Consider the following 114062-nt stretch of genomic DNA (forward strand, 5'->3'; position numbering starts at 1 on the left):
CACAGGGGATCTGTGTTGATAGCTACATCTTCAAACGGGACCGACGACTGCCATGACCGAAGACACCATCAAACGCCGCGCCAAAGGCCTCGACCGGGCGTTCGATATCCTCGATTTCCTCAAGGAAATCGGCCAGCCCCTGCGCCCGAATGACATCGCCAGCGGCATCGGCAGCCCCAAATCCACGGTCTACGAACTGGTGGCTTCGCTGCTGGAACGGCGCATCCTCGAAACCGTCGGCAAGGACGGTCATGTCTACCTCGGCCGTCAGCTGTACTTCCTCGGCCAGGCCCACCTGCGCCATTTCGACCTGACCCGCGAAGCCGACCACGCCCTGCAGGAAATCGTCAGCCAAACCCACGAAACCGCCCAGATGTGCCTGCTCAATGGCCGCAAATACACCGTGGCCCTGATGCGCGAAGGCGAGCGGCATTTCCGCATTTCCTCAGACATCGGCGAGAACGCGCCGATCCCCTGGACCGCCTCCGGCCGCCTGCTGCTGGGCCACCTGAGCGACCAGCAAATCATCGACCTGATCGACTACGACGACTTCATCCTCCCGGACGGTCAGCGCCTGCCTCTGGAAACCTTCCTCGGACAAATCCGTCAGGCCACCCTCGACGGATTCTTCTCCTTCGACAGTGTCGCCGACACCTTTACCCACTGCTTTGCCGCCCCGGTTCGGGACGCCCAAGGCATCAGCATTGCGACCCTGTGCATCGTCGCCCCACGGGCCGATGCGATCAAAAACTACAACGACTACCGCCGGGTGCTGATCGACAGTGCGAACAACCTGGCCCGTCGCATCAACGAATAGGAAACCCTTATGTCTGCCTTCAATGCCGTTGAAAAAGGCGCCGCCGCCATCGGTGCACATCTGGTCCGTGACGTCAGCCTGCCAGCCCTGGTGTTGCACCGTGACGCCCTGGAACACAACATCCGCTGGATGCAGGATTTCGTCAGCAACAGCGGTGCGCAATTGGCGCCTCACGGCAAGACCAGCATGATGCCCGCGCTGTTCCAGCGGCAGATCGAGCAGGGCGCCTGGGGCATCACCCTGGCCAACGCCGTGCAGACCCGCGCTGCGTACGCCGGTGGGGTTCGCCGGGTGTTGATGGCCAACCAACTGGTGGGCGCGCCGAACATGGCGCTGATCGCCGACCTGCTGGCCGACCCCGAATTCGACTTCCACTGCATGGTCGACCACCCGGACAACGTCGCCGACCTGGGCCTGTTCTTCGCCGCCCGTGGCCTGCGCTTGAACGTGATGATCGAATACGGCGTGGTCGGCGGGCGTTGCGGTTGCCGCACCGAACAACAGGTGCTCGACCTGGCCAAGGCGATCAAGGCCCAGCCTGCGCTGGCCCTCACCGGCATCGAAGGCTACGAAGGGGTGATCCATGGCGAGCACGCCATCAGTGGCATCCGCGAATTCGCCGCCTCCCTGGTACGCCTGGCCGTCGACCTGCAAAACAGCGGCGCCTTCGACCTAGCCAAGCCCATCATTACCGCCTCGGGTTCGGCCTGGTACGACCTGATTGCCGAATCCTTCGAAGCCCAGAACGCCGCCGGCCGCTTCCTCAGCGTATTGCGCCCGGGCAGCTACGTGGCTCACGACCACGGCATCTACAAAGACGCGCAGTGCTGCGTACTGGATCGTCGCAGCGACCTCAACGAAGGCCTGCGCCCGGCGCTGGAAGTCTGGGCCCACGTGCAATCGCTGCCGGAGCCGGGCTTCGCGGTGATCGCCCTGGGCAAGCGCGACGTCGCCTACGACGCCGGCCTGCCGGTGCCGCTCAAGCGCTACAAGGCTGGCGTGCTGCCAGCCGAGGGTGATGACGTGACCGCGTGCAAGGTCACCGCCGTGATGGACCAGCATGCGTTCATGGTCGTCGCACCGGGGGTTGAGTTGCGCATTGGCGACATCATCTCCTTCGGCACATCCCACCCGTGCCTGACCTTCGACAAGTGGCAAGTGGGTAATCTGGTGGATGAGCAGTTGCAGGTGATCGAAAGCCTGCATACCTGCTTCTAGACCGAGTCGCACCTTTCGCGAGCAAGCCCGCTCCCACATTCGACCGAGTTCCTTCAGTTGAAATGCATTCAAATGTGGGAGCGGGCTTGCTCGCGAAGAGGCCCTCCAGTACATCGAGAGACCCCAGGCATGAACACAAAACCCCGCATCGCCCTCATCGGCGAATGCATGATCGAACTGCAACACCGCGCCGACGGCAGCCTGCAACAAAGCTTCGGCGGCGACACCCTGAACGCCGCCGTCTACCTGCGCCGCGAACTGGGTGAACCGAGCACCGTCGACTACGTCACCGCCCTGGGCGATGACAGCTTCAGCGATGCCATGTGCAAGCACTGGGCCGAAGAAGGCCTGGGCCTGGGCATGGTCCAGCGCCTGCCCGGGCGCCTGCCGGGTTTGTACTGCATCCAGACCGATGCCAACGGCGAACGCAAATTCCTCTACTGGCGCAATGAAGCGGCCGTGCGCGACTGCTTCACCACTCCGGCGGCCGAGCCGATCCTGGCAGCGTTGCCGACGTACGACGTGGTGTATTTCAGCGGCATCACCCTGGCTGTGCTGGGCGAAGTGGGCCGTGCGCGCCTGCTGGAAACCCTGGTCGAAACCCGCAAGCGCGGCGGCAAGGTGGTGTTCGACAACAACTACCGGCCACGCCTGTGGGCCAGCGTGGACGCCGCACGCGCGGCGTATCACGCGGTGTTGGCCGAGGTGGATATCGCCTTGCTGACCGAGGATGACGAGCGCGCGTTGTTCGGCTATGAAGACAGCGAGCAGGTGTTTGCGGCGTACCCGACGATTGCCGAGGTGGTGCTCAAGCGCGGGGCGGATGCGTGTTTGATTCGCTGGGAGGATGAGCGGTTCGAGGTGCCGGCGCTGGTGGTGGAGAAGGTGGTCGACACTACGGCGGCGGGGGATTCGTTCAGTGCGGCGTACCTGGCCAGTCGGCTCAAGGGCGGTTCGCCGCAGGAAGCAGCCTTGGCCGGGCATCGGCTGGCGAGCCGGGTGATTCAGGTGCCGGGTGCACTTATTCCCCGAGACTAACGCTGATCGTTCCCACGCTCCGCGTGGGAATGCAGCCAGGGACGCTCTGCGTCCCAAGAGCGGACGCAGAGCGTCAGGTGAGGCATTCCCACGCGGAGCGTGGGAACGATCAGCCATCAATCGCGGTAAAACACTTGCACCAGGTGATACCCGAACTTGCTCTTGATCGGCCCATGAACCACCTTCACGGGCTTCTTGAAGATCACCGCATCAATCACCCCCACCATCTGCCCCGGCCGCACTTCACCCAAATCACCGCCGCGCTTGGCGGAAGGGCAGGTGGAGTACTTCTTGGCCAACACATCAAACGCTTCGCCCTTGGCAATACGCTGCTTGAGCTGTTCGGCTTCCTCACTGGTTTTCACCAGAATGTGACGGGCTTGGGCTTTCATTGATCGGTCCTGATGTGAAACGGCGCGCGATTATGCCTGAAGTCAGGCCTCTGAGCTGATCATGCTGCGGATTTTGTTGGCCAGCAGGTCAATCGAAAACGGCTTGGCCACCATGTCCATGCCTTCCTCCAGGAACCCCTGGCGCTCGGCGGCTTTCTCGGCGTAACCGGTCATGAACAGCACCTTCAGGTCCGGCCGGTGTTGCCGGGCGATTTCCGCCAGTTGCCTGCCGTTCATCCCCGGCAAGCCCACATCAGTCACCAGCAAATCCACGCGCAAGTCGGACTCCAGCAACGGCAGCGCCGCCCGTGCATCCGCCGCCTGGTGTGCGGTGTAGCCCAGTTCATCCAGCACATTCACCACCAGCATCCGCACTGCCGGGTCGTCCTCGACCACCACCACGGCTTCGCCTTCCAGCGCCACCGGGGCTTCGCCCTGGGTAGCGGGTGTGGTCCGCTCCAGTGCCGTGCCATGCAGGCGCGGCAGGTACAGGCGCACGCAGGTGCCCTGGCCCGGTTCGCTTTGGATGGTCACGTGGCCGCCGGATTGCTGTGCAAACCCATAGATCATCGACAGCCCAAGGCCGGTACCCTGGCCGATGGGCTTGGTGGTGAAGAACGGGTCGAAGGCCTTGGCGAGGATTTTCGCGGTCATGCCGGCGCCGTTGTCGCTCACGCCGAGCATCACATAGTCGCCGGCCTTGACCGGTTCCAGGGTGGTGATGTCGGTGCCGTCGAGGTAGCTGTTGGCGGTTTCGATGCACAATTGCCCACCGTCGGGCATCGCATCGCGGGCGTTGATCACCAGGTTGAGCAGGGCGTTTTCCAGCTGGCTGGCGTCGGTGTTCACTGGCCACACGTCGGTGCCCAGTTGCACCTTGAGTTCGATGTGCGCGCCCTTGGTGCGGCGGAACAGGTCTTCCAGGGACGCCACCAATTGATTCGGGTCGACCGGCTTGCGGTCCAGGGATTGGCGGCGGGAGAAGGCCAGCAGGCGATGGGTCAGCGCAGCGGCGCGATGAGCCGAGGATACGGCGGCGTCGGTGAAACGGCCGATCTCGTCGCTGCGCCCGGCGGCGATATAGCGTTGCATCAGGTCCAGGCTGCCGATGATCCCGGTGAGCATGTTGTTGAAGTCATGGGCGATGCCGCCGGTGAGCTGGCCGACCGCTTCCATCTTCTGGGCATGGCGCAGGGCGTCTTCGGCACGCTCGCGCTCGAACATCTCGTTTTGCAGGCGCTGGTTGGCTTCGGCCAGGGCCTGGGTGCGCTGGCTGACGCGCTCTTCGAGGTTTTCGTTGAGGTGGCGCAGGGCTTCCTCGGTGAGTTTGCGCTCGGTCTCGTCGATTACAAAAATATAGAAACCGTTGACTGAACCGTCAGCGCTGAAACGCGGCAGGTACTTCATCAGCGCGTGGCGTGGCCGCCCGTCATGGTGCGGGGTGACGGTAACGAAACTGCAGGCCTTGCCCTTGAGCGCCGCCTCGATCTTGTCGACGCGCCCGGCATAGATTTCGTCGCCCACGACTTCGCGGATGCTCTTGCCGTACAACTCCTGCGGGGTCATGCCGTACCATTCCAGATAGGCACTGTTGTTCAGGCGAAAACGCTGCTCGTGGTCGACATAACCGATCAACACCGGCATGGCGTTGATGATCAGTTGCAGCTCGGTCTGGCTTTGGCGCAGGGCCTGTTCGGTGTGCTTGCGCTCGGTCAGGTCGAGGGCGGCGCCGAGAAAACGCGCCGGTCGGCCATGGTGGTCCTTGTAGCAGCGGCCCCGGGCAAACACCCAGCGCACTTCGCCGTCGGCGCGCTGCAGGCGGTATTCCTCGGCGTACTCGGTGCCGTGGGTGATGCAGTGCTTGATGCTGCGGGCCACCATGCCACGGTCTTCGGGGTGCACGCCTTGCAGGTAGTCGCTGATGGGCAGCAGGTCGGCGTCGCACGGGTCAACACCGTGCAATTGGGCGAAATGGGCGTCGGCGATAAAGCGGTCTTCGCCGATATCCCAGTCCCAGGTGCCCACGGCATCGGTGGCGGCCAGGGCCAGCTGCAGGCGTTGCTCGGTGTTGCGCTGGGCCTTGAGGCTGTTCTCGGTGCGCTGCTGCAGTTCCAGGGCGATGCGCCGGCGCTCGTTGGTTTCGATGGCGGTAATCAGGATCCCGGCGACCTCGCCACGCTCGTCGCGGATCGGGCTGTAGGTCAGGTCGAGCCAGATCTCGGTGTCGCGGTGATTGCGTTGCAGCACGAAACGCTGCTCGGTGAACGTGCGCACCTGGCCCGCGAAGACGGCGCTGTAGATCGGGTCGGTAAACGGCTTGAGCTCAGGCCAGATCAGGTCAGCCGGTTGGCCGAAGGCTGCCGGATGCTTGTTGCCCGCCAGCATCGCGAAGCCATCGTTGTAGATCTGGGTGAGTTCGGCGCCCCACAGCAACAGCATCGGCATCGGTGAATGGATCACGATGTCGACGGCGGTACGGAGACTTTGCGGCCAATCAATGGCGTCACCGAGGGGGCTTCGTGCCCAGTCCAGCCGCGCAATCAGTGCTGCGGCCTCGCTGCCGGTGGGTGATACGTTCATGTAAATGCCCTGCGCGTAACGCTTGAAGAATGACAAAAGCCGATTATCCCGCGACCCGGGGCCGGCTTTCCACCCTCGAAAAATAGCATGCTTGAGGGGTTTGTCTTCAAATGAGTGCTTAAAGGCTAAAACGTTTCATCTTTCTGCCAGCTCCGGGCGATCACGAAATTGCTCCAGCGCCTCGGGGTTGGCCAGTGCGTCGGTGTTCTTGACCGCCTCGCCATGCACCACGTTGCGCACCGCCAGCTCGACGATCTTGCCGCTGATGGTGCGCGGGATATCCGTCACCGCGAGGATCTTCGCCGGCACGTGGCGCGGCGTGGTGTTGGCGCGGATCACCTGGCGGATCTGCTGCTCCAGGCCGTCGTCCAGTTCGATGCCATCGTTGAGGCGCACAAACAGCACCACCCGCACGTCATCCTGCCAGCGTTGGCCGATGGCCAGGCTTTCCAGGACCTGAGGCACTTTTTCCACCTGGCGGTAGATCTCCGCGGTGCCGATGCGCACCCCTCCGGGGTTGAGCACCGCATCCGAGCGGCCATGGATCAGCAGGCTGCCATTGGGCCGCTGTTCGGCGTAGTCGCCCTGGGCCCACACGCCGGGGAACTGGCTGAAATACGAGGCCCGCAGTTTTTCCTGGTGCGGGTCATTCCACAGGCCGATGGGCATTGCCGGGAAGTGCCGGGTGCACACCAGTTCGCCTTTTTCGCCCACCAGCGGGTGGCCCTGGTCGTCCCACACTTCGATAGCCATTGCCAGGCTCTTGCACTGCATCTCGCCACGGCGCACCGGCAGCACCGGGTTGCCGATCACGAAGCAGGACACGATATCGGTGCCACCCGACATCGACGACAGGCATAGCTCGGGCTTGATCTCGCGGTACACGTAGTCGTAGCTCTGGGGCGACAGCGGGGAGCCGGTAGAAATCAGGCCCTTGAGGCTGCCCAGGTCATGGCTCAGCCGCGGTTGCAGCCCGGCCTTCTCCAGGGTGGCGAGGAACTTGGGGCTGGTGCCGAACACGCTGATTTTTTCCTGGTCGATCAGGTCCATCAGGCGTTCCGGCCCGGGGTGAAACGGCGAGCCGTCATACAGCACCGCCGTGGCGCCGATGGCCAGTACCGACACCAGCCAGTTCCACATCATCCAGCCGCAGGTGGTGTAGTAGAACAGGCAGTCGTCCCGCGACAGGTCGGCGTGCAGGCCGTGTTCCTTGAGGTGGGTGAGCAGCACGCCGCCGGTGCCGTGGATGATGCACTTGGGCACGCCGGTGGTGCCGCTGGAATAGAGGATGTACAGCGGATGATCGAAGGGCACGGCGACGAAATCGGGCTCACCGCCGGGGCTGTAGAAGTCGTTCCAGAGCGCGACGTTGGCCCGGGTCTGATACTCCTCGGGACGCGCCTGCGGGCGGGCATAGGGCACGATGATCAGCTGTTGCAGGGACGGCAGCCGTTCGAGGATTTCATTGAGCTTGCTGCTTTGGTCGATGACCTTGCCGGCGTAGCGGTAACCGGCGCAGGTGATCAGCACCTTGGGTTCTATCTGGCCGAAGCGGTCGATCACGCCCTGGGTGCCGAAGTCCGGCGAGGAGCACGACCAGATGGCGCCGAGGCTGGTGGTGGCGAGCATGCCCACCAGGGTTTGCCAGGTGTTGGGCATGCACGCGGCCACCCGGTCCCCCACGCCCACGCCGGCCGCCCGCAGGCTGCGTTGCAGGCCGGCGACATGGCGGGCCAGTTCGGCGTAGGTCAGTTGCTCGCGCTGGCCGTCTTCGCTGATCGCGACCACGGCGGGGTGATCGTCGCGGCGGCGCAGCAGGTGTTCGGCAAAGTTCAGGGTAGCGCCGGGAAACCACTGGGCGCTGGGCATCTCGGCGTCTTCGATCAGTACCGCGCTGGGCGGCGTGCGGAACTGCACGTCGAAGAACTCGACAATCGACTGCCAGAAGTCCGGGCGCTGGTCGATGCTCCACTGGTGCAGGGCCGGGTAGTCGCTGATCTGCAAGGCATGGCGATCATTGATGAAGCGCCGGAACTGATCCATCCGGGTGTTGTGGATGCGTTCGGGGGAGGGTTGCCAGAGTATTTCGGACATAAGGAAATCTCTTTTTTATTATCTGATCTATCTAACGACACCGATCAAAATGTGGGAGCGGGCTTGCTCGCGAATGCGGTGGGTCAGTTCCAGATGTGTTAACTGATACACCGCATTCGCGAGCAAGCCCGCTCCCACATTTGAGCTGCGGTGTCTTGGGAATCGTCGTTTACTGGGCCAGCCAGCCACCGTCGATATTCCACGCCGCGCCCCGCACCTGGCTGCCGGCTTCGCTGCACAGGAACAGCACCAGCTCCCCCAATTGCGGCGGTGTCACGAACTCCAGCGACGGCTGCTTCTCCGCCAGCAAATCCTGCTGCGCCTGCTGCGGGTCAACTCCGCTGGCAATGCGGTCATCAATCTGCTTCTGCACCAGCGGCGTCAGCACCCAGCCCGGGCAGATGGCATTGCAGGTGACATTACTCTGGGCGGTTTCCAGGCCCACCACCTTGGTCAGCCCGATCACCCCGTGCTTGGCAGCGACGTAAGCCGCCTTGCCCACCGAACCCACCAGCCCATGCACCGAGGCGATATTGACGATCCGCCCCCAACCCTTGGCTTTCATGCCCGGCAGGCTCAAACGCGTGCTGTGGAACACCGACGACAGGTTGATCGCAATGATCGAATCCCAGCGCTCCACCGGGAATTCGTCCACCGGCGCCACATGCTGGATCCCGGCGTTGTTCACCAGAATGTCGATGCCGCCAAACTCGCGCTCGGCGTAGGCGATCATCTCGGCGATCTGCGCCGGGTCGCTGACGTCGGCCGGATGATGCCCGACCTTGCCGCCGAAGGCCTGCACCTGGGCGATCACCGCGCTGGCATCGCCGAAGCCGTTGAGGATCAGGTTGGCGCCGGCCTTGGCCAGGCTCAGGGCAATGCCCAGGCCGATGCCGCTGGTGGAACCGGTGACCAGGGCGGTCTTGCCGTTCAATGTCGTCATATCAACCTCACACAATGCCGGTGGCGTAGAAAGTACCAATCACCACGAACACCGCGAGGGTCTTGATGATCGTGATGCCGAAAATATCTTTATAGGCTTCGCGGTGGGTCAGCCCGGTGACCGCCAGCAGCGTGATCACGGCGCCGTTGTGGGGCAGGGTGTCCATGCCGCCGCTGGCCATGGCCGCGACCCGGTGCAGTACTTCAAGGGGGATATTGGCCGCATGGGCCGCTGAAATAAAGCTCTCCGACATGGCCGCCAGCGCGATGCTCATGCCGCCCGAGGCGGAACCGGTGATGCCGGCCAGCAGGGTCACGGTAATCGCTTCGTTGACCAGTGGGTTGGGAATGCCCTTGAGCCAGTCCGCCAGCACCAGGAAGCCCGGCAGCGAGGCGATCACCGCACCAAAACCGTATTCCGAAGCGGTGTTCATCGCCGCCAGCAGCGCGCCGCTGACGGCACTTTTGCTGCCCTCGGCGAGCTTGCTGCGAATCGCCGAGAAGCCGAACACCAGCACCACGATAATCCCCACCAGCAACGCCGCCTGCACCGCCCAGATTGCCGTGAGCTTGGCGACTTCGGTTTGCACCGGCGCGCTCATGCCCGGCAGGCTGAGGGTGTGGGTCTTGCCGTACCACAGCGGAATCCAGTGGGTGAACAGCAGGTTCATGAGGCCCACCAGCAGCAGCGGCGACAGGGCGATCCATGGATTGGGCAGCTTGATGTCTTCGGCGGTTTCCGGCTCGTTGCGCAGCTCGGTCCCATAGCCTTCACCGGCGCGCTGGGCCTTGTTGCGCTGGCGGGCCAGGTACAGCATGCCGGCGCAGAACACGAAGATGGTGCCGATCAGCCCCAGCCACGGCGCGGCCCAGGCGGTGGTGTTGAAAAAGGTGCTGGGGATGATGTTCTGGATCTGCGGCGTGCCGGGCAGGGCGTCCATGGTGAACGAGAACGCGCCGAGGGCGATGGTCGCCGGCAGCAGGCGCTTGGGGATATTGCTCTGGCGGAACATCTCGGCCGCAAACGGGTACACCGCGAACACCACCACGAACAGCGACACGCCGCCGTAGGTCAGCAGGGCGCACACCAGCACGATCACCAGCATCGCCTGGCGGGTGCCGAGCAACTGGATCGCGGCGGCGACGATGGAGCGCGAGAAGCCGGAGATTTCAATCAGCTTGCCGAACACCGCACCGAGCAGGAATACCGGGAAATACAGCTTGAGGAAGCCGACCATTTTCTCCATGAACACCCCGGTGAACGCGGGAGCGACGGCGGAAGGGTCGGTGAGCAGCACGGCGCCGAGGGCGGCGATGGGGGCGAACAGGATGACGCTGTAGCCACGGTAGGCGGCCAGCATCAGCAGCGCCAGGGCGGCGAGGGCAATGATCACACTCATGGTGTGTCTCCATCTGATTGTTATTTTTGTGGGGGTGAGGCGGTGGGGAGGGTCTTTAGCGAGATGTGTGCCAAGTTGTTAACCTGTTGAAATATATAGAGAAATTCTTGATCTGTGAGAGTGTTCTCAAGTTTTGTCCCGAATTTGAGACTGTTGGAGATCAAATGTGGGAGCGGGCTTGCTCGCGAATGCGGTGTATCAGGCAGTAATTCAGGCACTGACACACCGCATTCGCGAGCAAGCCCGCTCCCACATTGGATTTTCTCTGTATTTGGAATTGTGTCTCTTTTTGGAGACTAGGCGATGCCCAAGGCAACCATTTTCTTGTACAAGGTCGACCGACCCAGCCCCAGCCGCTTCGCCGCCTCCACCACATTCCCCTCACAGTGCTTCAACGCCGCCCCAATCACCTGCCGATCAAACCGCTCCCGGGCCGCGCTGAAACTCTCGCCCTCAACGGTCTCTACCGAACTCTGCTCAACCGGGCTGAATGTACCAATTGCTGCGCGAATTTCACTGGCATCCAGCACCAGGTCATCACTCAACAGTGCCGCCCGCTCCAGCACATTGCGCAGCTCGCGGATATTCCCCGGCCACGCATGCTGCGCCAATAACGCCAAGGCCTCGCGGTCCAGCTCATGCTGGCTGCGCAACTCCTCCAGAATCGCCTCGCTCAACGCCGGCAAATCATCCAGCCGCGCGCGCAGCGGCGGTACCTGGATCGGCAGCACATTCAGCCGGTAATACAGGTCCGCCCGAAACTCCCCGCGCTTGATTGCCGCTTCCAGGTCCATGGACGTGGCCGCAATCACCCGCACATCGCTGTGGATCATCTCGTTGGAGCCCACCGGCTCGAACTCTTTCTCCTGCAACACCCGCAGCAATTTGCTTTGCAGTGGTAGCGGCATGTCGCCGATCTCATCCAGAAACAGCGTGCCGCCCTGGGCAATCTGCAACTTGCCGGGGCGGCCCTTGCGGTCGGCGCCGGTAAACGCGCCGGGCGCGGTGCCGAAGAATTCCGCCTCCAGCAAATCATGCGGGATGGCTGCGCTGTTGATGCTGACGAAAGCTTTATGGGCGCGAGGCGATGCACCATGAATCGCCTGGGCCAGCAGCTCCTTGCCGGTCCCGGTTTCCCCCAGCAGCAACACTGGCGACTCCGCACTCGCACTGCGCCGCGCCCGACGTTTGACTTCCAGGCTGGCCGCGCTGGTGCCGATAAAGTGCGCGAAGTTGTATTTACTCTGCCGCGACCTCAGCAGCGACCGAGTGGAAGCCAGTTCCTGCTGCATGCTCAGGTAACGCTCGATCAGCGGCGACAGGTTGCGCAGCTCATCAAACAACGCAAACCCGATGGCGCCGATCACCTTGCCGGCGTCGTCATGGATCGGCAGGCGCATCACCACCAGCGGGCCTTTGGGCGTGTCCTGAATATCCAGCAATATCGGCTGGTCGTTACGCACCACCTGGCGCAACAGGCTGTTGGAAATCACCTGCTCGCAGGGTTGCCCGATGGCTTCGTCGGCGCTTTTCAGGCCGAAGCGCTTCGCGTAGCGCTCGTTCATCCAGACGATGTTCGCGTCACCGTCGACAATCACCGTGCCTTCGCTGGACTGCTCGATGATCTCGAACAGCGACTGGATCGCCAGGCCGCGAACGTATTGGTAATCCTTGAGGCTGCCAGTGGTGCTCATGGGTGCGCCGCCGCGAGGAGTTCCCGGGTGTAAGGGTGTTGAGGCGCGGCAAACACTTCATCGCTGGGCCCGCGTTCCACCACCTTACCGTCCTTGATCACGATCATGTCGTGGGCCAGGGCCCGCACCACTGCCAGGTCATGGCTGATAAACAGGTACGTCAGGCCGTACTTTTCCTGCAGCTCAAGCAGCAGGGCGACCACCTGTTTCTGCACGGTACGGTCCAGTGCAGAAGTGGGTTCGTCCAGCAGGATCAGCGCCGGCTTGAGCACCAGCGCACGGGCGATGGCGATGCGCTGGCGCTGGCCGCCGGAGAATTCATGGGGGTAGCGATGGCGGCTGGCAGGGTCCAGGCCCACGTCTTCCAGCACGCGAATCACTTGGGCTTCGCGGTCCTTGAGGCTGCACGGCGCATGCACTTCCAGGCCTTCGCTGATGATCTGCGCCACCGACATCCGCGGGCTGAGGCTGCCGAACGGGTCCTGGAACACCACCTGCATCTGCTTGCGCCACGGTTGCATCTGCTTTTGCGTCAGGCCGTCGAGGGCCTCGCCCTGGAAGCGAATCGCGCCGCTGGAATCCAGCAGCCGCAGAATCGCCTGGCCCAGGGTGGATTTGCCCGAGCCGGACTCGCCGACAATCCCCAGTGTCTTGCCGCGCTGTACCTCCAGGCTGATGCCGTCCACCGCTTGCAGGTACTGCTTGCGCCGGAACAGTCCGCCGCCCAGCGGGAACTGCACACTCAGGTTATCCACCTGCAACACCGTCTCCCGCGCCTCGTGATTCAAGACGATGCCTGCCGGTTCAGCATCCAGCAGCAGGCGGCTGTAAGGGTGCTGCGGGGCGCAGAACAGGGTTTCGCAATCCGCCTGTTCGACAATTTCCCCGGCCTTCATCACGCACACCCGCTGGGCAATGCTGCGCACCAGGTTGAGGTCGTGGCTGATCAGCAGCAGCGACATGCCCAGGCGTTGTTGCAGGGACTTGAGCAGCAGCAGGATCTTGCGCTGCACCGTCACATCCAGTGCAGTCGTCGGCTCATCGGCAATCAGCAGTTCTGGCTCACAGGCCAGGGCCATGGCGATCATCACCCGCTGGCGCTGGCCGCCGGAGAGTTGGTGGGGGTAGGCCTTGAGGCGTTCCCGGGGTTTCTGGATGCCCACCAGTTCGAGCAATTCGAGGATCCGCGCCTGGGCCTGTTTGCCGCCCAGGCCCTTGTGCAACAGCAGGGTTTCGCCGATCTGCTTCTCGATGCTGTGCAGCGGATTCAGGGAAGTCATCGGCTCCTGGAAGATCATCGCAATCCGGTTGCCCCGCAGTTTTTGCAGGGTGGCGGGCGTGGCGCCGAGCAGTTCCTGGCCGCGATAGCGCACCGAGCCGGTGGTTTCTGTGCCGGCTTCGGGCAGCAGTTGCAGGATCGAATGGGCGGTCACCGATTTGCCCGAACCCGACTCGCCCACCAGCGCCAGGCACTCGCCGGGGCGCACGTCCAGGCACAGCTTGCGCACCACCGTCTGGCCGTTGAAGGCGACACTCAGGTCGCGAATCTCGATCAGGTTTTCAGTCATCTCAACGGCCTTCATGAGCGTGGGTCGAAGGCGTCACGCAACGCCTCGCCGATAAACACCAGCAACGACAGGATCAGCGCCAGGGTGAAAAACGCGGTCAGTCCCAGCCACGGCGCTTGCAGGTTCTGCTTGCCCTGGGCGATCAGCTCACCCAGTGACGCGCTGCCGGCGGGCATGCCGAAACCGAGGAAATCCAGGGCGCTCAGGGTAGAAATCGCCCCGGTCAAAATGAACGGCAAGTAGCTCAGGGTGGCGGTCATCGCATTCGGCAGGATATGCCGGCGGATGATCTTGCCGTCCCCCAGGCCCAACGCCCGCGCGGCCTTGACGTACTCCAGGTTGCGCCCCCGCAGGAACTCGGCGCGCACCACGTCCACCAGGGCCAGCCAGGAAAACAGCGCCATGATCCCCAGCAGCCACCAGAAATTCGGTTCGACAAACCCTGACAGGATGATCAGCAGGTACAGCACCGGCAGCCCGGACCACACTTCCAATATTCGTTGCCCGAGCAAGTCGACCCAGCCGCCGTAATATCCCTGCAACGCACCCGCCGCGATTCCGATGGCGGCGCTGATGGCGGTGAGAGCCAGGGCAAACAGAATCGACACCCGGGCACCGAAGATCACCCGCGCCAGCACGTCGCGGGATTGGTCATCGGTGCCCAGCCAGTTCACGCTCGATGGCGGGCTGGGGGCAGGGCGGGTCAGCTCATAGTTGGGGGTGTCGTCGCTGAACGGGATTGGCGGGAACAGCATCCAGCCGCCGTCCTTCTTGATCAGGTTCTGCACGTAATCACTGCGGTAATCCGCCTGGAACGGCAGTTGCCCGCCGAACTCCTGCTCGGTGTAGCGCTTGAACACCGGGAAATACAGTTCGTTCTGGTAGCTGAGCACCAGGGGTTTGTCATTAGCGATCAACTCGCCGCCGAGGGTCAGGATAAACAGGCCGATAAACAGCCACAGCGACCACCAGCCGCGGCGGTTTTTCTTGAAGCGTTCAAAGCGCCGACGGGCCACGGGAGAGAGCTTGAGCATCAGGCGTTCCTCGCGGCGAAGTCGATACGCGGGTCCACCAGGGTGTAGCAGAGGTCACCGATGAGTTTTATCAAAAGGCCAAACAGCGTGAAGATAAACAACGAACCGAACACCACCGGATAATCCCGTGAAACTGCAGCTTCGTAGCTCATGCGACCGAGGCCGTCGAGGGAGAAGATCACCTCGATCAGCAGCGAGCCGGCAAAGAACACCGCGATAAATGCCTGGGGAATCCCCGAGATCACCAGCAGCATGGCATTGCGAAACACATGCCCGTAAAGCACCCGGCGTTCACTCAAGCCTTTGGCCCGGGCGGTGACCACGTACTGGCGGGTGATTTCATTGAGGAACGAGTTTTTCGTGAGGATGGTCAAGGTGGCGAAGCCGCCGATCACCAGGGCGCTGACCGGCAGTACCAGGTGCCAGAAGTAATCGGCGATCTTGCCGACGGTGCTCAACTGGTCGAAGTTTTCCGAGACCAGCCCGCGCACCGGGAACCAGTTCAACGAAGTGCCGCCGGCGAACACCACGATCAGGAACATCGCAAACAGGAACGCCGGCATCGCATAGCCAATCACGATCGCGGTGCTGCTCCACACATCAAAACTGCTGCCATGGCGCACCGCCTTGCGAATCCCCAGCGGGATCGACACCAGGTAGGTGATCAAGGTGGCCCACAGGCCGAGGGAAATGGTCACCGGCATCTTTTCGAGGATCAGGTCGGTCACGCTTTTGCCACGGAAGAAGCTGTTGCCGAAGTCCAGCTGGGCGTAGCTCTTGAGCATCAGCCACAGGCGTTCCGGCGCGGGCTTGTCGAAGCCGTATTGTTTTTCGATGTCCTTGATCAGTTTCGGGTCCAGGCCTCGGCTGGCCCGTGAACCGCTGCTGAGGCTTTCGGCAGACGAGCCGCCGACGCCACCGCCACCGATGCCTTGGAGGTGGGCGATGGCCTGTTCCACCGGCCCGCCGGGCGCGGCCTGCACGATAACGAAATTCACCAGCAGGATAATCACCAGGGTGGGAATGATCAGCAGCAAGCGCCGCACGATATAGGCAAACATCAGCGGGCTCCCGGGCGTTTGGTCAGTTCGGCTTTCATCTGTTCATTGGTCAGCGGCGTGGGGCTGATTTCCCACCAGGTTTCCAGGGCCTCATCGGTCTTGGCTTCCACGGCCGGGCGGCCGAAGCGGTTCCACCACGCGGCGGAGGTGCCCGGCGGGTAGTAGTTGGGGATCCACAGGTAATTCCATTGCAGCACGCGGTCCAGGGCGTGGGCGTAACTGAGCATCAGCGACTGGGTATCGGCCTTGACCAGGCCGTTGATCAGGCTGTCGACGGCCGGGTCTTTCAGCACCATGTAGTTGTTGGCGCCGGTATCAAACGCGGCGGCCGAACCGAAGTAGTTGTACAGCTCCATCCCCGGCGAGGTGGTAACCGGGAAGCCGGTGACGATCATGTCGTAGTCCCGGGCCATCAGGCGGTTGACGTATTGCGAGGAGTCAATGCGGCGGATGTTGAGGGTGATGCCGATCTGCGCCAGGTTGCGCTTGTACGGCAACAACAGGCGCTCAAGGCCGTTCTGGGCGTTGAGGAAGGTGAACTCCAGCGGCTCGCCCTCGGCATTCACCAGCTTGTCACCGTCGGGCTTCCAGCCGGCCTGTTCCAGCAGGGCCAGGGCTTGCAGCTGCTTGTCGCGGATCATCCCGGTGCCGTCAGTGGTGGGGGCCTTGAACACCTGGGTGAAGACTTCGTCGGGAATCTGCCCGCGCAAAGGTTCCAGAATCGCCAGTTCCTGGGCATCCGGCAGTTGGGTCGCCGCCAGCGGGCTGTTGGAGAAGAAGCTTTGCTGACGGATGTACATGTTGCGCATCATCTGCCGGTTGGCCCACTCGAAGTCCCACAGCATGGCCAGGGCCTGGCGCACGCGGCGGTCCTTGAACATCGGTTTTTGCACGTTGAACACGTAGCCCTGGGCCGGCTGCGGTGCCTCCTTGGCCAGGTGCGCACGTTGCAGGCGGCCATCATCGAGGGCCGGGCCGTTGTAGCCGATGGAGTAGCCGGTGGCAGAGAATTCGCGGTTGAAGTCATAGGCGCCGCCCCGCAGGACCTGGCGCGCCACTTCGGTGTCGCCGAAGTATTCCAGGCTCAGGTGATCGAAGTTGTACAGGCCGCGGCTGATGGGCAGGTCCTTGCCCCACCAGTTCGGGTCACGCTTGAACGTGATGGTGTTGCCGGCATCCACCTTGCTGATGGTGTAGGGGCCGCTGCCGAGGGGAATCTCGTAGCCGCCGCCGTCGGCGAAGTTGCGGGTCTTCCACCAATGCTCGGGGAACACCGGCAGGGTCGCGACATCCAGGGGCAGGGTGCGGTTTTCATTGCTTGCGAAATCGAAGCGCACCTGGCGCGGGCCTTCGACTTCGACGTGTTTGACGTCGGCGAACAGCGTGCGGTAGCGCAGGCTGCCTTGGGTCATCAGCAGGTCAAAGGAGTAACGCACGTCTTCGGCGGTGATCGGTTGGCCATCGGCGAAACGCGCCTTGGGGTTCAGGTAGAAACGCAGGGACAGACCGTCGTCTGACCGCTCCATCTTTTCCGCCACCAGGCCGTAGACCGTGTAGGGTTCGTCCAGCGAACGCAGGGCCAGGGGCGAATACAGCCAGCCGTCGACCTGGCTGACCCCGATGCCTTTGTCGCCATAAGGCAGTACATGGTCGTAGCGCCCGATTTCGATCGCCGAACGCCGCAGGCTGCCGCCCTTGGGGGCATTGGGGTTGGCGTAGTCGAAATGGGTGAAGCCGGGTTGGTATTTGGCCGGCTCGCCGTACACGGTCAATGCCGATTGCGGCGCGGCGATCACGGCGGTGCTGGCCAGCAACAGGGCCAGGGTGGAGCAAAACAGGGTAGAAAAAGCGACTCGCATTATCAGCCTTGGGCGCCGGGTGAAGAGGTAAAGGGATTTGTACGCTATGCGCGTACGCCTCGCCAGTCATCACACTGTCACAGATGCACAACGGCCCACCAAAGGGTGGGCCGTTGTTTAAACATTAGCGCGGACTGATCAGTCCTGACGGCTGGTTACTTCCAGCAGGTGATAACCGAACTGGGTTTTCACTGGGCCTTGCACGGTGTTGACCGGGGCGCTGAATACGACGGTGTCGAATTCCTTGACCATTTGGCCCGGGCCGAACGAACCGAGGTCGCCGCCTTGACGGCTGGACGGGCAGGACGAGTTGGCTTTGGCAACTTCGGCGAAGTCGGCGCCGCCTTCGATTTGCGCTTTCAGTTCGTTGCACTTGTCTTCGGTGGCAACGAGGATGTGACGGGCGGTGGCTTTGGCCATGAGGGGTATCTCCTTGGGTAAAAATGCTGAGCGTACCGGATTCAGGTGGTTATTTCCTGGCAAAGTTCCCCTGGGTTGCCTGGACGGTCAGGATCGGGCCATTACGCCGCTGTGGGTCAGCCAATCGATAAACAGCGCAAACAGCTCCGCCTGGGAGTTGATTTCAAGCTTGGTATACAAATGCTTGCGGTGCATGCGCACGGTTTCCGGGGAAATGCCGAGCACCTGCGCGGTGGATTTCACCGAGTGCCCACGCAATATCAGATGGGCGATTTCCCGTTCGCGCACGGTCAATACGCCGCTGCCAAAATGCATGAACGCCGCTTCAATCTGCTGATGCACCTGGGTCTGGGTGAAGGCCTCGTCGCTGATCACCTTGCACAGCCCGCCCGTGGTGCCGAAGCGGCGCAGCAGTTCGCGCACGATGGGTTGGGCGGTTCGTTGCAGTGCCAGTTGTTCGTCGCTGAACTGGCCGGCACTCAGTCCCTGGAACATGCACAACGAAATCTTGCTGTTGGGGCACAGGTCGACGATGTAGTAGCTCTCCTGGGCGCCGCCGCTGCGCAGGTAGTAGGTTTTGTAGTACTCGCTGTTGAAGAAATCGTCCGGGGCGATCTGCGCCAGGTGGTAGAAACCTTCGGCCAGGCCCTTGTCTACCGCGAGGCAGAACGGGTCCAGCAGGTAGCCCCGGGAGAAGTAACGGTTGATGATCTCTTCGTAGTGCGGCCGGGGGATGCCTTGCTGGTAGAGCAAGTGTGGCGCCTGACCCTGGCGCTCCAGGCTGATCATCATCGATTCGATAGGGGTCAGCGCACTGAGGGCGCAGGCCAGGTGTTCAAGGAATGACGCTTCGTCGACGCTGGCGAAGGCGTGGGCCAACGCACCATTCCAGGCGTCGAGCACCTGGAAGGACGGGGCAGGGCAGTGATCGGCATGCTCGTTCATGCCGGCCAGTCTACCCGCCGGCCAGGGCCCCGGCAAAAGCACCGGGGCGCCCAGGCTCATCGGCCTTGATACTCGCCGCTCTGGCGCAGCTCTTCGGCGGTGTCGAGGATGCACTGGCGCAGGATTTCCACCACTTGATCCACCTGGGCATGGGTGATGATCAGCGGCGGCGACATCACATTCAGGTGGCCAATGGGCCGTACCAGCAAGCCTTTGGCCTGGGCCCGCAGGTGGATCTTCTCGCCGATGTTCACCGCGTCCGGCAGCAGCGCCTTGGTGTGTTTGTCGGCGACGAACTCAATGCAGGCCATCAGCCGCTGGCAGCGCACATCGCCCACCAGCGGCAGGCTGGCCAGGGTTTGCAGGCGCTGTTCGAGGTACACGCCGACGTCTTCGACATGGGCCAGCAGGTTCTCCCGCTCGATGATCTCGATGTTCTTCAGCGCCGCCACGCAACTCACCGGGTGGCCGCTGTAGGTGAAGCCGTGGGTAAAGCAGCGGCCCTTGCCCGGCTCGCCGATCACTTGCCAGATGCGCTCCGAGAAAATACACGCGCCCAACGGCAGGTAGCCGGACGTCAGGCCCTTGGCGGTGGTGATGATGTCCGGTTGCATGTCGAACACTTCCTGGGAGGCGAAGAATTTTCCCAGCCGGCCGAAGGACGTCACCACTTCATCCGCCACGTAGAGCAGGTCATAACGTTGGCAGACTTCCCACATGCGCCGGTGGTAACCCTTGGGCGGAATGATCACGCCGCCCGAGCCCATGATCGGTTCGGCAAAGAACGCGGCCACTTTGTCGGCGCCGATGGTCAGGATCTTGTCTTCGAGCTCATCCACCAGGAAATCGAGGAACTGCGCCTCGCTCATGCCCTGCGGCGCCCGGTAGTAATTGGGGCACGAAATGTGGTGGAACAAGTCGCTCATGAAATCGAATTCCGGCGCGCGGTCGGCGGCCTTGTTGCCGATGGACATCGTGAGGAACGTCGAGCCGTGATACGCACTGAAGCGCGAGATGATGTGTTTCTTCTCATGCTTGCCGCGACTGTTCTGATAGAACTGCACCAGACGATAGGCGGTATCGACAGCCGTGGAACCGCCGGTGGTCAGGAACACATGATCAAGATCGCCGGGAGCCAGGCTGGCAAGCTTGGCGCACAGTTCGATAGCGGTGACGTTGGCCATGTCGCAGAACGGGTTGGAGTACGCCAGCTGGCGAACCTGGTTGGCGATGGCGTCTGCCATTTCCTCGCGGCCCAGGCCGATATTCGTACACCACATGCCGCCGACCGCATCCAGGTAGCGGTTGCCGGCGGTGTCGTAGATGTAGGCGCCGTCACCCGCCGCGATATTCAGTGAGCCTTGTTCACGGTGTTCGTCGAACATATGAAAACCGTGCATGTAATGGGCCTTGTCGGCGGCGTCCAGTTGGTCGTGGTCGAACTGGGCGAAAAAGTCAGGATTTGGCAGGGTCATGGCGTTTACCTTCAATGGCTGGGTTTCACTTGCCGGTCTTCACGGCATTCCAGGTACGGGTGATCAGGCGCACGGCAGCTTGGGACTGGCTTTTCTGGGTGAACAAGCGCTGCATCGTCGCCGGGTCCGGGTAGATGGCCGGGTTGTCGCGTATATCGGCATTTACGAAGGGCTTGGAGGCCAGGTTGCTGTTGGCGTAGTGAATGGTGTTGCTGACGCCGGCGATAACCTCGGGTTGCAGGAGGAACTCGATGAACTTGTGGGCATTCGCCACATGGGGTGCGTCGGCCGGGATGTAGAAGTTATCGAACCAGATCAGCGAGCCTTCCCTGGGGATGAAGTAACTCAGGTTGACCTTGGCCCCGGCTTCCGCCGCCCGGGCCTGGGACGTGGCGTAGTCGCCGGACCAGGTGGTGGCCATGCACAGCTCGCCATTGGCCAGGCCGTTGATAAAGCCGCTGGAGTCGAATTTGCGGATGTACGGGCGCACGGCCATCAGCACGTCCTGAGCGGCCTTGAGGTCTTTGGGCGCCACGCTGTTGGGGTCCAGGCCGAGGTAGGTCAGGGCCAGCGGGATCATGTCGGTAGGGGAGTCCATGAAGGTGATGCCACAGTCGGCGAAGCGCGAAACGATCTTGGGATCGAAGATCATCGCCAGTGAGCCGATGGGCGCATCCGGCATGCGTTCCTTGATCTTGTCGATGTTGTAGGTCACGCCATTGCTGCCCCAGGTGTAAGGCGCGGAATAGGTCACGCCCGGATCATGGGTTTCCAGGCTTTTCAGCACTTGCGGGTCGAGGTTGTTCCAGTCCGGCAGCAGCGCTTTGTTGAGGGGCCGGAAGGCCTTGGCCTTGATCAGCAGCGGCACCAGGGACGCGTTGAGCACCACCAGGTCATAACCCGAGCGCCCGGACAGCAGCTTGCCCTGCACGGTTTCGTAGGAGTCGTAGGTGTCGTAGATCACCTTGATGCCGGTGGCTTTCTCGAAGTCGGCGAGGGTGTGTTCCCCGATGTAATCGGCCCAGTTGTAGATGCGCAAGGTGTTGCCCGGGTCGTCAGCGGCCTGGCTGACGGACGTTGATGCAAGCAAGACAGCGCTGAACAGGGCGATAACGGCTTTATGCATGGCGAACCCACCTTGATGTTGTGCTTGTTGTCAGGCCGAGGGGCTGATTGCACTTTCAGGCAGGTGGCGGGTGGGGCGCCATACCCCGTTCGGGTAGGAGGCGGTCAGGGCAGTACGATGTAGTCGTTTCGCGTGACGACCGGGCGGTGTACGCCGGGTTCCAGGTGGATGTAGCGCCCGTCTACCAGGTCGATGGGCAGGCAGTCGTCGATATCCAGTACGCCGTCGGTGTGGGATTGCGTCCAGTGCGTGAGCATCTGCTGTTTGCCTTGGGCTGCCGCCTCCCTGGCCGTACGCGCAACCACCAGCAGGTAGTGGTGTGCCTCGCCAAAGACGTTCGATTCATACCCGCCCAGGTTGATGAAATACAGGCGCGGCGCCCCGGCGTTCGGCGCCAGGTGGCTGAGCTGGACTTTCCAGCCGTCAACGCCATCCACCGTCATCCAGGAGTCGATATGCACACCTTTCTGGCTGCCAAACCAGCCCTCGCGCAGTTGCGGGTAGGCGGCTTCCAGGGTGTCGGCGACGGCGAACACCACATCATGCACTTCGATTTTCGCCCGGGGGTGCTTACCCCCCAACATGACCACAAACAGCATTGCAGGCCCTTTCTATGGCTGGGATGGAAAGGGCCACCTTCCTTCGATTGAACCCTTTTGTCCAGTCGGTGCCACACTGTTAATTCGCAAATTCATCAGGAGGTTGTCATGCGCACCATTGATCTGGCCGGCGTACCCGTCCCTGTCATCGGCCAGGGGACCTGGCGCATGGGCGAGGATCCCGGCAAGCGCAGCGTCGAAGTGGCCGCGTTGCAACTGGGTATCGATGAGGGCATGACCCTGATCGATACCGCTGAAATGTATGGCGAAGGCGGTGCCGAAGAAGTCGTCGGCGAGGCGATTCGCGGCAAGCGCGACCAGGTGTTCCTGGTCAGCAAGGTGTACCCGCACAATGCCAGCCACAAGGGCATTCCACGTGCATGTGAGGCCAGTCTCCAGCGCCTGGGCACCGACTACATTGATCTGTATCTGTTGCATTGGCGTGGGCAATACCCCCTTGAAGAAACGGTAGAAGCCTTCGAGCGCTTGCGTGAGGCAGGCAAGATCGGTCGTTGGGGTGTGTCCAACTTTGATGTGGCAGACCTGCAGGAGCTGGCTTCCCCGGCCTGTGCCACCAATCAGGTGCTCTACAACATCGAGGAGCGCGGCATCGAGTTCGACCTGCTGCCATGGTGGCAGCAACACAATTTACCCTTGATGGCCTACTGTCCCATCGCCCAGGGTGGCGAGCTGTTGGCCAGCCCGACCCTCAAGCAAATTGCCCGTCGCCACGAGGTCACACCCGCCCAGGTTTCCCTGGCCTGGGTGTTGCGCCAGGACGGGGTGATCGCGATTCCCAAGGCTGTTACGCCAGAGCATGTCCGGCTCAATGCCGCAGCGGCGAAGCTGGTGCTGGATGAGCACGACCTGGACGCGATTGACCGGGTTTTTGGGGCGCCGAAGCGCAAGCATCCGCTGGCGATGGTCTAGTGGCCGACAGAAACGGTGCCGTCCATGGCGATGCCGTTTCTGTTTCGGTGGCTGCTTAGCCGGCTACCGGGCTGCGCCAGTCATCAGAGCCAGAGGTACCGGAGACCTCATGGGTCCAGACGATTTTCCGGTAAGTGAAATACACATCCTCCAGGTGCGTGAAGTGTGCGTTGTTCGGGTCCTGGCAATTGGGCATCCGTGACTGGATGTCCACCAGGATCGCGTCTTCCAACTCGATGGTGAAGTAGTGTTCCTGGGTTCCGGCTGAAGAGGTTCGGTACCACTCAAGGCGGCACTTGACCATTTCCCCGGAGGTCAATGCGCTGAACAGCAATGGCGACGATTTATCGAATACCTTGCTGATCATCAGGGGCTTGTGCACACGCTGGCCGGTGGGCTGGCCGGATTGCGGGTCACGGGGAATGATCACCTGATGCTGGAATGCTTCCACCAGGATCTGGTCTTCATGGCCTTCCTGGTAAATGTTGCCGACCGAGTCCTGGGTGAACGTGCCTGCCGTGATCAAGCCTTGCTTGGTGCCGGTGATGGATAGATACGCGGGTGTTGGCATGACGGTTTTCCTTGCCTGATAAATGAGGTCGTCCCGGCCGACGGACTTGCCGGCCGGGTAATGCTCGATATCAAGAAGCGTGCCGGAAAGTTCGAGCGTCAATGAAAGCAGGGGGTTAAGGTTTTATCGGTTTTTATTTTGAGCGGCATTAAAGGTTTTAATTCGATTGAGTTGTATTTGTTTGCGCAGGAGTGTGCAGTTAGTTGCTCATGTTGATGGGCGGTGTTATTCGCAGAGTTCACCTCATTCATGATGATGCCTGGCGCCTTGGCTGCGCAAATTCTTGCGCGTCGGCGATTTTTCTATTCTTGTAGGAAACTCCTTAACTGCTATTTGGTGGCTTGAACAATGCTTTTTGCATGGATAAGGTTCGTGCTCTTCTCGTAGGGAAGGCAAACTTTAATCAATGTCCTGATGTGCGCTTGAATGGCCATTAGTTCACTGAACATGCTCAGGAAAGTAAAGTGCGGCCCATAATGGTTTACTCAGACAGGCTTTCCGATTATTACCTCGAACTTGCGCAGGCACCCAACTCGAAAACGAGTTATGCGGGGGCCGATATGCGTTTTTCGACCGAGTATGAGGCGCTTGAAACTGAACTGGGCAAGGCGCACTCCATTCACGGAAACAGTCAGCCTGACTGGCAATGGGTCGTGGAAAAAAGCGAGGCGCTGTTACGCCACCAGTCCAAGGACTTGCGGGTCGCTGTCTGGTTGACCTGGGCCTTGCATCAGCGCGAATCCTTCCCCGGGCTACTCGCAGGCCTCGGATTGCTGCGCTACCTCTGTGAGCATCATTGGGCGGTCGTTTATCCGGGCAAGCTGCGTACCCGCAGTGCCGCCTTTGGCTGGCTGGTCCCGCGCCTCGAGCAGGTGCTTGCACAACCTGTTTCGCTCAAGGATCAGCGGCCCTTGTTCCACTGCATGCTCGAACACCTGGCGCGGCTGGACGAGTTGTGGACCGAACACCTTCTCGAAGATGCGCCACTGTTACTGCCGGTTCGCAGGCAGCTGTCGGACCGATTGCAACAGTCCACCGAAAGCGAACCTCCAGCAGGCGGTAGCACAGGGGTGATCGCCCATATCAAGCAGGTCGCGACTCAGTTGATGGCGCCCGAGCCCATTGTGGAAAACGAAAAGGACGCCCACAAGCTGCTGCGCACGCTGCAGGAACATGCCCGGCCCTTGTCGGCCTGGTGGCAGCGCCAGAATGCCACTGACCTGCGCGCACTGCGTCTGAACCGAACGTTGACCTGGCTGACGATCACCAGTCTTCCGGACTGTGACAGCGAACAGGTAACGCCTTTGCGCGGGCCGGCGCCCGACAAGCTCAAGCGGTACCAGGAGCGCTTTGCCCAAGGGCAGCATACCGACCTGCTGCTGGAGCTTGAGGGCAGCCTGGCCGGAGCACCTTTCTGGTTCGACGGCTTGTACCGGGTGTGGGAGTGCCTGCAGGCACTCCAGGCCGACCTGGCCATGACCGAGCTGGAAGTGCACTTCGCGCTGTTGCTCCAGCGTTTGCCGGGGCTTGCACAGCTGCGCTTCCACGACGGAACACCCTTCGCCGACGACGTCACCCGTGGCTGGATCAACACCCAGGTTGCCCGCCATTTGCAAGCCCCGGTTCCACTCAGGTCGGCACCTGATGCCCCGGCTGCGCCTTGGGACAAAGCGTTGCACGACGTCATGCCCGTGCTGCGCAAGGACGGGTTCAAGGTGGCTGTGCGGTCCCTCAAGCAGGGCATGCAAACCGCAACAGGTGATCGTGCCCGGTTTCATTGGCGGCTTGGCCTGGCCAGGTTGTGTTTGCTGGCAGGCAAGCATGACCTGGCCAAAGTCCAGCTCGATCACCTGGACCACGAGCTGCAGCACTCAGGCCTGCAGCGCTGGGAGCCCGAGCTGGCGGTTGAAGTGCTGCAGCTCTTGCATGGCTGCTGTGACGTATTGCCCCAAAGCCATTCCGTGCGTGAGCGCAAGGAAGATGTCCATCGCAGGCTGTGCCACTTCGATCTCGAAGCGGCACTTGAATAGGCTTTCGAGCCCCCCGAAAAAGGAGAAACACCATGGCGAAAGAAGGTTCGGTAGCCCCCAGGGAACGCATCAATATCACGTTCAAACCCGCCGTCGGCACTGCGCAGGAAGAGGTCGAGCTGCCGTTGAAATTGCTGGTGCTTGGTGACTTCACCCAGCGTGAAGACCTGCGCAAGCTCGAAGACCGCAAGCCCGTCGGCATCGACAAGAACAGCCTCGACGAGGTGCTGGCCAAGCAGGCCTTGGGCCTGGCCTTGAGCGTCCCCAACCGGCTGCAGGATTCAGCCGAACCTGACGAGTTGGCGATCCGGGTCAGGATCAATTCGATGAAGGACTTCAATCCTGCACAGCTGGTTGAGCAGATACCCGAGCTGAAAACGCTCATGGACCTGCGCGATGCACTTGTGGCGCTCAAGGGGCCGCTGGGCAACACGCCGAGCTTTCGAAAGGCCATTGAAAATGCCCTCGCCGATGACGATTCGCGCAAGCGGGTATTGGCTGAATTGGGGCTGGACAGCTCCGCCGTATGACTCTCTCAGTTAAAAGGACACTGACACCATGACTACCAGCCAAAGCCCGTCGCATGCGCCTATCACGGATGAGTACAGCATTCTCGACAACATCATTGCCCAGACCCGCCTCAGCGCCGACGACGAGGCCTACAGCATTGCAAAGCGTGGAGTCTCGGCATTTATCGAGGAGCTGATCAAGCCGCAAAACAAGGGCGAGCCGGTCAAGAAGCGCCTGGTTGACCGGATGATTGCCGAGATTGACGCAAGGCTCAGCCAGCAAATGGATGAAATCCTGCACCATCCCGACTTCCAGGCACTGGAGTCTTCCTGGCGTGGCCTGCAGTTGCTGGTTGATCGCACCAATTTTCGTGAAAACATCAAGATCGAACTGCTCAGCGTCTCCCGCCAGGACCTGCTGGATGACTTCGAGGACTCACCGGAGGTGACTCAGTCCGGACTCTACAAGCACATCTACAGTGCCGAATACGGTCAGTTCGGCGGCCAGCCCGTAGGGGCAATCATCGCCAATTATTTCCTTTCCCCCAGTGCTCCCGATGTCAGGCTGATGCAGTACGTTTCCAGCGTGGCCTGCATGGCTCATGCACCGTTCATTGCGGCGGCCGGCCCTGGCTTCTTCGGCCTGGAGAGCTTTACCGGCCTGCCTGACCTCAAGGACCTGAAGGACCATTTTGAAGGGCCGCAGTTTGCCAAATGGCAGAGTTTTCGCCAGAGCGAAGATGCCCGCTACATCGGCCTCACCGTACCGCGCTTTCTATTGCGTGCGCCGTACGATCCCGTTGATTGTCCGGTCAAGACGTTCGCCTACCAGGAACATGTGGCCAGCAGCCACGAACACTATCTGTGGGGTAATACGGCCTATGCCTTTGCTACCCGCTTGACGGACAGTTTCGCCCGGTATCGCTGGTGCCCGAACATTATCGGCCCGCAGAGTGGTGGTGCAGTGGAGGACTTGCCGCTGCATCACTTTCACAGCATGGGCGAGATCGAAACCAAGATTCCTACCGAGGTGCTGGTATCCGACCGACGCGAATACGAGCTGGCGCAAGAGGGCTTCATTGCCCTGACCATGCGCAAGGGCAGTGACAATGCAGCGTTCTTTTCCGCCAGTTCGGTGCAAAAACCCAAGTCTTTTGGAATCAGTGCCGAAGGCAAGGCTGCCGAGCTGAATTACCGGCTCGGTACCCAATTGCCGTACATGATGATCGTCAATCGCCTGGCCCACTATCTCAAGGTCCTGCAGCGAGAACAGCTGGGGTCGTGGAAGGAGCGCACCGACCTTGAGCTGGAACTCAACAAATGGATTCGCCAATACGTCGCCGACCAGGACAACCCCAGCACCGAAGTGCGTGGACGGCGCCCGCTTCGGGCTGCGCGCATTGTTGTCAGTGATGTCGACGGGGAGCCCGGCTGGTATCGCGTCAACCTGAGCGTTCGCCCGCACTTCAAGTACATGGGGGCAGACTTCACTCTGTCGCTCGTCGGCAAGCTCGATAAAGAATGAGCCGCCGCCACGTGATTAGCCAAAACCGCAGCCTTTTCGAGCGCCTGGAGTCCGGCGTGGGGCGCAGCCCGCAAGGTTGCGTCGTGGAATCCGTGGCGGGTCATCTGGCGAAAATGCTCAGCACCCGTGCGGGCAGTGTCCAGACGCTACCTGATTACGGGTTACCTGATCTGAATGACATGCGCCTCAGCCTGCATGACGCGTTGAGCCAGGCTCGGTTCCTGATTGAGCGCTTTATCCAGGCCTACGAACCCCGTCTGAAGGATGTCCGTGTCAAGGCATTGCCACAGGACCGTGACCCGATGGTGCTGGCTTTTTCCATCGAGGGGGCCATGGAAGTCAATGGCATGACGCAAGCGGTCGCCTTTTGCGCCAGCCTGGCTCACGGCGCACGGGTCGAGGTCAAACCGGATGTCGTTTAACCGCTACTACCAGGGCGAGCTGAGCGCACTGCGACAGTTGGGGCGACGCTTCTGCGAGCGCAACCCGGCACTCGCGCCGTTTCTTGGGGACGCTGGCCAGGACCCGGATGTAGAACGGTTGCTTGAGGGTTTTGCATTCCTCACCGGTCGCCTGCGGCAGAAGCTTGATGATCAATTGCCGGAGTTGAGTCACTCGTTGATGCATCTGCTGTGGCCCAACTATATGCGGCCGCTGCCGTCGTTCAGCATGCTGCAGTTTGATCCGCTCAAGCGCACAGGGCCGGCCATCAGGGTCGAGCGGGATACACCGGTGGAAAGCATTGCGATCGACGGTGAACGCTGCCGTTTTCGTACCTGTTACCCGACGCAGGTCTTGCCGCTGCAACTGGCCGCCATGGAGTACTCGGTACAGGGCGAGGGCGCTTTGCTCTGCCTGCGTCTGGAGATGACGGCCGAGGGCAACTTCAGTGAGCTGGAACTGAACTGCCTGCGTTTGCATCTCGCGGGGGAGCAGCCCGTCAGCCAGGCGCTTTACCTGGGGCTTTTGCGTCACCTGGACGGGTTCGAGTTGCAGCCTTTCGGGCGCGACGGGCTGCCGGTCATCGGCGCCGACGGCAAGCCTGTTTCATTGCGTCTGTCCAGCAACGATATCAGTCCTGTGGGCTTTTCCGAGGATGAGGCACTGATCCCTTATCCGTTGAATACCTTTCGTGGCTATCGCCATTTGCAGGAGTACTTCGCCTTTCCCGACAAATACCTGTTTGTCGATGTGAGTGGCCTTGGCGCGTTGAGCAGGTTGCCTATTGACGTACTCAAGCAGCTACATGGCGTGACGTTACGCTTCGACATGCGTGGTCGCGGTATTGAGCGAATGGCGCCTACCCTGGACAACGTGAAGCTGTACTGCACGCCCATCGTCAATCTGTTCAAGCACGACGGCGTACCGATTCGCCTGGACGGCAAGCAGGACGAATACCTGTTGTTGCCTGGCGAATACGCCAGGGGGAACTGCGGTGTATTTTCCGTCGACAAGGTCACGGGATGGCGGCCGGGAGGCCTCGGGTACCAGGAATATGTTCCGTTCGAATCGTTTGAGCACGATTTTGGCAGCGCCGCGCCCAGCTATGGCGTTCGCCAGCGGCCATCCCTGCAACATGCCGGCCTGGATACCTGGCTGAGTTTCGACCGGTGTCCAGTGCATGAACAGGAAACCCTGTCGATTGAACTGACCTGCACCAACCACAACCTGCCATGCCTGCTGCAGGTGGGCGATATCAATCAGGCGTGCGAACAGACGCCCGAGTTTCTCTCGTTTCGCAACATCACCGCGGCAACCCCCAGCTTTGCGCCACCCCTGGACAGTGACTTCCTGTGGCGACTGATCAGCAATATGTCGCTCAACTATCTGTCATTGACCGATATCAACGCCTTGAGGGTGATCCTCGAAACCTACGACCTGCCGCGTTATCACGACCGCCAGGTGGAAAAGGTCAGCAGGCGAAGGCTGGGCGCCCTCCGTTCGATCAGTCACCAGCCCGTAGACCGGCTGCACCGAGGCCTGCCATTTCGCGGCTTACGGGTTGACCTCACCATCGATCCTGAAGGCTACCTGGGGGAGGGCGACGTGTTCGTCTTTGCCTCGGTGCTCAACGAGTTCTTCGCGCTTTACGCCAGCCTCAACTCGTACCACGAACTGCGAGTCATCAGCACACAAGGAGACGTGTACCTATGGCCACCCCGGATGGGCCAGCAGCCCCTGCTTTAACCGCACTGTCCCGAGTGATTCGCGAGTACTCGGTGTTTCAGGCGGTTGCGCAGATTATCGAGCGCCTGCGCGAGGCGCATCCCTCGCTGGACGATGAGGCGCTTTACGATCAATTGGAGTTCCAGGCCAACCCAGGCTTTGGCTTTCCCGGCAACGACATTGATCGTGTGGAGTTTTTTGTCGAGCACGGCCATTTGCGGGCACGGCTTCGCCTCAATGTGCTGGGCCTGTTTGGTACAGGGTCACCGCTGCCGGCGTTCTATGGCGAGCAAGCCTTTGCCGAGGTAGCGGGCGGTAATCCGACGCGGGAATTTCTTGATCTTTTTCACCATCGCCTGCACCGGCTGATAGTGCCGATCTGGCGAAAATATCGTTATCAGGCGAGTTTTCAAACGGGCGCCCGCGATCCCTTTTCCGAGCAGATGTTTGCATGGGTGGGCCTGGGTGGCAGCGCGATTCGCAGCGCGGCTCAACTGAACTGGAAACGCCTTTTGCCCTACCTGGGGCTGCTGAGCCTGCGCGTGCACTCCGCCGCGCTGATCGAGACCGTGCTGCGTTATTACTTCAAGCACAACCGGCTGGTCATCGAGCAGTGGGTCGAGCGCAGGGTAGTGATCGACCAGGAGCAGCGCAATGACCTTGGTCGCGCCTATAGCTCGTTGGGTTCGGACCTGGTGCTGGGGGAGTGCCTTATCGACCGCAGTGGCATGTTCAGGGTTCATGTATTGGCACTCGATTGGCAGCGTTTTCACGAGTTTTTGCCCACCGGGGCGGGTTACGAGCCGCTGTGTGCGCTGGTGCGTTTTGCCGCCCGGGACCCCTTGGAATACGACGTGCGACTGGTGTTGGCGGCGGGCGAGGTCCGGCCGTTGCACCTTGGCGAGCACGACGTCTGCCGCCTGGGCTGGACCAGTTGGCTGGGGCATGAGCGGGCAGACGGCGTGGTCATCCTGGCCAGTAAAAATCATTAGGGATTGATGGATATGATGAATGTGGATCTGCAACAACTTATCCAGGCATTGACGGCGTCCACACGGCGCGACCTGGAACGCAGCGCCGAGCGTTGTGTCACCCGGGGCGGCGGCGAGGTCCTGGTGGAAGACTTGCTGCTGACGCTCCTGGAGCATCCCGAGGGTGTTCTTATGCGAGCGCTGCAGGATGCGGGCGTGGATGCCGGGGAATTGCAGGCCGTGCTGCAACCTCGGGTCGACCAGAGTGCGCCCCGCAATCCGGTGTTTTCGCCCGCCCTGGTGCAATGGCTGCAGCAGGCGTTGCTGGTTGCCCATCTGGAGCTGGGCCGACGGGAAGTGGACCATGGCGCCTTGCTGCTCGCCTTGTTGCGCAACCCGATGCAGCACGCTGGCAGCCGTTACCAGGCGGTGATGAGCACGCTTGATGCACCGCGTGTGCTCGGATTTCTCTTGAGTGAAAACGCGCAGGCGGCTCCCGCTGAGGCGGGGAGTTCCTTGCTGGAGCGCTTTACCCATGACCTGACTCGCCAGGCCCGGGACGGGAAACTCGACCCCGTGCTCTGTCGCGATAACGAAGTCCGGCAAATGATCGATACGCTCGCGCGGCGGCGCAAGAACAACCCCATTCTGGTGGGCGAGGCGGGTGTCGGGAAAACCGCGATAGTCGAGGGCCTGGCCCTGCAGATCGTCAGCGCGCAAGTGCCAGAGGTGCTCAGGAAGGTGCGCCTGCTGACCCTGGACATGGGCCTGCTGCAAGCCGGTGCCAGTATCAAGGGTGAGTTCGAGCGCCGCCTCAAAGGCTTGATCGATGAGGTCAACGCCTCGCCGCAACCGGTCATCCTGTTCATCGATGAGGCCCATACCCTGGTCGGCGCAGGCGGCTCGGCCGGCAGCTCCGATGCCGCCAACCTGCTCAAGCCAGCGCTGGCACGAGGTGAGTTGCGTACCATCGCCGCGACGACCTGGTCGGAGTACAAGAAGTACTTCGAGAAAGACCCGGCGTTGGCGCGGCGTTTTCAGCCGGTGCAGGTGCACGAGCCGACGGTTGACGATGCCGTGACGATTTTGCGTGGGTTGGTCCCGGTGTATGAGGCCAGCCACGGAGTCTACGTGCGCGATGACGCCGTGGTCGCCGCCGCGCAGTTGAGTGCCCGCTACCTGGCCGGCCGCCAGTTGCCGGACAAGGCTGTGGACGTGCTGGACACCGCTTGTGCCCGTGTGCGGATCAGCCTGGTCACGGCGCCGGACGAACTGCAGCAGTTGCGCGCCGAACTGGCCGAGGGCACGCGCCAGCAACGTGCCGTGCGCAGGGATGCCGACGCGGGGTTGGCCATCGATGAACAGGTGCTGCAGCACCTCACCCGGAGACTGGATGAAGTAGAAGTTGCACAGTTCCAGCTTGAACAACGCTGGACCCACCAGCGCGAACTGGCCGAGAAGGTGCTCTCGCTGCGCCAGCAACTGGCCGACGCCGGTAACCTTGGCGAAAGCACTGAGGCTCTCGCTCCGCTCCTGGCCCAGAACCATCAGGCGTTGCAGGCCATACAGCACGAACAGCGATTGCTCAGCTTCGAAGTATGCCCACGGTTGGTGGCACAGGTTATCAGCGCCTGGACGGGTATTCCCCTGGAGCAGCTTGCCCGCGAACACAGCGCGAAGGTCCTGAACTTTGCGGATGATCTGCGTGGTCGCATCCTCGGCCAGGAAGGTGCCGTGCAGGTCCTGGACCGTTGCCTGCGGGCTGTCGCGGCCGGCGTGAACAGGCCTGATGCCCCCGTGGGGGTATTTCTGTTGGTGGGCCCCAGTGGTGTCGGCAAAACTGAAACAGCCCACGCCCTGGCCGACCTGTTGTATGGCGGCGAGCGCTTTGTCACCACGATCAACATGTCTGAATACCAGGAGAAACACTCACTGTCCCGGCTGATCGGCGCACCACCGGGTTATGTCGGTTACGGGGAGGGCGGGGTGCTGACTGAGGCGGTGCGGCAAAAGCCCTATTCAGTGGTGCTGCTCGATGAGGTGGAAAAGGCCGATCCGGATGTCCTGAACCTGTTTTACCAGGTGTTCGACAAAGGGGTAGCCAATGATGGAGAAGGACGTGAAATCGACTTTCGCAATACCCTGATCCTGATGACTTCCAACCTGGGCAGCGATCTTGTCACCGGGCTGTGCGCCGACAGTCAACGACCGGCTGTCGAAGTACTGCACGCCGCGATCCGGCCGGTACTGACAGCTCATTTCAAGCCGGCGCTGCTGGCCCGTATGCGAGTCGTGCCGTATTACCCGGTGGCAGGCGCGGTGCTGCACCAACTGATTGAACACAAACTTCAGCGCCTGGGCCAGCGTCTGCTTCAGCGCAAGCTCGCATTCAGTCACGCAGGGGATCTTGTCGCACACATGGCCGAGCACTGTAGCCACAGTGGGAGTGGCGCGCGGTTTGTCGACCAATGGATCGAGGAAAACCTGTTGCCGCAGGTGGTGGATCGCCTGCTGGATGCGATGGCCGTTGGCAAGTCCCTGCAGTTCGTCCATGCCAGGCTGGATGCCAACGGCACCGTAATCTGTGAGTTCAGCTGATGGCGGACAATCCGTTTACCCAGTTGCCAAGCCCGCTGGACTACGCCGCTGCCTTGTTGGGATGGTTTACCCGGTTGGGCATCAATAGTGACGAATCGACATTGGCCGATGACTTTGTGGCAGGCGCCGCGCAATTGAGCGGCTGCGAGCTTGGCCAGTTGTACTTGCTCGACCAGGCCACCGGCCGCCTCGAACTGGCTGCCCAGTATTTGCCGGGCCTGTCGCCGCCAGGGGCGGTTGTGAGCTCGGGCGCGGATTTTCGGAACGAGCAACTGTTGCAGTACGTGCTGCAACAGAACCGGGTGTTTAACCTCACCGAGGCAGGCAGCAGTGTGTATGACACGGGGTTTCTGCCAGCGGGCGCGGCGTCCTGGCAATCACTCCTGTGCGTGCCGTTACCGGGGCCGAGCAAGCAGGTATCCGGGATGGTGTTGTGTGCCAGCCTGCGAGCGACGGAGCTGGCTGGCTACGGTGCGTCCCTGGGCCAATTGGGCAGTTTTGTCTTGAGCCAGTTGGCCCTGTTGCGGCGAATGCGCCGGGCTCCCGGTGCGTTGAAGGTGGTTCGCAGCACCCGCAGCACCAGCGCCTACGGCTTGATCGGAAACAGCACGGCCATGGACGAGACGTGCCGCCTGATCGGCAAGGTGGTGCATAGCCCCTACACCGTGCTGCTCCGGGGCGAGACCGGCACCGGTAAAGAGGTGGTCGCCCGGGCCATTCATGCTGCCGGCCCGCGCAGCAGCAAGGCATTTGTGGTGCAAAACTGCGCAGCGTTTCCCGAAGGCTTGCTCGAAAGTGAGTTGTTCGGTTACCGCAAAGGCGCGTTCACCGGGGCCGAAAGAGACCACGCCGGCCTGTTTGACACCGCCCACGGCGGCACGCTGCTGCTCGACGAAATCGGTGATATGCCGCTGTCACTGCAGGCCAAGTTGTTGCGGGTCCTGCAGGAGGGCGAGATTCGGCCGTTGGGTGCCAACACGTCCCACAAGGTCGACGTGCGAATCGTCGCGGCGACCCACCGGGACCTCACCAGCATGGTGGCTGAAGGAAGCTTTCGCGAGGACCTTTATTACCGGCTGGCGCAGTTTCCTATCGAGTTGCCGGCGCTGCGCCAGCGGGACGGGGACGTGCTGCAACTGGCCCGGCATTTCGCCGACAAGGCCTGTGCACTGTTGGGGCGAGCCACGGTGGGCTGGTCGAGTGCGGCCCTGGATCAACTGTCCAGCCACCACTTTCCCGGCAACGTTCGTGAGCTCAAATGCATGGTGGAGCGGGCGGTGCTGCTGTGCGACGACGAGGTGATCCTGCCTGCGCATTTATCGCTGCCATCAACCCTGTCCGCGCCCGCTGTCGACGCAACGCTGCGCCAGCGCATGGAGCGAGTCGAGCGGGTAGTGCTGATCGACTGCCTGCGCAAGAACCGTGGCAATCGAACCCGCACCGCCCGTGAACTGGGCCTCGCCCGGCGCACGTTGTTGTACCGCCTTGCACGCCTGGACATTCCGTTTGGCGAAGTCCAGGGAGAGTGCTGAATGGCACACCCTTTCAATTCCGGGAGATACCTGATGCCTGTTAGTCAGTGGCAAGCCCTGGTGCTTGTGTTGTTTTTGCTGAGTGGCTGTAACACCAATCATGTCTTTGACGACGATGACTACCGTCCGCTGGGTGATCCACGGTCCACCGGTCGTGGCCTGTGAGCGCGGAGGAGTCCTGCCATGCAGCTAGTGTTTGAGGTGTGCCCTGCGGGCCCAGCAGAGTCCGCGCCGGCGCTGCGCAAAGTCTTTGACGGTGTGGGGGGCGTCATCGGCCGGGGGGCCGGTTGCGACTGGACCCTGCCTGACACCAGTCGCCAGGTTTCCGGTCGTCACGCGGTGATCAGTTATCGTGACGGCCGGTATTTCCTGACGGATATCAGCAGCAATGGAACCCGCCTGGCAGGCCGCAGTGAGCGTCTGCATGAGGGGCAGCAGCAACCGATAGATGACGGCGCGGTATTTCAGCTGGGGCCGCTGAGTATTCGCGCACGACTGGTCAGCCCACCGCTGGGACAGGGCCAGGACGGATTACACAGGCTGATTCCCGATGATGCATTCCTTGAGCTGGACCCACTGCGGGCACTGGCCAGCGAACTGCAGCGCGAGGACGGGTCGCAGGAGCTGGCGGCCCTGAACATGACCACCTACGAGACATTGCGCTGGACGGACCACGCGGCGGCGGACCGGGATCACCTGACGGTTCCCGAGCTTGTGAAGCCTGCGCGCCAGGTTGCCCCAAGTCCGCAATCGCCCGTTCCAGGTCACGGCTCAGGGCCATTCTGGTTGGGGTTTGCGCAGGCACTCGGTATTGATCTGGGCGACCTCGATGAGTCGGCAAGAGAAGTCCTGGCGATCAAGGCCGCGAGCTTGCTCCGGCAAATGACTGAAGGGTTGCAACAGAGCCTGGGCACCCGTAACGAGCTCAGGCAAGAGCTGAAACTGGCACTCACCCAGACGCCGCTCCAAAGCCCCAACCCACTTAGAGACAGCGCAGACGCCAGTGCGGCCTTGGGGTCGCTGCTGGGTGTCGGGCAGCTGGGGCAGGTTTCCGCGGAGATGCTTGTGATGCGGGCGTACCGCGACATGCAGGCTCACGAGGTGGCCTTGCTGGCGGCCTGCCGCGCGGCAGTACGCGGCGCTCTGGCAGCCTTTGCGCCCGGCCATTTGCTGCTGTGCTTCGAACGCCAGGCAAGGCCGCCGCTGATTCCCCGGTGTGGCGCCCGCTGGCGCGCGTATCAGCGCCATTACCAGGCACTGATCGAGGACGAGCACTTGAGCGAGCGCCTGCTGGGCAGCGACTTCGCCAAGGCGTACGAGGAACAGATTCGTCTGATCTCAACCCTTCACCGTTATCCAGGATGATCTTCATGTCCCGAGTCACCGTTGCATTGTTGTGCGCTGTAATGGGTTTGCTGGGTGGTTGCTCCCTGTCGCCCTTTTCGAAGTTGACCAAGCTGGACCTGACACTGACCGCCAGCGAACGGGTCAACCCTGATCTCCATGGTCGCCCGTCGCCGATCGTGGTGCACCTGATGGAGCTTCGACACCCCGTGGCTTTTGAAAATGCGGACTTTTTCAGCCTTTATGCTCATGCCGAGCACACGTTGCCCAAGGACCTGGTGAACCTCGAAGAGCTGGAGTTGCGCCCCGGCGATCACTCCACGCTCAAACTCAGTCTCGAGCCCGGCAGTCGTTATGTCGGCGTGCTGGCGGCGTACCGTGATTTGCCTCACTCGCAATGGCGCTATGTGCTGCCGGTGACCGCGCAGCGATTGACCGGCGCTGAACTGATCCTTGATCAGGCCGGCATTCGGTTGGTCAACCCGCAACCCGCGAAGGCGGGCGACTGACATGTACAGCCAAAAAGTCATCTGGCAGGAAGGCATGTTGCTGCGCCCTCAGCATTTTCAGCAAAACGATCGGTACCACGATCAGCAACTCACGCGCCGCACCCAGCTGTTGTGCCGTCACGCCTGGGGCTTCCTGGCCCTGGAAATCGATGTGCAATACCTCAATATGGGCAAGGTCTTTATCAGCCAGGCCAGCGGCATATTGCCGGATGGCAGCCTGTTCGAGCTGGGCGGCGCGATGGAGTCGCTGGTGCTGGAGGTTCCGGTCAATACCGGGAAGCAGTCGATCTACCTGGCCTTGCCGCTGGCCACAGGTAACTGTGTTGAAGCCCGTCGACCCGAGCAGATTGATGTGTTGGCGCGCTACAAGACTCTTGCGGTAGACGTCAGCGACTCCAACGCCGGGGAAGAAGCTCGTCGTCAGGTCAATTGCGGGCAGCTGGATTTTCGCCTGTTGCTGGGGGAGCAACACAGCGACCCGCATTACGTGAAGCTCAAGGTTGCCCAGGTGCTCAGTTGCACCGAGGAGGGCGTCAGCCTGGACCCCGATTTTATCCCGAGCTTCATTCACCTGCATGGCTCCGACTACCTGCTGTCTTGCCTCAAGGAAGTGATCAGCCTGCTCGCTTACCGGGGGGATGCCATCGCCGAGCGGATTCGCGCCAACGGTACCGCCGCCGGCGCGGAGGTTGGCGACTTCCTGATGTTGCAATTGATCAATCGCACCGAACTGGTCTTGCGTCACTACCTGGGCCTGAGCCAGGTCAGCCCTGAAACGCTGTATCGAACATTGCTGTCGATCCTGGGTGAACTCGCGACGTTTGCCAGCGACAGCAAGCGTGCGCACTTCGAGGGGCATTACCGGCACAGCGACCAGGGCGCCAGCTTTCGTGGATTGATGGAGCCGATTCGCAGCCTGCTGTCGATGGTGCTTGAGCAGCATGCCATTGAGCTGGCGCTGCAGCCTCGCCAGTACGGGGTGCTGGTGTGCCCGGTGAGCGATCTCAACCTGCTGGGTTCGGCGACCTTCATTCTGGCCGCCAGCGCCCATTGTGACGCCGAGGAGCTTCGACACCGGCTTCCGGCGCACCTCAAGGTCGGCCCCGTGGAGCGGATTCGCGAGTTGGTCAACCTGCAGTTGGCGGGCATCAAGGTCAAGCCGCTGCCGGTGGCTCCCCGGCAGATACCGTTTCATGCCGCCAACACCTATTTCATGCTTGAACTCGGTGCCCGGGACATTGAGCAGTTGAAGCAGTCGGGAGGATTTGCCTTCCACGTCAGCGGTGAATTTGCCGAACTGGAACTGAAATTCTGGGCCATCAGGAACTGAGACCATGGACAGGGAATACCCGCAGGACGAGAAAACCGTCCTGCTTGATCGACAGGGACGCGGACCGGCGCAGGGACCGATGACCGACTTCGCATCGCCGCCGCGTTTCGAACAACTGGAAGACCGGATGATCTACGCGGCCCGCTTGCAGGGCGCGGAGCATTTCGACATTGGCCTGAACAGTTTGGTGGCGCCTGCCTGGGAGCTGTTGTCCGAGGTGGTCCGCCTCAAGCGCAGTACCGCCGAGGAAAGCCTGCGTGCCCTGAATGAACGACTCTCGGCTGCAGTCACGCTGTTCGAGACGCGGGCCCGGCATGACGGGGCCCAGGCCAGCGAGGTCATGGCGGCGCGGTATGTGCTGTGCAGCGTGATCGACGAGGCAGTGGTCACCACCTCATGGGGCAGCCAGAGCGATTGGTCGAAGATGAGCCTGCTGAGCAGTTTTCACAACGAAACCTTCGGCGGCGAGAAGTTTTTCCAGTTGCTTGAGCGCATGTCGAGGGACCCCTTCAAGCACCTGGCGATGCTGGAGTTGATGTACCTGTGCCTGTCCCTCGGGTTTGAGGGCAAGTACCGGGTCATGGAGCGTGGGTTGTTGCAGCTTGAACAGGTTCGGGACGCGCTGTATCGGCAGATCCGGCATGTGCGGGGTGATACGCCTGCGGCGTGCGCGCCGTCGCCCAGGCCGGAACAGCCGCGCCGGAAACGGCTGAGGGTCGTGTCGCTCACCTGGATTGCAGTGTTTGTCGCCGCCAGCCTGTTGAGCCTGTATGCAGGATTTGCCTGGGTGCTGGGCCAGCAGCGTGAAGCGGTGTTGCAACCGTATCAACTCGTGGCGCCGGATATTTTCCGGGCGCCGCTCTAACGCAGGGAGCAACGCATGAACGCATTCTTCAGGAGCGCGGGCGCCGTGCTGGGCAGGGTTTGGGTCTGGAGCCTGCTGCTGGTGCTCGCGGTCGCAATGACCGTGTGGTTCTTCGGGCCACTGCTGGCTGTCGACGACTATCGATTCTGGCAAGCGGCGGCATCGCGCTTGCTGACAATCAGCGGGCTGTTTTTGTTGTGGGGCCTGGCGATGGTGTATGCCAATTGGCGCAGTATGGCCCGGCAATCAACCGTCGGTGACGGCGAGCCACGCCCGCGCAAAGGCCAGGTTGAAAACGAGCAGCGGCACCTGCGCGGTCGCTTCAAGGACGCTTTGTACACCCTGAAACACTCCCGGATTTATGGTGAACGCAGCCCGCGTAGGCGTAATGCATTGCCCTGGTATTTGCTGATCGGCAAGGAAGGCAGTGGCAAGTCCCGGATGTTGGCCGCCAGTGGCTTGCAGTTGCTCCAGGATCAGGGCGCGTCGGTAGCGACGCAGGGCGGTGCCACGCGGGACTGTGACTGGCATTTCGCCGAGGACGGCGTGTTGCTCGACATCGCCGGCCGCTACCTTACCCAGCCTGACAGCCAGGTGGATGGCGCGGGTTGGTCGACGCTGCTGGAGCTGCTCAAGGTGCGGCGCCGGACACGCCCGCTCAACGGTGTGGTGGTGGCGCTGTCCACGGACACATTGCTCCATGGCAGCGAGCGTCAGCTGGAGAATGAGGCGCGGGCAGTCCAGAGTCGGTTGCTGGAGATCCGCCAGACGTTGCATGTGGAGGTACCGGTCTACCTGGTGGTGACCCAGGCCGACCGCCTGCCGGGGTTTGCGGAGTTCTTCGAGCGGCCGTTGGGCGAAGGCAGTGATGCGGTGTTGGGCGAATCTATCGTCCCAGGCAAAGCGGGTATTGGCATTGCCCAGGTACGACAGGCGTTTGAAGCACTGCTGCAGCGCTTGAGCGGTGAGCTTGTGCAGCGCCTGCACCAGGAACGCAACAGTGATCTGCGCGGACGGATGCTCGACTTCCCCCATCAGGCGGCCCGGATTGGCGAGCGCCTGAGCCTCTATATCGACGTTGCTTTTTGCGGCCCGCGTTATCAGCACACCAACGGCTTTCGTGGTTTCTACTTGACCAGCGCCGACGGTGGCCCACAGGCACTTGAACCACGTGCGTACTTTATCCAGGGCTTGTTCAGCCGGGTGATTCTGGCGCAAGCCGACCTGGCGGACCTCGATAGCCAGGAGCGCCGTCGAATCCGCCGGCACCAGGGGGGGCTGGCCCTGGGCGCGCTAGTGGTCGTCGTGGCGGCGGGCTTGCTGTGGACCCACAGTTACTCCTCCAATCATCAACGTCTGGAGCAACTGCAGGCGCTGGCACGACAGCCCGCACCCGTGCAGCCTGGGCCAGACGCTACCCAGGCACTCCTGCCGCTGCTGGACAGCCGCCTGGCGGCCACGCGGATTTTCCCCTTGCCGGGCGAAGCCAGGCTGGTTGAGCGGATGGGGTTGTATCAGGGCAGTATCAGCCGTCCGGTGCTGGAGCAGGCCTACGAGCGTGCCTTGGGCCGGCTGTTGCTGTCCCAGGTCAGCGAGATGCTGCAGGAACAGGTTCGCGGCAGCCTGGAAGATCGTGAGCGGCTGCTGGATAACCTCCGGGCGTACCTGATGCTCAACCTGCGGGAGCGGCGGGATGTCGGCTGGCTGCGTGAGCGGGTGGCGGGGCATTGGTCTGTACGGTTTGCCGGTGAGCCCTCCGTGCAAAACCGGTTGAATGAACATTTCGCGCGCTTGCTTGAGCAGCCGTTCGTGCAGCCGCTCGATGACGAGCTGGTGGCCCGCGCGCGCCACGTGTTGCGCGGCGAATCGCTGGTTGACGTGGTGTACCGGGTGCTGCGCGAACAAGCTCGCGGCCTTGAACCGTTGCGCCTTGCACACGGGCGGGTGTTTGAGGGGGGCGAGCGTTCCATTCCGGGGTTTTATACCCGCACGTACCAGCGGCATTTTGAAGCGCAGGGCGCGCGGCTGGTGAACACCATCGTCCAGGACAACTGGGTGCTGGGAGAGGGCGCCGACCTGAGCGCCATGGATTTGCAACGGTTGATGGTGGAGCTTGAACAACGCTACTTCAGCGAGTATGCCGATGCCTGGAGCGAGGCACTTGGGCAGGTTGGCCTGCGTGAAACTGAAAACTCCAGGCAAGGCGCCGAGCAGCTCGCCAGCTTGACGTCGGCCCAGTCGCCGTTGTTGCAGTTGTTGCAGCAGGTTCGTGACCACACGCGCCTGCCGTCGGCCAGTGAGCGCCTGGACGAGCTGGCTGCCAAGCTGCCTGGGCCTGCGGCAGAGCGGTTGCCGACCGCCGCCGGGCTGGTCAATGCCTTGCCCGACAGCGCACGGCGAGCCATGCAGCGCCGCTTCGAGCCCTTGCACCAGTTGCTGGACAGCCAAGAGAACCCGGGGGCCGAGTTAATCGGCGTGTTACAGGCGCTCAACGACTTGCACCTGCAGTTGGCGAGCTTGAATCGCGAAGGCGCGCCGGAGCCGGTCGCGTTCGAGATGGTCAAGCGGCGGATCCAGGGGCAACAGGATGCGCTGAGTAACCTGCGCAACGTGGCCGTGCGTTTGCCGCTGCCGCTGGCGGGCTGGTTCGAAAGCCTGGCCGACGAGCATTGGCGCCGCCTGCTCGACCAGGCCTATCGGCATGTGAACCAGCGTTATCAGAGCGAGGTATATGGTTTCTACAGCAGGGCGATCAAGCTGCGTTTCCCGTTCAATGCCCACGCCAGCAGCGACGTTTCCCTCAACGACTTCCAGGAGTTTTTCAAGCCTGAGGGGATCATGGCGCGATTCTTTGACAGCTATCTGAAGCCTTTTGTCAGCGGTGATTCCGGGCGCTACAGGCTGCGTAGCCTGGATGGGCGCAGCTTGCCGATGTCTCGGGCGTTGCTCGACCAGCAGGCGAAGGTGCAGGTGATCAGGCGCGGTTTTTTTGCGGATGAGCCGGGGGACTTGCAGGTTCGTTTCACGCTCGCACCCTATAGCCTGGACCCGTCGGTGAGTCGTGCGGTCTTGCGTTTGGGTGGCCAGCAGATGGAGTACCGGCACGGGCCGATTGTCCCCATGGCGATGCAATGGCCAGCCGAGGCTGAGAATGGTCGCAGCAGCCTGGTGCTGGAGCGGGGCAGCGAGCGGGCGTTGGGGCTCGAAAAAAATACCGGGGCCTGGTCCCTGTTTCGCTTGTTCGACTTGATGCAGAGCGAACCCTCCAGCGGGCAGGATGAGCTGATCCTCAAGGCTGACCTGGCAGGCTTGCGCGCCAACTACCTGCTGACCAGCCGACGCACACCCAATCCATTCCAGATGGCGCAGTGGCGAACCTTTCGCCTGCCGGAGCAGTTGTGAGCCAACCTCGCGACCGCTGGCACAGCGCCGGTCGCACAGACCGCGGAAAGGTCCGTTTACGCAACGAGGATGCCTTTCTCGATTGCCCCGGGACGGGCTGCTGGGCCGTCGCGGACGGGATGGGCGGGCATCAGGCGGGGGATATCGCCAGCCAGTTGGTGGTCGATGGCCTGGCGTCATTGCCCGGCCAGGGCAGCCTGGATGAACGCGTCGAGGCGACCCGTCGTTGCCTGCAATGGCTCAACCGGCGGCTGGGCGATGAATTGACGCTGGCCTCCCATGGCGCCGAGGCCATCATGGGAAGCACGGTCGTGGCGTTGTTGCTTCAGGGCGATCGCGCTGCGTGTGTCTGGGCCGGTGACAGTCGTTGCTATCTGTGGCGCGGGCAGACGCTGTACCAGCTGTCGCGAGACCATTCGCTGTGTGAGCAATTGATTGACCAGCAGGTGAGCCCGGAACAGGCCAGGGCCCATCCAGACGCACGGGCCTTGACCCGGGCCATCGGCTCGCGGGCACCACTGAGCCCGCAGGTCCTGGAACTCGGTACCTTGGCAGGGGATGTGTTTCTGTTGTGCAGCGACGGCCTGTACCAGGCGCTTAGCCACTCTGAGTTGGGCCAGGCGTTGAGCCAGGGAAATCCGCAACGTGTCCTGGACCAGCTGTTTGCAGGTGTCTTGCGCGGCACGGCCGGCGACAACCTGACCGCTGTGGTGGTGCAGTCATGCGCGACCTGACCCACTTTGCCTTTGCCAAGGCCCCGATAAACCCACCGCGCGACGGAGCCCCCGAGTTGCTGGCCGGGCGGTACCTGATCGAGCGCGTGTTGGGCGCAGGCGGCATGGGCGTGGTCTATCGTGCGCGGGACCTGCTGCACGAACAGTTTGGCGAACCCTGTTCCAGTGTCGCGATCAAGGTGTTGGGCGAAGCCATCCGCGAGTCTGCGGATGCCCACGTGTTGCTGTACAACGAGTTTGCCCTGACCCGCAGCCTGCGGCATGAGCAGGTGGTGCGTGTGTATTCATTTGAAGTGGATGCTCCCGGCCAGATCGCATTCTTTACCATGGAACTGCTCCAGGGCATGACCCTGGACCGGTTGCTGCTGGAGTGCCCCGGCGGTTTACCCTGGCAAGCGCTGCAAGGCATCGCCGTGCAATTGCTCGACGCGTTGCGCCATAGCCATCAGCAGGGTGTGCTGCACGGGGATGTGAAACCCGCCAATGTCATGGTGGGAGACGGCGGGTTGCGCTTGTTCGATTTCGGTCTGGGCGAGGCTTGCGGACAGGCCCCGGCAGGTTCTCCAGGCTTGAGTCGCAGCCGCTTCAATGCCTGGACGCCCGCGTACGCCGCGCCGGAGTTGCTGGCTGGCGGAGCACTGTCGGCCAGCGCCGACCTGTATGCAGTGGCCTGTGTATTGTACGAGTTGGCACAAGGCCGACGCCACGCCAGTGACAGGCCGGCCCGGCCCAGGCAACTGCCTCGCCATTGCTGGCCTGTATTGCGTACGGCGTTGACGGCTGACCCTGAACGCAGGGCCGTTACCCTTGATGAATTACGCGCGGTGCTCGCTGATCGCAGGAAGGGCCTGGGCCGCTGGTTCTAGACGGGCAAGTCGTGCAGCTGGCAATACTCGAACCAACTCAGGCCTGCCATTTGCGCCACCTCCTTGTGCACCTCAAGGCGTTGCGCCTCGAACTCCGCCGGGGAATGCGCCGTCAATTTCAGCGTCAGTTCCCAGGCAAACAAGCCCTGTTGCTCCGCTTCTGCCTCGAAGGCTTCATGCAGGCGCTCGGCGCGGTACTGCTCCATGGTTTCCCCTTTGGCCTGGGCCGCCAGGGGGTTCAATGTATTCAATTCCGCGGCCAGGGCCGGGTGTTCACTCAAGAATCGGTCCAGGGCTAGCTGGTGGTTTTCGCCGGGTTGGGACAAAGGTTTACTCCACGGTAAGAGAGACGGTCAGTCTGGCTTGGACATTAAAAAAGCCGCCATGGCTGCATAGGCGGGCAAGGTCACCCCATCATTGGCGGCGTTGCCGGCCACCGGGTGGGAGGCATAGCGAACAATCACCATTTCAGCCTTGGGGTCGATGTAGATGCTCTGGCCATGCACCCCACGCGCCATGAACGCCCCGTCGGGATTGTGGGTTACCCACCACATGTTGCGATAGCTCCAGCCCTTCAATTGAGCGTAGCCGGCCTGGGCGAACGCCTGCTTGTCGCCGCCCTGGCGAATATCCGTCACCACGCTTTCGGGCACGATCTGCTGGCCATTGAAGCGCCCGCCGTTGCGCAGCATCTCGGCAAACCGGGCCAGGTCCCGCAGCCCGGTGTTCAGGCCGCCACCGGCGAAGGGTGTGCCGATGGAGTCGACGGTGAAGTAGGCGTCCTGTTCGGCGCCAAGCCGACTCCATATGCGTTCGCTGAGCAGTTGCGCGACATTGCGTCCGGTCGCGCGGGCAATCACCCAGCCGAGTACGTCGGTATTGACGGTCTTGTAGCCGAAGGCACGCCCGTGTTCGCCACGCTGCTTAACCGTTTGCAGGAACTCGTAGTAGCTGCGCGGCCCGGTGTAGTCCTTGGGTTTGGGCAGCGGGTTGCCGGCCTGGGCGTGGGCCCAGACTTCGGCGTTGGGGTCGGCATAGTCTTCGCTGTAGTCCAGGGCGGTGGTCATGTCCAGCACCTGGCGCAAGGTGGCGCTGCCAAAGGCCGAGCGGCCGAGTTCGGGCACATAGTCGACGATCTTTTTCTGTGGGTCCAGGGTGCCATCGGCCACCAGCATCGCGCCCAGGGTACCGATCACCGATTTGGTGACCGACATGGCCGCGTGTTGCCCATCCTCCTTGAGCACCCCGAAATAACGCTCATAAACCACCGTGCCGCGATGCATCACCACGATGCCATCGGTGTAGGTGGCGTCCAGGGCCTGGCGCCAGGTCAGCGGCTGGGCTGCACCCACTGGCTGCACGGGGATTGCATCGAGTGCCGGGTCGAGTACGCGTGGCAATGCCAGCGGTGCGCCGAGCCCGCGGGAGACGTTCACCGTGGGCATCAATTGGCGAAAGTTGGCGACACTCCAGCGCATCGCCGGGAAGCGGAAATAGCTGCCGTCTTCAAAGCGTACGGTGCGGTCGGCCGGCGGCGGTGCGCCGACCATCCATTGCAGCCTGGCCGGGTCGCTGGCCTGGGCATCGGCGAAGGTCGGGGTGGCGGCGCCGGCCAACGGGCTGGTCAGCCCAAGCAGCGCACAGGCCATGAGGGGAGTGAATCGCAGCATCAGTCGAGTCCGTTCGAGGGGTGCGTCGTTTTTTACGACAACCAGTGCGCCAAAGGATGGGCCAACCCGAGCCAATCGACAAGCAGCAAGCCCCTGCGGTGATTCTGAATAAATGCGCCAGGGGCGGCAAAAGCCTTTCGCTTGCGGTGTCAGGGCGTGTAGCGTTACCCCGTGATAAGGCGACAGCCAGGTGTTATTTTGCGACCCTGGCATCAGGGACCGAGGGACAGGTGATGGCGCAAACGCTGTTCAAGCTTTTCTTCACCCAGCGGCTGGCGGCCCTCGCCAGTACCGAGTCGTTGCGGGCCATACGCGAGGGGCTGTTGTGGATCCTGCCGTGCCTGCTGGTATCGGCAGGTTTCCTGATCCTGTCCGAATGCGCCCGAGTGCTGGGTTTCGACCCTCAGGTGGTGGCCTTCCTGGCGGGGTTGCACAACCAGATCAGCTCGGTGATCCCGCTGCTGGTGGCAGCCTCCATCGGTTACATGCTCGCTATCCAGCACCGCCTGCCGCAACTCCCGGTAGCGTTCCTGTGCCTGGCCCATGTAGTGATCGCCACGTTTGTGCTGCGGGATTTTCCCCGAGCCTCGGCGACCTTCGTGTTGTTCATCGCCATCGCCTCACCGCTGATCAATGTGCCCGCCATCGCCTGGCTGCATCGGCGTCGCTGGACGCGGTTGATCAACGAAGACCTGGTGGGGCACAACCTCAAGGGCACCCTCAATATGGTGGTGCCGGGGGCGATCACGGCGCTCGGGCTGGTGCTCGTGCTGTCGTTGCTGTTGCAGATTCCGCAGGTGGCACAGCTTCAGGGGCCGCAGGTGCTCGATGCACTGGAGACGCCCTATGGCAGCGGCCTGTTTGTGACCCTGATGAATTCGCTGCTGTGGTTTTTCGGGATCCATGGGGTCTACGCCATGCAGCCGTTTTTTGATGTGCTGGACCAGGCGGTCGGGCTCAATAATGCGGCGGTGGCCGCGGGCGAGCCGGTCAAATATCTACTGAATGGCGGCTTGCTGGGCAGTTTCGCGTTTATCGGCGGTTCGGGTGGTGCCCTGTGCCTGCTGCTGGCGATCCTGCTGTTTTCCAAAAGCCGGTCCATGCGATTGGTGGCGATGGCGAGCCTGCCGTTGTCGTTGTTCAATGTCAGTGAAGTGCTGTTGTTTGGCTTGCCGATCATTCTTAACCCGCGGCTGTTCATTCCCTTTCTGGTGGTGCCGGCGTTAAACGTGATACTGGCGTTGATGGTGGTGCAGATTGGCTGGGTGTCGCCTGCGGTGGTGAGGGTGCCATTTACTGCGCCGGTGTTGCTCAACGCCTACCTGAGCACCCACGGCGATCTCGCGGCAGTGTTGCTGCAGGTGGTGTTGCTGGGGGTTGGCATGCTGATCTATGCGCCCTATGTGCGCGCGATCAACCGCCAGGCCACGGAGGGCGGCACGGTGTATTTGAAGTCGTTGGACATGACCTTTCGCGGCCTGGAAGAAAAAGGCCGCTTGCTGGAGCTGGACCCGGTGATGGCGTCCCACAAGGCCCAGGCGCGCCAGGTCAGCGAGTTGAGTCATATCCAGCAGATCAGCGACTACGAGTTTTACCTCGAATTCCAGCCGCAGATTTCCACCCGGACCGGGCTATGCACCGGTTGCGAAGCGTTGATGCGGGCCCGGGACGCCGAAGGTACGGTGCATTCACCCTGGGAGTTCCTGCAATGGCTGGCCCATGCCAGGTTGATGCCCGACGTGGATGTGTGGGTGGCATCCCAGGCTGTGCGCCAGTACCAGAAGTGGCAGAAGGTCGGGTTTACGTTGCCGATGACGATCAATATCTCCAGCGCCACGCTGACTACCCCGGCGTATGGTGATCGGCTGGTGGAGATACTGGCCCAGGCCCACGGGCAGGTTTCGGTGGAGATCACCGAGGATGCGCTGGTGGGCGATATCCAGGGCACGCGGCAGATGATCGAGAAGCTCCAGGCGATTGGTGCCAAGGTGTATATCGACGACTTCGGCACCGGATTTTCAGCGCTGAGTTACCTGCACCAGTTCCCCGTGGATTTCATCAAGATCGATCGCAGTTTCGTGGTCGCCCAGCATGATCCAAAGGGCGCCCAGGTGTTGACCGGGATGCTGCGGTTCTGTGAGGCGCTGAACCTCGGGGTAGTGGTGGAAGGCGTGGAAACCGCCGAGCAACTGGCGTTTTTGCAGTCGGGCTCGGAGCTGATCATCCAGGGCTGGTATTTCAGCAAGGCGCTGCCGGGCGATGAACTGGAGCGGTTCGTGCGCGGGCGGTATACCCAGATGCAATCTAACGCTCCAGAACCCCTCTGAAGGTTGCGCTTAACGCCCGCAATGTCTCGCGGGAGCGGCCGTCGCTGATGCGGCTATGCAGCACGATTTCACTGACGGGCAATGCCGGTAATCCGTACTGTTCGCTGACGTCCACGGCGCCCGCCGGCGCCACTCGCCGGGCCAGCGCCGCCACACCCAGGCCGGCGCTGACTGCCGCACCCACCGCCATTACGCCGCCGCCGACAAACACTTCGGTCCAGTCAATCCGCGCCTCATCCAGCGCGCGTACCGCCAGGTGTCGCACGCCGCAGGGCGAGGCCATGGTTGCCATGCGCAGGGGCGTGCCGGGCGTGTGCTGCCAGGTAGGCGCGGCGAACCAGCCAAAGCGCTCCACCACCAATACCTCACCGTCCTGGCGATCGCCTTCGTTGCGCACGATCACCGCGTCCAGTTCGTTGCGGTCGAACGCCGCCACCAGGTCGCGGGACGAAGCGATCCGCACCTCCAGGATCACCAGCGGGTCATAGGCAGCCAGGCGGCTGAGCCACAGTGGCAGGTCCGGCCCGGCCACGTGGTCGCTGATGCCGATCACCAACCGTCGCGGGGCGCCATTGCCCATGTCACCCAACGCCCGTTCGTGGGCATTGAGCAATGCGCGGGCGGCGACGATGAACTGCTCGCCCTGGGGCGACAGCCGCACATGCCGCGGTGTGCGCACCAGCAGGCGATAACCGAGGCGTTCTTCCAGGCGCTTGAGCTTGAGGCTGATGGCTGCCTGCGAGGTGTCCAGTGCCTGGGCCGCGCGGGTGAAACTGGCGAAATCGGCGACCAGCACAAAGGCGTGCACGGTGTCGATATCCAGCGGCTTGAGTGCGTCGGTCATTTCAGTTCCTTATCACACCTATATCTGGTGATATCTTGCTGAAATCATGGGCGCTACGCAAGCTGGGCACTCATCTGAACAGGAGCGCCATGATGTTTGCCAAACAGTATTCACACCGCTTGCCAGCCGATTACGACATGGGTGTCATCCGTGAGCGGGCCGCTCGCCTGGGGCCGTTGTGGGATTATGCCGAGGGTTTGCTGTTCAAGGCGTTTATCGCCCAGGAGCGAGGGCAGGGGCCGGGGGTGGGTAACCTGTATTCGTCGGTTTATCTGTGGTCGGATCCTTTGCAGGCTGCGGATTTCTTGCTCGGCGAGCGCTTCCAGAAGGTCCTCGACAGTTTTGGCCAGCCGCACATTGAGTCCTGGTTACCGTTGGATGTGCAGCGAGGTCCGGCGCAAGACGCCTTGAGCCTGTATCGGGAGGAGTGGGCGCTGGCGCCGGGGGCGGACCGCGGGCAAATCCTCGCCGCAGAAAAGGCCCGCAACCAGCAGCTCGCGGACAGCAGCGATAACTTCGCGGTGTTTCTGGCGCTGGATGTGCAGGCGTGGAAGCTGGTGCGAATTACCTTGTCGGGCAAGGCGCTGGATGTGAACCATCCGGGCAATGGCTACGAGGTGTTCTACCTGGCGCGGCCCGGGGTGTGAATGCCGGTAGCCGCCGATGCGTCGGCGGCTACCTGTACCGTCAGGAGTTGAGACGCGCCTGAGGCTGGCTCAGCTTGCGCTCGGCCACGGCGCCGAACACCAGGCCCAGGGTGGTCCACAGCACCAGTTGAATCCCCAGGGAGGCCACGCGGAATTTCCACAGCAACACTGCCGAGAACTGTTCCGGCACTTCGTTGATGGTCGGGAACAAGCTGCCGGCCACCGACACGATCACGATGTACAGCGCCACACCGAGGATCGCGCCTGTCCAAAGGCCACGGCTGGCAATCAGCTTGCGCGCCGCGTTGATCGCAATCACCGCAGCCGCCACCGACACCAGCAGCATCAGGAAGAACAGCTTGGTGCGTTGCGCGATGGTGGCGGGGTCGCCCACCGATGGTGGGTTGGCCGGATACTTCAGCCCCGGCACCACGATGATCGTCACAAACGCCGCCAATGCCAGCAGCGCTGCCAAGCCACGGGGGCCGACCTTGCCGATGCGGCCCAGGGAGTAGGCGAACACCAGGGCGAAAATGCCACCCAGGGAGACGCTGTACACCACCACGCCGGTGAACAGGCCGAAGGTACTTTGTACTTCGCGGCTCACCAGTTCTTCTTCCGGCGCGTCGCCGTGCATCTGTGCCATCTGATCTTCGAAGGCGATGGCCTTGTCGATCTGCGGCTCACCAAAAGTCTTGGCGAAGCCGAAGGCCAGGATGCCGGCGAGCAGGCCCACCAGCATCCCGCGAACGAGTAAATGCCCTGTCATGTCGTCACGCTCCAATCAATGGCAGGGGAAACCCAGCAGGTGGCGACCGTCATGCACAAACTCATGCACGTACATGCCTTTGAACACCGCCGTCGCGCCTTGCTCGGCGCCGACGAAGTAAATCGCGAGCAACAGCAGCAGGCCGCCGAAGATCGCCCAGGGCAGGATTTCGCCCAGGGGAATGGACGGTATTGAAACGTCGGAGCCAGTTGCAGCGGTATAAGCCATGAGAACCTCCAGGGATGACGCGTCCCGAAATGGATAGCGAGTTGGCTGAAACAGGGTCTGGCTTACGGCTAAAAGGCCGAATACAGTGGCGCGACCGCGCCGGCATTGAACCGGCTTCCTGTTGCAGAATAGTTGAAACATGTTGAAACAACTTCGCAAGTCTACGCTGACTGCACCTTAAAACCAGAGCGATTTGTCATGCAGGCCACCCGTTTGACCCTTGTTGCCCACGCCAGCACCCGTGCCCAGAAACAGGCACGCTTTGCGCTGGATGAGTCGGTGGAGATGGACTGGCAGCAGGCGGCGCTTTCCCAGGGGCAACGCTTCAAGCGTGCACCCCTGGTGCTGTGCGGCCCGGAGGCGCGGACCCGGCAGACGGCGGCGCTGTTTGCCGACGATGCTTTGGTTGAAACAGTCCTGCGCGATTGTGATTTTGGCCGCTGGCAAGGGTTGGCGATCGAGGAGGTTCAGCAGGCCGAACCCGAAGCGCTTCAGGCCTGGTTGACCGACAGCACCTCGGCGCCCCACGGCGGCGAGTCGGTAGTGCAACTGTGTGAGCGGGTAGGGCAGTGGTTGCAGTCCCTCGAGCAATCCCCGGGGCATGTCGTGGCGGTGACGCATCCATTTGTGATCCGCGCAGCGCTGCTGCATGTCATGCAATGCCCACCCGCCATGTTCAACCTGATCGACGTGGAGCCGCTGTCATCCACCGAGTTGCGCTTCAATGGCCGTTGGCGCCTGCGCCTGGAAACTCACGCCTGACGTCCCGAACATGGCAAAATCCGTTCCCCGCACCGAGACCACCCATGAAGACTTTCCCATGAAACGCATCCTGATCATCGGCATTGGCGCCGGCAACCCTGACTACATCACGATGCAGGCGGTCAAGGCGCTCAACCGCACCGACGTGTTTTTCCTGATGGACAAGGGCCAGAGCAAGGACAAGCTGATCGACCTGCGCCGGGAAATCTGCGAGACCTACATCACCGATCACGCCTACCGCTTTGTCGAGGCCGATTGCCCCGAGCGGGTGCGCGGTGATATCGACTACACCACCGCCGTGAAGGACCTGAACCGCGACAAGCAGCAGACCTTCGAACGGATGATCAATGAAGAAATGGCCGACGGCGAAGTGGGCGCATTCCTGGCTTGGGGCGACCCGGCACTGTACGACAGCACCATTCGTATCCTGCAGGCGATCCTCGCCAGCGGCAGCTGCGAATTCGAATTTGAAGTGATCCCCGGGATCACCAGCGTCCAGGCGTTGGCGGCGCAGCACAAAGTGCCGCTGAACCGCATCGGTCGCTCCATCGAAATCACCACCGGGCGCCGGTTGGCGGCGGGGCAGGCGAGTGATGCCGACACCCTGGTTGTCATGCTCGATGCCGAAGATTCCTACCGCACCGTGGCCGATCAGGACCTGGATATCTACTGGGGCGCCTACCTGGGCACACCGGATGAAATCCTGATCAGCGGCAAAGTGGCCGAGGTTGCCGAAGAGATTGAACGTGTGCGCAAGGCGGCGCGCCAGGCCAATGGCTGGATCATGGATACCTATTTGTTGCGCAAACCCTAGAGGTTGATGCTCATGCTCAAACTGATTGCCCTGACGGTAGCGCTGTTTACCGGCGCCGCACAGGCCGAAGACGTATTGCACACCGACCTGCCGCTGCCTTACCTGGAGCAGACCCAAAGTGATGCGCGCAACGAGCCGCTGGTGATCTTCCTGCACGGTTATGGCAGTGACGAGGCCGACCTGTTCGGGCTCAAGGACCGCTTGCCGTCGACCTGGACCTACCTGTCTACACGGGCACCGATGCCGGTGGAGGGCGGTGGTTATCGCTGGTTTCGCAAGAAGCCGGGCGATGGCGATTTTGATGGCGAGACCGCCGACCTGCAGAGCAGCGCCAAGCTGATCGAAGCCTTCGTCGCCCAGGCCACCACCAAGTACCACACCCAACCTGAGCGGGTGTTCCTGGTGGGGTTCAGCCAGGGTGCGATCATGTCGTATGAAGTCGGGTTAAGACATCCCGAAACCCTGCGCGGGATTGCGGCGTTGAGCGGCAGCCTGCTGCCGGTACTCAAGGCCGAACTCAAGCCGGATGCGCGACTGGGCAAGCTGGCGATTTTCATCGGTCACGGGACGCTGGACCAGGCGCTGCCGTACTACTCGGCAACGCGGGCCAACGAGGTATTGCAGGGGATTGGCCTCACGCCGGAATTCCACGGCTACCCGGGGATGATTCATACCGTCGGTGAGGCGGAGTTGCTGGACTTGAAGCAGTGGCTGGAGAAGAGCCTGCACTGAGTCCGGCGATGTGGACGCGGTCAAAATGTGGGAGCGGGCTTGCTCGCGAAAGCGGTGGGTCAGTTAATACCTGTGTTGACTGAAACACCGCTTTCGCGAGCAAGCCCGCTCCCACATTGGATTTTCATTGCCAGATTAAAACCGGTTATTTACCGCCAATAATCTGTTTCACCAACAGTGCATGACCGGCTTCATCATCCGCCCGGGAAATGGCCTGCACCACCAATTGGTGGCTGCCGGAGCCCGTCAGGAAGGTGGAACTCAGTGTCTTGCCACCGCCCATGGTCGCGGTGCTGTCGACCTGGCGCAGGGCCAGGCCTTTCACGGTGAGTTTCTTCTCGGCGCCTTTCTTGAAGTCCGGCAGGGCGGCGCTTTGTTCCTTGACGAAATCCGCCACGGCACCGTCGAGGAACTGCGGGTCGTTGTCCTTGATCAGGCCGGCGACACTCGGTTTTTCGACGACGAAGATCACGCTTTTGGTGGCCTGGTCACTGTACATCGTGCCGCTGGCGCCTGCGGTGCCGTGCTCGGCATCACCGGCCGGCAGTGGGTCGGCCAGGTAGGACTTGGGCAGGTTGAAGCTGAACTTGCCATCCAGGGTGGAGATGGTCTGGGTGGCGGTCTTCTGCGCCGCTGGCTTGCTGGCGGCGAGGACTTGGCTGGCGCCGAACCCGGCGGCCAGCGCGAGGGCCAAGAGGGCTGCGGTCTTGCTGAGGGTGGCCATGAAGCTCTCCAGGGATGAACGAAATTGCGCCGTATTCTGTCAGAAAATTCGCAAGATCGTTCATCTCCATCCCTACACCTTGTCGGACTCTTCCTCGATCCGGTCCATCTCAAACAGCCGTGCCAGTTCCGTCCGGGCTTCCTGGGCAGACTGCATCACCTTGGCCGCGTCGTCATACACGGCGTGTTGGGCCGCCAGCAATTGCAGGTCATGGTTTTTGAAGCGGCTGATGCGCGCGTCGGCCTGGGCCTGGGTCAAGCCAAGGCCCACCAGGGTGCGGCGGCTCATTTCCAGGCTGGAGTAAAACGTCTCGCGCACCGGTGACGCGTCGAGGTCCACCAGGCGGTGCACATGCTGGCGGTTACGGGCGCGGGCGATGATCTTCATGTGCGGGTAGAGGCTGCGCACCAGCTCGGCGGTCTTGATGTTGATCTCGGGGTCGTCCATGGCGATCACGAAAAACTCGGCCTGGTCGACTTTCGCTGCGTGAAGGATTTCCGGGCGCTGCGGGTCGCCGTAGAACACCGGCATGCCGCCGAAACTGCGGGTCAGTTCGATGGTTTCCACCGAGGTGTCGAGGGCAATGAACGAGATGTTCTGTGCCCGCAGGATCCGCGCCACGATCTGCCCCATGCGGCCCATCCCGGCGATCACCACCCGTGGCGCATCGCTTTCGATGGCACGGTATTCCTCGGGCACTTCCACCGGCTTGGCCTTGGGCTTGAACAGCTTCGGGCAGAGCAACAGCAGCAATGGCGTCACGGCCATGGACAGGGTGATGGTCAACACCAGGATGTCGTAGAGGTGCGGCTCGAACAGGCCTTGGTCGCGGCCGATCTTGAACACCACGAATGCGAACTCACCACCGGCTGCCAGCACCACGCCCAGGCGCAGCGCGCTTTCAGGGTTCAGGCCGCCTGCCAGGCGACCCACGCAAAACAGCAGCGGCAACTTGATGGCGATCAGCAGCAGGGTCAGCCCCAGCACGATCACCGGCGCGCTGAACAGCAGGCTGATATTGGCGCCCATGCCCACGCTGATAAAAAACAGACCCAGCAGCAGGCCCTTGAACGGTTCGATCTGCGATTCCAGCTCATGCCGGTATTCGGAGTCTGCCAGCAGCAACCCGGCGAGGAAGGCGCCGAGGGCCATGGACACGCCCACCAATTCCATCAGCCATGCGGTGCCGATCACCACCAGCAACGCGGTGGCGGTGGAGACCTCCCGCAGGCCGGTCTTGGCGACAATGCGAAACACCGGCCGCAACAGATAGCGCCCGCCGATGATCACCACGGCGATGCTGCCCAGTACTTCCAGGCCGTGTCGCAGGCCCTGGGAGGTGGTGGCGGGATGATCGCTGCCCGCGAGCAGCGGCACCATGGCGATCAACGGGATGGCGGCGATGTCCTGGAACAACAGAATCGCAAAGGCCAGTCGCCCGTGGGGCTGGTTGAGTTCCTTGCGCTCGGCGAGGCTTTGCAGGCCAAACGCGGTGGAGGAGAGCGCCAGGCCAAGGCCCAGCACAATCGCGCTGTTCCATGATTGGCCAAACACGAACAGCGCGACCACGCCGATCACGGTGCCCGTCAGCAACACCTGCGCCAGGCCTACACCGAACACTGCCTTGCGCATCACCCACAGACGCTTCGGTGACAACTCCAGGCCAATGATGAACAGCAGCAATACCACCCCAAGTTCGGAAAACTGGCTGACGCTTTGCGGGTTGCCCACCAAGCCCAGCACCGATGGGCCGATGATCACTCCGGCCAGCAAGTAACCCAGCACGGCACCCAGTTGCAGGCGCTTGGCCAGGGGCACGGTCAGGACGGCAGCGAGCAGGAATACAACGGCCGCTTGTAACAGGTTGCCTTCATGGGGCATTGGGGACTCCGGGATCGTTTTGCTGAATCAACAGGTTTTACTGTAGGAGCGAGCTTGCTTTGCAGGTCCCAAGGCCTTCGCCTCCGGGTTCATTGGATGTCGTCCGGTTCTTTCGCGGCACTCTCCAAACTATTAATACCATTTATTTCAATGAGTTTTATGCACGTGGCGGTCGGGATCATCCGTGGTGCCGGCGCTATGGTCGTGTCTTCAGCCGCGCGAAAGGGTGGTTTTTTATGGGCTGAGCATTGTGCGGGAATAATCTACAAACACTTTTCCGGGACAGACGGAAGCCTGTACACGCCAGGAACTCCTACAGTTATGCTCTTGAGTTTATATTCCATGGATGGCATATTTGCATGAGTTGGGACGTTGAATACACGGACGAGTTTGGAGTCTGGTGGGGCGGTCTGGATGCAAAGGAGCAATCCTCAGTATCGGCCAGTGTGGATTTACTGGGCCTTCTGGGGCCAGGCCTTGGCTTCCCCCACAGCAGTGACATCAAGGGCTCCAGGCATGGCTGCCTGCGAGAGTTGCGGGTGCAACATGCCGGGCGGCCTTACCGCGTCCTGTATGCATTTGATCCGCGCCGGTGTGCCTTGTTGCTGATTGGCGGGGATAAAACCGGTCGAGGCCGGTGGTATGACGAATACGTCCCGCTGGCTGAGAAGTTGTATGACGAACATTTGGAAACACTGCTTAAAGAGGGCCGTCACCATGGCTAAAAAATTCAGTGAGCTGCAGGCTCGCATGACACCGCAAGCCCGGGCCGATGCAGAGCGCATCTTCCAGCAACACCTGAAAGAAATGCCCCTGCATGAACTGCGCAAGGCGCAACAGATGAGCCAGGATACGCTGGCCAAGGCGCTGAATATCAATCAGGCGGCAGTGTCCAAAATGGAGCGGCGTACCGACATGTATATCAGCACGCTGCGTAACTATATCCGCGCCATGGGAGGAGAACTGGAGATTGTCGCTACGTTTCCTGATGGCCAGGTAAAGATCGAGAACTTTGCCCACTGAGTCATCCGCTCCGTCAAAGCCCGGCCATGCGCCGGGTTTTCTGTTCGCTGAATGCCTGTCGTCATTGTGCAGCTTAATGGACAATACTTGCCATTCTCGCCCCATCGGACATCAACGTGAACCAACTTCTCGCCATGCGTGCCTTCGTCCGTGTCGTCGAAACCGGCTCCTTCAGCCGCGCGTCCGACCAGTTGGCACTGCCGCGTTCCACCGTCAGTAAACTCATCACGGACCTGGAGAAGCACCTTGGCGTCAAGTTGATGCATCGCACCACCCGTGCGCTGGCGGCGACGCCGGAGGGGTTGGAGTACTACAGCCACGCGCTGTGCCTGGTGGCGGAACTCGATGAACTGGACAATGCCCTGCGCGGGCAGAAGCTCAAGCCCGGCGGCCACCTGAAAGTGGATGCGCCGGCGTCCTTTGCCAATTGCCTGCTGATCCCGGCGCTGGTGGATTTTCATCGTGAGTACCCTGAGATCACTATCGCCCTGGGCATCAGCGACCGCGCCGTGAATATCGTGGGGGAGGGTGTGGATTGCGTACTGCGCGCTGGCAAGCTCGATGACATGGCAATGATCGCCCGCAAGGTTGTCGACCTCGAATACGTCACTTGTGCGGCCCCTGGCTACCTGGAGCGCATGGGTACGCCCGTGTCTCCCGAGGACCTCGAGAAGAACCACCTCAAGGCGGGGTATTTCTTTGCCGGGTCGGGTAAGCCGGAGCCGTTGATTTTCGAGAAGGGCGCGACTCGGTATGAGGTAGGCAACTGCGCGTTTTCCACCAACGAAGGCAACGGCCTCAAGGAAATGCTGCTCGCCGGCCTGGGCGTCGGGCAGCATTTCAAGACCATCGTTGACTACTACGTAGAGGCAGGCCATTTAGTCCCGGTACTCGAAGACTGGACCCGGCCCGCCACGCCGTTGCACATCATCTATCCACCCAATCGCCATCAGAACGCCCGGCTGAAGGTATTTATCGACTGGGTGATCGAGCGGTTCGGCGTCAGGCAATAATCGCTGTCACGCGGATTTCAATGCGCATTGCCGGCAGCCCCAGGGCTTCTACTCCCAGCTCAGTCCAGATGGGGGCGTGATTGGGCATGTAATGGCGGTACCACTTGACCATCTGCTCGTTCACCTCTGGCGGGAAACCTCCCACGTGGTAGGAATTGACGTGTACCACATGCTCCCAGCCGGCGCCGGCTGCCGCCAGGGTGCGTTCGAGGTTTTGAAAGGCCAGGGCGATCTCGTCGGTGAGGGATTCGGGAATCTGGAACTCGTCATCCCAGCCGCCCTGGCCCGAGGTTTCGACGCGGTTGCCGATTTTGACCGCCTGGGTGTAATGCAGGGTCTCGCGTGCAATGTCGCCGTAACCGGGTGTGATGAAAAACTCGGGCTTGCTCATGGTGTTCCTCGGTTTCAGTGGTTGACCCGACAAAGGTTAATGGACTGAATCTGCGAACAAAATTCGCGTTTTTTGTCATCACTGTGCAGCGATATGGATAGTCCGAGTATCAGTTTTTCACATTCCCGTAGCCCGCCCTTTGTTACTATCGCCCTCCGTCGTCGCCAGGAGTCACCGTCACATGCAACACCAGTGGGATGAAATGCACCGCACCCGCAAGCCCACGTTTGTGTTGTGTGGCGAGCCCCAGGGGGATGTGCTCAATCTCTACGTGCATGGTTATTCGGCGTTCTTCAACCAGCAACAACTGGGTAGTTTCTCCCGGCAACTGGCAACCATCGAAGGCTCCACCAACCTGATGCTGTTCTGGCCGGCAGGGCATTTCCTGGAAAACCTGTTTGCGCCGTTCAAGGATGTGATTACCTCGATGTTGGGTGGCGGTAGCCTGGGTGCCGCAACCATCGGGGTGGGCAAGGCGATTGCCTATTTCCTCGACCACTACAAAAGCGTCGAGGCGCGGGTGGATGAGGTCGCCAAAAGCCTGCTGCCCGAATTGGCCAACTACCTCCATGGCGAGTCGATCAAGGTGCGGCAGATCAACCTGATCGGCCACTCCCTGGGCGCGCGCATCCTGGTCAAGAGCCTGCTGGCCAGCCCTGAGGTGGCCCGTGAGTTGCCGCTGAACAACCTGCTGCTGATGGGCGGTGCAATTTGTACCTCCAGCCCCTGGGACCTGGTCTCGGCGCCGCTCAGCGGTCGGGTGATCAACTGCCACTCGAGCAAGGATTGGGCGCTGGCGCTCAAGCCGGACACCGAGCGCTGCATCGGTCGTTATGCGATCCCGCTGACACCGGCGCTCAAGGCCAAGGTCGCCAACGTGCACCTGGCCACGTTCGACCACGCCGCGTATTGGCCGCAACTGAAGACGGTGGTGCAGTACACCGACCTGCTGCAGGAACGCCGGGGCATGATCCGCGCCGATCAACGCAGCAGCGAAGTGCGCTTTGCGGAAGAGGATGTCGAGCTGTTCCCGCTGCTGGTGCAGGCGCGGCCGGAGGAGTTGCAGTTTTTCGCCGAGCTGATGGCGCAAAAGCGCAGTGCCTCTATCGACGCCACCGTGCGCGAGCCCTTGAAGCTGGCCATCGAGTTGCAGCGCATGGGCGGCGACACCTTTATGAACCTGGCCCGTGGTCATGGCGTGAGCTATCGCGAAATCGCCCAGGACGTGGCGCAGCGGGTGGGTATCAAGTTTGATCAACCGATCGAGAAAGTGGCCCTTGCTGATCTGGAACTGCAGGTTGCCGAGCGGCTGATCGAGCAATACAAGGACAAGCTCAGCCAGGCTGATCGCCAAGTGTTCGAGGCAGAGTTGAAGGCTGCGGCACAAAAGGAACAGGGTTTTTTCAATCGTTTCGATGTCGGGCGCTCAGCCACCACTGCCCTCAGCGGGACCGCGCTGGCCGGGTTGACCGGGTTTATCCTGCGCCGGGGCGCGGCCACGGCCATTCCGGTGGTGGGGCAGGCGCTCGCGGCGGCGATGCTGCTGGTGACCGGCGTGCGGGCGTTTTCCGGCCCCGCGTATTCCATCACCACCCTGGCGGTGCTGGTGATCGGGGTGATTCGCGAGCGCCTGGAGCGTGAAGCACTGAACCAGGAGATGGATCTGGTGGTCCAGGTGGTAGAGGCATTTGATCTGCCCCGGGAGACGGTGATGCGTACCGTTGCGTCTGACTGATAAGCTGCGTTCACGTCTTGTGTGAAAGCCTGGTACCCCGCGTGAAATTCAGCCTGCCCAAAATCGCTACCGCCCCGTTCTGCCCGCCGGAAGTCGCCGGCTCCATCGTCGTTGATCCCCGTGCCTCGTTTTTCAAACGTGCGCTGATGTTTGCCGGCCCTGGCTTGCTGATCTCCATCGGCTATATGGACCCGGGCAACTGGGCCACCGCCATCGAGGCCGGTTCGCGCTACGGCTACAACCTGTTGTTCGTGGTGCTGCTGGCGAGCCTGGCGGGGATGGCGGTGCAGTGCCTGTGCTCACGGCTGGGCATCGCCACCGGCAAGGACCTGGCGCAACTGAGCCGCGAGCGCTACAGCCGGCGCTCGTCGTTCGTGCAGTGGATCCTTGCGGAAATCTCGATCATCGCCACCGACCTCGCCGAAGTCCTCGGCTGCGCCCTGGCGTTTCACCTGTTGCTGGGCGTGTCACTGACCACCGGGATTGTCATCACTGCCTTCGATACCTTGCTGATCCTGGCCCTGCAAAATCGAGGCTTCCGCCGGCTGGAAGCGATCATGCTGGCACTGGTGGCGACCATCGGCGTGTGTTTCTTCATCGAGCTGGTGCTGATCAAGCCTTACTGGCCCGACGTGTTTCGTGGTTTCACCCCGTCGTTGTCCGCCATCAGTGATGCCGCACCGTTGTACCTGGCCATTGGCATACTGGGGGCCACGGTGATGCCCCATAACCTCTACCTGCACAGCTCCATCGTGCAAACCCGGCTGGTCGGCAAGGACCTGGCCAGCCGCCAGGACGCGGTGAAATTGGCGCGTATCGATACCATCGGTTCCCTGTCCCTGGCACTGCTGGTCAACGCGGCAATCCTGATACTGGCCGCCGCTGCGTTCCACCAGACCGGCCACACTGATGTGGTGGAAATCCAGGACGCCTATCACTTGCTCGACCCGCTGGTGGGTGGCGCGTTCGCCAGCGTGCTGTTCGGTGTTGCGCTGTTGGCTTCGGGCCAGAGCTCCACGTTCACCGGCACCATTGCCGGGCAAGTGATCATGGAAGGCTACCTCAACCTGCGCATTCCCTGCTGGCAGCGACGCCTGATCACCCGTGGCCTGGCGCTGATCCCGGCGTTCCTCGGGGTGTGGCTGATGGGGGATGATGCCATCGGCAAGCTGCTGATCCTCAGCCAGGTGGTGTTGAGCCTGCAGTTGCCGTTTGCGTTGTTTCCGCTGATCCGCATGACGGGTGACAAGCGCCTGATGGGGCCGTTCGTCAACAGCTTGCCTACGCGGCTGCTGGCCTGGAGCTTGTTTGTGGTGATCAGCGGGGCGAATGCCTGGCTGATCGGGCAGTGGTTGTTTTGAGCGAAGTGAATTAAGTCAAAACGGCCAATGATGTGTATTTCGCCACCATCGGGTCGGCTGTCACTAACTTCATCGGCTCAATGATAGCCGTTGCAATGATGAGCCGATCAAACGGGTCCCTGTGATGGTGTTCAAGGTCCTTGACCGCGATGGCGTGCTCCGAGGTGATGGGCAGTTCCACGTAGCCGCTTTCCAGGCAGTATTCGCGAATTTCGTCCAGGTTTACGTTGAGCTTCCCGAGCCCGACCTTTATCGCCAGCTCCCAGAATGTGGCGGCACTGACGTAAATTTCAGCCGCGTTCTCGATCAGCTTTCTGGCCTTCGCTGGCAGTTTTGGATCATCGCTCAGGGCCCAAAGCAGGATGTGGGTATCCAGCAGTATTCTCATGGGTGGTTTCCCTCAAACGCATCCAGCATGTCGTCTGGCAATGGCGCATCGAAGTCATCCGGCACCACCAGTTTGCCCTTCATCGCGCCAATTCGCCGGCCTGTCGGTTTCCCGACAGGAACAAGGCGAGCCATCGCGCGCCCATGCTTGGCTATGGTGATGATTTGGCCGGCGGCGGCATCATCGACCAGTTTTGATAAATTATTTTTTGCTTCACCCAACGGTACGGTAATCATTTGGTCTTCTCGAGGTTTTGGCCAAATATAGCCAAAATTTCGTAAGCAGGCAAAGATCAACCGACTGCTGGCGGAGGGTGATTTTTGCGGGGACGATTGCAGGTTTCCGAACGGGTAATGACTGGCATCCATGACGTCTCTCCTGAAGGAATTCCTCGAAGTCTGCCCGAGTGCAAGCGGTTTTTGACCCGTGTTGTGGAAAATCAGATCGGACTTACTTGAAGGGGGATTTTTCCCGACAGTGCGGGCCGAATAGTTTCCCACAGTTGCTCAACGGTCCCAGTAAGGCACTGCCCCAAAACACTCGACGAAGTAATCAATCACGGTTCGCACCTTCAACGACAGCCGCCGGCTACCCGGCCACAGCGCAGCAATCTGTTGCGGCTCCAGGGTCGTCGCCACTTCATAGTCGCTGAGCACCGCCTGCAGCGTGCCGGCGCGCAGGCCTTCACCGATCAACCATGACGGGAACACCACCAGCCCCAGGCCTTGTTCGGCAGCGTGGGTCAGGGTGTCGGCGTGGTTGCCGGTGATCGGGCCCTTGACGCTGTAGGACGTCCAGTCGCCCTGGTCCCGGCGGAAGAACCAGCGCTGCTGGCCGGTGACGCCCTTGTAGGCCAGGCACTGGTGGTTCACCAGTTCGTCCGGATGCCGGGGCGTACCGAAACGCTCCAGATAGCCGGGGCTGGCAGCGAGACGAAAGCGCTGGGGGGCGAAGATTCGCGCCTGCATGCCGGAATCGTTCAGCACGCCGATGCGAAACAGCAGGTCTGTGCCGTCTTGCAACGGGTCAACGTAGGTGTCGGTTTGCTGGATATCCAGTTGCAGCTTCGGGTAACGCCGACACAGCTCCCCAAGCCACGGCGAGAGGTGGCGTTGGCCAAACACCATCGGCGCATTGATGCGCACCAGGCCGCTGGGTTCGCTTTCCTGCTCCTGCAACGCCTGGCCGGCGGCTTCCAGTTGCTCCAGCATCAATCGCGCATGCCGGCCCAGCAGGCGACCGGCTTCGGTAGGGCTGACCGCACGGGTATGGCGGTACAGCAACTGTTGGCCCAGGGCCTGCTCCATCAACTGGATCTGCCGGGAAATGGAGGAGGGCGCCAGGCCTTCGCGGCGTGCGACTTCGGAGAAGCTGCCGTAGTCCAATACCGCGACAAACAGGCGAAGCGCCTTGAAGCTCAGTTCGTTCAAACCCTGCATCATCACTCCATGCTGTGCGTATTTCGCAAAGGTGTTGTCGGCATGCTCCCATTTATCGCACAGCAGTGCCACCGGATAATACGCGCCATTGTTCCTCTCTCTAACGCGCAGGTGATGTATGCAGGCTTCTTCAGTGGCGGGTGTGGCTCAGGCCAAGCCCAAGACGTTTCTTCGGTTGTTGCTATTGCCGCTGGTGATCTTCGCCGGCATGGGCTTGTCGGTGGAGGCCGGCTTGCTGGGCCCGCTGGGTGTGCAGGTCGGCCACTTGTGGGCGACCTTGAGCATCTTCGGCGTCGGCTCGGCGATCCTGTTCCTGCTGTTGCTGTTCAGCGGCCCGCAAAAGGGTCCGGCGTTGACCGACCTGCCGCGCTGGCAATTGATCGGTGGCTTCCTGGGGCCGATGTACGTGGTGGTGCTGACCCTGGCGACCCCGCATATCGGGATCGCGATGACCATGATTGCGATCTTGTCGGGCCAGGTGGGCAAGAGCGTGCTGATCGACCACTTCGGCTGGTTTGGCACTGCCCGCAAGCGGGTCAACGTGGAGCGCTGGATTGCACTGGCGTTGATTGTGGTGGCACTTGTTCTGATTGCGCGAGGTTAAGGCGATGAACCTGTTTCTGTTGTTGGTATTGGTAGTGGCCGCCGGTGCGGTATTGAGTGTGCAGGCCGCCATCAATGGCCGCCTCGGGCAGGCGGTGGGCGTATTGCGCAGCAGCCTGCTGACCTTTGTCGTGGGCGCGATCAGTACCGGGTTGCTGATTCTGTTCTTTGAGCCCGCCCACGCGGTCAGCCTGCTGGACGTGCCGAAGTGGCAACTGACCGGGGCGTTGTTCGGGGTGGTGTACATGATGGTGATGGTCGGCGCGGTCCCGATTGTCGGCACGGCAGTGGCGACGGTGGCGGTGATTGTCGGGCAGTTGGGCATGGGCATGCTGATCGATAACTTCGGCTGGCTCGGCAACCCGGCGATCGAACTGTCCGGCAGCCGCATCGTGGCGATGCTGTGCCTTGCGCTGGCCCTGGTGTTCATGTACCGCAGCAACGCTCGTCGGGCTGACTGACGGGCCTTTGAACCTTGAATCGTTGCCTATAGTCATTGCTTGAGGTGTCGGCGTTCGCCGCACTTGGACGACCACGAAAAAGGAGTCTGACCATGCAAGATATGCAAGAAAAAAAATGCGCCTGCCAGGACTGCAACTGCCAGCTGGGGGAAACTGCGGTGATGAAGGATGGCAAGGGGTATTGCTGCCAAGGCTGCGCCGAGCATCATGCCCATGGCGAGCCTTGTGCTTCGGCGACCGGGTGCGAATGCACCAAGTCCGCCCACGGCTAACGCGGCGACCTGTAGGAGCGAGCTTGCTCGCGAAAAAACTGAGAGCGGCGCGGGGCACCAGATGCCCCGCGTTATCGTTAACGACCTTCGCGAGCAAGCTCGCTCCTACTGTTTCACGCGCTGGGGCGCGCATCCGAGCGGCGCCATTGCACGTTTTCGATGCCGAATTTCTCGGCCTGGGGCTGGCTCGTCTTCTTCACCTGCTCACGGGCAAAGCGCCCGATGCGGCCTACGCCGGCGTCGCAGCTCGCCCAATGCCAGGCTTCGGCGTTGTCGAGTTTTTCCAGGCGGATGATGAATGACTTGGGCTGGCCATGCAGCGTGTAGTCGATCACGAAAAGTTTTGCGTTAGTCATGGATCCGTAAACCCTCCTTGTGTCTTTAAGTGACCCTGCGCAGGTGGTAAAAATTCACTCGGATCATCCGGTTCACGTCTTATCATGGCGCTCCATACTTGAACGATGTGTCTTCCATGGCCCTTGCCGCGCCTCCCGACCTCAGTGATCACGCCGTCCCCGTGCAACCCTTGGCGCGCACCTATCCGCGCGGATTGTATGTCGAGCCCCATCAACACGATTGGGGCCAGTTGCTGTATGCCATGAGCGGCGTGATGTGGGTTGAGACACCCCGGGAAGCGCTGGTGGTGCCGCCCCAGCGCGCGGTGTGGCTGCCGCCGGGTGTCGAGCATGGGATTCGCGTGGTGTCGGACTTGCAGATGCGCAACATCTACCTGCGCCCGGCGCTGGCAGCGACCCTGGACAGCCAGGTGCAAGTGATCGAGGTCGGCGGGCTGCTGCGCGAACTGATCGTGGCGCTGGTGGAGCAGGGCGACAAGGGGGACCAGGCCTATTACGAAGCCGTGGTCGGCCTGGCCCTGCTGGAACTGCAACGGGCCCGGCGCTCGCCGATCCGTATCGCCTTGCCCGTGGGCGCCGACCGACGCCTGACCAGCGCCTGCCAGGCGGTGATGGCGTCACCGTCCCTGGACATTCCCTTTGAACAGCACGCCGAAGCCGCCGGCGCCAGCGTACGCACCCTGGCCCGGCTGTTCCAGAACAGCCTGGGCATGGGCTTTGCCGAGTGGCGCCGCCAGGTGCAGTTGGCCACCGCCGTGGCCGAGTTGATCCAGGGCCAGTCGGTCAGCGCGATCGCCCGTTCCCTGGGTTATTCGCCGAGCAGTTTCAGCGACATGTTTCGCCGTGAACTGGGGATGGCGCCGTCGCAGTATCCCGTCTGAGGCTTGGCCGAAATCCTGAAGCACTTGGCCGATGCTTCGGTTTCAGCCCCCCTACACTGACCGCATCAACCCTTGCTGCGGAGTGTTCCATGAATTACCTGATTTCCTTGGCCATCGGCCTGTTGGTCGGCGTGATTTACGGTGCCCTGGACTTTCGCTCGCCTGCGCCTCCTGCCATCGCCCTGATCGGGCTGATGGGCATGCTGATGGGCGAGAAGCTCTGGCCCATGGGCCGGCAAATGGTCAGCGCCTGGTTCTCCTGAAACCCTTTTTAACCTCGATGGATATTGGTCATGAAAGCACTGCAATTTTCCGCCACCGGCGATCTCGCTGCCCTTGCTTACGTTGATGTCGCCACGCCGGTGCCGGCGGCCGGTGAAGTCCTGGTGCAGATCAAGGCTGCCGGGCTGAACCCCAGCGACGTGAAGAACGTGCTCGGGCGTTTCCCGTACACCACGTTGCCACGCATTCCCGGCCGTGATTTTGCCGGGGTGGTGGTGGAAGGTCCGCAGGAACTCGTTGGCCAGGAAGTCTGGGGCACCGGTCGCGACCTGGGTTTTTTCGCCGACGGTTCCCACGCCCAGTACCTCACCGTGTCGGCCAAGGGCGTGGCACACAAGCCCAGCCATCTGAGCTTTGCCCAGGCCGCCAGTCTCGGCGTACCGTACACCACGGCGTGGGATGCCCTTGAGCGCAGCGGTGTAACCAAAGGCACGCGCTTGCTGGTGATTGGTGCCAATGGGGCTGTAGGCAGCGCGGCGTTGGCCCTGGCGAAGATTCGTGGGGCCCAGGTGCTCGGGGCCGTGCGTCGGCCGGAACAGGTCGAGGCCTTGCGCGAGCAGGGTTTCGAGGGCTTGTTACTGGGCCAGCCGGAAGCGCTGGGAGGGCAGGTTAATGCGCTGTTCGGTACGGGCGCCGATGTGATCTTTGACACCACCGGCTTCTGGTTGCCGGCAGCGGTGGCGGCGCTGGCGCCTTTTGGCCGTATCGCGATCATCGCCGCGCCGGTGGACGGGCACGTGCAACTGCCGGCCCTGGCGTTGTATCGCAAGGGTGGTTCGGTGGTGGGGATCAATTCGCTGCTCTACAACTGCGAGCAATGCGCCGTGATGCTGGAGCAGTTCGGGCGGTTCTTCGATGAGGACTTGTTGCCGCTGCCGACCGGTTTGCGGGAAGTGTCGCTGGCCGACGGTGTGAAGTGCTTTGAGCAAGTGAACCAGGGCAGTGCCGACAAGATTATCTTCCTGCCCTGACCCGCTCATTGTGGGAGCGGGCTTGTGTGGGGGCGGGCTTGCTCGCGAATACGGTGTGTCAGCCAATACATTCGGCACTGATCCACCGCTTTCGCGAGCAAGCCCGCTCCCACATTTGATCTTTATTCAGGCTTCGGGAACGCCTTTTTCCCACGCCGACCAGTTCTTCAGAATCGCTTGTACCAGCGGATTACCAGTGCGATACAGGTTCTCCAGCGCCGGCACAAATCCGCCCTGGTCCGCATACTTCAGCAGGTTGTCCACTTCGCTGTAGCCCGGGTACGGCCGATCAAAGTCGGAACCGGCCCGCACCACCGCCAGGCGATTGATATCCACCAACCCTTCACGGCTGGCCCGCAGCAACGCTTCATAGGTGGAGTTGTCTTCCTGCTGGGTGGTGCAGTACACGCCTTTATTGTCGGTCAGCAATTTGGTCCAGACCTCGGCGCGCTCACTCAGGCGCGTCCCGGAGAACCAGGTATTGCCCGCCAGGGTGTCGCACCGGGTGACCTGCGGCGGCTGATTGGCCGGCGCGTACGGATAGTGTTTGCGCCAGGCCGTGGACTCCTTGCTTTCACTGAGCTCGACTTTTTGCGACAGCGCAAACGCCTTGGCTTGCAGCTTGGGATTGAGCTCGAACACTTCGGTCTTGTAGTCCAGCGGCGGCTTCTCGTTCGGCCCCTTGGTATTGATGCCGATATAGCCGGTCGGCCAGTCCTTCGGCGCGTCCCGTGAATCCAGTTCCCATTGGGTTCCGAATTCCACCAGGTAATGGGCCCACGCGGCGGTGCCGATGGTGCCATGGTGCGGGTTGATCCCGGCGATCCCGGCGATCAGGAAGTAGCTCTGGCTCAGGTCGAACTTGGGCGACAACGCCAGCGCCAGGGTCGAGGCGGCAGCGTTGGTCTGGCCCATGCCGGTCACCAGCAGGCACACGTCCTGGGTGTTGCAGCGGATCACTGGATACTCGGCCGACAAGCCTGGCACGCGAACTTCCTGCTTGAGTTCCAGGCGGTCGATCCAGTTCTGCGCTTCGGGGGCGAACATGGTGATCAGCATCACCTTGGGCTTGATCGGGGCCGGGGCATCAGCCAGCACGACATGCGGCAACAGCGCCCCGGCGGCCAGGCCGATGGCGATTGAAAGGCGGGTAAAGGTCTTCATCTACTGCTCCTTGTTCACACTCAGAATTGATAGCCCACACCGGCGTAGTAACCCCAGCCGTTGGAGCGAGCGCGGAAATTGCCGTCGCCAAAGTTCAGCTCGCTGCCGTCTTCCCAGTTGCCGCCGTTGTGGAAGTAACGGCCTACCAGGGTGAAACGCAGGTGAGTGAACGAATACAACAGCACGTTTGTTGCAACCAGGGAGTTGGCAGTGCGCGCGGGGTTGTCTTTGTGCAGATCCGAGCCGAAATCGTAGTTGGTGAAGCCGATATAGGTCAGCGACGCACCATTGTCGAAGCTGCCGATGGGCACGATGTATTTCATCTGCGCACGGTAGCCGTCCCATGAGTATTCGTTGCTGGCGCCGTAGTTTTCCCACTGGTAACGGCCATAGAAGTTGGCCGACAGGTTGACCCGCGAGTGGGTCTCGATGTCGGTGCCCAGGCCGCTGTACAAGGTGTTGGCACGGTTGTCCTTGTTGCTGCCGTGGTCGTAGATCCAGTCAAACGCTACATACCATTCCTTGAACGGGCCGATGGCCAGGCTGCGACCGGCCAGGTAGTCGATGGAGATGCGCGGTTCGTGCTCCATGAACACCGGCGAGCCGTGGTCCCACGCACCTTTGTCGTTGCTGTTGCCGATCCCGAAGATCTTCGGGATGTCGACGTAGCCATACAGTTCGAACGGGCCCTTGCGGCCGAAGTATTCGTACTCCAGGTACACGTCATCGGCGGGTTTGGGGCCGAAGCTGATGTCTTTGCTGCCGATCACCGTCAGGTCCTGGTTGAACCAGTCCGACAGGTACACGCCTTTTTTCGACGGGCTGGCTTCCGGGGCCAGGGCTTCGCCCTGTGCTGAGTCATCGGTGGGTTTTTCCTGCGCCAAAATGGGTCCGCTGAGTACTCCCGTAACGGCAGCCAGTAGCAGGGAAACAGCAAAAGGGGTAGCCGACGCGGATCGTCTGGAAGTGGGTTGCATTGAAAATCCCTGTTCGTACGCGGTTGGGGCCCGATTCTTCGGGTTGAGGTGAACCTGGTTGCCAAGTTCGTTCCGCAAACGTTTGCACAGGTTGTACCAATTTGTGTCAATTGCATGAAGGAATTGAGAAAAGTGGGAAATAGTCGGCCTTTTGGTCAGAAATGCGCCTTGGTAAACGGCAGCGCCTGATCGCCATCGCGGTTAAACAGGTACATCGCGGTTTCCCGGCGATATTCGCTGGGCGTCTGGTTCATCTCGATGCGAAAGTGCCGGTTGAAGTTGGAGAGGTTGGCGTAACCCACTTCAAAGCAGATATCGGCGACTGACATCTCGCTTTGCAGCAACAGGCGGCAGGCGCGCTGCACCCGGAACTTGCGCATCAGGTCGATAAAGCCGTGGCCGGTGACGCGCTTGAAAAAACGCGAGAAGCCCGGTTCGCTCATGTCCAGCCGTTGGGCGATCACCGACAGCCGCAGGTCGCCGGTCAATTCCGTCATCAGGTATTCGAAGGCCTTGTGGATACGCTCCGAGCTGCGGGCATCCAGGCTTGGCGTGTAGCAGGCACTGGCTAGGCAATGGGCTTCCCCGGAGGGTGCCTGCCCCAAGGTATGCAGTAACTGGATGAACAGAATCAGGCGCGCCAGGCCCTCGGCGGGGCCGATGGACTCCAGCAGGTGCGCAGCCTTCAGGGCGGTTTCACCGGTGAATTCCAGGCCGCGCCGGGCCCGGTCAAACAGGCCTTGCAGGTCGCCCAGCTCGGGCAGCGTGGTGCGCAGGGCCAGCAGTGCGGCGCCGTCGAACTGCAACACCACATCGCGCCCCGTCAGGTACTCGCCGGGGGCCAGGTCGCCGATCCAGTCGTGGGGCAGGTCGGGGCCGATCAGTGCGACATGGCCGGCGCCAAACGCACCGATATAGTCGCCCGCCACCAGCTTGCCGCTGCCCTGGCGGATCAGGTGGATTTCGAATTCGGGGTGATGGTTCCAGCGGGCGAGCTCGAACGGATAGTCATGTTCGTACCAGCGAAAGCCATGCTCGGGCTCGGCCAGAATCACTTCCAGCTCGGCGGGGCGCTGCTCGAAAAGGGCGGATCGGCTTGCAGGCATGGGCTTGGCCCTTCTGGGCTTTTTGGAATGGGACCAAAATACGCCCTTTGTCCAAGTAGCCGCTACCCCGGGTTTTGCCCGCCACTGATACTTTTTTGATCTTGGCGATGCGGTTAAAAAAGTATCAGCCGGGCATCCGCCAGTCGTTTGTCCGGCCTTGGGCAAGCTGCTGTAATCGGGCCGTCAACAACAAAAACAATAAGTGGAAACCGCCATGCTCAAGATTCCGAAAGCGCTGTTCCTGCTCTCCGGCCTCACGCTCGCGATGGCCGCCCATGCTGCCGAAACCGTGACCATCGCCACGGTCAACAACAGCGACATGATCCGCATGCAGCGCCTGTCCAAGGTGTTCGAAGAGCAGCACCCCGAGGTGAAACTCAATTGGGTGGTGCTCGAAGAAAACGTCCTGCGCCAACGCCTCACCACCGACATCGCGACCCAGGGCGGCCAATTCGATGTGCTGACCATCGGCACCTACGAAACCCCGTTGTGGGGCGCCAAGCACTGGCTGGAACCGATCACGCCGCTGCCCGCCGACTACGACGTGGAAGACATCTTCCCCGCGGTACGCCAAGGCCTGTCGGTGAACAACACCCTCTACGCCTTGCCGTTCTATGGCGAAAGCACCGTCACCTATTACCGCACCGACCTGTTCAAGCAGGCCGGCCTGGCGATGCCCGAGCATCCGACCTGGACCCAGCTGGGCGAGTTCGCCGCCAAGCTCAACCAGCCCGCCAAGGACCAATACGGCATGTGCCTGCGGGGCAAGGCCGGCTGGGGTGAAAACATCGCGTTGCTGAGCACCATGGCCAACGCCTTTGGCGCCCGTTGGTTCGACGAACAATGGAAACCCGAGCTGACCAGTCCGGAGTGGACGGCGGCGGCGAACTTCTACGTCAACACCCTGAAAAACTATGGCCCGCCGGGCGTCTCCAGCAACGGTTTCAACGAAACCCTGGCGCTGTTCAACAGCGGCAAATGCGCGATCTGGGTCGACGCCAGCGTTGCCGGCTCGTTCACCACCGACAAAACCCAAAGCAAAGTCGCCGACAGCGTGGGTTTTGCCGCCGCACCCACCGAGGTCACCGACAAAGGTTCGTCGTGGCTGTACGCCTGGTCGCTGGCAATCCCGGCCACCTCCAAACACAAGGAGGCCGCCAAGGCCTTCATCACCTGGGCCACCTCCAAGGAATACATCCAGCTGGTAGCGGATAAGGACGGCATCACCAACGTACCGCCGGGCACGCGCCAGTCCACCTACAACGCGGCGTACCTGGCCGCAGCGCCGTTCGCCAAGGTGACCTTGCAGATGATGCAACACGCCGACCCCGCGCACCCGTCGGCCAAACCCGTGCCGTACGTGGGCATCCAATACGTGACGATCCCCGAGTTCCAGGCCATCGGCACCTCGGTGGGCAAGCTGTTTTCGGCAGCGCTCACCGGCGGCATGACGGTCGACAAGGCACTGGCCGAGGCGCAGTCCACCACCGAGCGTGAAATGAAACGCGCCGGCTACCCGAAATAATCACCTCAGGGACACTGCATTGATGAAACGACTGGAAGGTAAAAGTGCGCTGGTCACCGGCAGCGCACGGGGCATTGGCCGGGCGTTTGCCCAAGCCTACATCAACGAAGGCGCGACCGTCGCCATCGCCGACATCAACCTGGAGCGGGCGCGGGCCACCGCCACGGAGCTGGGCCCGAAAGCCTACGCGGTGGCGATGGATGTCACCGACCAGGCGTCCATCGATGCCGCGATTGCCGCCGTGGTGGCGCAGGCCGGCAAGCTCGACATCCTGATCAACAACGCCGCCTTGTTCGACCTGGCGCCCATCACCGACATCACCCGCGAGAGCTTCGACCGGCTGTTCTCGATCAACGTCGCCGGTACGTTGTTCACCTTGCAGGCGGCGGCCCGGCAGATGATCAAGCAGGGGCATGGCGGCAAGATCATCAACATGGCCAGCCAGGCCGGGCGCCGGGGTGAGCCTCTGGTGGCGGTGTACTGCGCGACCAAGGCGGCGGTGATCAGCCTCACGCAATCGGCGGGGCTGAATCTGATCAAGCAGGGCATCAATGTGAACGCCATCGCGCCGGGAGTGGTGGACGGTGAGCATTGGGACGGGGTGGACGCGATGTTTGCCAAGCACGAAGGGCTGCCGCTGGGCGAGAAGAAAAAGCGCGTAGGAGCAGAAGTACCGTTTGGGCGGATGGGGACTGCCGAGGATTTGACCGGAATGGCGGTTTTCCTCGCGTCCAAAGAAGCCGACTACGTGGTTGCCCAGACCTACAACGTCGACGGCGGCAACTGGATGAATTGAGCGGGACGCAGCTCCTCGAACCATCGCAGATCAAAAAAGGTGGGAGCGGGCTTGCTCGCGAAAGCGGTGTATCAGTCAATCTAGCCGGCGACTGACACTCCGCATTCGCGAGCAAGCCCGCTCCCACAGTTGATCTTCATTGCCCTGGGAAGGGGGCTTGGTCTTATTCGGCAAAGCTGCGATCAAAGAAGTACACCGCGCCAGGCTTCAGATTCTCCACTGTCGCCTGCGGCCGTCCGCCCTCGCCATGCTTCTTGCGGCCCGTCTCCCGCAAAAAACCGGCCTCGGTCAACTTCAGCAACCGCTGGCGAATACTGGTCTTCAGCACCGGCCGCGCCAATACCAGCGAAAAGATCGTAGTCGCCTCCGGCGCACTGAACTCATTGCCCAAAAACATCAATGGCAAGCTGCTGTACAGCGACTTGGAAAACAGCCTTTCCTGTACCGCTGCCACAATCGCGTTGTGATCGAAGGGCAGCTTGACCCCGCCAGTCGCCACGGCATCAACAGAGCACCACTTTTGATGCCCCCCCAGCTCCACCTCATCAGCCACGATCGCCAGGTAATAGGTCGACGACGACCAGCAGCGCGGATCGCGAAACGCATCGCCCACCGTCCCCACTTGCTCATACCAGGCCAGCGGCAACCCAACCTTGTCACTGGCCCGCAACCGCTCCACGGCATCCTGCAGGCTCAGATCTTGCACGCCGCCATTCACCACTACACCGGGCAAGGCCCAGTGCCCGGCGAAGGGCTCGGCGTCGCGCTGGTTGAGCAATATCTTCAGTTCCCCGGATGCACGGCAATAGAACAGCACGCACAAGTCCACGGTGTGCAGGTAGGCGCTAAGGGTTGGGGCGTGGTCTGGCATGTCGGGTCCTGTGGGCAGCGGTGGGGCACAGTCTAACGGATCAAACGGGTACGTCGTGTACTTGATCCAGGATAGATAACAAAATGTTTCTTGCCATGAAAGTACATGACGTGTACTTTTATATCCAGGCCACAGGAGAACACGACCATGACCGTCTCTAAGAACGCTATCGCCTCATTCGACGTTGACGCCCAGAAGAGCTTCACACCGCTGTGCCCCAACGAATTGCCGGTCGCTGGCGGTGACCAGATCGGCGCCGAGCTCAATTACATGGCCAGCCTCGCCGCGCGCCGTGTCGGCAGCAAGGACGCCCATACCCCGCACGCGCCCTGGGTGGTGCAACAGCACAGCGAGATGCTGCAACCCACCGGGCTGGTACATGCCGATGTCACCTGGGTCGCCCACTGTGTGCCCGGCACTGAAGGTTTCACCCTGTTGGACGAATTGCCCACGCCTTATGACTACGACTACTTCATCTGGAAGGGCGTCGAACCCGACCTGCATCCCTACGGCGCCTGCTACCACGACCTCCACGACAAACTCTCTACCGGCGTCATCGAATACCTCAATGCCCAGGGCATCCAGCGTGTGATTGTCGGCGGCCTGGCCCTGGACTACTGCGTCAAGACCACCGCCTTGCAACTGCTCAAGGCCGGTTTCGAGGTGATCCTGCACCTGCCGGCATGCCGTGGCATCAGCGAGGAGGGCGGTGTGCAGGCGGTCAGCCATCTGCAACAAGCAGGCATTGTAATTACCCGCAATCGGGAAGAACTGGCCGCGATGGCCGCGCGTTAAGGAGTACCTCATGGAAAGTGCATACGACTACGAAAACGCTGTGATCCAGGGCCTGCTGGACACCGACTACTACACCTTCACCATGATGCAGGCCGTGTTGCACCAGCACCCGAATGTCGATGTGGAATACCAGTTCATCGTCCGCTCCAGAGAGAAACTGGGGCACCTGATTCCCGAGCTGCGGGTGGAGCTGGAAAAACTCGCCGGCCTCAGCATGCGCGAAGGCGAGCTGCGCTTTCTGTTCAACCAGCGCCGTGAGTACTTGACCCCGGATTTCGAGCGCTTCCTGGGGCTGTTCCGCTTCAACCTGCGCTATATCCACGTCAGTGAAATCGACGGCCAACTGAACGTCCGCGTGGTCGGCCCGATGCTGCACTGCATCATGTTCGAACAGCCGGTATTGGCCCTGGTCAGCGAGCTGCGCAACCGCGACAAATACCCCGACGTCAGCCTCGAAGACGTCACCCGCAAGCTCTACCAGAAATTCGACTGGCTGGAGAAAAACCTCACCCGCGACGAACTGGCCGACCTGCGTGTCTCGGACTTCTCCACCCGCCGGCGGTTGTCGTTCAAGGCCCAGCGTGAAGTGGTCGACATCATGCGCCGCGACTTTCCCGGCCAGTTCATCGGCACCAGCAATGCGCACCTGGCCTACGAATTCGACCTGCCGCTGATCGGCACCATGGCCCACCAGTGGCTGATGGTGCACCAGCAACTGGGGCGGCTGCGGGAAAGCCAGAATGCGGCGCTGGAAAACTGGGTGCACGAATACCGTGGGCGCTTGGGTATCGCCCTGACCGACTGCATCAGCACCGACTTTTTCCTCAAGGATTTCGACCTGTACTTTGCCAAGCTGTACGACGGTTTGCGCCAGGACTCCGGTGACCCGATCGTCTGGGCCGACAAGGTGTTGGCTCGCTACAAGGAGCTGGGCATCGACCCGATGACCAAGGACCTGATGTTCTCCGATGGCCTGAATTTCGAGAAATGCCTGCCGATCCTGCGGCACGTGCGGGGCAAGGCCAAGTTCGGCTTTGGCATGGGCACCAGCCTGGCCTGTGATGTCGACGGAGTGGAGCCGCTGAGCATCGTGATGAAACTGGTGCGGGTGCACGGCGAGCCGGTGGTGAAATTCTCCGATGACCCGATCAAGAACGTCTGCGAAGACGCCTCGTTCCTGCAGTATGCGGCGCAGGTGTTCAACGTCGGCAACGTCAATCCGCAACTGGGGGTGTGACATGGACACTCAGGCACGTATCGCACAAGAACTGAAGATCAACCGGCTGCTCGGCAAGGGGGGCGAGGGCGCTGAGCTGCAACGGCGCATCGACTTCATCAAGGGCACCTTGCGCCAGTCCGGCTGCCATGCGCTGGTGCTGGGCATCAGCGGCGGTGTCGACTCACTGACCGCCGGGCGCCTGTGCCAACTGGCAGTGGAACAACTGCGCAACGAAGGCTACGAGGCGCGGTTTATTGCCATGCGCCTGCCCTATAAAACCCAGGCGGACGAGCGCGACGCCCAGGCTTCCCTGGACTTTATCGCACCGGACCGGATCGAGACGCTGAACATCGCCGCCTGCGTCGACGGGCTGATGGGCAGCCTGTCTGCCGCGCAAGCCAGCGCCGAACGCATCGACTTTATCAAGGGCAACGTCAAGGCCCGGGCGCGGATGATGGCGCAGTACGCCGTGGCGAACCTGCACAACGGCCTGGTGATGGGCACCGACCATGGCGCGGAGGCGCTGATGGGATTTTTTACCAAGTTCGGTGACGGCGCCTGCGACCTGGCGCCGCTCTCAGGGCTGACCAAGACCCAGGTGCGCCTGCTGGCCAGCGCCCTTGGCGGGCCACGGCAGTTGGTGGCCAAGGCACCGACTGCCGACCTGGAAGAACTGGCACCGGGCAAGCCGGATGAGTTGGCGTATGGCTGCAGCTACGACGAGATCGACCGCTACCTGATGGGCGAGGCAGTGAGTGAGCGGGTGAGGGCGATTGTCGAGAGCGCCTACCTCAAGACCGCCCACAAGCGAGCATTACCGGCTGTTCCCGACTAGGGTTTCCTGCTCCTTCCCGGCACTGTTGACGTTGACCGTACGCGCCACGCTCACGCGGTCACCGTCAAACCCGCATACCACCCGATCGCGAAACGCGGTTTGCGGGTAGATCCAGGTCATCTCCAGCGTCCTGGTATCCAGCCAGCGCGCGCCGGCAACGATCTGCGCATCCTTGAATTCATAACCGTGGTGCAACGCCCGGCCCGGCATGTTGGTGGTGCCGGCGATCCAGTGATCAATCCCCACCTCTAGGGCATGAGTCGCCTTGCGGTCGGTCAGTTGGAAGCGCAGTACATTGCCTTCGACGGCGAACGCCAATTGCTGCACATCCAGCCCGTTGGGCTCTACCTGATACACGCCCGTGAAATCTCTCGGCCCTGCACACGCTGAAAGCAACTCAGGCCGCTGTGCCATGCTCGCCAGACGTTGCTGCAACCGTGAATCCGCTTCGGCTTTGACCGTGCAATCATCGCCAAACGCCGCCGGAAAATGCCGCTCGACAAACGGAATCAGCTCCGCCGAATTCTTCATCCCGCCGATCACCACCAGCGTTGCACCGTACTCGCGGAACACCATCGCCATCTGCACAAACACCCCGACAGCGCTGAAGGCGTGTGCCGGTTTCATCATCCAGTGATAACCGTAGCGGCTGTCCGGCCCGCCTTGTGGTCGGGTGGCCGCTGCAACCCAGGCCGCCGGTAGAACCTGCTTGCCATCCCACACGCCGCCTTGTGCATGCAGCACACCCAGCTTGAGCATGGCCGAGGTCGGCGCCTTCAAGCCATTGCCGCCGGGATTCACGCCATCGGGGCCGATGTCCCAGCTTTCATTATGGATCTCCAGCGGTACAAACAGCCGGGGCTTTAGGTACGCGTGCAAGGTTTGCCCGGTGACCTTGTTGATCAGCGCCGAGAGCATGTAGCTGGCCGCACTCGTATAGACGTAGGTGGTGCCCGGTGCATAGGCCAGCGGGATCTTGAAGAACTCGGCAATCCAGCTGGTCTCGATCCCCCGCCACACTGACCCCGAGGTATTGGTGGCGTGGCCGGTGCGCATGGTCAGCAGGTGTTCTACGGTCATGTCCGCCAGGCGCGGGTCGGCATCCACCGGCACACACTCCGCAAAGAACGCCACCAGCCGGTCATCCAGTTTCAGCAAGCCTTCATCCACGGCCAGGCCAATGGCGCAGGCGGTGAAGCTCTTGGCCACCGAGTGCAATACCCGCGGCTCGTTGGGGTCCACCGGCCAGCTCCAGCCTTCGGCGACCACGTGGCCGTGGCGGTGCAGCATCAGGCCTTGCAGGTCGAGGCCGGCCGCTTTCACTTCATCGAGAAAGGCAATCAGGTGCTCGGGATCAACGCCGACGCTGCTGGCGCTGGCGCGGGACAAACCATCGTAGGACATGGGCATAAACAGGCTCGTAGGGGGAGGGAAATCAACGGCTGCGGTGCACCAGCCGCGAATAGGAAATCAGCATGCTGGTCAGTTCCTGGCTGACGCTGGTGAGCGGCGACGAACGGCGGCTGATCAGGCATACATCGCGGGTCGCCAGCGGTTCTTCGATGGCGATGGTGGTCAGGGCGCTGGAGAACAGCTTCATCCCCGGCAGCATGCGCGGTTCGATGGTCAGGTAATCGGTTTCCGAAACGATGTGCAGGGTTTCCAGCAACGAATCAGTGGTGATCGCAATCTTTGGCGGCGCCAGGCCCTGGGTACGGAACAGCTCGATCAAGCGGTTCTCCGCGCCGCCCACTACGCCGGCCGGGCGTACGCTGATCCACTGGCAGTCGGTGAGGGCTTGCACGGATTTTGCGTGGGCCTGCGGGTGGCCCTTGCGCGCAATGATGCCGGCGTTTGAGCTGTAGAGGCGGTCGATGGCCAGGTCGATATCGGCCACGTTGGGCGCCAGCGGGCACAAGACGAAATCCAGGCGGCCATCGCGGACTTTTTCCACCAGGCCCTTGGTGGTGCCGCTGGCCACGTGCACCTGCATGCGCGGGAAGCGCTGGGTGAAGTTGCTCAGTACCGGCAGCAGCAATTCGGCCAAGGGTTCGGAGGTGACGCCCAGGGCGATATGGCCTTCGGGCTCGCCTTTCCAGGGTTGCAGGTCGAGCAGGGCACGTTCGCAGTCGAGAGTGATGGAACGGGCACGGGCCAGGAACACCTCGCCGGCCGGGGTCAGGTTGATGCCTTGGTTGGAGCGTTGCAGCAGCACCACCCCGAGTTCCTTTTCGAGGGTCTGGATTGACTGGGTCAATGTGCTTTGGGCCACATCCAACTGGCGTGCGGCCGAGCGGAAGCTGCCTTTTTCAACCACGGAGCAGAACGCGCGAAGATGGGTGAGGGTCATGACGGTGGGCTCGCTCAGTGCTGCATTTAAACCATTGAATGCCAGCCAGCTTATCTGATGACTATAGGTGAGCACAGATCGGTCTGGATGATCGCGATCATTATTTCTGATCAGGAAAACCCCATCTTTTCCAGCTCAAGGCCCTGATTTCTCGGTACGGTAAGGCCAGGGCAACCCACGGACGGTTGATGATCGGATAAACCGAGCCCGATCACTCGGAGCGTTCTTCTCAAGTTGATTGGGTGGCGAATAAGATCGGTCCAGGAACATTCGCAAACCGTAATCAGCGACTAAAACAACAACAACTATTCAGGTGTTCGGCCGTGCCTCTTTTTGGGTCCTGCCAGCGTCCGAACCCAAGCGTAAGGATCATTCAAGGTGCATTTATCATGAACAAGACTTTATTCCTGGCTGGCGCCTTGTCCGCCGCGCTGGTGGGCACTGCCCACGCCGAGAATCTATTGAAAGTCGCGTTGAACGCCGACATTCGCAGCACCGAGCCAGGCGTCAACCGTGACACCAATTCCGACGCCGTCATCTTGCACATTACCGAAGGACTGGTGGCCTTCCGTGAAGATGCCACCGTCGGCCCGCTGCTGGCCAAGGACGTGCAGGTGTCCGACGACGGCCTGCGCTACACCTTCCACCTGCGCAACGGGGTCAAGTTCCAGAACGGTGCGCCACTGACCTCCGCCGATGTGCTGTGGACCTGGAAACACTACCTCGACCCGAAAACCCAATGGCGCTGCGCCCCTGAATTCGACGGCCATGGCGGCGCGAAAATCGTCGACATGAGCGCCCCGGACCCACTCACCGTGGTGTTTACCCTGGACAAGCCCAACGGCCTGTTCCTCACCAGCACCGCGCTGCCGGAGTGCGGTGGCAGCGGCATCCTGCACCCCGACTCGGTGGTCGACGGCCAGTGGAAAGCCCCCATCGGCACCGGCCCGTTCCGCCTGGGCGAGTGGAAGCCCGGCCAATACATCGACCTGCTGCGCAACGCCAACTACACCCCGCGCGACGAGAAAGAGCCGGATGGCTACACCGGCAATAAAACCACGACCCTCGACCGCGTGCGCCTGCTGGTGATCCCGGACCCGGCGGCGGCCAAGGCGGCCTTGCTGTCGAAGAACGTCGACCTGCTGATTGACGTCACGCCGCTGGACGCCACCGAACTGGCTGCCAACCCCGGCATCAAGGTCACCTCCAGCGGCACCATGTCGGTCAACGCGTTGCTGTTCCAGACCCGCGACCCCTTGCTCAAAGATGTGCGCCTGCGCCAGGCCATCGCCCATTCGCTGGACTCCGCACAAATCGTCGCCGCCCTGACCGGTGGCCGTTCCCAGGCCAACAATTCGATGGTCGCCAGTGGCAGCCACTACCACCAGGCAATCGAGAACCAGGGCTTCGATTTCGACCCGGCCAAGACCGCCCAACTGCTGCGGGAAGCCGGCTATAAAGGCCAACCAATCAAACTGATCGTCAACAAGCGCTACGCCGCGATCTTCGACATGGGCGTGTTCGTGCAAGCCATGGCCAAGGCCAGCGGCATCAACCTGGAACTGGAAACCCTGGAGTGGGGCACCCAGCTGGAGCGCTACCAGACCGGCAACTACCAGATGATGGCGTTCCCGTATTCCGAACGCCTTGACCCGGCCCTGAGTTTCGACTCGATGACCGGCGACAAGGGCAAGGAAGCGCGCAAGGTCTGGGACAACCCCCCGGCCCAGGAATGGCTGCGTGAAGCCCAGCGCGAAGGCGATATCAGCAAGCGCCAGGCGCTGTTCGACCAACTGCATCAGCAGATGCTCAAGGACGTGCCGATGATCCCGATGTACAACGGCAATGCCATCGCCGCCAGCCGTGATTACGTCAAAGGCCTGCGCACCTGGCCGGTGTCCAAGCCGCGCCTGTGGACCGTCAGCGTGCCTGCGACCGGGAGTAACTGAGGATGTTGCGTTTCATCTTTCAACGGCTGGCGATGTCGATCCCGACCTTGCTGCTGATCTCGCTGATGGTGTTCGCGATCATCCGCCTGGTGCCCGGTGATCCGGCGCTGCTGATGCTCGGCGACATGGCCGATGCCCACAGCCTGGAGGTCGCCCGTGCGTCCCTGGGCCTGGACCAGCCGCTGCCGCTGCAGTTTGTGATCTGGCTCAAGGCGGTGCTCAGCGGCGACCTCGGGCATTCCATCACCACCAATGAAGCGGTGTTGCCGCTGATCCTTGACCGCTTCCAGGTGAGTGCCGGGATCGTGCTGGTCTCGGTGTTGCTCGCGGCGTTGATTGCGGTACCGGCGGGCTTGCTCTCGGCGTGGAAACAGAACAGTTCCCTGGACTTTGGCGTGGTCTCCACCGCGACCCTGTTGCTGTCGATCCCGAGTTTCTGGCTGGGCCTGCTGTTGCTCTACGCGTTCGGCATCAAGCTCGGCTGGCTGCCGGTGGTGGGTTACGTGTCATTCGGCCAATCGCCGTGGCAGGCCTTGAGTTTTATTGTGCTGCCGATTGTCACGCTGACGTTGGTGGAACTCGGCGCGATCACCCGCATGGCCCGGGCCAGTGCAATTGAAGTGCTGCGCCTGGAATACATCACCCATGCCCGCGCCAAGGGTTTGTCGGAGCGGGCGGTGTTGTGGCGCCATGCGCTGCGCAACTCGTTTGCACCGACCCTGACCCTGATCGGCCTGATCCTCGGCAACCTGCTCAGCGGCATCGCGGTGCTCGAAACCGTGTTCACCCTGCCAGGTATCGGCCGGCTGATGGTCGACGCCATCTACGCCCGGGACTACCCCGTGCTGCAAGGCTGCCTGCTGCTGGTGACCTTTGTTTATGTGCTGGTCAACCTGTTGGTGGACCTGCTGTACCCGCTCTTCGACCCCAGGGTTAAGTTATGAATAAGCCTCTACCTGCCGCACCCGAGGTGCTGTTGCCGGCACCGGCGCGTGCCCCCAGGGCCTGGCGTGTGCCGCCGCTGAACGCGCTGATCGGCGCGCTGCTGCTGGCCTTGTTGTTGATCATGGCCTTGCTGGGCCTGGTCTGGACGCCCCATGACCCGTTGGCCTTGAACCTGCTGGCGCGCTTGCAGGCGCCCACCGCCGCGCACTGGCTGGGCACTGACGAGTACGGTCGCGACGTGCTGAGCCGGCTGATGATCGGCGCGCACACCAGCCTGTGGGTGAGTGTGTTGACGGTGACGCTGGCGATCACCGCCGGCACGGTACTGGGCCTGCTGGCCGGGTTCCTGCGGGGCTGGGTCGACCGGGGCTTGATGATGGTCAACGATGCGTTGCTGGCGTTTCCCGGGATCCTGCTGGCCCTGGGCTTGATGGCGATCATCGGCCCGAGCCTGTACGGCATCGTGTTCGCCTTGAGCCTGGCCTACACACCGTCGGTGGTGCGGGTGGTGCGCGGCACGGTGTTGTCGTTGCGCGAGAAAGAGTTTGTCGAAGCCTCGCGGGTTATCGGTAACTCCGAGCTGTACACCATGCTGCGGCACATCGCGCCGAACTGCGTGGCGCCGGTGTGCGTGCTGGCCACCAGCATGTTCGGCTGGGCGATCCTGGCGGAAAGCTCCCTGAGCTTCCTCGGCCTGGGCGTCCCGCCGCCGGCCGCCACCTGGGGCAACATGCTCGCCGCCAGCCGGCCGTATATCGCCACGGCCAGCTGGCTGGGGCTGTTTCCCGGTGTCTGCATCGCCATGGCGTTGCTGGCGTTCAACCTGTGCGGCGATGCCTTGCGCGATCGTCTCGACCCGCGGATGAGTAAATGACCATGACTGACGTCCTTCTGGCAGTCGACCAGCTGAAAATCCGCGTGGGGGCCAACGGCCCGCTGGCGGTCAACGACCTGAGCTTCACCATCGCCCCCGGCGAAATCGTGGCGCTGGTGGGCGAGTCCGGCAGCGGCAAGACCATGGCCGCCCGCGCCGCCATCGGCCTGCTGCCACCGCCGCTTGAGCAATGCAGCGGCCAGGTGCGCTTCCAGGGCCATGACCTGGGCAGCCTTGCGCCGGAGCAATTGCGCCAGTTGCGCGGGGCGAAGATCGGCATGGTGTTCCAGGAACCCATGGTGTCCCTCAACCCGTCCATGAGCATCGGCGAGCAAATGGCCGAGGGCCTGCGCCTGCACACCAGGCTGAGCGATGCGCAGATCCGCGAGCGCAGCCTGGAGATGCTCGGGCATATCGGCATCAAGGACGCCGAGCGTTGCCTGGCGGCGTTTCCCCACGAGTTCTCCGGCGGCATGCGCCAGCGCATCATGCTCGCCTCGGTGATGCTGCTGCGCCCGGCCTTGCTGATTGCCGACGAGCCCACCACGGCCCTGGATTGCCTGGCGCAACTGGACGTGTTGAAACTGATGCTCGACCTTACGCGCGAGCAGGGCACGGCGATCCTGTTTATCAGCCACGACCTGTCGCTGGTGGCGCGCTACGCCGACAAAGTGGTGGTGATGCGCGAAGGCCGCGCGGTGGAGCAGGGCACCATCGAGCAGATCCTGCTGGCGCCCAAGGCCGAGTACACCCGGCAACTGCTCGAGGCCCTGCCGCGGCGCGGCACCCTGGCAGCCTTGCCCAAGGCGGACCGGCCGTTGCTGACGGTTAAGGACGTGTGCATCGAGCACCCGGGGCCGCGCAGCCTGTGGGGCCGCAGCCAGTTCAAGCGGGTGGTGCATTCGGCCAACCTGTCCATCGCCCCGGGGGAAACCCTGGCGCTGGTGGGCGGCAGCGGCTCGGGCAAGACCACCCTCGGCCGGGCGATTGTCGGCCTGAACAGCCCGTGTTCCGGTGCCATCGAGTTTGAGGGCGTGGACATTCTCAAGGCTGGCAACCGTGACCATCGCCTGCAATGCCAGATGATTTTCCAGGACCCGTATTCGTCCCTCGACCCGCGCATGAAGATTGGCGACATCCTCGCCGAACCCCTGCGCCATGTGCCCGGCATGACGCCCGCGCAGCGTCGTGAGCGGGTGGCGAAAACCCTGGTGGACATCGGCCTGGCGGAACAGTTTGTCGACCGCTTCCCGCACCAGTTGTCCGGTGGCCAGCGTCAACGCGTGGCCATTGGCCGGGCGCTGGTGCGGCACCCGCGACTGGTGATTGCCGATGAGCCGATCTCGGCGTTGGACATGACCATCCAGAAGCAGATCCTCGAGCTGTTCGAGCGCCTGCAGGCGCAGTACGGCTTTGCCTGCCTGTTCATCTCCCACGACCTGGCGGCGGTGGAACGCATCGCCCACCGGGTGGCGGTGATGAGCGAGGGCAGGGTGGTGGAAATGGGTGCCCGCGACGAGATCTTCGACCGCCCGCAGCACCCCTACACCCGCAAGCTGCTGGCCGCCGCCAGCCCCTTGGAGAAACTTGAAAACGGTGGCTACCGCATCCGCCAGGGCCCCGTACCGCTAGCGCTGTAACCCAGGACTGACGTCACCCGCCGCGCAAATCGCCGATTTGCGCGAACGGCGAAGCCATGCCCGAAGAACAATAAAAACACCAACCCCCACCCCACTGCCAGGAGCTAAAAAAATGAAAAAATCCCTGACTCAACTCATCACCGGCGTCGGCGTTGTCAGCAGCGGGCTGGTCCCGTCACTGGCCCATGCAGACTTCATCAAGGACAGCAGCGGTACGCTGGACTTGAAGAACTACTACTTCAACCGTGACTACCGCGAGGCCGCTTCCCAGTCGATGCGCGCCGAGTGGGCCCAAGGTTTTATCCTCGGTATCAAGTCCGGTTTCACCGAAGGCACCGTGGGCTTCGGCCTGGACCTGACCGGCATGCTGGGGGTGAAACTCGACTCCAGCCCGGGGCTGTCCGGCACCGGTTTGCTGCAGCGTGACAGCGACAAGAATGTCTCCGACGAGTACTCCAAGCTTGGGGTGACCGCCAAGGCCCGCTTCGCCAAAAGCGAGCTGCGTGTGGGCTACCTGGTGCCGGACCTTCCGATCCTGCAACCCAACACCAGCCGTCTGTTTCCGCAGTCCTTCAGCGGCACCCAGCTGGTGTCCAACGATATCAGCAACCTGAAAATCACCCTCGGGCAGATCGACCAGGCCAAGGACCGTGACTCCACCAACTACGAAGACATGAAGCTGACCACGGTGAGCAAGGTCTACAAGAGCACCGCCCTGAGCGACCAGTTTCGCTTTGCCGGTGGCGACTACTCGCTGACCCCAAACACCTTGCTCAGCTACCACTTCGCGGCGCTGGACAGCATCTACCAGCAGCAATATGTGGGCTTCAAGAACAACTTCGGCCTGGGGCCGGGCACGCTGAAAACCGACGTGCGCTACTTCAAGTCGGACAAGGACGGCGCGGGCCTGGCGGGCAAGGTCGACAACAGCGCCTTGAGCAGCCGCCTGACCTACCAGTACGGCGGCCACAGCATCGGCGGCGGCTTCCAGCAGCAATACGGCACCACGCCGTTTACCTACCTGGACGGCTCCATCACCTACCTGTTCACCGAGTACCAGTTCAGCAACTTCACCCAAACCAGGGAGCGAGCCTGGCACGCCCGCTATGACTACAACTTCGCCGATCTCGGCTTGCCCGGCCTGTTGTTTGGGATCAAGTACGCCAAGGGTGATTCGGCTGAAGTGCTCGGTTTCAACCGCGAAGGCCGCGAGTGGGAGCGTGACCTGGACCTGGGCTACGTGGTGCAGAACGGGCCCTTCAAGGGCGTGTCGATGCGCTGGCGCAATGCGCTGAGCAAAGGCAACTACTTCAACGACGTTAACGAGAACCGCGTGATGCTGGGTTACACCCTGGCGCTCTGGTAACCACCCACTGTGGGAGCGGGCTTGCCCGCGATGGCGGTGGGTCAGTCACGGAATAGGCTGGCTGACCCACCGCCATCGCAGGCAAGCCAGCTCCCACACTGATCGGATTACCAGATCAAGATAGTGTGGGCCGCCCTTACAGACGATCACGCCGGCTCGTTAATATTTCTTCAGCGTTCATCACTCGAATATCGAGATTTCCGGTTTATGAAACTTAAATCACACCCCTTGCTGCAAGCGACACCAGGTACCCACAGGCACGTGGACAGTGAGCATTACGGTGCAATGGGTGCAAGTCGAAAAATCTATATCCAGGCGGCGCTGCATGCCGACGAAACCCCGGCGCTGCTGGTGGCCGCGCACCTGCGCCGGCAATTGGTAGTACTGGAAAATGCCAACCGGCTGAATGCGCAAATCGTGCTGGTGGCCGTGGCCAACCCCACCGGGCTGAGCCAATACATCATGGGCGCGCCCAGCGGGCGTTTCGAACTGGGCAGTGGGCGTAATTACAACCGGGGCTTTCCGGTGCCGTACCAGGCAATCGCCGACAAAATCGAGCACCTGCTGGGCCAGGACATCGACGCCAACCGCCAACTGATCCGCCAGGCCTGGGGCGAATGTCTGCTGGACGCGGCGCCGCTGGACGAATTCCAGTCGCTGCAACGCACCCTGATGCTGCTGGCCCACGATGCCGACATCGTGCTGGACCTGCACTGCTCCCGCGAAGCGGCGATGCATGTGTACACCGGCGAGGCAGTGTGGGCGACCGTGGAGCCGCTGGCGCGCTACATCGGCTCTGAAGCCTCGTTGCTGGCCACCGATTCCCAGGCCAATTCGTTCGATGAGGCGCTGTACCTGCTGTGGGTCAACCTGCGTGAGCGGTTTGGCGATCGGTTTCCGATTCCGGACAGCAGCGTGGCGGTGACCGTCGAGCATCGTGGCCAGCGGGATGTGTCCTATGAACTGGCAGAACATGACGCCACGGCGATCATTGATTACCTGACCCACCTGGGCGCGGTTGAAGGCACGCCACGGCCATTGCCGGCCCTGCGTAACCCGGCGACGCCGTTGGCCGGCAGCGAACAGTTTTATGCGCCATGCGCCGGGGTGCTGGTACACCGGGCGGCGGTGGGCAGTCGCATCGAGGCCGGGCAGGCGTTGTTCGATATCGTTGATCCCCACAGTGGGCAGGCCACCACGGTTTGCAGCCACAACACCGGCGTGTTGTACATGCGCCGCGACGTGCGCTTTGTGAAGCCGGGCGACCCGCTGGGCCGGGTGTCCGGTGCCACGCCGATTCGCAGCGGCAAGCTACTCAGCGCCTGATTTGCCAGCTATGGAATACGGTCAAAATGTGGGAGCGGGCTTGCTCGCGAATGCGGAGGGTCAGTCGCCGGAGATGTTGGCTAACCCTCCGCATTCGCGAGCAAGCCCGCTCCCACATTGGGTCTTTGTTGTTCATTCATTATTTATTCGGCAGGACATCCCCACCATGCACCCCAACCCGGCAATCACCCTCGAAAACCAATTCTGCGCCCACAACTATTCCCCCTTGCCGGTGGTGATCGTCAAGGGCGAGGGCGTCTGGGCCATTGGCGATGATGACAAGCGCTACCTGGACATGATGTCGGCCTATTCCGCCGTCAGTCACGGCCATGTCCACCCGCGCATCCGCGCCGCCGCCGTGGCGCAGATCGACAAGATCAGCGTGGTGTCCCGGGCGTTCTACAGCGAACCCTTGGGCAACTTCCTCAAGACCTTGTGCCGCATCACGGGCTTCGACTCGGCCCTGCCGATGAACAGTGGCGCCGAAGCTGTGGAAACCGCGATCAAGGCGGCGCGACGCTGGGGCTACCGGATCAAGGGCATCCCGGCCAATCAGGCCAACATCGTGGTGGCCGACAACAATTTCCACGGCCGCACCTCGACCATCGTCGGCTTCTCGTCGGAGGCGGACTACAAGGCCGACTTCGGCCCATTCTGCAACGGTTTCACCGAGGCGCGCTTCGGTGACATCGAGAGTTTCCGCCAGGCCATTACCGCCGACACCTGCGCGGTGCTGATCGAGCCGATCCAGGGCGAGGCCGGCATTCGCGTGCCGCCCGCAGGTTTCCTGCGGGAACTGCGCCAGCTGTGCGACCAGACCAACACCTTGCTGATCCTCGATGAGATCCAGTCCGGCCTGGGCCGTACCGGCAAGTGGTTTGCCTTCCAGCACGAAGGCATTCGCCCCGATGCATTGATCCTCGGCAAAGCCCTGGGCGGCGGGATCATGCCGGTATCGGCGTTCGTCGCTGATCATTCGATCATGGACCTGTTCGACGCCGGCAGCCACGGCTCGACCTTCGGCGGCAACCCGTTGGCGGCGGCCATTGGCCTGGAAGCGTTGAAGGTGCTGGAAGAGGAGGGCTTGATCGATAACAGCGCGCAACTGGGCCACTACCTGGTGGAGCGCCTGAAGGCCATGCACTCGCCGGCCATCCGCGAGATTCGCGGGCGTGGCTTGTGGGTCGGCGTGGAACTGGACCGCGATGCGCGGCCCATCTGCGAAGCGCTGCTGGCCGAAGGGCTGCTGACCAAGGAAACCCACGAAAACGTACTGCGCATCGCACCGCCGTTGTCCATTACCCGCGAAGAACTGGACTGGGGCCTTGAGCGTATCGAGCGGGTATTCAAACAGCTATGAGTGAGTATCTCAGTCACCTCGACATCGACGGCCAGCGCTTTGCCTGGATCGACCTGCACCAGTTGCTGACCCCGGCGCAACTGCAGCGCCTGCCGTATTCCGTGCGCATCCTCCTGGAAAACATTGCCCGCTGCGCCCCGGCTTCGTTGCCACAGGTAGTGGCGCGGGCCATCGGCGAAGGGCCGGATTGCGAGGTGCCGTTCCAGCCCAACCGGCTGATGTTCCACGACACCACGTGCCTGCCGGCCCTGGCGGATTTCGCCGGCATGCGCGATGTGGTGGCCGAACTGGGCGGTGATCCCCGGGCGGTGAACCCCTCGATCCCGGCGGTGCTGACCATCGACCATTCGGTGATCGTCGAGCACTACGCCGAGGCAGGCGCGGTGGATGCCAACCTGGACATCGATTTTCGCCGCAACAGCGAGCGCTACCGTTTTATCAAGTGGGCCCAGGCCAGCCTGGATAACTTCAAGGTGATCCCGCCGGGCACCGGGATCATCCACCAGATGAACATGGAGTCCATCGCCCAGGTGGTGTGGGAAAGCGCGCCGCGCAACGGCCACGTGCTGTTGCACCCCGACTGCATGGTCGCCACCGACAGCCACACGCCGATGATCAATGCCATCGGCGTGCTGGGCTGGGGCGTTGGCGGGCTGGAAGGGCAGGCGGCGATGCTCGGCGAACCGGTGCCGATTCCTTATCCGCAGGTGGTGGGCATTCGCGTCACCAATGCGTTGCGCGACGGCGTGACGGCCACTGACCTGGCACTGACGGTGACTGAACTGCTGCGCCGGCGCAGCATGGTCGGCAAGTTTGTCGAGTTCACCGGACCGGGCCTGGCGTCCCTGAGTTGGGCGGCGCGGGGCACCGTGGCGAACATGGCGCCGGAATACGGTGCGACCGTGGTGTTTTTCCCGTTTGATGACGAGACGCTGGCGTACCTGACCCTGAGTGCGCGCCCGCAGGCCTTGATCAACAAGGTCTCGGCCTACATGTCGGCGCAATCTCTGTGGCGCCGGGACGACGATCCCGAGCCGGTGTTCGATGAGTTGATCGAGCTGGATCTGGCGCAGGTTGAACCGAGTGTCGCCGGCCCGCATCAGCCCCATCAGCGCCAGTCCCTGGCCCAGGCCGGGGCGTCGTTTCATCAGCATGTATGCGCGCAAAAGCAGGATTTCTTCGAGCCGTCATTCCAGGTGCCGATCACCCATGGCGCGGTGGTGATGTCGGCCATCACCAGTTGCACCAACACCGCCAACCCGGCGCAGATGATCCAGGCCGGGCTCTTCGCCCGTAACGCCCGCGCCCGTGGGCTGACGCGCAAACCGTGGGTCAAGACGTCGCTGTCGCCAGGCTCACGGGTGGTGGCCGATTACCTGGAAGCCGCCGGCTTGCTGGAGGATTTCGCCGCGCTGGGTTTCGACCTGGCGGGCTTTGGCTGCATGACCTGCATCGGTAATTCCGGCAGCCTCGAACGCCATGTCGAGACGTTCGCCGAGCAGGGCTTGAAAGGCGTGGTGGTGCTCTCGGGCAACCGCAATTTCGAAGGCCGGGTCAACCCGAAAGTCCCTGCCGGCTACCTTGCTTCGCCCGCGTTGTGCGTGGCCTATGCGATTGCCGGCAGCATCGACACCGACCTGTCGGCCCAGCCGCTGGCGATGGATGCCCACGGCCAGCCGGTGTTCCTGCATGAGTTGATGCCCAGCGAAGCCGAGGTGGCCGCGCAAGTGGCGGCGGTGGTGCGCCCGGCGCTGTTTCACCAGCGCCAGGCACTGCTGTGGCAAGGCACTCACCATTGGCAGGCGCTGGAAGCCGACGCCAGCGTGCAGTTTGCCTGGCACCCGGCCTCCACTTACCTGCGCCGCCCGCAGTACCTTGCCGGGGTAACGCCGGTGCCGGCCGCGTCCTTGGCCATCAGCAACGCCCGGGCTTTGGTGGTGCTGGGGGATAACGTCACCACCGACCATATCTCCCCGGCTGGCACGATTCCGGCCGACAGCCTGGCCGGGCACTGGCTGCGGGAGCGCGGTGAAGCGCTGGCGGACCTCAACCAGTATTCGACCCGGCGCAGCAACCACGAAGTGATGGTGCGCGGCGCGTTTACCAACCCGCGCCTGAACAATCTGCTGTCCTGCGACCAGCCCCCGCGCCAGGGCGTCTGGGCCTGGAATGCCGACCGCAGCGACTACCTGCCGCTGTACCTCGCCGCGCAGAGCTACGCCGGTACACCCACCGTGTTGTTCGCCGGGATCAACTACGGTGCCGGCTCCAGCCGCGACTGGGCAGCTAAAGTCCTGACCCTGCTGGGGATCAAGGTGGTGGTGGCCCGCAGTATCGAGCGAATCCATCGCAGTAACCTGATCGGCATGGGCGTGTTGCCGCTGGTGTTCGATGAAGGCGCATCGGTGCAGGACTTGAACCTCGACGGCAGTGAGTCCCTGAGCTTCCTCGGCCTGGACGCGTTGCAGGTCGGCGACAACCCGATCACCTTGCAGATTGACCGCGCCACCGGTGAGACCACGCGTACCCCCCTGACCTTGCGCCTCGACTCGTTGCAGGAGGTTGGTTACCTTGAACACGGCGGCGTCTTGCCCTTCGTCATTCGCAAGACCGTGCAAAGAACTGTTCTAGGAGCGCGTAATGATTGACCCGCAGGTACTGCAACAACTGGCCCCCGAGGGTGTGCTCAGGGCTGCCATCAACTTTGGCAACCCGGTGCTGGCCCAGCGTGGCGAGGACGGCCAGCCCCAGGGCGTGTCGGTGGCGCTGGCCAGGGCCCTGGCCGATGAGTTGGCGGTCGACCTTGAGTTGATCACTTTTGATGCGGCGGGCAAGGTCTTCGCCGCGCTGGGCGATGACCGCTGGCGCGTGGCATTCCTGGCCATCGAACCGGTGCGCGAGCAGGAAATCGCCTTCAGCGCGCCCTACGTGATCATCAAGGGTACGTACCTGGTGGCGGTGGATTCACCCCTGGGCAGCGTGACCCAACTCGATGCTCCGGGCCAACGCATCGCTGTCGGCCAGGGTGCCGCGTATGACCTGTACCTGAGCCGCACGGTGCAGCATGCCGAACTGGTACGCGCGCCGACCTCGGCGGGTGCCGTAGACCTGTTTATCGAGCAAGGCCTGAACGCCGCGGCCGGGGTTCGGGATTACCTGCGAACCCGGCTGGATGAGCGCTGGCGCCTGCTGGAGGATGACTTCATGAGCATCAGCCAGGCGGTCGCGGTACCGGTAGCGCACGCAGCCGCTGCCGCGTTCGTCAAATCCTTTGTCGAACGGCAGAAAGCCAATGGTCTGGTAAGACAGGCGTTGTTGTGCAGCGGGCAAAGCCCGGAACTGGCGGCGCCTTAGAGACGGCGCAGGAAGGATTTGACGATTTGCTGGGTGGCCTGGGTGGTATCCAGGTCTTCCAGGCGTGTGTAGGGATGCCACTGGCATTCCTTGATTTCGCTCAGTGGCCGGGCTTCGTCGATATTCACCACCGACGCCTCGAACACATGGTGCAGGGTGTCGCTGGCCTTCAGCTCCTGCAATAACAGCAAACCGTCCACGTTCAGCCCGGTTTCCTCTTCCAGTTCTCGTGCGGCAGCACCTGCCGGGCGCTCATGGCGCTCGACCTTGCCGCCGGGCAATGCCCATTTCGAGCGGGCTTTACGCACGAACAGGATGTGCCCGTCGTGCTCGCAAATCACCGTGGCCCTTATTTTCATCGTCTGTGCCCCCGCAGCTGGATGATTGTCATAAAAGTGTAATGCAATTGTCATGCTCAGTCTTTATCCGGCAGGGTGGAGAGGGGGCCGGAAAACACCGATACTGCCCCATCGAAAAAAACTCACCTGAAGGAGATGCAGATGAACACCGTACGCTGGGGCATGATCGGCTGTGGCGATGTCACTGAACTCAAGAGTGGACCCGCCTTCTACAAAGCGCCAGGTTCTGCGCTGGTGGCCGTGATGGGGCGGCGCGAGGAGGCCGTGCGCGATTATGCGGCACGCCACGGCATTGCCCGTTTCTACACTGACGCCCAGGCGCTGATCGACGACCCGGAAGTAGACGCGGTCTACATCGCCACACCGCCCGACAGCCACCTCGAATACAGCCTGATGGTGGCCGCTGCCGGCAAGCATTGCTGCGTCGAGAAGCCCATGTCCCTGAATGCCGAGCAAAGCGCGCTGATGCAGCGCACCTTCGAACAGGCCGGGCTGCACCTGTTTGTCTCCTATTACCGGCGTTCCCTGCCACGCTTCCAGCAGGTGCGGGACTGGCTGCAGGACGGGCGCATCGGCGAATTGCGTCATCTGACCTGGACCCTGTGCAAGCCGCCTTCGGAAGACGATGCCAGCAGTGCCAACTGGCGCACCGACCCGGTGATTGCCGGCGGCGGGTATTTTGCCGACCTGGCCAGCCACGGTTTTGACCTGTTCCAGTACCTGGTCGGGGATATCGTCGATGTGGCCGGGTTTACCGCGCGCCAGGCGGGGCGCTATGCCGCCGAAGATGCCGTCACCGCCTGCTGGACGTTCGCCTCGGGCGCGCTGGGCATGGGCTGCTGGAACTTTGTCGCCGACCGGCGCGAAGACCGGGTAGAGATGATCGGCAGCAAGGGCCGCATCACGTTTTCGGTGTTCGATGAGGCGCCGTTGCGGCTTGAGGGCGAGACCAGCGAGGTGCTGGAGGTGCCCAACCATGCACATATCCAGTGGCATCACGTGCTGGGGATGAATGCGCATATTCGTGGCGAGAGCAAACACCCGGCACTGGCGATCGAGGCGTTGAAGACCGACCGGGTCATGGACCGGGTGCTACAACGTAACCCCAACCTGGCGGTCTAGCGGTGCTTTGATTTTGTCTTTTTAAGGAATGAACGGATGAAAATGAAAGCAGCCTGGATTGTGCTTTGCCTGGCGTTGGCCGGGGCCGCGACAGCAGCGCCGCGGGCCCAGGGGCAGGCCGGGGAGTTTGACTTTTATGTGTTGTCGCTGTCCTGGTCGCCGACCTTCTGCCTGACGCACCCGGACGACCAGCAGTGTTCGGGCAAGGGCTACGGTTTTGTCCTGCATGGGCTGTGGCCGCAGTACGCGAAGGGCGGCTGGCCGGCGTCGTGTGAGCCGCAGTCGCGCTTGTCGGATGCAGACTTCGCCCGGGGCAGGTCGCTGTTCCCGTCGCCCAAACTGCTCAGGCATGAATGGGCCAAGCACGGCACCTGCAGCGGCCTTGAGGCTTCGGCTTACCTGGACAAGACCGATGCAGCGCTCAGCGTGGTCAAGATCCCGCAGCAGCTTGAGCCCTTCAATGTCCGAAGCGGCCTGGGCGCGCGGGACATCGAAGCGCTGTTTCGCGAGAGCAACCCGGCCATGGGCAACCATGGCCTTGCGGTGATCTGCAAGGGTGCCGTGCTGACCGAGGTGCGGGTGTGCCTGACCAAGGACCTGGCGTTTGCCGGCTGCCCGCGCAGCGTCAAGAGCCAGTGCCGGGATGGCGATATTCGGATCCCGACCCAGCGTTAAGCGGACTCAGGCGGGCCCATAACCTTTATGGGCCTGCTCGATCTCCTCCACCAGGCGGTCAATGCCCGCCAGGCGTGCCCGGTTGTCGTGGTCCCAGGGATGGAACCCGGGCTTGAAGTAATGCAACCAGGGTAGCACCATGCGCGGGAACACGCCCTTGGGCCCGTACAGAAACTTGAGCATCCGCCAGAAGCCCTTCAAATGCCCGCCCGAACGCCGGTCGGCAAACAACAGGCGCAAGTGAAAGTCCAGGATCGTCAGCCAGAACAGCCCCGTGGTGATGAGCATGGTGGAAGTGCGCAGCAGATAACGCTTGGGCCCGGGCTTGATCACGCTGTTCCACACATCAAACGCCACCGCCTTGTGCTCGGTTTCTTCCAGGGCATGCCAGTACCACATCTGTTGGTAACCCTTGACCGAATCCCCGAACCGCGACGGGTCGCTGAGGAGGATTTCCGCGAGCATCGCGGTGTAGTGCTCCAGGGCAATGGTCACCGCCAGGTTGAAGGAGGCGGGCAGGTATTTCTTTTGCGCGTCGAGGATCATCTTCAGCCGACGGTCGAGGGTATTCGCCGGCAGCCCTGCGGCTTGCAGCAGATCGTTGTAGGCCACGTGCTCGCGGCTGTGCATGGCTTCCTGGCCGATGAAGCCCTGGATTTCTTTCTTCAGCTCCGGGTCTTCGATGCGCTGGCGGTAGTGACGCACGCTGTCCATGAAGAACAGTTCGCCCTGGGGAAACAGCAACGACAGTGCGTTGAAAAAGTGGGTAATGAACGGGCCTTGTTCATGCCAGTCCTTGATGCGTTCGGCCGGCAGGGCAAAACGGAGGTCGCGGCGAATCGGCAGCATGGTCGGTACTCCAGTTCAGAGACGGTGCTCTTCGTTGGTTTCAAGGACGGGCGAGGGCGCATTGCGTTGCTTGGGCGCCATGCGTTTGCTGGCCAACACCACCAGCGCTTGATAGGCGGCAGGCAGGCAGCGGGCGAGCAGGTCCAGAAAATAGGCGTCGCGGCCAATCAGCACGCGGCGTTTGTTTTTGCGTACGCCTTGCAGGATCACTTTGGCGGCCTGGTCGGCGTCGGTGATGAACAGCTTTTCGAAGTCGGCCCGGGCCTGCTGTTCGCTGTGAATCAGGAAGCCGGTCATGTTGGCGTCGATCCGGCTGCTGCGGCAGATGTCGGTGCGGATCCCGCCAGGGTGCACGCAGGTGGCCGAGACCCCGCTTTTCTGCAGGTCGAGTTCCTGGCGCAAGGACTCGGTAAAACCACGCACGGCGAACTTGGTGGCGTTGTAGCCGCTCATGCCCGGCTGGGCGAACAGGCCGAACACGCTGGAAGTGTTGACCACATGCCCATCGCCGCTGGCCTTGAGGTACGGCAAAAAGGCCTTGGTGCCGTACACCACGCCCCAGAAGTTGATCCCGACGATCCATTCCAGGTCGGTGTAGTCCACGCCTTCGACGGTGCTCGACAGCGCGACGCCGGCGTTGTTGAAGATCAGGTTGATCTGGCCATGTTCGGCGGCGCATCGGGCGGCCCAGTCTTCCACGGCCTGGCGCTCGGAAACGTCCAGCACCTGCGAGGTGACCAGCACCGGTGCAAGCACCTGGGCCTTGATCAGTGCGACGGTCTGCTCCAGGCCCTGGCTGTTTTTATCCGCCAGCGCCAGGTGGCAGCCTTCACGCGCCAACGCCAGGGCCAACGCGCGGCCCATGCCGGAAGCGGCGCCGGTAATGGCCGCCACGCGGCCGTTGAATGACTTCATGACAGGCTCCCTTCTGCGGTGGTGTGGGGCGTTGCGGCCGGGCGCGCGGTGGACGGTATCGGCACCAGGCTGGCGACGTAGTCCTTGAGGGCGAAATGCCGGGTGACCTGCTTGAAACGCCAGGTGGAGCCGGGCCACAGCGTGGTGTTCTTGCCGGTGCGTGGGTCCAGGTACCAGCTCTTGCAGCCGCCGGTGGACCAGATGGTGCCGTTGAGTTTTTCCTGCAGCCTGGCGTTGTAGGCCAGTTCCACCGCCGGCTTGACGTCCACCGTAGCGATGCGATGACGCTGCATTTGCTGCAGGGCATCGAGGATGTAGGTGACCTGGGCCTCGATCATCAGAATCATCGAGTTATGCCCCAGCCCGGTGTTGGGGCCGACGATCAGGAACAGGTTCGGATAACCCGGCACCGTGGTGCCCAGGTAGGCGTGGGCGCCGTCTTGCCAGGTGTCCATCAGGTCGATGCCGTGGCGCCCGATGATGCAGTTGCGGGGCAGCGGATCGGTGGCCTGGAAGCCGGTGCCGAAGATGAGGCAGTCAGCCGGGTGCTTGATGCCGTCGGCGGTGATCACCCCGTCGGCCTCGATGCGCAGCACGTTGTCGGTTACCACCTGCACATTGCTGCGGGACAGGGCCGGGTAGTAGTCGTTGGAAATCAGCACGCGCTTGCAGCCGATGGTGTAGTCCGGCGTCAGGGTCTTGCGCAGGGAAGGGCGGGCCACTTGTTTGTGCAGGTGGCGCATGGCGATTTTCTGCACCATTTTCATCAGGCGCGGGTGCAGGGCAAAGCCCACCACGCGACCTTCCAGTGCCCAATAGAACGCGCCGCGTACCAGGCGCTGGGTGAACGGCAGGTGCTTGAAGGCCCAGCGCTCGAAGCGTGAAATCGGCCGGTCGGGCTTGGGCATGATCCACGGCGGGGTGCGCTGGAACAGGTCCAGGTGGGCCACCTGCGGCGCAATCTGCGGCACGAACTGAATGGCACTGGCGCCGGTGCCGATCACCGCCACGCGCTTGCCCTTCAATGAATACTCGTGGTCCCACTGCTGGGAGTGGAAGCGCTTGCCCTTGAAGCTGTCCAGGCCCGGAATATCCGGCAGTGCCGGGCGCGACAGGCCGCCCATTCCCGACACCAGCACCCGCGCACTGACCTGGCGGCCATTGCTGAAGCTCAGGCTCCAGCGCTGTTGCGCCTCATCAAATACCGCCTTCTCCAGGCCCATGCCAAAGCGCAGGAACGGCGCCAGTTCGAAGCGCCGGGCGCACTGCTCCAGGTAGGCGCGAATCTCCGCCTGTGGCGCAAATTGCCGGGTCCAGTCCGGGTTGGGCGCAAAGGAAAACGAATAGACATGGGATTGCACGTCGCAGGCGCAACCGGGGTAGTGGTTGTCCCGCCAGGTGCCGCCGAGAGCATCGGCCTGTTCGGCAATAAAGAAGTCGTGGAACCCGGCTTCCTTGAGTTTGATCGCCATGCACAGCCCGGCAAATCCGGAACCGATGATGGCGATGTCGATGGTGTCATGGGCATTCATAGGCTGTCCCTCGTGGGCCGGTGGCGCCTTACGGGTGTCGACATCGGATGTGCTCCTTGTTTTTGTTTTGGCTTTTTAGATAGAACACCATTGCAAAGGAAAATTGAATTATTTATTTTAAAAAAGATTTTAAATAATCTACCTGAAAATATCGTCTAGGCTACGACCCAGTTCCTCATGTGCGACTTATCCGACGGACGAGAGCTTGTACGCACACAGTTAAGGTCCAGGGTGGACGATGGCTGAGGCCTTGACCAATACCGGTCGGGCCGCCAGCAACGCAGGGATGCAGAGGACCGAGCTATGGCTGTCGAGTGGGTTGTCGCTGCGGGTGTGTGTGTAGGGTTAAGCGTAGTGTTGTGGGCCTTCAGTGCCCGGATGACACGGCGTATAGAGGCTGCTGTTCCGATCAACGGGCGCTTTCTGGAGATCAACGGCGAGCGCTTTCATTATGTAGACGAGGGCAAGGGCCCACCGCTGGTGATGATCCACGGGCTGATGGGCAGCAGTCGCAACTTGACGTACGCCTTGTCTGCCCGATTGCGTGAGCACTTTCGAGTGATCACCGTGGATCGTCCGGGGTCGGGTTATTCCACCCGGCATGCCGGCACGGCCGCGGACCTGCCTGGCCAGGCCCGGCAAGTCGCCAGCTTTATCCAGACGCTGGACCTGGATAAGCCGCTGGTGCTGGGGCATTCCCTCGGCGGGGCGATTGCCCTGGCACTGGCCCTGGACCATCCCCACGCGGTGTCCGGATTGATCCTGGTGGCGCCCCTGACCCATCCCCAGCGCCTGCTGCCGCTGGTGTTTATGTCGTTGGCGATACGCCCGGGATGGCTGCGACGCTTTATGTCGCACACCCTGACCATGCCGATCGGATTGCTGACCAAAGGCTCGGTGGTCAAGGGCGTGTTTGCCCCCGACCCGGCCCCGGAAGACTTCGCCACCCGTGGTGGCGGCTTGTTGGGCATGCGGCCCGAGAACTTCTATGCCGCCTCCACCGAGATCAACCTGGTCAACGATTTCCTGCCGGACATGGTCAAGCGCTACCCACAGCTGACGTTGCCGATCGGGCTGATTTATGGCGCGCAGGACAAGGTGCTGGATTTCCGCAAACACGGGCAGGCCCTGGCCAGCCTGGTGCCGGGCCTGAAGCTGCAGCTGGTGGAAGGGCGCGGGCATATGTTGCCGATCACGGCCACCGAGCGTGTCGCGGCGGTGGTCGAGCAGATAGCCAAGCGCGTCCGGCCGCCGGAAAGCGCCACGGTGTTGCACCCGCCGTTTGCGTTGGCGAGTAAATAATTGTGCGACTGAACTCGCGGTTCGAACTCGTCAATGCTTGCCCTAGACACCTGACCAAACGGCTGAAAAAGAGACTGCCCGGTCACGTTCAAAAGGGTTCAAGAAACTAGTTGACGACCTAACGATTCCGCGCTATTTATTTAAAAAAATTATTTCAATGTCTAATTTGAAACAATTTTTGAAATGCCTAAGAGCGAATAAAATAATGAAAAAAACGCCTTTTATCGCATGGTTGAATTCTCGGGGCAGTCACCGCTCCGTGTACCTGTCCAGTGTTGATTTTTGCTCCCTGCCTACCTGCGTCGTGCGGAGGCTGCCATGAATCAGACCCTGGCTGCCCCGAACGTCTGGACCGACGGCAAGCGCCACCTGTGGTGGCTCGGCATCATGCCCCTGGCAACCCCAATTCTCTCTGGTGCCCTGGCCATCACTACCGGCGTGCAACAACTGTGGTGGGTCGGTGTGCTGGTGATCTTCGGCCTGATCCCGCTGATCGACGGCCTGCTGGGTGAAGACGTCAGCAACCCGCCCGAGTCCGCCGTCAGCAACCTCGAATCCCAAAGCTACTACCGCTGGATCGTCTACACCGGCGTGCTGTTTGTCATCTCATCCCTGGTGGTCACCGGGTGGCTGGCCGCAGGCGGTATCGACTGGATTATCAATGGCGGCCTGTTGCATGCCACCGCCACCCTGGACCCGTCGAGCTGGCTGGCGAAAACCGCCGCGTTCATCACCGCGCGCACCGAGCTGCATGGCCAGGTGAGCTGGTTCACCTACCTGGGCATGGCAATGTCCACTGGCGCTGCCACCGGCATCGCCATCAACACCGCCCATGAGCTGGGGCACAAGCCGCGCCTGCTGGAAGTCGTGCTGGCCAAGATCACCCTGGCGCCGACCTTCTACGGGCACTTCTACACCGAACACAACCGTGGCCACCACGTGCGCGTCGCCACCCCGGAAGACCCGGCCAGTTCGCGGTTGGGGGAGAGCTTCTGGGCCTTCCTGCCGCGCTCGGTATGGTTCAGCGCCCGCTCGGCGTGGAACCTGGAGCGTGAACGCCTGCGCAAACTCGGCCTGCCGGCCTGGCACTGGAAGAACGCCGTACTCAGCGCCTGGATGTACAGCGTGGTGTTGTGGGGCGCGATGATTGCCTGGCTGGGCGCGGCAGTGATTCCATTCCTGATCATCCAGGGCATCTACGGTTTCTCGCTGCTGGAAGTGGTGAACTATGTCGAGCACTACGGCCTGAAACGCCAGAAGTTGCCCAACGGTCGTTATGAACGTTGCTCGCCACGCCATTCCTGGAACAGTAATCGGATTGTCACCAATATCTTTCTGTTCCAACTGCAGCGGCACTCCGACCATCACGCCAACCCAACCAGAAGTTATCAGTCACTGCGTCATTTTGATGAATCGCCGCAACTTCCATACGGTTATGCCAGCATGATTGTCTGGGCGTATGTGCCGTACTTGTGGCGACGACGCATGGATCACCGGGTACTTAATCATTACGCCGGGGATATCACCCTGACCAATCTTCAACCTTCACAACGTTTGAAGTACCTGGAGAAGTACAGCAACACCACCAGACCCTTCTAACGAAACAGTCAGTTGTAGGGCGTACTCGGGATCTGTGTATCGCGCAGGTTTTCATCGCCCGGGCTTTACCGGTTTCGAGTACGGCTTAGTTGCAAGAACGTTGTTTGACCCGAACAAAAATAAAATGAAGGGAAGGACGTACACCATGCAAACCCCTGCCAAGTTCACCACGCACATTGTATTGGCCGCCCTGGGCCTGATCGTTTACCACCAGGCCCAGGCCGCCCGTATCGAACCTGCCGGCAGCGCGTTTACTGCCCAGGGCCCCATCAGCTTTTCCAAAGGCGCGCTGATCAGCGCGGATTGCACCATCAAGGTCGCCGGCAAAGTGGCGGCGGATGGGTCGTCAGTAAATGTCGACAAAGTTGAGTTCGACGGCGGCCTCAAGTGCAGCCGGGTCGAAGCCATCAACTTGCCTTGGGTATTGGTGGCTAAAGATACCAGGAGCGGCTCCATGTCGAAGATCGCCGTGGATGTGCATGCCTTTGGCCTGGGCGGTAAATGCGGACCCTCTACCGCCGATGGCACTTGGGATAACGCCACGGGCAAGTTAGAAGCTGCCAATGTGCCTATTGGCGAGGACTGCACGATTAAAACGGTGTCGATCAAGATGCCCCCTACTTTCAAAGTTGTTGAATAACACCCCCGAATTTTTAGCGGTAATTGAATTGAAATTTGGCTGGAAAGGGAAGTTCTGCAGATTCACCGTGACCTCTCGATCATGGCCATTACCCCTGGCGAAATGACTCGCCATAACATGTGAGGAAAAATAATGAAAAGCTTGAAAACCCTCGTTTGTGCAACTTCTTTCGCAGTGTGCTTCGGCGCAGCTTCCATGGCCAGCGCGGCTTCCATCTCCCCGGATGGTCCGTTCTCGACCAACGCTGGCACCATCGTCGTGAAGTCGCCTTCGTCCTTCGGTGCAGCCGTGACCTGCGGCATCACCTTTACCGGCAACGTTAGCGGTGGCGTGGCCTCGATCAATGGCGCATCCCTGACCGGTGGCGGTCTGTGTGGCCTGCCAACGCTGACCAACCTGCCTTGGGTACTGACGGCTGCAACGGGTACCACCGGTAGCGTAACCAACGTCGGCTACAAGATCACCTCGATCCCGGCCACCAACTGCGGGCCAACCACCATCGCTGTTACCTGGACTCCAGGCACCAAAACGCTTTCGGCAGCCAATCAGGCGCTGACCGGCAACTGCACCGTGGTTTCGCTGAGTGTTGTTGCCCCAACGCTGACCGTTAACCCGTAAGCGCGACTCCGTAAAGGGCTGATCACCCCGTTGAAAGACCGGTGCCTCGTGTGAGGCACCGGTTGGATACGGTATTTATTGTCTGGGGAACATGACAATGCAAAGCCTTGTGAAAACAGCACGCCTGGGTTCGATGTCAGCGGCTCTGGGCGTTGCCTCATTCATTGCGGTTGCGGCGGGTTTCAGCCCGCCGGGTCCGTTCAGCGTAACCAAAGGCAGTGTTGTGTTGAAGCTGCCGTCGACGTTTCTACCCACGTGTTGAGCGCAACCAATCAAGCCATGAGTGGCTACTGCACTTTGGTGTCGTTGAACGCCACGCTGACCGGCTCGCTCACCACCCATTCCTGAATACCGATACACCGTTACACCGTTCCAGGACAGGCGTTCTTTGAAAGACGTTCTGTGGTTACAAGACCCACCGGCAGGGGCCGGGTGTAAATAATAATAAGGAGTACCGCATGAACAATAAGAAACAACACGCTCACACGTTACTGGGACTGGCCCTGCTGGGGGGGCTGATGACCACGGGGCAAGTGCAGGCGGGTGGGTTCTCCACACCGACCTTCGGCGCGCCAGGATGGGGTCGTGCGTTTGGTGGTGGTTCACTGTTCAAAAATGACCCCAGTGCCGCGTACAACAACCCGGCAGCCATGGCCTTTATCGATTCAACCATCGCGCAGCAGACCGTTGACTATGCTCGGATCAAGATCAAATACACCGGCCAGGCCTATGACTACGCGGGCAACCCGGTGACCAATACGCCCGTACTGGATGACCTGGGCAATACGGGCGACCCGGTCCTCAACACTAACAATGGTGGGCAAGGCGGTTTCACCGCTTGGCTGCCGACGGGCTTTCTGGTGATTCCCATGGGCGACCGTTTCGCCTTTGGTCTGAGCCAAGTCGTGCCACAGGGTATGAAAACCACTTGGAACGAAGACTCCAAACTGCGGGATTTCGCGGTTGATACCAAAATCGAGACCATCGGTCTGACCGGTTCCCTGTCGTTCAAGGTCAATGATCAGTTCTCGGTCGGTGGTGGTGCCATCGTCCAGCGCAGTCAAGGGTTCGTCAGCCAGAACGTTGATTTGCTGGCCGCTGCGGATGTGTCTCCAGGACTTGGCGGCGCGGGTCTCCCCACGGGGCTGGGGCATTCCTTGATGCGCGTGAAAGTCGATAACATCTCTGTGGGCTGGTTTGGTGGCGTGGTTTGGAAGCCGACGCTGCAAGACACACTTGGCTTGAACTATCACGCCAAGATCAAAAACAAGATGACCGGCAAATACAACATCTATACAGATGCCGTCGGCCGTAACGCGATGACCAATCCGATCGGTCCGAACGGCGAAACTCTGGTTGAAATCGCCTACCCAGGTCTCAAGCTGTTCCCGGACGGTGCCCACGCCAGTACCCAACTGGATATCCCGGCTACCGCTTCGGTTGACTGGGTTCACCAGTTCAACGACCGCTGGACGTTGGGGGTGAGTGCTACCTGGACTGAATGGTCTTCCTTCCAGGACCTGACGCTCAAATCCCAGGGCACCACCATTGTTGCCATTCCCTACAACTACAAAAACGCCTGGATGACCTCGATTGGCGGCGACTACAAAGCCACCGACGAACTCACCCTGCGCGCCGGTGTGGCTTACGACCAGACACCTACCCGCAACTCTACCCGGGACCCGCGAATCCCGGACGGTGACCGTTACTTCCTGGCATTTGGTGCCGGTTATGACATCAAGGCTATTCCTGGCCTGTCGGTGGATGCCGCGTACTCGCACCAGTTCGTGCAGAAGGTCAACCTGAAGACCAAGAACGTTGATCGTCTCGGTGCGGCGCAGTTGGACGGCGAGGCTGAATCCTCGGGGGATGTGGTCAGCTTGTCGGCAACCTATAAGTTCTAAGGTTGTCGAGGGCAGTCGTGGAGAAGGGCAGCCAGCGCATCTTGCTGCCCGGCTCCACGCTGTCGTCTATTGATGGGTAGCCCTGGCGCCCGATGTCGAATCCTTGCGCTTAACCTGCAAGGCTGACCCCGTTCAGCCGCTATTTTTTTCGCCCAAGCATTAAATAAAAATTTCAAAACAAAATTTGAATTTATCTTTTCAAGTTTGTAGTGTGGCTTTACGTCACAGGTCATTCCGATCTGCCCGGGCGTTTGCCGTACCCTGAATTGAGTAGAGGTATCCCCATGGTTATCTGGTTATTGGCGGGACTCGCAGCAGCGATCGCCCTGGCGTATCGTCAAGCCGCTGCCACCCTCTGGCTGGGTGCCGGCCTGGTCTGGCTGGCGGTCGGTTACCTGTTCAACGCAGTCGCCGGTTTCGGCGCCGGCGTGGTGGCGGTGCTGGTGGTGTTGCCCGCGCTGCTGCTGACAATCAAACCCCTGCGCCGCACCCTGTTGACCAGCAAGGCCCTGGGCCTTTTTCGCGGCATCATGCCGGCGATGTCCGACACCGAGCGTGCTGCCATCGAGTCCGGCACCGTGTGGTGGGACGCCGAGCTGTTCAGCGGCAAACCGCGCTGGGAACGCCTGCTGCAAGCCGCACCCGCCAGCCTCAGCGCTGAAGAACAGGCTTTCCTCGACAACGAAGTGGAGACCCTGTGCGACATGTCCAACGACTGGGAAACCACCCAGGTCTGGCAAGACATGTCCCCCGAAGGCTGGCAGTACACCAAGGATGCCGGCTTCCTCGGCATGATCATTCCCAAGCAGTACGGCGGCAAAGGCTTCTCTCACTATGCGCATTCGCAAGTGGTGATGAAGCTCTCTACCCGCTGCTCGGCGGCGGCGATTTCAGTGATGGTGCCCAACTCCCTGGGCCCGGCCGAACTGCTGCTGCACTACGGCACCGACGCCCAGCGCAACTACTACCTGCCACGTCTGGCACGGGGCGAAGACATCCCGTGCTTCGCCCTGACCAGCCCGTATGCCGGCTCCGACGCCGGGGCGATTCCAGACCTGGGCATCGTCTGCAAGGGCATGCACGAAGGTGAGGAAGTGCTGGGTTTCCGTGTGACCTGGGACAAGCGCTACATCACCCTCGGCCCAATCGCCACCGTGCTCGGCCTGGCCTTCCGCGCCGAAGACCCGGACGGTCTGCTCGGCCAGCCGGGTTCCCTGGGCATCACCTGCGCGTTGATCCCCACCACCCATCCGGGGGTGAACAGCGGCCGGCGTCACTGGCCACTCAACGCGGTATTCCAGAATGGCCCGACCACCGGCAAGGATGTGTTTATCCCGCTGGAATGGGTGATCGGCGGCCGCGAGCAAGTCGGCAACGGCTGGCGCATGCTGATGGAATGCCTGGCGGCTGGCCGGGCGATTTCCCTGCCGTCGGCCAACGTCGGCCTGGGCAAGGTGGCTGTGCGCGGCACCACCGCTTATGCGGCGATGCGCAAGCAATTCGGCCTGCCCATCGGCAAGTTCGAAGGCGTGCAGGCGCCCCTGGCGCGCATGGCCGGGCATCTGTATGCCTGCGACGCGGTACGCAAGGTCTCGGTGGCGTCACTGGATGCCGGTGAAAAACCCTCGGTGATCTCGGCCATCGCCAAATACCACGTTACCGAGCGGGCGCGGATCATCGTCAACGACGGCATGGACATCGTGGCCGGCAAGGGCATCTGCATGGGGCCCAACAACTTCCTCGCCCGGGCCTACCAGCAAAGCCCCATCGCCATCACGGTGGAGGGCGCGAACATCATGACTCGCTGCCTGATCATCTACGGCCAGGGCCTGATCCGCTGCCATCCGTATGTATTCCGCGAGATGGAAGCGGCGCGCAATACGGACCGGCGCAAGGCCCTGGTGGATTTCGACAGCGCGATGTTCGGTCACCTGAGCTTCGTGCTGGCCAATACCGTGCGTGCCGCAGTGTATTCGCTGACGGGCGGACGGCTGATTTCCGTGCCGGGCAAGACCGATCCGGCGCTGGCGTCCTACTACCGCCAGGCCAATCGGCTGTCGGTGGTGTTGGCGTTGATCTCGGACATTTCCATGGGCGTGCTGGGCGGTGCCCTCAAGCGCAAGGAAAGCATCACCGGACGGCTGGGAGACATTCTGTCCCAGCTGTACATCCTGTCCTGCGTGCTCAAGCGTTTTGAGGATGATGGCCGGCCACAGGCAGATTTGCCGCTGGTGCATTGGGCGGCCCAGGACGCGTTGCTGCGCGCCCATGAGGCCCTGGCCGAAGTGCTCGACAACTACCCGTCGAAAGCCGCGGCGGCGGTGGTGCGTGGCTTGACGTTCCCGTTCGGTATTCCACAGCGCAAACCGTCGGATCGCCTGTTGGCGCAAGTGGCGGAGCTGGTGCAGGTGCCGGGGGAAACCCGCGACCGCTTGCTGGGCAATTCCTACATTCCTCGGCCGGAAATCGACAAGCTGGCTTACGGCGAGCTGGCCTTGCGCCTGTTGCCGCAAGTGGAGCTGATCGAGGCGCGGCTCAAGGGGGCGATCAAGCAAGGCCTGATCGAGCCAATGCCGATTTCCAGTGCGGCGTTTACTCCGTGGCGAGTCAAGGCGCGGGCGCTGGACCTGATCAGCGAGGAAGACGACAGCTTGCTCGCGCGCTATGTGGAATATGGCGATCACGCGATCCAGGTGGACGACTTCCCGCAGGACTTCGGTTTGCTGGAAGCCTTGCAACAGCGCCAGCAGGCGCTGGAACAGGCCGCCAAACCGAGCGCAAGACGCCGCGCCAACCAAGGCGAAAACGCGCCGGTCAACTGACTGGAACTGGAGGAACACGACCCCTGTAGGAGCTGGCTTGCCTGCGATAGCGTTGGTTCAGTGCCAGATGTGTTGGCTGACACACCGCAATCGCAGGCAAGCCAGCTCCTACAAGGATCGGGTTTCCATGGCAACACCGTGTTTGTGAGTGAATTTATCCATGAGTGACAGCTACCTCTCTTTCGTCAATTCCCCCTGGGGAGCCTGGTTGGCCCGCACTGCCGGGCTGCCCCAACCCCTGGCATTGCAACGTCACCGCAGCGGCCAGCAAGGCCTGGCCAACCCGGTAATCGTCGCGGGGGTAGGGCGCCTGGGGGCGCAAATCCAGCGCATCTTCACCGCCACCGATACAGTGACCGCCACCGCTGCGACCCTCAAGGCACCCTCCACGGTCAAGGTCCAGGGCGCGGTGTTCGACGCCAGCGACATTGCCGACCTCAAGCAGTTGGACGAGCTCTACGAATTCTTCCACGCCAACGCCAGGCGCCTTGGGCAGCACGCCCGGGTGGTGGTGCTCGGCACCGCGCCGGAGTTGTGCAAGGACCTGCCCCAGGCCATTGCCCAGCGTGCCCTTGAGGGCCTGGTGCGTTCGTTGGCCAAGGAGTTGCGCCGGGCGATCACCGTGCAGTTGATCTACGTCGCACCGGGTGCCGAGGACGGGCTGGAAAGCAGCCTGCGGTTCTTCCTGTCGCGGCGCTCGGCCTATGTCTCGGGGCAGGTGGTGCGCCTCGAAAAAACCGTCGATAGCCCAACCGAAATCAACTGGGACAAACCCCTCGGCGGCCGCCGTGCCCTGGTCACCGGCGCCTCCCGTGGCATCGGCCTGGCAATCGCCCAGGTGCTGGCCCGCGATGGAGCCCATGTGGTCTGCGTGGATGTGCCCCAGGCCCAGGATTCGCTGCAACAGGCGGCCGGCAGTGTCGCAGGCACCGCACTGGCGCTGGACATCACCGCCACCGATGCCGCGCAGCAGTTGCACGCCCATGTCAGCCAACACGGTGCATTCGACGTGGTGGTGCACAACGCCGGGATTACCCGCGACAAGACCATCGCCAAGATGACTGAGACCGCGTGGCGCAGCGTACTGGCGGTCAACCTGGAAGCACCGTTGCACCTGAGCACGGCGCTGCTGGAAAGCCAGGGCCTGAATCCGGGCGGGCGGATCGTGTGTGTCTCATCGATTTCCGGTATCGCCGGCAACCTCGGGCAAAGCAACTACGCCACCTCCAAGGCCGGGGTGATCGGCCTGGTACAAGGCCTGGCCCCGCAGGCGGCGGCGCAGCAAGTGACGGTGAATGCCGTGGCACCGGGCTTTATCGAAACCCAGATGACCGCGAAGATCCCGCTGATGATCCGCGAAGCGGGGCGGCGGATGAACTCGATGTCCCAGGGCGGGCAACCCATCGACGTGGCAGAAACCATCGCCTGGCTGGCGCATCCGGCATCCGGCGGGGTCAATGGCCAGGTGGTGCGGGTCTGCGGCCAAAGCCTGTTGGGAGCCTGAGCATGGACTATGTGACGCAGATTATTGACCCGCCGCCCTCGCGCTCGCGGCTGTTGCTGGACGGGGTATTGGGGCTGCGCAAACCGAAGCTGGAAGGCGAGCCGACGTTGCCGAAAGAACGCCTGGTGCGTTCGGCCGTCGAGCTGTCTGCCCAAGGGATCGCGGCTTACGGTCGGGCCTGTGGTTTCCGCCATGAGCAAGGCGTGCCGCTGTCCTATCCCCATGTGCTGGCGTTCCCCTTGCACCTGATGCTGCTGACCCGCCCGAGTTTCCCGTACCCGGCCAGCGGCATGGTGCATTTGGCCAATCGCATCCGCCAGCATCGACGGCTGGAGGCGGGCCAGGCCTTGCGCCTGGAGGTGTATTGCGAACGCTGGGTCGCCCATCCCAAGGGCCAGGCGCTGAGCATCGCCACCCGTGGCTACAGCGCGGGCGCCCTGATATGGGAGAGCGACAGCCTGTACCTGCGCCGTGACGTAAACGCGCCGGTTGGCGAGCCGTGGGACGACGCGTTGCCCTTGCAGGAAGAAGGTTTGCTGCGCACTCAACGCTGGGTGCTGCCGGCGGATCTGGGGCGGCGTTTCGCCAGGGTCTCGGGGGATTTCAACCCCATTCATACCTCGGTGATCGGCGCCCGATTGTTCGGTTTTCGCCGGGCCATCGCCCACGGCATGTGGACCCTTGGCCGCGCCCTGGCCGCCCAGCAACCCCCCGGCGGACTGGACCAGGCCGAGGCCCATTGCGACTTCAAGCTGCCGATCTTCCTGCCCGGCCAGGTGGCGCTGTGGAACGTTCCGCCAACCGGCCCGCGCCGTGAGTTTGAAGTGCGTAATTTCGCCGGTGACAAACCCCATATGCGTGGGCTGTTTATCTGGAATGAGACCGATCGATGAGTGACTACAGTTTCAACCCGGCCCCGACGCGCCGCGTGGCGATTATCGGCGGCAACCGTATCCCGTTCGCCCGCTCCAACACTGTGTACGCCCATGACAGCAACCAGGATCTGCTGGTCGCCGCCCTGCAAGGCCTGGTGGACCGCTACAACCTTCACGGCCTGCGCCTGGGCGAGTTTGCCGCGGGTGCGGTGATCAAGCACTCCCGGGATTTCAACCTGGCCCGGGAAAGCCTGCTGTCTACCACACTGTCTCCCGAAACCCCGGCCTACGACCTGCAACAAGCCTGCGGCACCGGCCTGGAAGCGGCGTTGCTGGTGGCGAACAAGATCGCCCTTGGGCAGATCGAAGTGGGCGTTGCCGGTGGTTCCGACACCACCTCCGACGCGCCCATCGGCATCAACGAGTCCCTGCGCCGCACCTTGCTTTCAGCCAACCGCGCCAAGGGCACCGGCGCCAGGTTGAAGGCCTTGATGGGGGTGCGCCCGTCGATGTTTTTCAAGCCGCTGCTGCCGCGCAATGGCGAGCCGCGCACCGGCTTGTCCATGGGTGAACACTGCGAGGAAATGGCCAAGCGCTGGCAGATCAAGCGCCTGGCCCAGGACGAGTTGACCCTCACCAGCCACCATCGGCTGGATGCGGCGTACAAGCAGGGTTTCTTCGATGATTTGATCAGCCCGTATCGCGGCCTGGCCCGGGACAACAACCTGCGGGCCGACGCCAGCCTGGAGAAACTTGCCGGCCTGTCACCGGCCTACGACCGCCAGAACGGCACGCTCACCGCCGGCAACTCCACGCCCCTGACTGACGGCGCGTCGGTGGTGCTGCTGGCCAGCGAGGAATGGGCCGCCGAGCGCGGCTTGCCCGTATTGGCGTACCTGCGAACCGGTGAAACCGCTGCGGTGAATTTCGTCGACGGCACCGAAGGCCTGCTGATGGCGCCGGCCTACGCCGTGCCACGCATGCTCAAGCGCGAGGGCCTGACGTTCGCCGACTTCGATCTGTTCGAGATCCACGAAGCCTTCGCCGCTCAGGTGCTGTGCACCCTCAAGGCCTGGGAAGACCCGGATTACTGCCGCGACCGCCTGGGTCTCGACGCGCCGCTGGGCAGCATCGACCGCAGCAAGATGAACGTCAACGGCGGCTCCCTCGGCTGCGGCCACCCCTTCGCCGCCACCGGTGGCCGGCAACTCGCGGCACTGGCCAAGGCGATCCACCAGCGTGGCGGCGGCCGCGGCCTGATTTCGATCTGCGCGGCGGGTGGGTTGGGCATTACCGCTATCGTCGAAAAGTAGTTCCCACCATAAAAACAACAAGGAGACTGCCATGAACGCTGTAAGCCTGGAACAGACCGAACGCCTCTGGTTGAACGCTTACCTGCCCGGCGTACCGGCAGACATCGACGCCGGCATCGAGGACTACCCGTCGTTGCGCGAGGTGTTCCTGGAGCACCTGCACAAATTCCGCGACCGCGTGGCCTACGTCAGCATCGGCACCGAAATGACCTACGCCGACTGGGAGGTGCAGGGCATCGCCTTTGCTGCGTGGCTGCAAGCCCAGGGTGTGAAGAAGGGCGACCGAGTGGCGCTGATGATGCCCAACTGCTTGCAGTACCCGATCTGCCTGCTGGGCACGATCCTCGCGGGTGCGGTGGTGGTCAACGTCAACCCGCTGTACACCGCCCGGGAGCTGCAGCATTTGCTCAAGGACAGTGGCGCAGAGACCCTGGTGATCTTCGAAAACTTCGCCCACACCCTGGAGAAGGTGGTGGCCGCCAGTACCGTCAAACGTGTGGTGATCGCGGCCATCGGTGACCTGCTCGGCACCTTCAAGGGCGCGGCGATGAACTTTATCCTGCGCAGCGTGCAGAAGCAGGTGCCGCGTTTCAACCTGCCGGGGGCCGTGCGTTTCAACCAGGTGCTGAAACAGGGACGCGGGCAAACCCATCTCGCCGTGCCGATGAACCGCGAAGACCTGGCCTTCCTGCAATACACCGGCGGCACTACCGGCGATGCCAAGGGCGTCATGCTCAGCCACCGCAACATCATCGCCAACCTGTTGCAGGCCAAGGCGTGGGTCGGTGATCAGCTCGATCAGAACCAGCAGGAAACCAACGTCACCCTGCTGCCGCTGTACCACATCTTTTCCCTGACGGTGAACTGCCTGATGTTCATGTGCCTGGGCGGGCGCAACATCCTGATCGCCAACCCACGGGATGTGAAGCGGGTGCAGATGATCCTGCGCAAGGAGCGTTTCAACGGGATTGCCGGGGTGAATACGCTGTTCAACGGCCTGCTGGAAAACAAGGAGTTCTGCGCCCGGGATTTTTCCGATTTGCGCATGGTGATCGCCGGCGGCATGGCCACCCATACCGCTGTGGCCAAGCGCTGGAAGGAAGTCACCGGCTTGCCGATCATCGAAGGCTACGGCCTCACTGAATGTTCGCCGGTGGTGAGCATCAGCCCCATCGACATCTCACGCATGCGCGAGATGGAATTCACTGGCAGCATCGGCGTGCCGTTGCCGTCGACCTGGGTGCGGTTCATTCGTGAGGACGGTGAGTTGGCGGAACTGGGCGAGCAGGGCGAACTGCAAGTACGCGGCCCGCAGGTGATGCAGGGTTACTGGAAACGCCCGGCGGAAACCGCCGAGGTGCTGGATGCCGAAGGGTGGCTGTCTACCGGGGACATCGGGGTGATGAATGAGCAGGGCTTCATCCGCCTGGTGGACCGCAAGAAAGACATGATCCTGGTGTCCGGGTTCAACGTGTACCCCAACGAGATCGAAGACGTGGTGGCGTTGCATCCGGGCGTGGCGGAAGTGGCGGCGATCGGGGTTGAGGATGGGGTGACCGGCGAGCGGGTCAAAATCATCGTGGTGCGCAAGGACCCAAGCTTGACCCAGGAGCAGATTCTGGCGCATTGCCGGGAATATTTGACGGGGTACAAGGTGCCGCGGTTTGTCGAGTTTCGTACTGAAGAGTTGCCCAAGACGACGGTGGGCAAGGTGTTGCGCCGGGCACTGCGCTAAGCCTTACGATCGTTCCCACGCTCTGCGTGGGAACGCCTCTTGTGACGCTCTGCGTCACGCTTTGGACGCGGAGCGTCCGGGGCTGCATTCCCACGCGGAGCGTGGGAACGATCGTCAGTCGTCGAACCCCACCTGCTCATGAATCTCATCGACCTTCAATTCCAGCCGATACGCCACGGCAATAAACAACGCCTGGCACAGGCACAGCGTCGCACTCAGTGACCTGAACGCAAACGACGAGCCCTCATTCACCAGCAACACCGTGCTCGCCCGCTTGGCCAGGGGCGACAGGTTGCTGTCGGTAATGATCAGGGTCTTGGCCTGATGGTGCTGGGCAATCCGCAGGCAGTGCTGGGTTTCCTTGCCGTACGGCGTAAAGCTGATGGCAATCACCAGGTCGTTGGCCCGCACACTGCGCATCTGCTCACGATAGCTGCCGCCCAACCCCGAGACCAGATGGATGCGCTTGTTGGTGTGCTGCAGGTTGTACACCAAGTAGTCCGCCACGGCGAACGAGCGGCGCACGCCCACCACGTAGATATTGTCGGCATTCACCACCAGGTCCACGGCCTTGTCGAAGGCTGCGTCATCCAGTTCCAGCCCCAGGCGCTCGATCCCGGAGAGGGTGGCATTCACGCACTCACGCGCCAGGTCGCCGCCGCTGGCTTTCTGCGACTTGTTGGCGATCATGCTGCGGATGCGTTGCTGGTAGTTCTGCACCGGCGTGGTCTTGTGGGTGTAGGCCTCGCGGAACAGCGCCTGCATTTCACTGAAACCACTGAACCCGAAACGCTGGGAAAACCGCACGATGGCCGACGGGTGCACTTCGCATTCACGGGCGATGTCGCTGATGCGGTCGACCATGATCCGGTCGCTCTGCTGGCTCATGTAGCTGGCGATGCGCTTGAGCTGGCGCGGCAGGCTCTCGTATTCATCGGTGATCAGCTGCAACAACCGCTCGGCGTTCAGCGGCGGGCTGGCGAGTGCGTCTTCCGGGGCGCTCTGGGACATAGGGAATCCTTCTGGCTTGTTCTTATAGGACGCGTCGAGGCGCCCCTGACAATAAGTCGATGTGCGCAAGTCTACAGGGTAGGCGCAAAAAAATACCTCGGCATCCCGCCCCACGGTGCAGCTGAAACGATGCACTGCGGCTGGAACATACCGACGATGGCGTATTGGAAAATATATTCCACAAAAAATATTTATAGAATAAATATTGATTGGCGTCACCAGACGTTCTAGTCTGCTTGCACCAAGAGCGTATGCCGCCACCGCGACGGCATACGCAGGCTGATAAAAATAACAGGAGCCAGCATGGGCCAGACTCGTTTTGCCAGTGGGCGTCAATTGGATCTGATTTGCCTGGGACGCCTGGGCGTCGACCTTTACGCACAACAAGTGGGTGCACGGCTGGAGGATGTCTCGAGCTTCGCCAAGTACCTCGGCGGTTCCTCCGCCAACATCGCGTTCGGCACCGCGCGGCTGGGGCTCAAGTCGGCGATGTTGAGCCGGGTAGGGGACGACCACATGGGGCGTTTCCTGCTGGAGTCCCTGGCCCGCGAAGGCTGTGACGTCAGCGGCATCAAGGTCGACCCGGAACGCCTCACCGCCCTGGTGCTGCTGGGCCTCAAGGACCGCGAAACCTTCCCGCTGGTGTTCTACCGCGAGAACTGCGCCGACATGGCCCTGCGCGCCGAAGACATCAGTGAAGCGTTCATTGCTTCCAGCAAGGCGTTGCTGATCACCGGTACCCACTTCTCCACCGACGGCGTGTACAAGGCCAGCATCCAGGCCCTGGACTACGCCGAGAAGCACAACGTCAAACGCGTGCTCGACATCGACTACCGCCCGGTGCTCTGGGGCCTGGCCGGCAAGGCCGATGGCGAAACCCGGTTTGTGGCCGACCAGAATGTCAGCCAGCACGTGCAGAAAATCCTCCCGCGTTTTGACCTGATCGTCGGCACCGAAGAAGAATTCCTGATTGCCGGTGGCAGTGAAGATTTGCTCACGGCATTGCGCACGGTGCGTGGCCTGACCTCGGCCACCCTGGTGGTCAAGCTTGGCCCCCAGGGCTGCACGGTGATCCACGGCGATATCCCGGCCCGCCTTGAAGACGGCGCGATTTACCCCGGGGTACGGGTGGAAGTACTCAACGTGCTGGGCGCCGGCGATGCCTTCATGTCCGGCTTCCTCAGCGGCTGGCTTGAAGACGCCAGCGACGAGCGCTGCAGCCAGTTGGCGAATGCCTGCGGCGGCCTGGTGGTGTCGCGCCATGCCTGCGCGCCGGCCATGCCGACCCGCGCCGAACTTGATTACCTGTTCAACAGCCCGGTGCCGATTACCCGCCCGGACCAGGACGCAGTGCTGCAACGCCTGCACCAGGTCAGCGTGCCGCGCAAGGTCTGGAAGCAGCTGTTTGTATTTGCCTTCGACCACCGCTGGCAGTTGGTGGAACTGGCCCAAAAAGGCGGCCAGGACCCGGCGCGCATCAGCGCCCTCAAGCAACTGTTTATCCAGGCCGTGGAACGGGTTGAAAGCAAACTGGCGGAGCAGGGCGTCGAGGCTGACGTCGGGATTCTGGCCGACCAACGCTTCGGCCAGGACGCGCTGAACGCCGCCAGCGGTCGCGGCTGGTGGATCGCCCGCCCGGTGGAAGTCCAGAACTCACGGCCGCTGGCCTTTGAACACGGGCGCTCGGTGGGCAGCAACCTGATTGCCTGGCCCCGGGAGCAGATCATCAAGTGCCTGGTGCAATTTCACCCCGATGACGAGCCATTGCTGCGCCTGGAACAGGAAGCGCAACTCAAGGCCCTGTATCAGGCGTCCCTGGTCAGCGGCCATGAGCTGCTGCTGGAAGTCGTGCCCCCCAAGGATCACCCGTCCACCTATCCCGACGTGCTCTATCGCAGCCTCAAGCGCCTGTACAACCTGGGCATCTACCCGGCGTGGTGGAAGATCGAGGCGCAGTCGGCCGCAGACTGGAAAAAGCTCGACGAGCTGATCCAGGAGCGCGATCCCTACTGCCGGGGCGTGGTGCTGCTGGGCCTGAACGCTTCCGCCGAATGCCTGGCCGATGGCTTCCAGCAAGCCAGCCAAAGCCAGACCTGCCGCGGGTTCGCCGTGGGTCG

101 protein-coding genes, 1 pseudogene and 1 riboswitch (1 of these 103 running past the window's edge) are annotated in these 114062 nt (G+C 62.0%); of the genes and pseudogenes, 63 read left to right on the top strand and 39 right to left on the bottom strand.

Features of this window, described 5'->3' with window-relative positions; genetic code table 11:
- Positions 1-52: 52 nt before the first annotated feature.
- The 3 genes from HX801_RS22400 (at position 53) to HX801_RS22410 (ending at position 3073) form a co-directional block, all read left to right on the top strand.
- Positions 53-817: an IclR family transcriptional regulator gene (locus tag HX801_RS22400; RefSeq protein WP_003208002.1), complete on the top strand. Its 765-nt coding sequence runs from the start codon at positions 53-55 to the stop codon at positions 815-817.
- Between the two features lie 9 nt (positions 818-826).
- Positions 827-2035 carry an amino acid deaminase gene (locus HX801_RS22405; protein WP_003208003.1) on the top strand — a complete coding sequence of 403 codons (1209 nt, stop codon included), beginning with the start codon at positions 827-829 and terminating at the stop codon, positions 2033-2035.
- A 129-nt stretch (positions 2036-2164) separates the two neighbouring features.
- Entirely contained in the window at positions 2165-3073 is a 909-nt protein-coding gene (locus HX801_RS22410; protein ID WP_177022747.1) for a sugar kinase, read from the top strand.
- Positions 3074-3189: 116 nt separating this feature from the next.
- On the opposite strand, the pseudogene HX801_RS22415 reads toward HX801_RS22410, so the two are convergent.
- From HX801_RS22415 to HX801_RS22485, 15 genes and pseudogenes are all read right to left on the bottom strand, one after another.
- Positions 3190-3480: pseudogene (locus HX801_RS22415) on the bottom strand (peptidylprolyl isomerase); the annotation flags it as partial.
- Between the two features lie 27 nt (positions 3481-3507).
- Positions 3508-6045: a PAS domain-containing protein gene (locus HX801_RS22420; RefSeq protein ID WP_177022748.1), complete on the bottom strand. Its 2538-nt coding sequence runs from the start codon at positions 6043-6045 to the stop codon at positions 3508-3510.
- 135 nt (positions 6046-6180) lie between these two features.
- A complete protein-coding gene (locus HX801_RS22425; protein WP_177022749.1) occupies positions 6181-8139 on the bottom strand; it encodes an acetoacetate--CoA ligase in 1959 nt (652 codons plus the stop codon).
- Positions 8140-8308: 169 nt separating this feature from the next.
- Positions 8309-9082, bottom strand: coding sequence for a 3-hydroxybutyrate dehydrogenase (locus HX801_RS22430; protein WP_008436986.1), 774 nt, complete (start codon positions 9080-9082; stop codon positions 8309-8311).
- A 7-nt stretch (positions 9083-9089) separates the two neighbouring features.
- A complete protein-coding gene (locus HX801_RS22435) occupies positions 9090-10481 on the bottom strand; it encodes a GntP family permease (RefSeq protein WP_102606532.1) in 1392 nt (463 codons plus the stop codon).
- A 296-nt stretch (positions 10482-10777) separates the two neighbouring features.
- Positions 10778-12175, bottom strand: coding sequence for a sigma-54-dependent Fis family transcriptional regulator (locus HX801_RS22440; protein WP_003208015.1), 1398 nt, complete (start codon positions 12173-12175; stop codon positions 10778-10780).
- Positions 12172-13743, bottom strand: coding sequence for an ABC transporter ATP-binding protein (locus HX801_RS22445; RefSeq protein ID WP_177022750.1), 1572 nt, complete (start codon positions 13741-13743; stop codon positions 12172-12174). The genes HX801_RS22440 and HX801_RS22445 overlap by 4 nt, the downstream gene beginning before the upstream one ends.
- Positions 13744-13754: 11 nt before the next feature.
- Entirely contained in the window at positions 13755-14777 is a 1023-nt protein-coding gene (locus HX801_RS22450; RefSeq protein WP_177022751.1) for an ABC transporter permease, read from the bottom strand.
- Positions 14777-15838 (bottom strand): microcin C ABC transporter permease YejB, encoded by a 1062-nt coding sequence (locus tag HX801_RS22455; protein ID WP_003208021.1) that lies wholly within the window; start codon positions 15836-15838, stop codon positions 14777-14779. Before HX801_RS22455 ends, HX801_RS22450 begins: the two co-directional genes overlap by 1 nt.
- A complete protein-coding gene (locus tag HX801_RS22460; protein WP_003208022.1) occupies positions 15838-17697 on the bottom strand; it encodes an extracellular solute-binding protein in 1860 nt (619 codons plus the stop codon). The genes HX801_RS22455 and HX801_RS22460 overlap by 1 nt, the downstream gene beginning before the upstream one ends.
- 138 nt (positions 17698-17835) lie before the next feature.
- A complete protein-coding gene (locus HX801_RS22465) occupies positions 17836-18117 on the bottom strand; it encodes a peptidylprolyl isomerase (protein WP_003208024.1) in 282 nt (93 codons plus the stop codon).
- Positions 18118-18204: 87 nt separating this feature from the next.
- Entirely contained in the window at positions 18205-19062 is an 858-nt protein-coding gene (locus HX801_RS22470; protein WP_102370284.1) for a response regulator transcription factor, read from the bottom strand.
- Positions 19063-19118: 56 nt separating this feature from the next.
- Entirely contained in the window at positions 19119-20537 is a 1419-nt protein-coding gene (locus HX801_RS22475; RefSeq protein WP_177022752.1) for an aminotransferase, read from the bottom strand.
- 25 nt (positions 20538-20562) lie between these two features.
- Positions 20563-21663, bottom strand: coding sequence for a polyamine ABC transporter substrate-binding protein (locus HX801_RS22480; protein ID WP_177022753.1), 1101 nt, complete (start codon positions 21661-21663; stop codon positions 20563-20565).
- Positions 21664-21767: 104 nt separating this feature from the next.
- Positions 21768-22262 carry a DUF1543 domain-containing protein gene (locus HX801_RS22485; protein WP_008437003.1) on the bottom strand — a complete coding sequence of 165 codons (495 nt, stop codon included), beginning with the start codon at positions 22260-22262 and terminating at the stop codon, positions 21768-21770.
- A gap of 108 nt (positions 22263-22370) precedes the next feature.
- On the opposite strand from HX801_RS22485, the gene HX801_RS22490 reads away from it, so the two are divergent.
- The gene (locus HX801_RS22490; protein ID WP_177022754.1) at positions 22371-23192 is read left to right on the top strand and encodes an aldo/keto reductase; all 822 of its coding nucleotides are present in this window, start codon (positions 22371-22373) and stop codon (positions 23190-23192) included.
- Between the two features lie 55 nt (positions 23193-23247).
- Here HX801_RS22490 and HX801_RS22495 read toward each other — a convergent pair whose 3' ends face one another.
- On the bottom strand, positions 23248-23763 hold the full coding sequence (locus HX801_RS22495; protein ID WP_003208034.1) for an Hcp family type VI secretion system effector: 516 nt from the start codon (positions 23761-23763) through the stop codon (positions 23248-23250).
- Between the two features lie 476 nt (positions 23764-24239).
- Here HX801_RS22495 and tssA point away from each other — a divergent pair, with 476 nt between their 5' ends.
- The 16 genes from tssA to HX801_RS22575 are packed head-to-tail and all read left to right on the top strand — an operon-like array spanning position 24240 to position 44144.
- The gene (tssA, locus tag HX801_RS22500) at positions 24240-25793 is read left to right on the top strand and encodes a type VI secretion system protein TssA (RefSeq protein WP_087694184.1); all 1554 of its coding nucleotides are present in this window, start codon (positions 24240-24242) and stop codon (positions 25791-25793) included.
- Positions 25794-25825: 32 nt separating this feature from the next.
- A complete protein-coding gene (gene tssB, locus HX801_RS22505; protein ID WP_177008256.1) occupies positions 25826-26323 on the top strand; it encodes a type VI secretion system contractile sheath small subunit in 498 nt (165 codons plus the stop codon).
- 28 nt (positions 26324-26351) lie between these two features.
- Positions 26352-27827 (top strand): type VI secretion system contractile sheath large subunit, encoded by a 1476-nt coding sequence (gene tssC, locus HX801_RS22510; protein WP_177022755.1) that lies wholly within the window; start codon positions 26352-26354, stop codon positions 27825-27827.
- Positions 27824-28249 carry a type VI secretion system baseplate subunit TssE gene (tssE, locus tag HX801_RS22515; RefSeq protein WP_102369329.1) on the top strand — a complete coding sequence of 142 codons (426 nt, stop codon included), beginning with the start codon at positions 27824-27826 and terminating at the stop codon, positions 28247-28249. Before tssC ends, tssE begins: the two co-directional genes overlap by 4 nt.
- The gene (gene tssF, locus HX801_RS22520) at positions 28239-30014 is read left to right on the top strand and encodes a type VI secretion system baseplate subunit TssF (protein WP_177022756.1); all 1776 of its coding nucleotides are present in this window, start codon (positions 28239-28241) and stop codon (positions 30012-30014) included. The genes tssE and tssF overlap by 11 nt, the downstream gene beginning before the upstream one ends.
- Entirely contained in the window at positions 29978-30985 is a 1008-nt protein-coding gene (gene tssG / locus HX801_RS22525) for a type VI secretion system baseplate subunit TssG (RefSeq protein ID WP_177022757.1), read from the top strand. The genes tssF and tssG overlap by 37 nt, the downstream gene beginning before the upstream one ends.
- Positions 30986-30997: 12 nt before the next feature.
- Positions 30998-33562: a type VI secretion system ATPase TssH gene (tssH, locus tag HX801_RS22530; protein WP_177022758.1), complete on the top strand. Its 2565-nt coding sequence runs from the start codon at positions 30998-31000 to the stop codon at positions 33560-33562.
- Positions 33562-35094: a sigma-54-dependent Fis family transcriptional regulator gene (locus HX801_RS22535; protein ID WP_177022759.1), complete on the top strand. Its 1533-nt coding sequence runs from the start codon at positions 33562-33564 to the stop codon at positions 35092-35094. Before tssH ends, HX801_RS22535 begins: the two co-directional genes overlap by 1 nt.
- Before the next feature lie 33 nt (positions 35095-35127).
- A complete protein-coding gene (locus tag HX801_RS22540) occupies positions 35128-35259 on the top strand; it encodes a hypothetical protein (RefSeq protein ID WP_003208049.1) in 132 nt (43 codons plus the stop codon).
- Between the two features lie 18 nt (positions 35260-35277).
- Positions 35278-36459, top strand: coding sequence for a type VI secretion system-associated FHA domain protein TagH (tagH, locus tag HX801_RS22545; RefSeq protein WP_177022760.1), 1182 nt, complete (start codon positions 35278-35280; stop codon positions 36457-36459).
- A 5-nt stretch (positions 36460-36464) separates the two neighbouring features.
- Positions 36465-36947: a type VI secretion system lipoprotein TssJ gene (gene tssJ / locus HX801_RS22550; protein ID WP_023658927.1), complete on the top strand. Its 483-nt coding sequence runs from the start codon at positions 36465-36467 to the stop codon at positions 36945-36947.
- 1 nt (position 36948) lies between these two features.
- Complete coding sequence (gene tssK, locus HX801_RS22555) at positions 36949-38277, top strand: type VI secretion system baseplate subunit TssK (RefSeq protein ID WP_177022761.1); 1329 nt, start codon at positions 36949-36951, stop codon at positions 38275-38277.
- 4 nt (positions 38278-38281) lie between these two features.
- Positions 38282-39142: a type IVB secretion system protein IcmH/DotU gene (icmH, locus tag HX801_RS22560; RefSeq protein ID WP_177022762.1), complete on the top strand. Its 861-nt coding sequence runs from the start codon at positions 38282-38284 to the stop codon at positions 39140-39142.
- Between the two features lie 15 nt (positions 39143-39157).
- A complete protein-coding gene (gene tssM, locus HX801_RS22565; RefSeq protein ID WP_177022763.1) occupies positions 39158-42544 on the top strand; it encodes a type VI secretion system membrane subunit TssM in 3387 nt (1128 codons plus the stop codon).
- A complete protein-coding gene (locus HX801_RS22570) occupies positions 42541-43278 on the top strand; it encodes a PP2C family serine/threonine-protein phosphatase (RefSeq protein ID WP_087694172.1) in 738 nt (245 codons plus the stop codon). Before tssM ends, HX801_RS22570 begins: the two co-directional genes overlap by 4 nt.
- The gene (locus HX801_RS22575; protein ID WP_087694171.1) at positions 43266-44144 is read left to right on the top strand and encodes a serine/threonine-protein kinase; all 879 of its coding nucleotides are present in this window, start codon (positions 43266-43268) and stop codon (positions 44142-44144) included. Before HX801_RS22570 ends, HX801_RS22575 begins: the two co-directional genes overlap by 13 nt.
- Here HX801_RS22575 and HX801_RS22580 read toward each other — a convergent pair.
- Complete coding sequence (locus HX801_RS22580) at positions 44141-44470, bottom strand: DUF6388 family protein (protein ID WP_087694170.1); 330 nt, start codon at positions 44468-44470, stop codon at positions 44141-44143. The genes HX801_RS22575 and HX801_RS22580 overlap by 4 nt on opposite strands.
- Positions 44471-44497: 27 nt before the next feature.
- The gene (locus HX801_RS22585; RefSeq protein WP_371316582.1) at positions 44498-45793 is read right to left on the bottom strand and encodes a serine hydrolase domain-containing protein; all 1296 of its coding nucleotides are present in this window, start codon (positions 45791-45793) and stop codon (positions 44498-44500) included.
- A 254-nt stretch (positions 45794-46047) separates the two neighbouring features.
- Here HX801_RS22585 and HX801_RS22590 point away from each other — a divergent pair, with 254 nt between their 5' ends.
- The gene (locus HX801_RS22590; RefSeq protein WP_177022765.1) at positions 46048-48141 is read left to right on the top strand and encodes an EAL domain-containing protein; all 2094 of its coding nucleotides are present in this window, start codon (positions 46048-46050) and stop codon (positions 48139-48141) included.
- Here HX801_RS22590 and HX801_RS22595 read toward each other — a convergent pair.
- Positions 48119-48985: a LysR family transcriptional regulator gene (locus HX801_RS22595; RefSeq protein ID WP_087694167.1), complete on the bottom strand. Its 867-nt coding sequence runs from the start codon at positions 48983-48985 to the stop codon at positions 48119-48121. The two genes, HX801_RS22590 and HX801_RS22595, sit on opposite strands and share 23 nt — an antisense overlap.
- Before the next feature lie 92 nt (positions 48986-49077).
- Between HX801_RS22595 and HX801_RS22600 the strand changes: the two genes are divergently transcribed.
- On the top strand, positions 49078-49632 hold the full coding sequence (locus tag HX801_RS22600; RefSeq protein WP_177022797.1) for a DUF4865 family protein: 555 nt from the start codon (positions 49078-49080) through the stop codon (positions 49630-49632).
- 40 nt (positions 49633-49672) lie between these two features.
- Here HX801_RS22600 and HX801_RS22605 read toward each other — a convergent pair whose 3' ends face one another.
- Both HX801_RS22605 and HX801_RS22610 read right to left on the bottom strand, forming a co-directional pair.
- On the bottom strand, positions 49673-50401 hold the full coding sequence (locus tag HX801_RS22605; RefSeq protein ID WP_087694165.1) for a CbtA family protein: 729 nt from the start codon (positions 50399-50401) through the stop codon (positions 49673-49675).
- Between the two features lie 15 nt (positions 50402-50416).
- Positions 50417-50629 carry a CbtB domain-containing protein gene (locus tag HX801_RS22610; protein ID WP_003208073.1) on the bottom strand — a complete coding sequence of 71 codons (213 nt, stop codon included), beginning with the start codon at positions 50627-50629 and terminating at the stop codon, positions 50417-50419.
- Between the two features lie 31 nt (positions 50630-50660).
- A riboswitch (cobalamin riboswitch) is annotated at positions 50661-50800 on the bottom strand.
- Between the two features lie 27 nt (positions 50801-50827).
- Between HX801_RS22610 and HX801_RS22615 the strand changes: the two genes are divergently transcribed.
- From HX801_RS22615 to HX801_RS22625, 3 genes are read left to right on the top strand one after another with little or no spacing between them, the layout of a single operon-like run.
- Entirely contained in the window at positions 50828-51391 is a 564-nt protein-coding gene (locus tag HX801_RS22615; RefSeq protein WP_177022766.1) for a histidine phosphatase family protein, read from the top strand.
- Between the two features lie 58 nt (positions 51392-51449).
- Positions 51450-52205 carry a precorrin-6A synthase (deacetylating) gene (gene cobF / locus HX801_RS22620; RefSeq protein WP_003208076.1) on the top strand — a complete coding sequence of 252 codons (756 nt, stop codon included), beginning with the start codon at positions 51450-51452 and terminating at the stop codon, positions 52203-52205.
- A gap of 12 nt (positions 52206-52217) precedes the next feature.
- The gene (locus HX801_RS22625; protein ID WP_177022767.1) at positions 52218-52937 is read left to right on the top strand and encodes an alpha/beta hydrolase; all 720 of its coding nucleotides are present in this window, start codon (positions 52218-52220) and stop codon (positions 52935-52937) included.
- A 145-nt stretch (positions 52938-53082) separates the two neighbouring features.
- Here the strand turns inward: HX801_RS22625 and HX801_RS22630 are convergent, their stop codons facing one another.
- Together HX801_RS22630 and HX801_RS22635 are read right to left on the bottom strand one after the other, a co-directional pair.
- Complete coding sequence (locus tag HX801_RS22630; RefSeq protein ID WP_003208079.1) at positions 53083-53661, bottom strand: hypothetical protein; 579 nt, start codon at positions 53659-53661, stop codon at positions 53083-53085.
- A gap of 72 nt (positions 53662-53733) precedes the next feature.
- Positions 53734-55542, bottom strand: coding sequence for a monovalent cation:proton antiporter-2 (CPA2) family protein (locus HX801_RS22635; protein WP_008437055.1), 1809 nt, complete (start codon positions 55540-55542; stop codon positions 53734-53736).
- Positions 55543-55901: 359 nt separating this feature from the next.
- Here HX801_RS22635 and HX801_RS22640 point away from each other — a divergent pair, with 359 nt between their 5' ends.
- The 3 genes from HX801_RS22640 to HX801_RS22650 all read left to right on the top strand — a co-directional run bounded on the left by HX801_RS22640 (position 55902) and on the right by HX801_RS22650 (position 57578).
- Positions 55902-56267, top strand: coding sequence for a type II toxin-antitoxin system RelE/ParE family toxin (locus HX801_RS22640; protein ID WP_177022768.1), 366 nt, complete (start codon positions 55902-55904; stop codon positions 56265-56267).
- Positions 56260-56565 (top strand): XRE family transcriptional regulator, encoded by a 306-nt coding sequence (locus HX801_RS22645; RefSeq protein WP_003208085.1) that lies wholly within the window; start codon positions 56260-56262, stop codon positions 56563-56565. The genes HX801_RS22640 and HX801_RS22645 overlap by 8 nt, the downstream gene beginning before the upstream one ends.
- 116 nt (positions 56566-56681) lie before the next feature.
- A complete protein-coding gene (locus HX801_RS22650; protein WP_236260825.1) occupies positions 56682-57578 on the top strand; it encodes a LysR family transcriptional regulator in 897 nt (298 codons plus the stop codon).
- Here the strand turns inward: HX801_RS22650 and HX801_RS22655 are convergent.
- The gene (locus HX801_RS22655) at positions 57568-57969 is read right to left on the bottom strand and encodes a RidA family protein (protein WP_003208087.1); all 402 of its coding nucleotides are present in this window, start codon (positions 57967-57969) and stop codon (positions 57568-57570) included. The genes HX801_RS22650 and HX801_RS22655 overlap by 11 nt on opposite strands.
- Before the next feature lie 181 nt (positions 57970-58150).
- Between HX801_RS22655 and HX801_RS22660 the strand changes: the two genes are divergently transcribed.
- Positions 58151-59704 carry a DUF726 domain-containing protein gene (locus HX801_RS22660; RefSeq protein WP_008437056.1) on the top strand — a complete coding sequence of 518 codons (1554 nt, stop codon included), beginning with the start codon at positions 58151-58153 and terminating at the stop codon, positions 59702-59704.
- A gap of 41 nt (positions 59705-59745) precedes the next feature.
- Positions 59746-61065, top strand: coding sequence for an Nramp family divalent metal transporter (locus HX801_RS22665; RefSeq protein ID WP_087694160.1), 1320 nt, complete (start codon positions 59746-59748; stop codon positions 61063-61065).
- Between the two features lie 10 nt (positions 61066-61075).
- Here the strand turns inward: HX801_RS22665 and HX801_RS22670 are convergent, their stop codons facing one another.
- The 3 genes from HX801_RS22670 to HX801_RS22680 all read right to left on the bottom strand — a co-directional run bounded on the left by HX801_RS22670 (position 61076) and on the right by HX801_RS22680 (position 62892).
- On the bottom strand, positions 61076-61453 hold the full coding sequence (locus HX801_RS22670; RefSeq protein ID WP_003208092.1) for a type II toxin-antitoxin system VapC family toxin: 378 nt from the start codon (positions 61451-61453) through the stop codon (positions 61076-61078).
- Positions 61450-61821: a type II toxin-antitoxin system Phd/YefM family antitoxin gene (locus HX801_RS32085; RefSeq protein ID WP_003208094.1), complete on the bottom strand. Its 372-nt coding sequence runs from the start codon at positions 61819-61821 to the stop codon at positions 61450-61452. Before HX801_RS32085 ends, HX801_RS22670 begins: the two co-directional genes overlap by 4 nt.
- 138 nt (positions 61822-61959) lie before the next feature.
- Positions 61960-62892 carry a LysR family transcriptional regulator gene (locus tag HX801_RS22680; RefSeq protein WP_102604793.1) on the bottom strand — a complete coding sequence of 311 codons (933 nt, stop codon included), beginning with the start codon at positions 62890-62892 and terminating at the stop codon, positions 61960-61962.
- Between the two features lie 118 nt (positions 62893-63010).
- Here HX801_RS22680 and HX801_RS22685 point away from each other — a divergent pair, with 118 nt between their 5' ends.
- From HX801_RS22685 to HX801_RS22695, 3 genes are all read left to right on the top strand, one after another.
- The gene (locus tag HX801_RS22685; protein WP_008437061.1) at positions 63011-63496 is read left to right on the top strand and encodes a DMT family transporter; all 486 of its coding nucleotides are present in this window, start codon (positions 63011-63013) and stop codon (positions 63494-63496) included.
- A gap of 4 nt (positions 63497-63500) precedes the next feature.
- Positions 63501-63956 carry a DMT family transporter gene (locus HX801_RS22690; protein ID WP_008437062.1) on the top strand — a complete coding sequence of 152 codons (456 nt, stop codon included), beginning with the start codon at positions 63501-63503 and terminating at the stop codon, positions 63954-63956.
- Between the two features lie 101 nt (positions 63957-64057).
- Positions 64058-64228 carry a metallothionein gene (locus HX801_RS22695; RefSeq protein ID WP_043224890.1) on the top strand — a complete coding sequence of 57 codons (171 nt, stop codon included), beginning with the start codon at positions 64058-64060 and terminating at the stop codon, positions 64226-64228.
- Between the two features lie 113 nt (positions 64229-64341).
- Here HX801_RS22695 and HX801_RS22700 read toward each other — a convergent pair whose 3' ends face one another.
- The gene (locus HX801_RS22700) at positions 64342-64584 is read right to left on the bottom strand and encodes a DUF6555 family protein (RefSeq protein ID WP_003208104.1); all 243 of its coding nucleotides are present in this window, start codon (positions 64582-64584) and stop codon (positions 64342-64344) included.
- Between the two features lie 116 nt (positions 64585-64700).
- Here HX801_RS22700 and HX801_RS22705 point away from each other — a divergent pair, with 116 nt between their 5' ends.
- From HX801_RS22705 to HX801_RS22715, 3 genes are all read left to right on the top strand, one after another.
- Positions 64701-65465 carry a helix-turn-helix domain-containing protein gene (locus HX801_RS22705; RefSeq protein WP_102369315.1) on the top strand — a complete coding sequence of 255 codons (765 nt, stop codon included), beginning with the start codon at positions 64701-64703 and terminating at the stop codon, positions 65463-65465.
- 89 nt (positions 65466-65554) lie between these two features.
- Positions 65555-65728: a DUF1427 family protein gene (locus HX801_RS22710; protein WP_003208108.1), complete on the top strand. Its 174-nt coding sequence runs from the start codon at positions 65555-65557 to the stop codon at positions 65726-65728.
- A 30-nt stretch (positions 65729-65758) separates the two neighbouring features.
- Entirely contained in the window at positions 65759-66718 is a 960-nt protein-coding gene (locus HX801_RS22715; protein ID WP_177022769.1) for a zinc-binding alcohol dehydrogenase family protein, read from the top strand.
- Positions 66719-66844: 126 nt separating this feature from the next.
- On the opposite strand, the gene HX801_RS22720 is transcribed toward HX801_RS22715, so the two are convergent.
- From HX801_RS22720 to HX801_RS22730, 3 genes are all read right to left on the bottom strand, one after another.
- A complete protein-coding gene (locus tag HX801_RS22720) occupies positions 66845-67882 on the bottom strand; it encodes a purine nucleoside permease (protein WP_177022770.1) in 1038 nt (345 codons plus the stop codon).
- Between the two features lie 20 nt (positions 67883-67902).
- Positions 67903-68859: a nucleoside-specific channel-forming protein Tsx gene (locus HX801_RS22725; RefSeq protein WP_032899590.1), complete on the bottom strand. Its 957-nt coding sequence runs from the start codon at positions 68857-68859 to the stop codon at positions 67903-67905.
- A gap of 155 nt (positions 68860-69014) precedes the next feature.
- Positions 69015-69965, bottom strand: coding sequence for an AraC family transcriptional regulator (locus HX801_RS22730; RefSeq protein ID WP_177022771.1), 951 nt, complete (start codon positions 69963-69965; stop codon positions 69015-69017).
- 214 nt (positions 69966-70179) lie between these two features.
- Between HX801_RS22730 and HX801_RS22735 the strand changes: the two genes are divergently transcribed.
- Together HX801_RS22735 and HX801_RS22740 are read left to right on the top strand one after the other, a co-directional pair.
- Positions 70180-71490, top strand: coding sequence for a sugar ABC transporter substrate-binding protein (locus HX801_RS22735; protein WP_177022772.1), 1311 nt, complete (start codon positions 70180-70182; stop codon positions 71488-71490).
- 22 nt (positions 71491-71512) lie between these two features.
- Positions 71513-72286, top strand: coding sequence for an L-iditol 2-dehydrogenase (locus tag HX801_RS22740; RefSeq protein ID WP_003208119.1), 774 nt, complete (start codon positions 71513-71515; stop codon positions 72284-72286).
- A 163-nt stretch (positions 72287-72449) separates the two neighbouring features.
- Here the strand turns inward: HX801_RS22740 and HX801_RS22745 are convergent, their stop codons facing one another.
- Positions 72450-73157 (bottom strand): NUDIX hydrolase, encoded by a 708-nt coding sequence (locus HX801_RS22745; RefSeq protein ID WP_008437074.1) that lies wholly within the window; start codon positions 73155-73157, stop codon positions 72450-72452.
- 147 nt (positions 73158-73304) lie between these two features.
- Between HX801_RS22745 and HX801_RS22750 the strand changes: the two genes are divergently transcribed.
- From HX801_RS22750 to nadE, 3 genes are read left to right on the top strand one after another with little or no spacing between them, the layout of a single operon-like run.
- On the top strand, positions 73305-73952 hold the full coding sequence (locus HX801_RS22750; RefSeq protein ID WP_177008239.1) for a nicotinamidase: 648 nt from the start codon (positions 73305-73307) through the stop codon (positions 73950-73952).
- A 10-nt stretch (positions 73953-73962) separates the two neighbouring features.
- Positions 73963-75189 carry a nicotinate phosphoribosyltransferase gene (gene pncB, locus HX801_RS22755; RefSeq protein WP_177022773.1) on the top strand — a complete coding sequence of 409 codons (1227 nt, stop codon included), beginning with the start codon at positions 73963-73965 and terminating at the stop codon, positions 75187-75189.
- Between the two features lies 1 nt (position 75190).
- Entirely contained in the window at positions 75191-76006 is an 816-nt protein-coding gene (nadE, locus tag HX801_RS22760; RefSeq protein ID WP_177022774.1) for an ammonia-dependent NAD(+) synthetase, read from the top strand.
- On the opposite strand, the gene HX801_RS22765 is transcribed toward nadE, so the two are convergent.
- Together HX801_RS22765 and HX801_RS22770 are read right to left on the bottom strand one after the other, a co-directional pair.
- Entirely contained in the window at positions 75986-77416 is a 1431-nt protein-coding gene (locus HX801_RS22765; protein ID WP_177022775.1) for a serine hydrolase, read from the bottom strand. The genes nadE and HX801_RS22765 overlap by 21 nt on opposite strands.
- Before the next feature lie 25 nt (positions 77417-77441).
- Positions 77442-78356: a LysR substrate-binding domain-containing protein gene (locus HX801_RS22770; protein ID WP_003208132.1), complete on the bottom strand. Its 915-nt coding sequence runs from the start codon at positions 78354-78356 to the stop codon at positions 77442-77444.
- A gap of 389 nt (positions 78357-78745) precedes the next feature.
- Between HX801_RS22770 and HX801_RS22775 the strand changes: the two genes are divergently transcribed.
- From HX801_RS22775 to HX801_RS22815, 9 genes are all read left to right on the top strand, one after another.
- Positions 78746-80305, top strand: coding sequence for an ABC transporter substrate-binding protein (locus HX801_RS22775; RefSeq protein ID WP_177022776.1), 1560 nt, complete (start codon positions 78746-78748; stop codon positions 80303-80305).
- A 2-nt stretch (positions 80306-80307) separates the two neighbouring features.
- Positions 80308-81249 (top strand): ABC transporter permease, encoded by a 942-nt coding sequence (locus HX801_RS22780; RefSeq protein WP_003208135.1) that lies wholly within the window; start codon positions 80308-80310, stop codon positions 81247-81249.
- The gene (locus HX801_RS22785) at positions 81246-82124 is read left to right on the top strand and encodes an ABC transporter permease (protein ID WP_003208137.1); all 879 of its coding nucleotides are present in this window, start codon (positions 81246-81248) and stop codon (positions 82122-82124) included. Before HX801_RS22780 ends, HX801_RS22785 begins: the two co-directional genes overlap by 4 nt.
- Complete coding sequence (locus HX801_RS22790; RefSeq protein WP_177022777.1) at positions 82121-83764, top strand: ABC transporter ATP-binding protein; 1644 nt, start codon at positions 82121-82123, stop codon at positions 83762-83764. Before HX801_RS22785 ends, HX801_RS22790 begins: the two co-directional genes overlap by 4 nt.
- A gap of 112 nt (positions 83765-83876) precedes the next feature.
- The gene (locus HX801_RS22795; protein WP_008437109.1) at positions 83877-85130 is read left to right on the top strand and encodes an OprD family porin; all 1254 of its coding nucleotides are present in this window, start codon (positions 83877-83879) and stop codon (positions 85128-85130) included.
- A gap of 207 nt (positions 85131-85337) precedes the next feature.
- A complete protein-coding gene (locus HX801_RS22800; RefSeq protein ID WP_177022778.1) occupies positions 85338-86456 on the top strand; it encodes a succinylglutamate desuccinylase/aspartoacylase family protein in 1119 nt (372 codons plus the stop codon).
- 166 nt (positions 86457-86622) lie between these two features.
- On the top strand, positions 86623-87816 hold the full coding sequence (rocD, locus tag HX801_RS22805; RefSeq protein ID WP_087694138.1) for an ornithine--oxo-acid transaminase: 1194 nt from the start codon (positions 86623-86625) through the stop codon (positions 87814-87816).
- On the top strand, positions 87813-90464 hold the full coding sequence (gene acnA / locus HX801_RS22810; RefSeq protein WP_177022779.1) for an aconitate hydratase AcnA: 2652 nt from the start codon (positions 87813-87815) through the stop codon (positions 90462-90464). The genes rocD and acnA overlap by 4 nt, the downstream gene beginning before the upstream one ends.
- Complete coding sequence (locus tag HX801_RS22815; RefSeq protein ID WP_003214641.1) at positions 90457-91170, top strand: transporter substrate-binding domain-containing protein; 714 nt, start codon at positions 90457-90459, stop codon at positions 91168-91170. The genes acnA and HX801_RS22815 overlap by 8 nt, the downstream gene beginning before the upstream one ends.
- Here HX801_RS22815 and HX801_RS22820 read toward each other — a convergent pair.
- Entirely contained in the window at positions 91167-91529 is a 363-nt protein-coding gene (locus HX801_RS22820; RefSeq protein WP_032899596.1) for an NUDIX hydrolase, read from the bottom strand. The genes HX801_RS22815 and HX801_RS22820 overlap by 4 nt on opposite strands.
- Positions 91530-91670: 141 nt before the next feature.
- Between HX801_RS22820 and HX801_RS22825 the strand changes: the two genes are divergently transcribed.
- Together HX801_RS22825 and HX801_RS22830 are read left to right on the top strand one after the other, a co-directional pair.
- Positions 91671-92651, top strand: coding sequence for a Gfo/Idh/MocA family protein (locus tag HX801_RS22825; RefSeq protein WP_177022780.1), 981 nt, complete (start codon positions 91671-91673; stop codon positions 92649-92651).
- A gap of 36 nt (positions 92652-92687) precedes the next feature.
- A complete protein-coding gene (locus HX801_RS22830) occupies positions 92688-93326 on the top strand; it encodes a ribonuclease (protein WP_371315612.1) in 639 nt (212 codons plus the stop codon).
- Positions 93327-93332: 6 nt separating this feature from the next.
- Here HX801_RS22830 and HX801_RS22835 read toward each other — a convergent pair whose 3' ends face one another.
- Genes HX801_RS22835 through HX801_RS22845 form a run of 3 tightly spaced genes read right to left on the bottom strand, consistent with a single transcriptional unit; the run spans position 93333 to position 96622 of the window.
- On the bottom strand, positions 93333-94175 hold the full coding sequence (locus HX801_RS22835; RefSeq protein WP_177022781.1) for a metal-dependent hydrolase: 843 nt from the start codon (positions 94173-94175) through the stop codon (positions 93333-93335).
- 15 nt (positions 94176-94190) lie between these two features.
- Positions 94191-95090 (bottom strand): SDR family oxidoreductase, encoded by a 900-nt coding sequence (locus HX801_RS22840; protein ID WP_003214652.1) that lies wholly within the window; start codon positions 95088-95090, stop codon positions 94191-94193.
- Positions 95087-96622 (bottom strand): NAD(P)/FAD-dependent oxidoreductase, encoded by a 1536-nt coding sequence (locus HX801_RS22845; RefSeq protein WP_177022782.1) that lies wholly within the window; start codon positions 96620-96622, stop codon positions 95087-95089. The genes HX801_RS22840 and HX801_RS22845 overlap by 4 nt, the downstream gene beginning before the upstream one ends.
- A 303-nt stretch (positions 96623-96925) precedes the next feature.
- Between HX801_RS22845 and HX801_RS22850 the strand changes: the two genes are divergently transcribed.
- The 10 genes from HX801_RS22850 to HX801_RS22895 all read left to right on the top strand — a co-directional run bounded on the left by HX801_RS22850 (position 96926) and on the right by HX801_RS22895 (position 110934).
- Positions 96926-97924, top strand: coding sequence for an alpha/beta fold hydrolase (locus HX801_RS22850; RefSeq protein WP_177022783.1), 999 nt, complete (start codon positions 96926-96928; stop codon positions 97922-97924).
- Between the two features lie 318 nt (positions 97925-98242).
- A complete protein-coding gene (locus tag HX801_RS22855) occupies positions 98243-99523 on the top strand; it encodes an alkane 1-monooxygenase (protein ID WP_102369301.1) in 1281 nt (426 codons plus the stop codon).
- Positions 99524-99668: 145 nt separating this feature from the next.
- Positions 99669-100163: an alkane oxidation protein activator PraA gene (praA, locus tag HX801_RS22860; RefSeq protein WP_177022799.1), complete on the top strand. Its 495-nt coding sequence runs from the start codon at positions 99669-99671 to the stop codon at positions 100161-100163.
- Between the two features lie 132 nt (positions 100164-100295).
- A complete protein-coding gene (gene praB / locus HX801_RS22865) occupies positions 100296-100781 on the top strand; it encodes an alkane oxidation protein activator PraB (RefSeq protein ID WP_177022784.1) in 486 nt (161 codons plus the stop codon).
- A gap of 458 nt (positions 100782-101239) precedes the next feature.
- Positions 101240-102685 carry an outer membrane protein transport protein gene (locus HX801_RS22870; RefSeq protein WP_177022785.1) on the top strand — a complete coding sequence of 482 codons (1446 nt, stop codon included), beginning with the start codon at positions 101240-101242 and terminating at the stop codon, positions 102683-102685.
- A gap of 284 nt (positions 102686-102969) precedes the next feature.
- A complete protein-coding gene (locus HX801_RS22875; protein ID WP_177022786.1) occupies positions 102970-105507 on the top strand; it encodes an acyl-CoA dehydrogenase in 2538 nt (845 codons plus the stop codon).
- Positions 105508-105667: 160 nt separating this feature from the next.
- Complete coding sequence (locus HX801_RS22880; protein WP_087694129.1) at positions 105668-107011, top strand: 3-oxoacyl-ACP reductase; 1344 nt, start codon at positions 105668-105670, stop codon at positions 107009-107011.
- Between the two features lie 2 nt (positions 107012-107013).
- Positions 107014-107904, top strand: coding sequence for a MaoC/PaaZ C-terminal domain-containing protein (locus HX801_RS22885; RefSeq protein ID WP_177022787.1), 891 nt, complete (start codon positions 107014-107016; stop codon positions 107902-107904).
- Positions 107901-109199, top strand: a complete 1299-nt coding sequence (locus HX801_RS22890; protein WP_177022788.1) for an acetyl-CoA C-acetyltransferase — start codon at positions 107901-107903, stop codon at positions 109197-109199. The genes HX801_RS22885 and HX801_RS22890 overlap by 4 nt, the downstream gene beginning before the upstream one ends.
- Before the next feature lie 31 nt (positions 109200-109230).
- Positions 109231-110934 carry an AMP-binding protein gene (locus HX801_RS22895; protein ID WP_003214676.1) on the top strand — a complete coding sequence of 568 codons (1704 nt, stop codon included), beginning with the start codon at positions 109231-109233 and terminating at the stop codon, positions 110932-110934.
- A gap of 114 nt (positions 110935-111048) precedes the next feature.
- On the opposite strand, the gene HX801_RS22900 is transcribed toward HX801_RS22895, so the two are convergent.
- A complete protein-coding gene (locus tag HX801_RS22900; RefSeq protein WP_003214679.1) occupies positions 111049-111945 on the bottom strand; it encodes a MurR/RpiR family transcriptional regulator in 897 nt (298 codons plus the stop codon).
- Between the two features lie 303 nt (positions 111946-112248).
- Here HX801_RS22900 and iolC point away from each other — a divergent pair, with 303 nt between their 5' ends.
- Positions 112249-114062 carry the 5' portion of a 5-dehydro-2-deoxygluconokinase gene (gene iolC / locus HX801_RS22905; RefSeq protein ID WP_102605499.1) on the top strand. Its footprint extends 124 nt past the window's final position, so the window shows 1814 of its 1938 coding nt (coding positions 1-1814); it begins with the start codon at positions 112249-112251; the stop codon falls past the right edge of the window.

Origin of the sequence: Pseudomonas sp. G1002, assembly GCF_013385455.1 — a bacterium.
GTDB lineage: Bacteria > Pseudomonadota > Gammaproteobacteria > Pseudomonadales > Pseudomonadaceae > Aquipseudomonas.

Bases quoted from the DNA above. Each gene is read 5' to 3' on its own strand.
- HX801_RS22400 (WP_003208002.1), top strand. From the start codon at position 53: ATGACCGAAGACACCATCAAACGCCGCGCCAAAGGCCTCGACCGGGCG.
- HX801_RS22405 (WP_003208003.1), top strand. From the start codon at position 827: ATGTCTGCCTTCAATGCCGTTGAAAAAGGCGCCGCCGCCATCGGTGCA.
- HX801_RS22410 (WP_177022747.1), top strand. From the start codon at position 2,165: ATGAACACAAAACCCCGCATCGCCCTCATCGGCGAATGCATGATCGAA.
- HX801_RS22420 (WP_177022748.1), bottom strand. From the start codon at position 6,045: ATGAACGTATCACCCACCGGCAGCGAGGCCGCAGCACTGATTGCGCGG.
- HX801_RS22425 (WP_177022749.1), bottom strand. From the start codon at position 8,139: ATGTCCGAAATACTCTGGCAACCCTCCCCCGAACGCATCCACAACACC.
- HX801_RS22430 (WP_008436986.1), bottom strand. From the start codon at position 9,082: ATGACGACATTGAACGGCAAGACCGCCCTGGTCACCGGTTCCACCAGC.
- HX801_RS22435 (WP_102606532.1), bottom strand. From the start codon at position 10,481: ATGAGTGTGATCATTGCCCTCGCCGCCCTGGCGCTGCTGATGCTGGCC.
- HX801_RS22440 (WP_003208015.1), bottom strand. From the start codon at position 12,175: ATGAGCACCACTGGCAGCCTCAAGGATTACCAATACGTTCGCGGCCTG.
- HX801_RS22445 (WP_177022750.1), bottom strand. From the start codon at position 13,743: ATGACTGAAAACCTGATCGAGATTCGCGACCTGAGTGTCGCCTTCAAC.
- HX801_RS22450 (WP_177022751.1), bottom strand. From the start codon at position 14,777: ATGCTCAAGCTCTCTCCCGTGGCCCGTCGGCGCTTTGAACGCTTCAAG.
- HX801_RS22455 (WP_003208021.1), bottom strand. From the start codon at position 15,838: ATGTTTGCCTATATCGTGCGGCGCTTGCTGCTGATCATTCCCACCCTG.
- HX801_RS22460 (WP_003208022.1), bottom strand. From the start codon at position 17,697: ATGCGAGTCGCTTTTTCTACCCTGTTTTGCTCCACCCTGGCCCTGTTG.
- HX801_RS22465 (WP_003208024.1), bottom strand. From the start codon at position 18,117: ATGGCCAAAGCCACCGCCCGTCACATCCTCGTTGCCACCGAAGACAAG.
- HX801_RS22470 (WP_102370284.1), bottom strand. From the start codon at position 19,062: ATGAACGAGCATGCCGATCACTGCCCTGCCCCGTCCTTCCAGGTGCTC.
- HX801_RS22475 (WP_177022752.1), bottom strand. From the start codon at position 20,537: ATGACCCTGCCAAATCCTGACTTTTTCGCCCAGTTCGACCACGACCAA.
- HX801_RS22480 (WP_177022753.1), bottom strand. From the start codon at position 21,663: ATGCATAAAGCCGTTATCGCCCTGTTCAGCGCTGTCTTGCTTGCATCA.
- HX801_RS22485 (WP_008437003.1), bottom strand. From the start codon at position 22,262: ATGCTGTTTGTGGTCATGTTGGGGGGTAAGCACCCCCGGGCGAAAATC.
- HX801_RS22490 (WP_177022754.1), top strand. From the start codon at position 22,371: ATGCGCACCATTGATCTGGCCGGCGTACCCGTCCCTGTCATCGGCCAG.
- HX801_RS22495 (WP_003208034.1), bottom strand. From the start codon at position 23,763: ATGCCAACACCCGCGTATCTATCCATCACCGGCACCAAGCAAGGCTTG.
- tssA (WP_087694184.1), top strand. From the start codon at position 24,240: ATGGTTTACTCAGACAGGCTTTCCGATTATTACCTCGAACTTGCGCAG.
- tssB (WP_177008256.1), top strand. From the start codon at position 25,826: ATGGCGAAAGAAGGTTCGGTAGCCCCCAGGGAACGCATCAATATCACG.
- tssC (WP_177022755.1), top strand. From the start codon at position 26,352: ATGACTACCAGCCAAAGCCCGTCGCATGCGCCTATCACGGATGAGTAC.
- tssE (WP_102369329.1), top strand. From the start codon at position 27,824: ATGAGCCGCCGCCACGTGATTAGCCAAAACCGCAGCCTTTTCGAGCGC.
- tssF (WP_177022756.1), top strand. From the start codon at position 28,239: ATGTCGTTTAACCGCTACTACCAGGGCGAGCTGAGCGCACTGCGACAG.
- tssG (WP_177022757.1), top strand. From the start codon at position 29,978: ATGGCCACCCCGGATGGGCCAGCAGCCCCTGCTTTAACCGCACTGTCC.
- tssH (WP_177022758.1), top strand. From the start codon at position 30,998: ATGATGAATGTGGATCTGCAACAACTTATCCAGGCATTGACGGCGTCC.
- HX801_RS22535 (WP_177022759.1), top strand. From the start codon at position 33,562: ATGGCGGACAATCCGTTTACCCAGTTGCCAAGCCCGCTGGACTACGCC.
- HX801_RS22540 (WP_003208049.1), top strand. From the start codon at position 35,128: ATGCCTGTTAGTCAGTGGCAAGCCCTGGTGCTTGTGTTGTTTTTGCTG.
- tagH (WP_177022760.1), top strand. From the start codon at position 35,278: ATGCAGCTAGTGTTTGAGGTGTGCCCTGCGGGCCCAGCAGAGTCCGCG.
- tssJ (WP_023658927.1), top strand. From the start codon at position 36,465: ATGTCCCGAGTCACCGTTGCATTGTTGTGCGCTGTAATGGGTTTGCTG.
- tssK (WP_177022761.1), top strand. From the start codon at position 36,949: ATGTACAGCCAAAAAGTCATCTGGCAGGAAGGCATGTTGCTGCGCCCT.
- icmH (WP_177022762.1), top strand. From the start codon at position 38,282: ATGGACAGGGAATACCCGCAGGACGAGAAAACCGTCCTGCTTGATCGA.
- tssM (WP_177022763.1), top strand. From the start codon at position 39,158: ATGAACGCATTCTTCAGGAGCGCGGGCGCCGTGCTGGGCAGGGTTTGG.
- HX801_RS22575 (WP_087694171.1), top strand. From the start codon at position 43,266: ATGCGCGACCTGACCCACTTTGCCTTTGCCAAGGCCCCGATAAACCCA.
- HX801_RS22585 (WP_371316582.1), bottom strand. From the start codon at position 45,793: ATGGCCTGTGCGCTGCTTGGGCTGACCAGCCCGTTGGCCGGCGCCGCC.
- HX801_RS22590 (WP_177022765.1), top strand. From the start codon at position 46,048: ATGGCGCAAACGCTGTTCAAGCTTTTCTTCACCCAGCGGCTGGCGGCC.
- HX801_RS22595 (WP_087694167.1), bottom strand. From the start codon at position 48,985: ATGACCGACGCACTCAAGCCGCTGGATATCGACACCGTGCACGCCTTT.
- HX801_RS22600 (WP_177022797.1), top strand. From the start codon at position 49,078: ATGTTTGCCAAACAGTATTCACACCGCTTGCCAGCCGATTACGACATG.
- HX801_RS22605 (WP_087694165.1), bottom strand. From the start codon at position 50,401: ATGACAGGGCATTTACTCGTTCGCGGGATGCTGGTGGGCCTGCTCGCC.
- HX801_RS22610 (WP_003208073.1), bottom strand. From the start codon at position 50,629: ATGGCTTATACCGCTGCAACTGGCTCCGACGTTTCAATACCGTCCATT.
- HX801_RS22615 (WP_177022766.1), top strand. From the start codon at position 50,828: ATGCAGGCCACCCGTTTGACCCTTGTTGCCCACGCCAGCACCCGTGCC.
- cobF (WP_003208076.1), top strand. From the start codon at position 51,450: ATGAAACGCATCCTGATCATCGGCATTGGCGCCGGCAACCCTGACTAC.
- HX801_RS22625 (WP_177022767.1), top strand. From the start codon at position 52,218: ATGCTCAAACTGATTGCCCTGACGGTAGCGCTGTTTACCGGCGCCGCA.
- HX801_RS22630 (WP_003208079.1), bottom strand. From the start codon at position 53,661: ATGGCCACCCTCAGCAAGACCGCAGCCCTCTTGGCCCTCGCGCTGGCC.
- HX801_RS22635 (WP_008437055.1), bottom strand. From the start codon at position 55,542: ATGCCCCATGAAGGCAACCTGTTACAAGCGGCCGTTGTATTCCTGCTC.
- HX801_RS22640 (WP_177022768.1), top strand. From the start codon at position 55,902: ATGAGTTGGGACGTTGAATACACGGACGAGTTTGGAGTCTGGTGGGGC.
- HX801_RS22645 (WP_003208085.1), top strand. From the start codon at position 56,260: ATGGCTAAAAAATTCAGTGAGCTGCAGGCTCGCATGACACCGCAAGCC.
- HX801_RS22655 (WP_003208087.1), bottom strand. From the start codon at position 57,969: ATGAGCAAGCCCGAGTTTTTCATCACACCCGGTTACGGCGACATTGCA.
- HX801_RS22660 (WP_008437056.1), top strand. From the start codon at position 58,151: ATGCAACACCAGTGGGATGAAATGCACCGCACCCGCAAGCCCACGTTT.
- HX801_RS22670 (WP_003208092.1), bottom strand. From the start codon at position 61,453: ATGAGAATACTGCTGGATACCCACATCCTGCTTTGGGCCCTGAGCGAT.
- HX801_RS32085 (WP_003208094.1), bottom strand. From the start codon at position 61,821: ATGGATGCCAGTCATTACCCGTTCGGAAACCTGCAATCGTCCCCGCAA.
- HX801_RS22680 (WP_102604793.1), bottom strand. From the start codon at position 62,892: ATGCAGGGTTTGAACGAACTGAGCTTCAAGGCGCTTCGCCTGTTTGTC.
- HX801_RS22685 (WP_008437061.1), top strand. From the start codon at position 63,011: ATGCAGGCTTCTTCAGTGGCGGGTGTGGCTCAGGCCAAGCCCAAGACG.
- HX801_RS22690 (WP_008437062.1), top strand. From the start codon at position 63,501: ATGAACCTGTTTCTGTTGTTGGTATTGGTAGTGGCCGCCGGTGCGGTA.
- HX801_RS22695 (WP_043224890.1), top strand. From the start codon at position 64,058: ATGCAAGAAAAAAAATGCGCCTGCCAGGACTGCAACTGCCAGCTGGGG.
- HX801_RS22700 (WP_003208104.1), bottom strand. From the start codon at position 64,584: ATGACTAACGCAAAACTTTTCGTGATCGACTACACGCTGCATGGCCAG.
- HX801_RS22705 (WP_102369315.1), top strand. From the start codon at position 64,701: ATGGCCCTTGCCGCGCCTCCCGACCTCAGTGATCACGCCGTCCCCGTG.
- HX801_RS22710 (WP_003208108.1), top strand. From the start codon at position 65,555: ATGAATTACCTGATTTCCTTGGCCATCGGCCTGTTGGTCGGCGTGATT.
- HX801_RS22715 (WP_177022769.1), top strand. From the start codon at position 65,759: ATGAAAGCACTGCAATTTTCCGCCACCGGCGATCTCGCTGCCCTTGCT.
- HX801_RS22720 (WP_177022770.1), bottom strand. From the start codon at position 67,882: ATGAAGACCTTTACCCGCCTTTCAATCGCCATCGGCCTGGCCGCCGGG.
- HX801_RS22725 (WP_032899590.1), bottom strand. From the start codon at position 68,859: ATGCAACCCACTTCCAGACGATCCGCGTCGGCTACCCCTTTTGCTGTT.
- HX801_RS22730 (WP_177022771.1), bottom strand. From the start codon at position 69,965: ATGCCTGCAAGCCGATCCGCCCTTTTCGAGCAGCGCCCCGCCGAGCTG.
- HX801_RS22735 (WP_177022772.1), top strand. From the start codon at position 70,180: ATGCTCAAGATTCCGAAAGCGCTGTTCCTGCTCTCCGGCCTCACGCTC.
- HX801_RS22740 (WP_003208119.1), top strand. From the start codon at position 71,513: ATGAAACGACTGGAAGGTAAAAGTGCGCTGGTCACCGGCAGCGCACGG.
- HX801_RS22745 (WP_008437074.1), bottom strand. From the start codon at position 73,157: ATGCCAGACCACGCCCCAACCCTTAGCGCCTACCTGCACACCGTGGAC.
- HX801_RS22750 (WP_177008239.1), top strand. From the start codon at position 73,305: ATGACCGTCTCTAAGAACGCTATCGCCTCATTCGACGTTGACGCCCAG.
- pncB (WP_177022773.1), top strand. From the start codon at position 73,963: ATGGAAAGTGCATACGACTACGAAAACGCTGTGATCCAGGGCCTGCTG.
- nadE (WP_177022774.1), top strand. From the start codon at position 75,191: ATGGACACTCAGGCACGTATCGCACAAGAACTGAAGATCAACCGGCTG.
- HX801_RS22765 (WP_177022775.1), bottom strand. From the start codon at position 77,416: ATGCCCATGTCCTACGATGGTTTGTCCCGCGCCAGCGCCAGCAGCGTC.
- HX801_RS22770 (WP_003208132.1), bottom strand. From the start codon at position 78,356: ATGACCCTCACCCATCTTCGCGCGTTCTGCTCCGTGGTTGAAAAAGGC.
- HX801_RS22775 (WP_177022776.1), top strand. From the start codon at position 78,746: ATGAACAAGACTTTATTCCTGGCTGGCGCCTTGTCCGCCGCGCTGGTG.
- HX801_RS22780 (WP_003208135.1), top strand. From the start codon at position 80,308: ATGTTGCGTTTCATCTTTCAACGGCTGGCGATGTCGATCCCGACCTTG.
- HX801_RS22785 (WP_003208137.1), top strand. From the start codon at position 81,246: ATGAATAAGCCTCTACCTGCCGCACCCGAGGTGCTGTTGCCGGCACCG.
- HX801_RS22790 (WP_177022777.1), top strand. From the start codon at position 82,121: ATGACCATGACTGACGTCCTTCTGGCAGTCGACCAGCTGAAAATCCGC.
- HX801_RS22795 (WP_008437109.1), top strand. From the start codon at position 83,877: ATGAAAAAATCCCTGACTCAACTCATCACCGGCGTCGGCGTTGTCAGC.
- HX801_RS22800 (WP_177022778.1), top strand. From the start codon at position 85,338: ATGAAACTTAAATCACACCCCTTGCTGCAAGCGACACCAGGTACCCAC.
- rocD (WP_087694138.1), top strand. From the start codon at position 86,623: ATGCACCCCAACCCGGCAATCACCCTCGAAAACCAATTCTGCGCCCAC.
- acnA (WP_177022779.1), top strand. From the start codon at position 87,813: ATGAGTGAGTATCTCAGTCACCTCGACATCGACGGCCAGCGCTTTGCC.
- HX801_RS22815 (WP_003214641.1), top strand. From the start codon at position 90,457: ATGATTGACCCGCAGGTACTGCAACAACTGGCCCCCGAGGGTGTGCTC.
- HX801_RS22820 (WP_032899596.1), bottom strand. From the start codon at position 91,529: ATGAAAATAAGGGCCACGGTGATTTGCGAGCACGACGGGCACATCCTG.
- HX801_RS22825 (WP_177022780.1), top strand. From the start codon at position 91,671: ATGAACACCGTACGCTGGGGCATGATCGGCTGTGGCGATGTCACTGAA.
- HX801_RS22830 (WP_371315612.1), top strand. From the start codon at position 92,688: ATGAAAATGAAAGCAGCCTGGATTGTGCTTTGCCTGGCGTTGGCCGGG.
- HX801_RS22835 (WP_177022781.1), bottom strand. From the start codon at position 94,175: ATGCTGCCGATTCGCCGCGACCTCCGTTTTGCCCTGCCGGCCGAACGC.
- HX801_RS22840 (WP_003214652.1), bottom strand. From the start codon at position 95,090: ATGAAGTCATTCAACGGCCGCGTGGCGGCCATTACCGGCGCCGCTTCC.
- HX801_RS22845 (WP_177022782.1), bottom strand. From the start codon at position 96,622: ATGAATGCCCATGACACCATCGACATCGCCATCATCGGTTCCGGATTT.
- HX801_RS22850 (WP_177022783.1), top strand. From the start codon at position 96,926: ATGGCTGTCGAGTGGGTTGTCGCTGCGGGTGTGTGTGTAGGGTTAAGC.
- HX801_RS22855 (WP_102369301.1), top strand. From the start codon at position 98,243: ATGAATCAGACCCTGGCTGCCCCGAACGTCTGGACCGACGGCAAGCGC.
- praA (WP_177022799.1), top strand. From the start codon at position 99,669: ATGCAAACCCCTGCCAAGTTCACCACGCACATTGTATTGGCCGCCCTG.
- praB (WP_177022784.1), top strand. From the start codon at position 100,296: ATGAAAAGCTTGAAAACCCTCGTTTGTGCAACTTCTTTCGCAGTGTGC.
- HX801_RS22870 (WP_177022785.1), top strand. From the start codon at position 101,240: ATGAACAATAAGAAACAACACGCTCACACGTTACTGGGACTGGCCCTG.
- HX801_RS22875 (WP_177022786.1), top strand. From the start codon at position 102,970: ATGGTTATCTGGTTATTGGCGGGACTCGCAGCAGCGATCGCCCTGGCG.
- HX801_RS22880 (WP_087694129.1), top strand. From the start codon at position 105,668: ATGAGTGACAGCTACCTCTCTTTCGTCAATTCCCCCTGGGGAGCCTGG.
- HX801_RS22885 (WP_177022787.1), top strand. From the start codon at position 107,014: ATGGACTATGTGACGCAGATTATTGACCCGCCGCCCTCGCGCTCGCGG.
- HX801_RS22890 (WP_177022788.1), top strand. From the start codon at position 107,901: ATGAGTGACTACAGTTTCAACCCGGCCCCGACGCGCCGCGTGGCGATT.
- HX801_RS22895 (WP_003214676.1), top strand. From the start codon at position 109,231: ATGAACGCTGTAAGCCTGGAACAGACCGAACGCCTCTGGTTGAACGCT.
- HX801_RS22900 (WP_003214679.1), bottom strand. From the start codon at position 111,945: ATGTCCCAGAGCGCCCCGGAAGACGCACTCGCCAGCCCGCCGCTGAAC.